Origin of the sequence: Streptomyces sp. NPDC093018, assembly GCF_040684035.1 — a bacterium.
Lineage (GTDB): Bacteria > Actinomycetota > Actinomycetes > Streptomycetales > Streptomycetaceae > Streptomyces > Streptomyces murinus.
Window position 1 is genome coordinate 227,205 of the sequence record NZ_JBFBFF010000009.1, and the last position, 112,341, is coordinate 339,545.

Annotated in this window: 100 protein-coding genes and 7 pseudogenes (2 of these 107 running past the window's edge); 60 read left to right on the forward strand and 47 right to left on the reverse strand. The window is 72.5% G+C overall.

Going from position 1 to position 112,341, the window contains the following annotated elements; translation table 11 throughout:
* On the reverse strand, nucleotides 1-457 hold the 5' portion of the coding sequence (locus AB0N90_RS21605) for a helix-turn-helix domain-containing protein (protein WP_365198882.1). Its footprint begins 437 nt before the window's first position; only the first 457 of its 894 coding nucleotides appear in the window; the start codon lies at nucleotides 455-457; its stop codon lies beyond the left edge, outside the window.
* Between the two features lie 76 nt (nucleotides 458-533).
* On the opposite strand from AB0N90_RS21605, the gene AB0N90_RS21610 reads away from it, so the two are divergent.
* Nucleotides 534-1,391, forward strand: coding sequence for an alpha/beta fold hydrolase (locus AB0N90_RS21610; RefSeq protein WP_365198884.1), 858 nt, complete (start codon nucleotides 534-536; stop codon nucleotides 1,389-1,391).
* An 18-nt stretch (nucleotides 1,392-1,409) separates the two neighbouring features.
* A complete protein-coding gene (locus AB0N90_RS21615) occupies nucleotides 1,410-2,642 on the forward strand; it encodes an FAD-dependent monooxygenase (RefSeq protein ID WP_365198885.1) in 1,233 nt (410 codons plus the stop codon).
* Nucleotides 2,643-2,735: 93 nt separating this feature from the next.
* Here the strand turns inward: AB0N90_RS21615 and AB0N90_RS21620 are convergent, their stop codons facing one another.
* The 4 genes from AB0N90_RS21620 to AB0N90_RS21635 all read right to left on the reverse strand — a co-directional run bounded on the left by AB0N90_RS21620 (nucleotide 2,736) and on the right by AB0N90_RS21635 (nucleotide 6,083).
* On the reverse strand, nucleotides 2,736-3,416 hold the full coding sequence (locus AB0N90_RS21620; RefSeq protein ID WP_365198888.1) for a restriction endonuclease: 681 nt from the start codon (nucleotides 3,414-3,416) through the stop codon (nucleotides 2,736-2,738).
* Between the two features lie 368 nt (nucleotides 3,417-3,784).
* A complete protein-coding gene (locus AB0N90_RS21625; RefSeq protein WP_365198889.1) occupies nucleotides 3,785-4,999 on the reverse strand; it encodes an FMN-binding glutamate synthase family protein in 1,215 nt (404 codons plus the stop codon).
* A 70-nt stretch (nucleotides 5,000-5,069) separates the two neighbouring features.
* On the reverse strand, nucleotides 5,070-5,423 hold the full coding sequence (locus AB0N90_RS21630) for a VOC family protein (protein WP_361678423.1): 354 nt from the start codon (nucleotides 5,421-5,423) through the stop codon (nucleotides 5,070-5,072).
* 66 nt (nucleotides 5,424-5,489) lie between these two features.
* On the reverse strand, nucleotides 5,490-6,083 hold the full coding sequence (locus AB0N90_RS21635; RefSeq protein WP_365198891.1) for a TetR/AcrR family transcriptional regulator: 594 nt from the start codon (nucleotides 6,081-6,083) through the stop codon (nucleotides 5,490-5,492).
* Nucleotides 6,084-6,173: 90 nt separating this feature from the next.
* On the opposite strand from AB0N90_RS21635, the gene AB0N90_RS21640 reads away from it, so the two are divergent.
* From AB0N90_RS21640 to AB0N90_RS21650, 3 genes and pseudogenes are all read left to right on the forward strand, one after another.
* Nucleotides 6,174-7,301: an ABC transporter permease gene (locus AB0N90_RS21640; RefSeq protein ID WP_365198894.1), complete on the forward strand. Its 1,128-nt coding sequence runs from the start codon at nucleotides 6,174-6,176 to the stop codon at nucleotides 7,299-7,301.
* Nucleotides 7,298-7,972, forward strand: a complete 675-nt coding sequence (locus AB0N90_RS21645; RefSeq protein ID WP_365198895.1) for an ATP-binding cassette domain-containing protein — start codon at nucleotides 7,298-7,300, stop codon at nucleotides 7,970-7,972. Before AB0N90_RS21640 ends, AB0N90_RS21645 begins: the two co-directional genes overlap by 4 nt.
* Before the next feature lie 131 nt (nucleotides 7,973-8,103).
* A pseudogene (locus AB0N90_RS21650) lies at nucleotides 8,104-8,437 on the forward strand (cupin domain-containing protein).
* Between the two features lie 21 nt (nucleotides 8,438-8,458).
* Here AB0N90_RS21650 and gap read toward each other — a convergent pair.
* From gap to AB0N90_RS21700, 10 genes are all read right to left on the reverse strand, one after another.
* The gene (gene gap / locus AB0N90_RS21655) at nucleotides 8,459-9,457 is read right to left on the reverse strand and encodes a type I glyceraldehyde-3-phosphate dehydrogenase (protein ID WP_365198897.1); all 999 of its coding nucleotides are present in this window, start codon (nucleotides 9,455-9,457) and stop codon (nucleotides 8,459-8,461) included.
* A gap of 118 nt (nucleotides 9,458-9,575) precedes the next feature.
* Nucleotides 9,576-10,532, reverse strand: coding sequence for a helix-turn-helix domain-containing protein (locus tag AB0N90_RS21660; protein ID WP_365198899.1), 957 nt, complete (start codon nucleotides 10,530-10,532; stop codon nucleotides 9,576-9,578).
* Between the two features lie 55 nt (nucleotides 10,533-10,587).
* On the reverse strand, nucleotides 10,588-11,088 hold the full coding sequence (locus AB0N90_RS21665; protein WP_365198902.1) for a hypothetical protein: 501 nt from the start codon (nucleotides 11,086-11,088) through the stop codon (nucleotides 10,588-10,590).
* 82 nt (nucleotides 11,089-11,170) lie between these two features.
* Nucleotides 11,171-13,531, reverse strand: coding sequence for a SpoIIE family protein phosphatase (locus tag AB0N90_RS21670; protein WP_361678777.1), 2,361 nt, complete (start codon nucleotides 13,529-13,531; stop codon nucleotides 11,171-11,173).
* 140 nt (nucleotides 13,532-13,671) lie between these two features.
* Nucleotides 13,672-17,928, reverse strand: coding sequence for a HAMP domain-containing protein (locus tag AB0N90_RS21675; protein WP_365198904.1), 4,257 nt, complete (start codon nucleotides 17,926-17,928; stop codon nucleotides 13,672-13,674).
* A 298-nt stretch (nucleotides 17,929-18,226) separates the two neighbouring features.
* On the reverse strand, nucleotides 18,227-19,243 hold the full coding sequence (locus AB0N90_RS21680; protein WP_361678399.1) for a LacI family DNA-binding transcriptional regulator: 1,017 nt from the start codon (nucleotides 19,241-19,243) through the stop codon (nucleotides 18,227-18,229).
* 26 nt (nucleotides 19,244-19,269) lie between these two features.
* Nucleotides 19,270-20,289 carry an ABC transporter permease gene (locus AB0N90_RS21685; RefSeq protein ID WP_365198907.1) on the reverse strand — a complete coding sequence of 340 codons (1,020 nt, stop codon included), beginning with the start codon at nucleotides 20,287-20,289 and terminating at the stop codon, nucleotides 19,270-19,272.
* On the reverse strand, nucleotides 20,286-21,206 hold the full coding sequence (locus AB0N90_RS21690; protein ID WP_365199141.1) for an ABC transporter permease: 921 nt from the start codon (nucleotides 21,204-21,206) through the stop codon (nucleotides 20,286-20,288). The genes AB0N90_RS21685 and AB0N90_RS21690 overlap by 4 nt, the downstream gene beginning before the upstream one ends.
* A gap of 44 nt (nucleotides 21,207-21,250) precedes the next feature.
* The gene (locus AB0N90_RS21695; protein ID WP_365198909.1) at nucleotides 21,251-22,987 is read right to left on the reverse strand and encodes a sugar ABC transporter ATP-binding protein; all 1,737 of its coding nucleotides are present in this window, start codon (nucleotides 22,985-22,987) and stop codon (nucleotides 21,251-21,253) included.
* Between the two features lie 35 nt (nucleotides 22,988-23,022).
* Nucleotides 23,023-24,141 (reverse strand): ABC transporter substrate-binding protein, encoded by a 1,119-nt coding sequence (locus AB0N90_RS21700; RefSeq protein WP_365198910.1) that lies wholly within the window; start codon nucleotides 24,139-24,141, stop codon nucleotides 23,023-23,025.
* 483 nt (nucleotides 24,142-24,624) lie between these two features.
* On the opposite strand from AB0N90_RS21700, the gene AB0N90_RS21705 reads away from it, so the two are divergent.
* From AB0N90_RS21705 to cpt, 12 genes and pseudogenes are all read left to right on the forward strand, one after another.
* Nucleotides 24,625-26,517, forward strand: a complete 1,893-nt coding sequence (locus tag AB0N90_RS21705) for an arabinofuranosidase catalytic domain-containing protein (protein WP_365198912.1) — start codon at nucleotides 24,625-24,627, stop codon at nucleotides 26,515-26,517.
* Between the two features lie 235 nt (nucleotides 26,518-26,752).
* A complete protein-coding gene (locus tag AB0N90_RS21710) occupies nucleotides 26,753-27,760 on the forward strand; it encodes a LacI family DNA-binding transcriptional regulator (RefSeq protein WP_365198913.1) in 1,008 nt (335 codons plus the stop codon).
* A gap of 222 nt (nucleotides 27,761-27,982) precedes the next feature.
* Complete coding sequence (gene ggt, locus AB0N90_RS21715; RefSeq protein WP_365198914.1) at nucleotides 27,983-29,833, forward strand: gamma-glutamyltransferase; 1,851 nt, start codon at nucleotides 27,983-27,985, stop codon at nucleotides 29,831-29,833.
* A 336-nt stretch (nucleotides 29,834-30,169) separates the two neighbouring features.
* On the forward strand, nucleotides 30,170-30,940 hold the full coding sequence (gene uppS, locus AB0N90_RS21720) for a polyprenyl diphosphate synthase (protein ID WP_365198916.1): 771 nt from the start codon (nucleotides 30,170-30,172) through the stop codon (nucleotides 30,938-30,940).
* 2 nt (nucleotides 30,941-30,942) lie between these two features.
* The gene (locus tag AB0N90_RS21725; RefSeq protein ID WP_365198919.1) at nucleotides 30,943-32,400 is read left to right on the forward strand and encodes an oxygenase MpaB family protein; all 1,458 of its coding nucleotides are present in this window, start codon (nucleotides 30,943-30,945) and stop codon (nucleotides 32,398-32,400) included.
* A 228-nt stretch (nucleotides 32,401-32,628) separates the two neighbouring features.
* The gene (locus tag AB0N90_RS21730; RefSeq protein WP_365199152.1) at nucleotides 32,629-32,847 is read left to right on the forward strand and encodes a hypothetical protein; all 219 of its coding nucleotides are present in this window, start codon (nucleotides 32,629-32,631) and stop codon (nucleotides 32,845-32,847) included.
* Between the two features lie 455 nt (nucleotides 32,848-33,302).
* The gene (locus tag AB0N90_RS21735; RefSeq protein ID WP_365198921.1) at nucleotides 33,303-33,917 is read left to right on the forward strand and encodes a hypothetical protein; all 615 of its coding nucleotides are present in this window, start codon (nucleotides 33,303-33,305) and stop codon (nucleotides 33,915-33,917) included.
* Nucleotides 33,914-34,519, forward strand: a complete 606-nt coding sequence (locus tag AB0N90_RS21740; protein ID WP_365198923.1) for a toxin-antitoxin system, toxin component — start codon at nucleotides 33,914-33,916, stop codon at nucleotides 34,517-34,519. Before AB0N90_RS21735 ends, AB0N90_RS21740 begins: the two co-directional genes overlap by 4 nt.
* A gap of 80 nt (nucleotides 34,520-34,599) precedes the next feature.
* Nucleotides 34,600-35,787, forward strand: coding sequence for an MAB_1171c family putative transporter (locus AB0N90_RS21745; protein ID WP_365198926.1), 1,188 nt, complete (start codon nucleotides 34,600-34,602; stop codon nucleotides 35,785-35,787).
* Nucleotides 35,784-37,223: a pyridine nucleotide-disulfide oxidoreductase gene (locus tag AB0N90_RS21750; protein ID WP_365198929.1), complete on the forward strand. Its 1,440-nt coding sequence runs from the start codon at nucleotides 35,784-35,786 to the stop codon at nucleotides 37,221-37,223. Before AB0N90_RS21745 ends, AB0N90_RS21750 begins: the two co-directional genes overlap by 4 nt.
* A 119-nt stretch (nucleotides 37,224-37,342) precedes the next feature.
* A pseudogene (locus AB0N90_RS21755) lies at nucleotides 37,343-37,438 on the forward strand.
* 84 nt (nucleotides 37,439-37,522) lie between these two features.
* Nucleotides 37,523-38,056, forward strand: coding sequence for a chloramphenicol phosphotransferase CPT (gene cpt / locus AB0N90_RS21760; RefSeq protein ID WP_365198930.1), 534 nt, complete (start codon nucleotides 37,523-37,525; stop codon nucleotides 38,054-38,056).
* A gap of 106 nt (nucleotides 38,057-38,162) precedes the next feature.
* Here cpt and AB0N90_RS21765 read toward each other — a convergent pair whose 3' ends face one another.
* Entirely contained in the window at nucleotides 38,163-38,765 is a 603-nt protein-coding gene (locus AB0N90_RS21765; protein WP_365198931.1) for an AAA family ATPase, read from the reverse strand.
* Nucleotides 38,766-38,798: 33 nt separating this feature from the next.
* Nucleotides 38,799-40,337, reverse strand: coding sequence for a sodium:solute symporter family protein (locus tag AB0N90_RS21770; RefSeq protein ID WP_365198933.1), 1,539 nt, complete (start codon nucleotides 40,335-40,337; stop codon nucleotides 38,799-38,801).
* Nucleotides 40,338-40,556: 219 nt separating this feature from the next.
* Between AB0N90_RS21770 and AB0N90_RS21775 the strand changes: the two genes are divergently transcribed.
* Complete coding sequence (locus AB0N90_RS21775) at nucleotides 40,557-41,348, forward strand: IclR family transcriptional regulator (protein ID WP_361678344.1); 792 nt, start codon at nucleotides 40,557-40,559, stop codon at nucleotides 41,346-41,348.
* A 75-nt stretch (nucleotides 41,349-41,423) separates the two neighbouring features.
* On the opposite strand, the gene AB0N90_RS21780 is transcribed toward AB0N90_RS21775, so the two are convergent.
* The gene (locus AB0N90_RS21780; RefSeq protein WP_365198938.1) at nucleotides 41,424-42,692 is read right to left on the reverse strand and encodes a glucarate dehydratase family protein; all 1,269 of its coding nucleotides are present in this window, start codon (nucleotides 42,690-42,692) and stop codon (nucleotides 41,424-41,426) included.
* Entirely contained in the window at nucleotides 42,689-43,615 is a 927-nt protein-coding gene (locus tag AB0N90_RS21785) for a 5-dehydro-4-deoxyglucarate dehydratase (RefSeq protein ID WP_365198941.1), read from the reverse strand. Before AB0N90_RS21785 ends, AB0N90_RS21780 begins: the two co-directional genes overlap by 4 nt.
* A gap of 147 nt (nucleotides 43,616-43,762) precedes the next feature.
* On the opposite strand from AB0N90_RS21785, the gene AB0N90_RS21790 reads away from it, so the two are divergent.
* From AB0N90_RS21790 to AB0N90_RS21805, 4 genes and pseudogenes are all read left to right on the forward strand, one after another.
* A complete protein-coding gene (locus AB0N90_RS21790; protein ID WP_365198944.1) occupies nucleotides 43,763-44,620 on the forward strand; it encodes an NAD(P)-dependent oxidoreductase in 858 nt (285 codons plus the stop codon).
* Between the two features lie 73 nt (nucleotides 44,621-44,693).
* Nucleotides 44,694-46,199: an aldehyde dehydrogenase (NADP(+)) gene (locus AB0N90_RS21795; protein ID WP_365198946.1), complete on the forward strand. Its 1,506-nt coding sequence runs from the start codon at nucleotides 44,694-44,696 to the stop codon at nucleotides 46,197-46,199.
* A 201-nt stretch (nucleotides 46,200-46,400) separates the two neighbouring features.
* Nucleotides 46,401-47,411, forward strand: a complete 1,011-nt coding sequence (locus AB0N90_RS21800; RefSeq protein WP_365198948.1) for a DUF2804 domain-containing protein — start codon at nucleotides 46,401-46,403, stop codon at nucleotides 47,409-47,411.
* Between the two features lie 84 nt (nucleotides 47,412-47,495).
* Nucleotides 47,496-47,590: pseudogene (locus tag AB0N90_RS21805) on the forward strand.
* 63 nt (nucleotides 47,591-47,653) lie between these two features.
* On the opposite strand, the gene AB0N90_RS21810 reads toward AB0N90_RS21805, so the two are convergent.
* Nucleotides 47,654-48,157 carry a DUF4232 domain-containing protein gene (locus AB0N90_RS21810; RefSeq protein ID WP_365198951.1) on the reverse strand — a complete coding sequence of 168 codons (504 nt, stop codon included), beginning with the start codon at nucleotides 48,155-48,157 and terminating at the stop codon, nucleotides 47,654-47,656.
* A 318-nt stretch (nucleotides 48,158-48,475) separates the two neighbouring features.
* Between AB0N90_RS21810 and AB0N90_RS21815 the strand changes: the two genes are divergently transcribed.
* Nucleotides 48,476-48,886, forward strand: a complete 411-nt coding sequence (locus tag AB0N90_RS21815; RefSeq protein WP_365198952.1) for a hypothetical protein — start codon at nucleotides 48,476-48,478, stop codon at nucleotides 48,884-48,886.
* Nucleotides 48,887-49,022: 136 nt separating this feature from the next.
* Complete coding sequence (locus tag AB0N90_RS21820) at nucleotides 49,023-49,250, forward strand: hypothetical protein (protein WP_361678320.1); 228 nt, start codon at nucleotides 49,023-49,025, stop codon at nucleotides 49,248-49,250.
* A gap of 61 nt (nucleotides 49,251-49,311) precedes the next feature.
* Here the strand turns inward: AB0N90_RS21820 and AB0N90_RS21825 are convergent, their stop codons facing one another.
* On the reverse strand, nucleotides 49,312-50,205 hold the full coding sequence (locus tag AB0N90_RS21825; protein WP_365198954.1) for a helix-turn-helix domain-containing protein: 894 nt from the start codon (nucleotides 50,203-50,205) through the stop codon (nucleotides 49,312-49,314).
* A gap of 250 nt (nucleotides 50,206-50,455) precedes the next feature.
* On the opposite strand from AB0N90_RS21825, the gene AB0N90_RS21830 reads away from it, so the two are divergent.
* Nucleotides 50,456-51,931: an MFS transporter gene (locus AB0N90_RS21830; protein ID WP_365198957.1), complete on the forward strand. Its 1,476-nt coding sequence runs from the start codon at nucleotides 50,456-50,458 to the stop codon at nucleotides 51,929-51,931.
* A gap of 110 nt (nucleotides 51,932-52,041) precedes the next feature.
* On the opposite strand, the gene AB0N90_RS21835 is transcribed toward AB0N90_RS21830, so the two are convergent.
* The gene (locus tag AB0N90_RS21835; RefSeq protein ID WP_365199144.1) at nucleotides 52,042-52,716 is read right to left on the reverse strand and encodes an adenosylcobinamide amidohydrolase; all 675 of its coding nucleotides are present in this window, start codon (nucleotides 52,714-52,716) and stop codon (nucleotides 52,042-52,044) included.
* A 136-nt stretch (nucleotides 52,717-52,852) separates the two neighbouring features.
* Nucleotides 52,853-53,767: a LysR family transcriptional regulator gene (locus AB0N90_RS21840; RefSeq protein WP_365198958.1), complete on the reverse strand. Its 915-nt coding sequence runs from the start codon at nucleotides 53,765-53,767 to the stop codon at nucleotides 52,853-52,855.
* 119 nt (nucleotides 53,768-53,886) lie between these two features.
* On the opposite strand from AB0N90_RS21840, the pseudogene AB0N90_RS21845 reads away from it, so the two are divergent.
* Nucleotides 53,887-54,240: pseudogene (locus tag AB0N90_RS21845) on the forward strand (nuclear transport factor 2 family protein); the annotation flags it as partial.
* A 59-nt stretch (nucleotides 54,241-54,299) separates the two neighbouring features.
* Here the strand turns inward: AB0N90_RS21845 and AB0N90_RS21850 are convergent.
* A complete protein-coding gene (locus tag AB0N90_RS21850) occupies nucleotides 54,300-56,180 on the reverse strand; it encodes a propionyl-CoA synthetase (protein WP_365198961.1) in 1,881 nt (626 codons plus the stop codon).
* Between the two features lie 177 nt (nucleotides 56,181-56,357).
* Between AB0N90_RS21850 and AB0N90_RS21855 the strand changes: the two genes are divergently transcribed.
* Nucleotides 56,358-57,263, forward strand: coding sequence for a GNAT family N-acetyltransferase (locus tag AB0N90_RS21855; RefSeq protein ID WP_365198963.1), 906 nt, complete (start codon nucleotides 56,358-56,360; stop codon nucleotides 57,261-57,263).
* Between the two features lie 25 nt (nucleotides 57,264-57,288).
* Here AB0N90_RS21855 and AB0N90_RS21860 read toward each other — a convergent pair whose 3' ends face one another.
* Nucleotides 57,289-57,726 (reverse strand): hypothetical protein, encoded by a 438-nt coding sequence (locus AB0N90_RS21860; RefSeq protein ID WP_365198965.1) that lies wholly within the window; start codon nucleotides 57,724-57,726, stop codon nucleotides 57,289-57,291.
* Between the two features lie 196 nt (nucleotides 57,727-57,922).
* Between AB0N90_RS21860 and AB0N90_RS21865 the strand changes: the two genes are divergently transcribed.
* Nucleotides 57,923-58,477 (forward strand): hypothetical protein, encoded by a 555-nt coding sequence (locus tag AB0N90_RS21865; RefSeq protein WP_365198967.1) that lies wholly within the window; start codon nucleotides 57,923-57,925, stop codon nucleotides 58,475-58,477.
* 91 nt (nucleotides 58,478-58,568) lie between these two features.
* Here the strand turns inward: AB0N90_RS21865 and AB0N90_RS21870 are convergent, their stop codons facing one another.
* Both AB0N90_RS21870 and AB0N90_RS21875 read right to left on the reverse strand, forming a co-directional pair.
* Entirely contained in the window at nucleotides 58,569-59,465 is an 897-nt protein-coding gene (locus AB0N90_RS21870) for a universal stress protein (RefSeq protein ID WP_365198969.1), read from the reverse strand.
* Between the two features lie 58 nt (nucleotides 59,466-59,523).
* The gene (locus tag AB0N90_RS21875) at nucleotides 59,524-59,892 is read right to left on the reverse strand and encodes a CBS domain-containing protein (protein WP_365198972.1); all 369 of its coding nucleotides are present in this window, start codon (nucleotides 59,890-59,892) and stop codon (nucleotides 59,524-59,526) included.
* 568 nt (nucleotides 59,893-60,460) lie between these two features.
* Here AB0N90_RS21875 and AB0N90_RS21880 point away from each other — a divergent pair.
* The 11 genes and pseudogenes from AB0N90_RS21880 to AB0N90_RS21930 all read left to right on the forward strand — a co-directional run bounded on the left by AB0N90_RS21880 (nucleotide 60,461) and on the right by AB0N90_RS21930 (nucleotide 70,433).
* On the forward strand, nucleotides 60,461-60,898 hold the full coding sequence (locus tag AB0N90_RS21880; RefSeq protein ID WP_365198975.1) for a hypothetical protein: 438 nt from the start codon (nucleotides 60,461-60,463) through the stop codon (nucleotides 60,896-60,898).
* A complete protein-coding gene (locus AB0N90_RS21885) occupies nucleotides 60,895-61,827 on the forward strand; it encodes a hypothetical protein (protein ID WP_365198976.1) in 933 nt (310 codons plus the stop codon). The genes AB0N90_RS21880 and AB0N90_RS21885 overlap by 4 nt, the downstream gene beginning before the upstream one ends.
* On the forward strand, nucleotides 61,814-63,250 hold the full coding sequence (locus AB0N90_RS21890; RefSeq protein WP_365198977.1) for a V-type ATPase 116kDa subunit family protein: 1,437 nt from the start codon (nucleotides 61,814-61,816) through the stop codon (nucleotides 63,248-63,250). The genes AB0N90_RS21885 and AB0N90_RS21890 overlap by 14 nt, the downstream gene beginning before the upstream one ends.
* Entirely contained in the window at nucleotides 63,235-63,648 is a 414-nt protein-coding gene (locus tag AB0N90_RS21895) for an ATP synthase subunit C (RefSeq protein ID WP_162136125.1), read from the forward strand. The genes AB0N90_RS21890 and AB0N90_RS21895 overlap by 16 nt, the downstream gene beginning before the upstream one ends.
* Before the next feature lie 2 nt (nucleotides 63,649-63,650).
* Nucleotides 63,651-63,878: a V-type ATP synthase subunit F gene (locus tag AB0N90_RS21900; protein WP_365198980.1), complete on the forward strand. Its 228-nt coding sequence runs from the start codon at nucleotides 63,651-63,653 to the stop codon at nucleotides 63,876-63,878.
* An 85-nt stretch (nucleotides 63,879-63,963) separates the two neighbouring features.
* Nucleotides 63,964-64,473: a hypothetical protein gene (locus AB0N90_RS21905; protein ID WP_365198982.1), complete on the forward strand. Its 510-nt coding sequence runs from the start codon at nucleotides 63,964-63,966 to the stop codon at nucleotides 64,471-64,473.
* The gene (locus tag AB0N90_RS21910) at nucleotides 64,470-66,209 is read left to right on the forward strand and encodes a V-type ATP synthase subunit A (protein ID WP_365198985.1); all 1,740 of its coding nucleotides are present in this window, start codon (nucleotides 64,470-64,472) and stop codon (nucleotides 66,207-66,209) included. The genes AB0N90_RS21905 and AB0N90_RS21910 overlap by 4 nt, the downstream gene beginning before the upstream one ends.
* Nucleotides 66,206-67,645 carry a V-type ATP synthase subunit B gene (locus tag AB0N90_RS21915; RefSeq protein WP_365198987.1) on the forward strand — a complete coding sequence of 480 codons (1,440 nt, stop codon included), beginning with the start codon at nucleotides 66,206-66,208 and terminating at the stop codon, nucleotides 67,643-67,645. The genes AB0N90_RS21910 and AB0N90_RS21915 overlap by 4 nt, the downstream gene beginning before the upstream one ends.
* A complete protein-coding gene (locus AB0N90_RS21920; protein WP_365198989.1) occupies nucleotides 67,642-68,262 on the forward strand; it encodes a V-type ATP synthase subunit D in 621 nt (206 codons plus the stop codon). The genes AB0N90_RS21915 and AB0N90_RS21920 overlap by 4 nt, the downstream gene beginning before the upstream one ends.
* 230 nt (nucleotides 68,263-68,492) lie before the next feature.
* Nucleotides 68,493-69,404 (forward strand): universal stress protein, encoded by a 912-nt coding sequence (locus AB0N90_RS21925; protein ID WP_365198992.1) that lies wholly within the window; start codon nucleotides 68,493-68,495, stop codon nucleotides 69,402-69,404.
* Nucleotides 69,405-69,459: 55 nt separating this feature from the next.
* Nucleotides 69,460-70,433, forward strand: a pseudogene (locus tag AB0N90_RS21930) (nitroreductase).
* Between the two features lie 142 nt (nucleotides 70,434-70,575).
* Here the strand turns inward: AB0N90_RS21930 and AB0N90_RS21935 are convergent.
* Together AB0N90_RS21935 and AB0N90_RS21940 are read right to left on the reverse strand one after the other, a co-directional pair.
* Nucleotides 70,576-71,250, reverse strand: a complete 675-nt coding sequence (locus AB0N90_RS21935) for a CBS domain-containing protein (protein ID WP_365198994.1) — start codon at nucleotides 71,248-71,250, stop codon at nucleotides 70,576-70,578.
* Between the two features lie 191 nt (nucleotides 71,251-71,441).
* Nucleotides 71,442-72,089 (reverse strand): FMN-binding negative transcriptional regulator, encoded by a 648-nt coding sequence (locus AB0N90_RS21940; RefSeq protein ID WP_365199146.1) that lies wholly within the window; start codon nucleotides 72,087-72,089, stop codon nucleotides 71,442-71,444.
* A gap of 261 nt (nucleotides 72,090-72,350) precedes the next feature.
* Between AB0N90_RS21940 and AB0N90_RS21945 the strand changes: the two genes are divergently transcribed.
* Complete coding sequence (locus tag AB0N90_RS21945; protein ID WP_365198997.1) at nucleotides 72,351-72,992, forward strand: CatB-related O-acetyltransferase; 642 nt, start codon at nucleotides 72,351-72,353, stop codon at nucleotides 72,990-72,992.
* Between the two features lie 333 nt (nucleotides 72,993-73,325).
* Complete coding sequence (locus AB0N90_RS21950) at nucleotides 73,326-74,477, forward strand: macrolide family glycosyltransferase (RefSeq protein WP_365199000.1); 1,152 nt, start codon at nucleotides 73,326-73,328, stop codon at nucleotides 74,475-74,477.
* A gap of 50 nt (nucleotides 74,478-74,527) precedes the next feature.
* On the opposite strand, the gene AB0N90_RS21955 is transcribed toward AB0N90_RS21950, so the two are convergent.
* On the reverse strand, nucleotides 74,528-75,607 hold the full coding sequence (locus tag AB0N90_RS21955) for an acyl-CoA desaturase (RefSeq protein WP_365199002.1): 1,080 nt from the start codon (nucleotides 75,605-75,607) through the stop codon (nucleotides 74,528-74,530).
* A 151-nt stretch (nucleotides 75,608-75,758) separates the two neighbouring features.
* The gene (locus tag AB0N90_RS21960) at nucleotides 75,759-76,730 is read right to left on the reverse strand and encodes a hypothetical protein (protein ID WP_365199005.1); all 972 of its coding nucleotides are present in this window, start codon (nucleotides 76,728-76,730) and stop codon (nucleotides 75,759-75,761) included.
* 174 nt (nucleotides 76,731-76,904) lie between these two features.
* Between AB0N90_RS21960 and AB0N90_RS21965 the strand changes: the two genes are divergently transcribed.
* The 4 genes from AB0N90_RS21965 (at nucleotide 76,905) to AB0N90_RS21980 (ending at nucleotide 80,312) form a co-directional block, all read left to right on the forward strand.
* Nucleotides 76,905-77,693, forward strand: coding sequence for an SAM-dependent methyltransferase (locus AB0N90_RS21965; protein WP_365199008.1), 789 nt, complete (start codon nucleotides 76,905-76,907; stop codon nucleotides 77,691-77,693).
* Nucleotides 77,694-77,803: 110 nt separating this feature from the next.
* Nucleotides 77,804-78,250, forward strand: coding sequence for a MarR family transcriptional regulator (locus tag AB0N90_RS21970; protein ID WP_365199010.1), 447 nt, complete (start codon nucleotides 77,804-77,806; stop codon nucleotides 78,248-78,250).
* Nucleotides 78,243-79,667 (forward strand): MFS transporter, encoded by a 1,425-nt coding sequence (locus tag AB0N90_RS21975; protein ID WP_365199013.1) that lies wholly within the window; start codon nucleotides 78,243-78,245, stop codon nucleotides 79,665-79,667. The genes AB0N90_RS21970 and AB0N90_RS21975 overlap by 8 nt, the downstream gene beginning before the upstream one ends.
* Nucleotides 79,668-79,754: 87 nt before the next feature.
* The gene (locus AB0N90_RS21980; RefSeq protein ID WP_361678241.1) at nucleotides 79,755-80,312 is read left to right on the forward strand and encodes an isochorismatase family cysteine hydrolase; all 558 of its coding nucleotides are present in this window, start codon (nucleotides 79,755-79,757) and stop codon (nucleotides 80,310-80,312) included.
* Nucleotides 80,313-80,327: 15 nt separating this feature from the next.
* Here the strand turns inward: AB0N90_RS21980 and AB0N90_RS21985 are convergent, their stop codons facing one another.
* Both AB0N90_RS21985 and AB0N90_RS21990 read right to left on the reverse strand, forming a co-directional pair.
* Nucleotides 80,328-81,437 (reverse strand): DUF6745 domain-containing protein, encoded by a 1,110-nt coding sequence (locus AB0N90_RS21985; protein WP_365199016.1) that lies wholly within the window; start codon nucleotides 81,435-81,437, stop codon nucleotides 80,328-80,330.
* Between the two features lie 239 nt (nucleotides 81,438-81,676).
* The gene (locus AB0N90_RS21990; RefSeq protein ID WP_365199019.1) at nucleotides 81,677-82,003 is read right to left on the reverse strand and encodes a hypothetical protein; all 327 of its coding nucleotides are present in this window, start codon (nucleotides 82,001-82,003) and stop codon (nucleotides 81,677-81,679) included.
* 175 nt (nucleotides 82,004-82,178) lie between these two features.
* Here AB0N90_RS21990 and AB0N90_RS21995 point away from each other — a divergent pair, with 175 nt between their 5' ends.
* Genes AB0N90_RS21995 through AB0N90_RS22020 form a run of 6 tightly spaced genes read left to right on the forward strand, consistent with a single transcriptional unit; the run spans nucleotide 82,179 to nucleotide 88,409 of the window.
* The gene (locus AB0N90_RS21995) at nucleotides 82,179-83,129 is read left to right on the forward strand and encodes an STM4015 family protein (protein WP_365199021.1); all 951 of its coding nucleotides are present in this window, start codon (nucleotides 82,179-82,181) and stop codon (nucleotides 83,127-83,129) included.
* Nucleotides 83,130-83,136: 7 nt separating this feature from the next.
* A complete protein-coding gene (locus AB0N90_RS22000; RefSeq protein WP_361678235.1) occupies nucleotides 83,137-84,102 on the forward strand; it encodes an STM4015 family protein in 966 nt (321 codons plus the stop codon).
* The gene (locus tag AB0N90_RS22005) at nucleotides 84,083-85,324 is read left to right on the forward strand and encodes an STM4014 family protein (protein ID WP_365199024.1); all 1,242 of its coding nucleotides are present in this window, start codon (nucleotides 84,083-84,085) and stop codon (nucleotides 85,322-85,324) included. The genes AB0N90_RS22000 and AB0N90_RS22005 overlap by 20 nt, the downstream gene beginning before the upstream one ends.
* A 1-nt stretch (nucleotide 85,325) precedes the next feature.
* Nucleotides 85,326-86,132: an STM4013/SEN3800 family hydrolase gene (locus AB0N90_RS22010; protein ID WP_365199149.1), complete on the forward strand. Its 807-nt coding sequence runs from the start codon at nucleotides 85,326-85,328 to the stop codon at nucleotides 86,130-86,132.
* The gene (locus AB0N90_RS22015; protein WP_365199027.1) at nucleotides 86,129-87,487 is read left to right on the forward strand and encodes an STM4012 family radical SAM protein; all 1,359 of its coding nucleotides are present in this window, start codon (nucleotides 86,129-86,131) and stop codon (nucleotides 87,485-87,487) included. Before AB0N90_RS22010 ends, AB0N90_RS22015 begins: the two co-directional genes overlap by 4 nt.
* Nucleotides 87,488-87,497: 10 nt before the next feature.
* Nucleotides 87,498-88,409: an STM4011 family radical SAM protein gene (locus AB0N90_RS22020; protein WP_365199029.1), complete on the forward strand. Its 912-nt coding sequence runs from the start codon at nucleotides 87,498-87,500 to the stop codon at nucleotides 88,407-88,409.
* Here AB0N90_RS22020 and AB0N90_RS22025 read toward each other — a convergent pair.
* The 3 genes from AB0N90_RS22025 to AB0N90_RS22035 are packed head-to-tail and all read right to left on the reverse strand — an operon-like array spanning nucleotide 88,357 to nucleotide 91,939.
* Nucleotides 88,357-89,736 carry an MFS transporter gene (locus tag AB0N90_RS22025; protein ID WP_365199032.1) on the reverse strand — a complete coding sequence of 460 codons (1,380 nt, stop codon included), beginning with the start codon at nucleotides 89,734-89,736 and terminating at the stop codon, nucleotides 88,357-88,359. The two genes, AB0N90_RS22020 and AB0N90_RS22025, sit on opposite strands and share 53 nt — an antisense overlap.
* A gap of 5 nt (nucleotides 89,737-89,741) precedes the next feature.
* Complete coding sequence (locus AB0N90_RS22030; RefSeq protein WP_365199034.1) at nucleotides 89,742-90,593, reverse strand: SDR family NAD(P)-dependent oxidoreductase; 852 nt, start codon at nucleotides 90,591-90,593, stop codon at nucleotides 89,742-89,744.
* Nucleotides 90,590-91,939, reverse strand: a complete 1,350-nt coding sequence (locus AB0N90_RS22035) for an NAD(P)-binding domain-containing protein (RefSeq protein ID WP_365199037.1) — start codon at nucleotides 91,937-91,939, stop codon at nucleotides 90,590-90,592. The genes AB0N90_RS22030 and AB0N90_RS22035 overlap by 4 nt, the downstream gene beginning before the upstream one ends.
* A 324-nt stretch (nucleotides 91,940-92,263) precedes the next feature.
* Here AB0N90_RS22035 and AB0N90_RS22040 point away from each other — a divergent pair, with 324 nt between their 5' ends.
* On the forward strand, nucleotides 92,264-93,391 hold the full coding sequence (locus AB0N90_RS22040; protein ID WP_365199040.1) for a helix-turn-helix domain-containing protein: 1,128 nt from the start codon (nucleotides 92,264-92,266) through the stop codon (nucleotides 93,389-93,391).
* Between the two features lie 70 nt (nucleotides 93,392-93,461).
* Here AB0N90_RS22040 and AB0N90_RS22045 read toward each other — a convergent pair whose 3' ends face one another.
* Complete coding sequence (locus AB0N90_RS22045) at nucleotides 93,462-93,923, reverse strand: MerR family transcriptional regulator (protein WP_365199043.1); 462 nt, start codon at nucleotides 93,921-93,923, stop codon at nucleotides 93,462-93,464.
* An 85-nt stretch (nucleotides 93,924-94,008) separates the two neighbouring features.
* Here AB0N90_RS22045 and AB0N90_RS22050 point away from each other — a divergent pair, with 85 nt between their 5' ends.
* Entirely contained in the window at nucleotides 94,009-95,220 is a 1,212-nt protein-coding gene (locus AB0N90_RS22050) for an MFS transporter (protein WP_365199045.1), read from the forward strand.
* An 83-nt stretch (nucleotides 95,221-95,303) separates the two neighbouring features.
* Here the strand turns inward: AB0N90_RS22050 and AB0N90_RS22055 are convergent, their stop codons facing one another.
* Nucleotides 95,304-96,197 carry a LysR family transcriptional regulator gene (locus AB0N90_RS22055; protein WP_365199047.1) on the reverse strand — a complete coding sequence of 298 codons (894 nt, stop codon included), beginning with the start codon at nucleotides 96,195-96,197 and terminating at the stop codon, nucleotides 95,304-95,306.
* Between the two features lie 91 nt (nucleotides 96,198-96,288).
* Here AB0N90_RS22055 and AB0N90_RS22060 point away from each other — a divergent pair, with 91 nt between their 5' ends.
* Complete coding sequence (locus AB0N90_RS22060) at nucleotides 96,289-97,377, forward strand: alcohol dehydrogenase catalytic domain-containing protein (protein ID WP_365199050.1); 1,089 nt, start codon at nucleotides 96,289-96,291, stop codon at nucleotides 97,375-97,377.
* A gap of 43 nt (nucleotides 97,378-97,420) precedes the next feature.
* Here the strand turns inward: AB0N90_RS22060 and AB0N90_RS22065 are convergent, their stop codons facing one another.
* On the reverse strand, nucleotides 97,421-98,371 hold the full coding sequence (locus tag AB0N90_RS22065; RefSeq protein ID WP_365199052.1) for an NAD(P)-dependent oxidoreductase: 951 nt from the start codon (nucleotides 98,369-98,371) through the stop codon (nucleotides 97,421-97,423).
* A gap of 71 nt (nucleotides 98,372-98,442) precedes the next feature.
* On the opposite strand from AB0N90_RS22065, the gene AB0N90_RS22070 reads away from it, so the two are divergent.
* Nucleotides 98,443-98,922 carry a MarR family transcriptional regulator gene (locus AB0N90_RS22070; protein ID WP_365199055.1) on the forward strand — a complete coding sequence of 160 codons (480 nt, stop codon included), beginning with the start codon at nucleotides 98,443-98,445 and terminating at the stop codon, nucleotides 98,920-98,922.
* 50 nt (nucleotides 98,923-98,972) lie between these two features.
* On the forward strand, nucleotides 98,973-99,911 hold the full coding sequence (locus AB0N90_RS22075; RefSeq protein ID WP_365199058.1) for an amidohydrolase family protein: 939 nt from the start codon (nucleotides 98,973-98,975) through the stop codon (nucleotides 99,909-99,911).
* 27 nt (nucleotides 99,912-99,938) lie between these two features.
* Here the strand turns inward: AB0N90_RS22075 and AB0N90_RS22080 are convergent, their stop codons facing one another.
* The gene (locus AB0N90_RS22080; RefSeq protein ID WP_365199061.1) at nucleotides 99,939-100,829 is read right to left on the reverse strand and encodes a peptidoglycan-binding protein; all 891 of its coding nucleotides are present in this window, start codon (nucleotides 100,827-100,829) and stop codon (nucleotides 99,939-99,941) included.
* A 199-nt stretch (nucleotides 100,830-101,028) separates the two neighbouring features.
* Nucleotides 101,029-101,824: pseudogene (locus tag AB0N90_RS22085) on the reverse strand (phage tail protein); the annotation flags it as partial.
* Between the two features lie 177 nt (nucleotides 101,825-102,001).
* Here AB0N90_RS22085 and AB0N90_RS22090 point away from each other — a divergent pair.
* Complete coding sequence (locus AB0N90_RS22090; RefSeq protein ID WP_365199064.1) at nucleotides 102,002-102,634, forward strand: class I SAM-dependent methyltransferase; 633 nt, start codon at nucleotides 102,002-102,004, stop codon at nucleotides 102,632-102,634.
* A 47-nt stretch (nucleotides 102,635-102,681) separates the two neighbouring features.
* Here AB0N90_RS22090 and AB0N90_RS22095 read toward each other — a convergent pair whose 3' ends face one another.
* Entirely contained in the window at nucleotides 102,682-103,989 is a 1,308-nt protein-coding gene (locus tag AB0N90_RS22095) for a DUF4157 domain-containing protein (protein WP_365199066.1), read from the reverse strand.
* 115 nt (nucleotides 103,990-104,104) lie between these two features.
* Here AB0N90_RS22095 and AB0N90_RS22100 point away from each other — a divergent pair.
* Nucleotides 104,105-105,214: pseudogene (locus AB0N90_RS22100) on the forward strand (hypothetical protein).
* Nucleotides 105,215-105,220: 6 nt separating this feature from the next.
* Here AB0N90_RS22100 and AB0N90_RS22105 read toward each other — a convergent pair.
* The 3 genes from AB0N90_RS22105 to AB0N90_RS22115 form a co-directional block, all read right to left on the reverse strand.
* Entirely contained in the window at nucleotides 105,221-105,997 is a 777-nt protein-coding gene (locus AB0N90_RS22105; RefSeq protein ID WP_365199069.1) for a class I SAM-dependent methyltransferase, read from the reverse strand.
* Between the two features lie 86 nt (nucleotides 105,998-106,083).
* Nucleotides 106,084-106,686 (reverse strand): nitroreductase family protein, encoded by a 603-nt coding sequence (locus AB0N90_RS22110; RefSeq protein ID WP_365199072.1) that lies wholly within the window; start codon nucleotides 106,684-106,686, stop codon nucleotides 106,084-106,086.
* 61 nt (nucleotides 106,687-106,747) lie between these two features.
* Complete coding sequence (locus tag AB0N90_RS22115; RefSeq protein ID WP_365199075.1) at nucleotides 106,748-107,680, reverse strand: NADP-dependent oxidoreductase; 933 nt, start codon at nucleotides 107,678-107,680, stop codon at nucleotides 106,748-106,750.
* Nucleotides 107,681-107,798: 118 nt separating this feature from the next.
* Here AB0N90_RS22115 and AB0N90_RS22120 point away from each other — a divergent pair, with 118 nt between their 5' ends.
* The gene (locus AB0N90_RS22120; protein ID WP_361683523.1) at nucleotides 107,799-108,173 is read left to right on the forward strand and encodes a MerR family transcriptional regulator; all 375 of its coding nucleotides are present in this window, start codon (nucleotides 107,799-107,801) and stop codon (nucleotides 108,171-108,173) included.
* An 8-nt stretch (nucleotides 108,174-108,181) separates the two neighbouring features.
* On the opposite strand, the gene AB0N90_RS22125 is transcribed toward AB0N90_RS22120, so the two are convergent.
* Nucleotides 108,182-109,345: a helix-turn-helix domain-containing protein gene (locus AB0N90_RS22125; RefSeq protein WP_365199079.1), complete on the reverse strand. Its 1,164-nt coding sequence runs from the start codon at nucleotides 109,343-109,345 to the stop codon at nucleotides 108,182-108,184.
* Between the two features lie 367 nt (nucleotides 109,346-109,712).
* A complete protein-coding gene (locus tag AB0N90_RS22130; RefSeq protein WP_361683519.1) occupies nucleotides 109,713-110,861 on the reverse strand; it encodes an acyl-CoA dehydrogenase family protein in 1,149 nt (382 codons plus the stop codon).
* A 284-nt stretch (nucleotides 110,862-111,145) separates the two neighbouring features.
* Between AB0N90_RS22130 and icmF the strand changes: the two genes are divergently transcribed.
* Nucleotides 111,146-112,341 carry the beginning of a fused isobutyryl-CoA mutase/GTPase IcmF gene (icmF, locus tag AB0N90_RS22135; protein WP_365199082.1) on the forward strand. The gene runs 2,035 nt beyond the window's last position, so the window shows 1,196 of its 3,231 coding nt (coding positions 1-1,196); the start codon lies at nucleotides 111,146-111,148; its stop codon lies beyond the right edge, outside the window.

Below are 112,341 nucleotides of genomic sequence, written 5' to 3' on the forward strand. Positions count from 1 at the left end.
CGAGCAGCGCGTCCGTCAGCGCGAAGCGGTCCTGCCAGGACGTGACAGCGCCGAGCCGTTCGCGGATGCGTGCCGCCTCCCGGCCCCACAGGTCCTCCAACGGTACGACGGCTCCGTCGAGTTCGGCGGGAGGGACGCCCAGGATCGCGCGTGCGATCACCGGGGACAGCCGTACCTGTACACACTCGACGTTCTGCCCCCGCGCCCGGACCGCGCCTCCGGAGCCGAGGCCGGGCCCGGCGACGAAGCTCCCCAACTGCTGCCGCCCCGCGGCACCGTCGAGGACGGGTGAACCGGCGCCGAACTCCAGGAGCAGCGTCACGGCCGGGAAGGGGACGATCCGGAGCGCTTCCAGGTCACGGACGCGGAATCCGGCCATGGTGACACCGGCCACCGGGCTGGGCCGCCGCGGGCACTCGACGTCCCATGTGGCCGCACCGCGTGCGAAGGTCCGCATCCTCCCATGCTACGCGGGCCCGCCGAGGGGAACATTCGTCCAATCCAGCGGCGGGTACGGCGGAGACAGTGGGCTCATGACTGCTTCTGACGACGACTCGCACGGGCGCGGAGACTCCGCGGCCACCGAGCGTTCACACCTGACCCTGGCCGACGGCGACATCCATGTGTGCCAGGACGGCCCCCGCGACGCGCCCGCGCTCCTGCTCATCCACGGGACCGCGTCCTCGGCCCGCTCATGGGACCCGATGGTTCCGCTGCTGACCGGATGCCATCGCGTCATCCGGATCGACCTTCTTGGGCACGGCCGTTCGGCCAAACCCGCCGACCGCGACTACTCGGTCCCGGAGCAGGCGCGCCGGGTCGGCACGGCACTGGACCGGCTCGGCGTCGAGCATGCCGTGGTCGCCGGTCATTCCAGCGGCGGCGTGGTCGCGACCGCTCTCGCCGAAGAGCGGCCCGACCTGGTGACGGCCCTCGCCCTCGTCAACACCGGGCCCGGCCTGGCCGCCCTCGTCCCGGCGGAGTCCCCCACGGTCGACCCCTCGCAGTGGCCGCCGACGGACGAACAACTCCGGGAGTTCGCGAGCACGGGGTTCAGCCGGGTCGGCTACCGGATCCCGGCCCAACTCCTGGACGACGTACGCGAGATGACGTACCACACCTTCGCCGCGACGATGCTGGCCACCCGCTCCTACCTGGAGCAACGGGCGTTGCCGGACCGGCTGGCGGTCCTGGGCAAGCCGCTGCTGGTGATCTTCGGCGCGGACGACCGCAGATGGCGGTCCTCATCCGCCGCCGACTACCGTGTCGTGCCGGGCGCGCGGGTCGAGTTGCTGGCCGGTCTCGGGCACTCGCCCCTGCTGGAGGATCCGCCGCGCACCGCCGCTCCCCTGCTGGCCTTCACCGCGCCGCACGCCGTACGCGTGCGCTGAGCGAAAGGGAGCGATGCCATGCGGATTCTCGTCTCCGGCGCCAGCGTCGCCGGTCCGGTCCTGGCCCATTGGCTCACCCGGTACGGCTTCTCCGTCACCGTCGTCGAACGGGCGCCGGCGCCGCGCAGGACCGGCGGCCACGCGGTCGACCTGTTCCGGCCCGCGATGGACATCTCGGAGAAGATGGGCGTGCTGCCGTACATCGAGGAACGGGCCACCGGGACACACCGGCTGACGGTGCATCAGGAGGGCTCACGGCGTCCGGTACGGGCGGACCTCTCCAAGATCTTCGGCGCCGCCTCCGAGCGGCATGTCGAGATCATGCGCGACGAGCTGAGCGAGATCTACTACGACGCGACACGCGACGACGTCGAGTACGTCTTCGGCGACTCGATCACCGCGATCTCGCCCGGCGGTGAGGTGCGCTTCGAGAACGCCGCACCGCGCCGCTTCGACCTCGTCGTCGGCGCGGACGGGCTGCACTCCAACGTGCGCCGCCTCGTCTTCGGGGCGGAGCCCGGCTTCAGCACCTTCATCGGGGCCTACCTCGGGGTGCTGACCCTGCCGAACGTGTCCGACCTCGACGGCGAGCTCCTCATGCACGTCGGGGTCGGACGCACCGTCGGCATGTACGCCGCGCAACACCTGGGCGAGGCAAGGGCGTTGTTCCTCTTCCGGAGCGAGCGCGCACTCGACTACCACCACCGTGATGTGCCCCGGCAGAAGGATCTGCTGCGCGGCGCGTTCGCCGGTATGCACGCCGACGTGGACCGCTGGCTGGACGAGCTGGACCGCACTCCGGCGTTCTACTTCGACTCGATCACCCAGCTCCGCATGGACACCTGGTCGCGAGGAAGGGTGACGCTGGTCGGCGACGCGGGTTACTGCCCCGGCCCGGCCGTCGGGGGCAGCACCAGCCTGGCGGTCCTCGGCGCGTACGTCCTCGCCGGCGAACTGGCCCGGGCGGGCGGCGATCACGAGCGGGCCTTCCCCGCCTACGAGCGCGCGATGGCAGAACCCGTACGGGGCAGCCGCGCGGTCGCCCTGAGCGCGGCCAAGACCCTGATCCCCACGTCCCGCCTCGGCGTGCGGGGTCTGGCCCAGGGCGTCCGTCTCATCTCCGCGCTACCGGCGGGACCGAGTCGCGCACTTCTCCGCCTCAGGACGAAGAGCGGGCGTCTGTACGACTCGGTGCGGGTGGACGACTATGCGCCGTTGCCGGGGGCCGCCCCCGCCCGGCCGTCGGCCTGAGCCGGTTCCCCTTGGTCTGGGCTCGGGAGTCCTGGCCCACGGTTGGCTGGTGGATATTGGTGCCCCCTGGCGTCAGGCCTCTGGTCGCGGGCCTCAGGACAGGGCCGTCGGTCTACGAGGCGGCGGGACCGCGCGGAGCAGCTCCCACAGCGGCCGCGAGCCGGATGCCCACGCCCTGAGGGTGTGCCGATCGACCACATGGAGGCGCTGCTGCTCGGCGAAGGTCACGGCCGGGACGGTGACCCTGCCGTTCGTCACGATGACCGCGACGTCGGCCCCGTGGACCTGGCGGGCGGTGCCGTTGAGGACCTGGAGGTCCGGGGTGCCCACGGCGGATCCGGCGAGGCCATTGCGCCGGTGTTTGCACTGGATCACCCAGCGACGCCCGTAGGGGTCGGTGGCCTTCACATCGGCGCCCAGGTCCCCGCCGCCTCCGACGCGCACCGCGTCCCGGCAGCCGTCACGGTGCATCAGGTCCCGCACCGCGTCCTCGAATCGGGCATGGTGCAGGGCGTCCAGTTGAGCCAGCCCGTAGCGCAGACCCTGTGCGCGGACCGCTTCCCAGCGCGCCCGCTGCTGCTTCTGGTAGAGCCGGCCACCGCCTGCCAGCACCGCGAGCAGCACGACGACGGCCAGGATCCACCAGTGCGCCAGCAGCCAGTTGACGACGACCACCACCAGGCCCACGACCAGGACCGCGGCGATCAGGAGGCCGATCAGCCGGTCTTCCGCGCGCTGCCGCCGCCTGCCCGGTCCGCACGTACGCCGCCGCACCGGAGGACGCCTGCCGGTCGCCCGGTTCCGGGGTGTACGGGGGCTCATCGACCGGCCTCCGTACGACTTCGCAGCCGCCGGACGACGACCGCCGGCAGCACCGCCACGTTCATGGTCAGCACCCGTCCAGACCTCCCCCACCGACCGGCCGACTCATGGGCATGGCAGGACGCCCACCCCGGCCTCCATGTGTAGCGGCGCCTCGGTGATATCGGAGGCAGGTTGCCCACGAATGGCACAAAGCCATCGGACCTGGCCGAATACCGCGCGGCGGTTCGGTCGGCACCCGGGCCCGCCGGCACCGGAGCAGCGTCGACGGAGCCCACCTGGCCGAGCCGACGAGCCACAGCTGGCACGCGCCCTCCGGGTCACACCGTGAACCGGTCCGGGTCGGCGGATTTCCAGTCCGTTGTCCAGGACTCCGGTGGCTCGGCAAGCAGTTGGCCCGGTTGCAGCCACTCGTACAGCTCTTCGTAGGAGCGTTCGGTGAGAGGGTCGATGCGGCGGTGGAGCATGTGGGGGCGCAGGTCGGCGGGGTCGGTGACGCCCATGGATGCCATGATCTGGAGGGCACTGGCCACGGTTGCTTCCTGGACCATGCGCTTGACGAGATCCGTGCCGGTGGCGATCTTGCCGCTCACGCCGACCCTGATCCGGTCGCGCAGGCCCGCCCCCACAAGGGCGTTGTGCACCGTGAGCAGGCCCTCGGTGAGCGGGGTGCCCACGTGGTCGGCGAACTCCAGCGGTGCCGCGCCGGTCCCGCCCTCCGCGCCGTCCACCACGATGAAGTCGGGCGCCGTACCCTCCCCCAGCATGGCCTTGCACACGGCCAGGAACTGCCGCCGCGAGCCCACACACAGCTTGAACCCGGTCGGCTTGCCACCCGACAGCTCCCGCATGCGCGCGATGAAACGCACGAGTTCGCGCGGGGTGGAGAACACCCGGTGGTACGGCGGGGAGACGACCGTACGTCCCTCGGGCACGCCCCGGACCCGGGCGATCTCGGCGTTCACCTTGGCCCCCGGCAGCACACCGCCGATGCCGGGCTTCGCGCCCTGGGACAGTTTCAGGGACACGCACTTGACGTCCGACAGCCCGCCCTCGCCGGTGTCCTGGGCGAAATTCCCCGCCGCGGCACCGCCGTTGAGTGCCGCGACCGCGTTGACCGACAGCGAGCCGAAGCTCATCGCCGACACGTTCAGCAGGGCCATGTCGTACGGCCGGTCGCAGTCCGGGCCGCCGATCCGGACGCGCGGCGCGCTCTTCGGCACCGGGCACGGCGCCATCGACGGCACCAGGAACTCGTGACCCGGCCCGTACACATCGCGTTCGGTGCCGTACGGCTCCTCCGCGTCGGTGCCCTTGGCGCGCTCGTAGACGATGCTGCGCACGTCCCGGTCGAAGGCTCGGCCGTCGAAGTTCCGCTCGATGAAGTACTGCTGGAGTTCCGGGCGGATGCGCTCCATCAGGAAGCGGGCATGGCCGAGGACGGGGTAGTTGCGCAGCACCGCGTGCCGGCGCTGCGCCAGGACTGCGAGCGCGCCCGCGGCAAGGATCAAGGTGACGGTGACGATGCGTGTCATCACTTGCGCGTTGCCGTACGCGCGCCCTCCAGTCCCGCGGTTACGTCAAGAGCACTTCAGGCGCGGCACTTCACGCACGGCGGTGGCTCAAAACGTTGATCACGCGGCCGCTGGGATCGCGGACGAAGAAGCGCCGCACCCCCCAGTCCTCGTCCCGCAGCGGGTGGACGATCTCCGCGCCACTGGCCCGCATGGCCGCGTACGCCGCATCCACGTCGTCCACCTCGATGCTCATGTCCGGGGTGACCGGGGCGGTGCTGTCGGCCGACACGACGCTGATCTGCGCCGTCGGGGCCGACGGCGAGGCGAGCGTCATCACCCAGCCGAGGTTCATGACCTCCTCGAAGCCCAGCAGGCCGTAGAAGTCGCGGCTCTCCCCCGCCGCCGCGGAATGGATGACGGGCATGACACGACGAACGGTCATCTGCGACTCCAAGAGCAAGAGGACGTGACGGGTACGGGTACGAGGCTACGAGATCGCCCCTGTGTACTACGGCGTGACGGTGACTCCCCTGAGCGCCGCCACCGCCAGCCGTACCGTCCGCTCCGTCAACGCCTCGTACGCGTCGCCCCCCTCCAGCGCCGTCGTCGCGGCGTTGACAAGGCCCTGGAGCAGGCGTGCCGTTCGGAGCGGGGCGTCATCGCCGAGGTCTCGCAGGGTGGTCACAAGGGGGTCGAGCAGTGCGCGGTGTGCCGAGTCGGCGCCCGCGCGCAGGGCGGCCGCGTCCTGTGCGTCGGCGCCGGCGCGGGCGATGCGGTGTTCGCCGTCGCGGACCATCTCCAGTTGCGCGGTGACGTAGGCGGCGACCCGCTCCTCGGGGGAGTCACCGGCGGCGGCGAGGGCGGCGTGGATCCGCTCGGTCCAGCGCGGCGCGGCCTGGCGGACGACCTCGGTCAGGAGTTCACGGCGGTCGGTGAAGTACTTGTAGACGCTGTTGCGGGCCAGCCCGGTGCGGCGGGCGACCGCCGCGAACGTCACCTTGGAGGCATCGCCCTCGGCGAGCAGTTCCCGTGCCGCGTCGAGCAGGGCGGCGCGCTGCTGGGCACGGTGGTCGGCGACTGACGCGGCGTGGATCTTGGGCACACGGCCAGTCTAGGGACCCCCGCTTAGGGACGCCCTGTCCCCATCTTCTATTTTGGGGACGCACTGTCCCTATCCTCTGGAAGGAACACCGTGTTCCTCGCTCTGCTGGAACTCAAGGCGGCCCGTGGCCGCTTCCTGCTGATGGGCGGCGTCGTCGTCCTCGTCGCCGCGCTCGTCGGGATCGTCTCCGGGTTCACCACCGGTCTCGGGGACGACACCGTGTCCGCCCTGCGCCGGCTGCCCGCCACCCATATCGCCTTCGCCGCGGGCGCCGACTCCGACCAGTTCGCCCGCGGTCTGATCGACCGGCGGACCGTCGACGGCTGGCGGCGGGAGAAGGGGGTGGCGGCCACCCCGCTCGGGGTCGCCCTCACCCGCGGCACCACCGAGCGCCATGTCGAGGTGGACCTCGCCACGTTCGGCGTGGTGCCCGGGACCTTCACCGACCCCGGGGCCGACGGCGGCAAGCCGCTGGACGCCGCCGAACCGGACGGCGTCGTCATCTCCCGCCAACTCGTGAGCGACGGTGTGCGCCTCGGCGACACCCTCACCGTCGACCGGCTCGGCATCCGTCTGAAGGTCGTCGGCACCACCGGACGCGCCTCCTACGGTCATGTCGCCGCCGCCTATGTCACCACCGACACCTGGCGTCGTATCCGCTTCACCACACCCGGCACCGACACGCGCCGGGGCGATCTCCCGCTCCAGTACAGCGCGATGGCGCTCAAGCTCCCCGCGGACTTCGGCGGCAAGAGGCTCGCCGGCGCCGACCGCCGCCACCGCACCGCGACCGTCCCGCTCCAGGACGCCTTCGCCGCGGCCCCCGGCTACCAGGGCGAGCGGGTGACCATGACCTCCATCCAGACGTTCCTGTTCCTGATCGCCCCGCTGGTCGTCGGCGCGTTCTTCGCCGTCTGGACCGTCCAGCGCACCCCGGAGCTCGCCCTGCTGCGCGCCATGGGTGCCTCGCGCCGCCGTCTGCTCGGCCACACCCTCGCGCAGGCCGCCGTGGTCGTCGTCGCCGGAACCGCGGTCGGAGCCGCGCTCGCCGCTGCCGTCGGCCTGTTCGTCGGCGAGCGGGTGCCCTTCAGCCTGCCCGCCACAACCCTCGCCGCCACCATGGCCGCCGTGGCCCTGGTCGGGCTCGCGGGCTCCGCCTTCACCCTGCGCCGTGTCACCACCGTCGACCCGATGACCATGCTGGGAGCCGCACGATGACCCTCCGCCTCGACGACATCACCGTCACCCTCGGCCGCGGCTCGTCCCGCACCACCGCGCTGCGGTCGCTGACCGCGGTCTTCCAGCCGGGCCTTCTCACCGCCCTCGTCGGTCCCTCCGGCTCGGGCAAGTCCACCCTCCTCGCCGTCGCCGGTGCCCTGCTCCGCCCGGACGAGGGCCGGGTCCTGCTCGGCGACACAGATCTGGCCGCGCTCGGCGACCGCGAACGGGCCCGTGCCCGCCGTACCCGCGTCGGCTACATGTTCCAGAGCGGCAATCTGCTCACCGGCCTCACCACCGAGGAGCAGCTCCTGGCCGCCGCCTCCGTCGCCGGCCACCGGCCCCGTGCCGTACGGGCGCGGGCCCGTGATCTGCTCGCCGAGGTCGGGCTCGCGCACCGGCTCCGGCACCGCCCCGACCAGCTCTCCGGCGGCGAACGCCGGCGTGTCGCCCTGGCCCGGGCTCTTCTCGTCCGGCCCGAGCTCCTTCTCGTCGACGAGCCGACGGCCGCCGTCGACCGGACCCGGGCCGACGATCTGACCCGTCTGATCGCACGGACCACGCATGAGTACGGCTGCGTCACCGTCGTCGCCACCCATGACCCGGTCGTCGTCGAGGCGGCCGACCGGACGATCGACATGCTGGACCACACGAGGGCGAGCGCTGCCTGAGCTGACGGAGTGTCGGCCCGGTTCCGTTCGGCCACCGGCAGAACATGGTGATCGCCATGCCCCGGCCGAGCGGTTGATGCGCGCGGCGCAGTACTTCTTTCCCGGCCGTCATGTCGGCCGACTACCCGTCGGTGGGACCGGACCCCCCGGAGTACGAGCCGCGCAAGGGCGGGTTCGAGCGGGCCGCGGCCTCTTCCACGGGCCGCAGCGCCGAGACCCTCTACGGCGGCCATGAACACCCTGCGCCAGACCCTGATCGCCCTGCGCGCCGGTACCACCCTGTCCGAGCACGAGAACCCCGGGGAGGCCACGGTTCTCGTGCTGCGCGGGCGGGTACGGCTGCGCAGCGGCGACGAGAGCTGGGAGGGCATGCCCGGCGACCTGCTCCTCGTCCCGCCAGCCCAGCACCGCCCGGCGGCCCTGGAGGACGCGGCGACGCTGCTGACGGTCGTCAAGGCCGGGTGACAGGGGGATTGCCCCGGCCGGTCAGCTGCCGGCGAGGAGGTCGAGGGTGTCGATCACCCGGTTCGAGAAGCCCCACTCGTTGTCGTACCAGGCGACGACCTTGATGTGGCGGCCGTCGACGCGGGTGAGGGCCGAGTCGAAGATCGAGGAGGCGGGGTTGCCGGTGATGTCGGAGGAGACCAGCGGGTCCTCGGAGTATTCGAGGACACCGGCGAGGGGGCCCTCCGCCGCCGCGCGGTAGGCCGCCAGCACCTCGTCGCGGGTCACGTCGCGGGCCACCGTGGTGTTGAGTTCGACGATCGAGCCCACCGGCACCGGGACGCGGATCGAGTCGCCCGACAGCTTGCCTTCGAGGTTCGGCAGCACCAGACCGATCGCCTTGGCGGCGCCGGTCGTGGTCGGCACGATGTTGACACCGGCGGCACGAGCGCGGCGGGCGTCGCGGTGCGGACCGTCCTGGAGGTTCTGCTCCTGGGTGTAGGCGTGCACCGTGGTCATGAACCCGTGCTCGATACCGGCGAGTTCATCGAGGACGGCGGCGAGCGGTGCCAGCGCGTTGGTGGTGCAGGAGGCATTGGAGACGATCGTGTGCACGGCCGGGTCGTAGGCGTCGGTGTTGACGCCGTACGCGAGCGTGACGTCGGCGCCGTCGGACGGCGCGCTGACGAGCACCTTCTTCGCGCCCGCGTCGAGGTGGGCGCGGGCGGCCTTCGCCGAGGTGAAGCGGCCGGTGGCCTCCAGGACGATGTCGACGCCGAGTTCGGCCCACGGCAGCTGCGCCGGCTCGCGCTCGGCCAGCACCCTGATCCGACGGCCGTCCACCACGAGGGTGTCGCCGTCCGCGGTGACCGGGCGCCCGAGCCGGCCGGCCGTGCTGTCGTAGGCGAGCAGCCGCGCGAGGGTGGCGGGCTCCGTCAGGTCGTTGACGGCGACGACCTCCAGCGCGCTGTCCCGTTCGAGCAGTGCGCGCAGCACATTGCGTCCGATGCGGCCGAACCCGTTGATGGCGATGCGAGTCATGTGTGGTGTCCCTTCCGTTCCCCACCAGGCTCGCGCGAGGCGCGCGCCGCTGACAGTGGCGGGATCGCCATGGTTCAAAAGGATCCCGCCATATCCCGCCAGGATGCCGCCGGGCGGGTCACTCGCCCCGCGTGAAGGTGCGCCGGTATTCGCTCGGTGTGGTGCCGAGGATGCGCTGGAAGTGCAGGCGCAGGTTCGCGCCGGTGCCGAGGCCGACGTCGGCGGCGATCTGTTCGACACCGCGCTGGGAGCGTTCGAGCAGTTCGCGGGCCAGATCGATACGGGCGCGCATCACCCACTGCATCGGCGTGTAGCCGGTCTCCTCGACGAAGCGCCGGGAGAACGTGCGCGGCGAGACCCCGGCCGCACGCGCCAGGGTGTCGAGGGTGAGGGGCTCGCCGAGCCGGCGCAGCGCCCACTCGCGGGTGGCGCCGAAGCGTTCGCCGTGCGGCTCCGGGACGCTGCGCGGCACGTACTGGGCCTGGCCGCCGCTGCGGTAGGGGGCGGCGACCAGGCGCCGGGCCGCGTGGTTGGAGGCGGCCACTCCGACGTCACCGCGCAGGATGTGCAGGCACAGGTCGATGCCGGAGGCGGCGCCGGCCGAGGTGAGGACGCTGCCCTCGTCCACGAACAGCACGTTCTCGTCGACCCGGACGAGCGGATGCCGGGCCGCGAGTGCCTGTGTGTAGTGCCAGTGGGTCGTGGCGCGCCTGCCGTCGAGCAGGCCGGTGGCGGCGAGCGCGAAGGCCCCCGTCGAGATGGCCGCGAGCCGCGCGCCCCGCTCGTGCGCGGCGATCAGCGCGTCGACGACGGGGCGCGGCGGGTCCTCGCGGTCCGGGAACCGGTACCCGGGCACGAACACGATGTCGGCCCACGCGAGCGCGTCCAGGCCATGGGCGACGTAGTACGCCAGCCCGTCACCCCCGGCCACGAGCCCGGGCGCCGCCCCGCACACCCTTACCTCGTACGGCATGCTCGCGCGGGTCGTGAACACCTGCGCGGGGATTCCGACATCGAGCGGCTTCGCGCCTTCGAGGACGAGGACGGCGACGCGATGCAGACGGGGGGCGGACACAGGAAGAGGGTACGTGGGGGACGGCCTCGGTACGCCCTCGTAGTGCCGCCCGTGATCACCGGGGCAGGCCCGCCTCGGCCGCCCGGCGCAGGACGTCACCGCAGGTGCGGGACCGTATCGGCGCGCGTTCGGCGAGTACGACCAGTACATAGCGCAGTTCCGTGCTCAGCCGGTGGAGCTGGAGGCCGGATCGATGGCCCGCGTAGGTGTACAGGCGGAAGAGTGTGACGGCCTGTTCCTCACGGGCGTCGGCGAAGGTGTCCGGGAGCCCGGCGAGCAGTTCGAAGTCGCGCTTGCCGGTCGCGGCGTCGGCCACGGTGAGGAGGGGCAGGCCGTCGAACTCCGCGACGGACAGGGAGGCGTCGAGCGCGACGGCGTGGGCGGCCAGGACGCCGAAGATCTCGATCAGCCGCTCCCCCACCGCCGTGTCGATCTCCCAGGCCCGCAGCCGCTCATGACGGCGGGACCGACGCCATGGCTCCTGGTCCACCAACGGCAGCAGGACGCTCGCCAGATACGCACACCGACGCCACACCAAGTCGTGGTCCGAGGTCATGAGCGATCCTCTCGCCGGAAGGCGGAGGCGTCCACGGGTTCGCCGTCACGAATCCGCCCGGCGTGGCGTCGCGACGCGGCCCTCAGTCCACCCGGATCCCCACGATGCACGTGTCGTCGTCGGTGTCCGACCTGCTGTACGTGAGCAGTCTGTCCAGTTGCTGGTCCAGGGTGCGGGGGCCTGAGCGGGCGGTGTGCAGGAGGTGGGTGAGGGATTCCTCGACCGAGCGGTCGCGGCGTTCGATCAGGCCGTCGGTGTACATGAGGAGGGTGTCGCCCGCGGCCAGCCGGAGTTCCGTCTCCTCGTAGACCGCCTCGGGGAGCGCGCCCAGCAGCAGGCCGCTGAGGGTGGGCAGCGGGGTGGCCTCCTGGCCGCGGACCAGGACGGGGGGCAGATGCCCGGCCCGTGCCCAGCGCAGGGTGCGGTTCTCGCCGTCGTACAGGCCGCAGACGGCGGTCGCGGTGACGGCGCCCGTCAGATGGTGGGCGACGATGTTCAGCCAGGACAGCAGTTGTGCCGGGCCTGCCCCGGTGACGGCGAGGCCGCGCAGCGCGTTGCGCAGGACGACCATGCTGGTGGCCGCCTCGATGCCGTGTCCCGCGACGTCGCCGACGCACAGCAGGACGAGTCCCGAGGGCAGCACCACGGCGTCGTACCAGTCGCCGCCGACCAGATGCTCGGTCTCGGCCGGCCGGTAGCGCACCGCCACCTGGAGGCTGGGCACCCGCAGCGGTGCCTGGGCCGGAGGCATGATCGCGTGCTGGAGCTGGAGGGCGAGCCGGTTGCGTTCGGCGGCCTGCTGCTCGGTGTGGGCGAGTTGGTCGCGGGTCGCGGCGAGGGCGACCTCGGTCCAGTGCTGGGCGGAGATGTCCTGGTAGGCGCCGCGCACACCGAACAGCTGGCCGTCGGTGTCGAGGACCGGTTCGGCGACCAGGCGCATGTGCCGGGACACCCCGTCCGGCCGCTGCAGCCGGAACGCCGCCGAGGCCGGCCGGTGATGGTGCAGCAGGGTGCGCAGGAACCGCCCGATCTGGACGGCGTCGTCCGGATGGGAGTAGGCCGGCAGCTCCTCCAGGGCGACCGGGGAGCTCGTGGCGGGGCGGCCGTAGAGGCTGAACAGCTGGCCGTTCCAGGTGATCTCGCCGGTCAGCAGGTTCTCCTCGAAGCCGCCGATCCGGCCGAGCCGCTGGGCGTGCTGGAGCAGGCTGGCCAGGCGCGCGGTCTCGTCCTCGATGCGCCAGATGAGCAGCAGACTGGAGCCGTGGCGGCTGATGCTGATGTCGGCGACCGCGGAGAGCGGGACCTGGTCGACCAGCGCGGTGAGCCGTACCCGCTGGGCGCGGAAGGGTTCGCCGGTGGCGTAGACCCGCTCCACGCGCTGGAACAGCTCGCTGGTGCCGGCCGCCATCGGGTACGCCTCCAGCAGCAGGGCGCCGCCGATGACGGCCCGCGGCCGGCCCGCCGGGTCGAGGAAGCGGCTGTTGACGTGCTGGATGCGGAAGTCGACGAGCAGGCCCGCGTCGTCGAGGTGCGGCACCAGTACCAGGGCCGGGTCGTGCAGTCCGTCCGCGAGGTCCATCAGCTCCGCCACGTCCGGCATCACCCGGGATTCCGGGCGGGGCACGGCGGAGGGCACGAAGTCGTCCAGGGTGTGCGCGCACAGTTCGGCGAGTGTCTCCACCTGACGCAGCACCGGGCGCGGCAGCGGCTCCTCGGGCTTGGGCCAGGCGATCTCCAGGACGCCGTGGATACGGCCGCCCGCACCGGCGGGTACGGCGATCCGGGCGCCGTCGGTGTAGTCGCGCCGCCCGATGGTGGGCAGCCCGGACTCGGCGAGCGAGGGCAGCCACTGTCCGCCGGGCTCGGTCAGGCCGCTGCGGGCCACCGTGGCCACGTCCGGCGGGACGTAGCACCAGCGGGCCGCCTCGGCCGCGGTGAAGCCCGCGCTGCCAGCCAGGGTCAGCGAACCGTCCGAGCCGGCCGCCCAGATGGCCACGGCGACGGCGCCGAGCGGACGCAGCGCGTGTTCGAGCAGGGAGGCGGCCATCGCCTCGGTGTCGTGGGCGGCCAGCACCCCGCTCTCGGCGGCGCGCAGCCGTACGGCGGCGGAGTCCTCGTCCGGGCCGCCGGGGTCGGCGGTCGTGGAGAGGAACGCCTCGGTCACCTCGGCGACCCGGTCCCTGGCCGCCTGGTTGATGACGTCCACCGCGAGTTCCAGCGGTGTCACCTGCGCCTGCTCGGTCAGTTCGGCGAGCTGCCGGGCGGCCTGAGCGGGCCCGCAGCCAAGGCGTTCGACCAGGATGCCCTTGGCCAGTTCGATCAGCGCCCGGCCCTCGGCCTCCGCCTGCGCGGTGCGCACCTCGCGGCGCAGCCGCTCCACGGTGGCGGCGAGCCTGCCCACCGGGGAGTTCGCGGGCACGTCGGCCACCGCCGCCGCGTCCACCGGCGGCAGCGGGGCGGGCTGGGCCGGGACACCGTTCGACGGTTCGAGCGGTGCCCCGGGGTCGGCGGACGGCTGGATGTTCACCGGACGGGTACTCCTCGGCCTGCGGAAGGACGGCTGTGCGGTGTCGTTGTCCGGCTTCATGCGGGCAGCCAGCGCCGGACGCAGGCGATGAGGTCACGGGTGTCCACCGGTTTGGTGACGTAGTCGCTGGCGCCGGAGGCGAGGCTCTTCTCCCGGTCGCCCTGCATCGCCTTCGCGGTGACGGCGATCACCGGCAGGTCCGTGTACCGGGGCATGCTGCGGATCTCGGCGGTGGCGGCGTAGCCGTCCATCTCGGGCATCATCACGTCCATCAGGACCAGTTCGATGTCCGGGTTGTTCAGCAGCGTCTCGATGCCCTTGCGGCCGTTCTCGGCGTGCAGGACGCAAAAGCCGTGCAGTTCGAGGATGCCGCTGAGCGCGAAGAGGTTGCGCGCGTCGTCGTCGACGACGAGGACGGTACGGCCGCGGGTGTGCTCGTCGATCAGGTCCGGGGTGTGCTGGAGTTCCTCGCCGCGGACGAAGGTGAGCACCTCGCCGGGTTCCTCGGCGGACAGGTGGAGGGCGATCCGCTCCCGCAGCTCGTCCAGGCTGGAGAGGTACTCCAGCGAGCCGCCCGGCTCCGCCTTTGGGTGTTCGGCGCGGTGGGAGCCGTTGTGCACCAGGACGGGGACGCCGGCGAGGGCGGAGTCGCCGTGCAGCGCCTGGAGGAACCGGGCCGACTCCCCGTCGGGGGCGCCCAGTTCGACGACGACGCAGTGGCAGGGTTCGGCGGCGAGGGCGCCGGCCGCCTCCTGGGCGCCGACCGCGGTGATGATGTCGACGGGGATGGCGTCGGCGCGGCCGTGGTCGAGGTCGCCGACGACGCTCTCGGCGACCAGGGTGAGCAGGCCGCGCGGCCGCTCCTCCACGACGAGCAGCCTGCGGGCGCGCTGCCGCTTGGCGGAGACGAGGGGCGGCGCCGCCTTGAGCTCGTGCGGGGCCGTCGCGTCCGGGTGGTCCTGTTCGGCCGGTTCCGTGGTGCCGCGGACGCCGCGCAGGTGTTCGTCGAAGTCGGGCCGGGCCACGGGCAGGAAGAGGGTGAAGGTGCTGCCCTTGCCCGGGGTGCTGTCGACGGTGACGGCGCCGCCGAGCAGATGGGCGATCTCCCGGGTGATGGACAGGCCGAGCCCGGTGCCGCCGTACTTGCGGCTGGTGGTGCCGTCGGCCTGCTGGAACGCGCCGAAGATGCTCTCCAGTTGCTGCTCCGGGATGCCGATGCCGGTGTCCTTCACCCGGAAGGCGACCACCGCGCCGCCGCGGACCACGGCACGGGGCACCTCGTCGTCGGCGGCGGGTTCGACGCGCAGTTCGACCCCGCCCTGTTCGGTGAACTTCACCGCGTTGGACAGCAGGTTGCGCAGGACCTGGCGGAGCCGGGAGTCGTCGGTGAGCAGGTCGGCGGGCGCTCCGGCCGACGTGGTGACGGTGAACCCGAGGCTCTTCTGCGAGGTCATCGGCCGGAAGGTGGCCTCGACGTACTCGATGAGCTGGCGCAGCGGGACCCGCTCCGGGGTGACGTCCATCTTGCCGGCCTCGACCTTGGACAGGTCGAGGATGTCGTTGATCAGCTGGAGCAGGTCGGAGCCCGCCGAGTGGATGATGCCCGCGTACTCGACCTGCTTCGGGGTGAGGTTGCGGGAGGGGTTCTGGGCGAGCAACTGGGCCAGGATGAGCAGGCTGTTGAGCGGGGTGCGCAGCTCATGGCTCATGTTCGCGAGGAACTCGGACTTGTACTTGGAGGCGAGCGACAACTGCTGGGCGCGCGCCTCCAGTTCCTGGCGGGCCTGCTCGATCTGGAGGTTCTTGCCCTCGATGTCGCGGTTCTGGTCGGCGAGCAGCGAGGCCTTCTCCTCCAGTTCGGCGTTGGAGCGCTGGAGTTCCTCCTGCTGGGCCTGCAACTCGGCGGAGCGGGCCTGGAGTTCGCTGGTCAGACGCTGGGACTCTTCGAGCAGTTCGTCGGTGCGGGCGTTGGCGACGATCGTGTTGACGTTGACGCCGATGGTGTCCACGAGCTGCTGGAGGAAGTCCCGCTGCACGGTGGTGAACCGGGTGACGGAGGCCAGCTCGATGACGCCGAGCACCTGCTCCTCGAAGAGGATGGGCAGCAGCAACAGCGCGGTGGGCTCGGTCTGTCCGAGTCCGGAGGAGATGGTGACGTACCGGGGCGGCAGTTCGTCGACCGCGATCGTACGGCGGCTGCGCGCGGCCTGGCCGACCAGGGAGCGGCCGAAGGGGATGCGTTCGGGGCGCTCGTCCTGGTCGGGGCGGCCGTAGTCGCCGACGAGCCGCAGCTCGGGGCCGGCGGCGCTGTCCTCGGCGAGGTAGAAGGCGCCGTACTGGGCGGACACCTGGGGCACCAGCTCGTCCATGATCAGCTCGGCCACGACGCGCAGGTCGCGGTGGCCCTGCATGAGGCCGGAGAGCCGGGCGAGGTTGGTCTTGAGCCAGTCCTGTTCCTGGTTGGCCCGGGTGGTCTCGCGCAGCGACTCCACCATGGAGTTGATGTTGTCCTTGAGGTCGGCGACCTCGCCGGAGGCGTCGACGGTGATGGAGCGGGTGAGGTCGCCCTCGGCGACGGCGCTGGCGACGTCGGCGATGGCGCGGACCTGCCGGGTGAGGTTCCCGGCGAGTTCGTTGACATTCTCGGTGAGCCGCTTCCAGGTGCCGGAGACGCCCTCGACCTCGGCCTGGCCGCCGAGCCGGCCCTCGGTGCCCACCTCGCGGGCGACGCGGGTCACCTCGTCGGCGAACGCCGACAGCTGGTCCACCATCGTGTTGATGGTCGTCTTCAGTTCGAGGATCTCGCCGCGCGCGTCGACGTCGATCTTCTTCGACAGATCGCCCTTGGCCACGGCGGTGGTCACCAGCGCGATGTTGCGCACCTGGCCGGTGAGGTTGTTGGCCATGGAGTTGACGTTGTCGGTGAGGTCCTTCCAGGTGCCGGCCACATTGGGCACATGGGCCTGACCGCCGAGCCGGCCCTCGGTGCCCACCTCGCGGGCGACACGGGTCACCTCGTCCGCGAACGCCGACAGGGTGTCGACCATGGTGTTGATGACGTCGGCGAGCGCGGCGACCTCGCCCTTGGCCTCCACCATGATCTTCTGCGAGAGGTCGCCCTTGGCGACGGCCGTGGCCACCTGGCTGATGGAGCGGACCTGGCCGGTGAGATTGGAGGCCATCACATTGACGTTGTCGGTGAGGTCCTTCCAGGTGCCGGCGACTCCTCGCACCTGTGCCTGGCCGCCGAGGCGGCCCTCGGTGCCCACCTCGCGTGCTACGCGCGTCACTTCGTCGGCGAACGCGGACAGCTGGTCCACCATCGTGTTGATGGTGCTCTTCAGCTCCAGGATCTCGCCCCGGGCATCCACCGTGATCTTCTGCGACAGATCACCCTGCGCCACCGCGGTGGCCACCTGGGCGACATTGCGGACCTGGTTGGTCAGGTTTCCGGCCATGAAGTTGACCGAATCCGTGAGGTCCCGCCAGGTGCCCTTCACTCCCTTGACATCGGCCTGGCCGCCGAGGCGGCCCTCGGTGCCGACCTCGCGTGCTACCCGCGTCACTTCGTCGGCGAACGCGGACAGCTGGTCCACCATCGTGTTGATGGTGCTCTTCAGCTCCAGGATCTCGCCCCGGGCATCCACCGTGATCTTCTGCGACAGATCACCCTGCGCGACGGCCGTCGTCACCTGGGCGACGTTGCGGACCTGGGCGGTGAGGTTTCCGGCCATGAAATTGACCGAATCCGTGAGGTCCCGCCAGACCCCGGCGACACCCGGGACCTGCGCCTGACCGCCGAGCCGACCCTCGGTGCCGACCTCGCGGGCTACGCGGGTCACCTCGTCGGCGAACGCCGAAAGCTGGTCGACCATCGTGTTGACGGTCTCCTTCAGCTGAAGGATCTCGCCGCGCGCCGGGACGTCGATCTTCTGCGACAGGTCACCCTTGGCGACCGCGGTGGCCACCTGGGCGATGTCGCGGACCTGGGTGGTGAGGTTGCCCGCCATCGCGTTGACCGAGTCGGTCAGGTCGGCCCAGGTGCCCGAGACCCCCGGCACCTGCGCCTGGCCGCCGAGGGTGCCCTCGGTGCCCACCTCGCGGGCCACGCGGGTGACTTCGGAGGTGAACACGGACAGCTGGTCGATCATGCCGTTGAAGACGGTGGCGATGTCGCCCATGAGCCCCGGGGAATCGTCCGGCAGCCGGGTGCCGAAGTCCCCGTCACGGACCGCGGTCAATCCCGCGAGCAGTCTTCTCAGTTCCTCGTCGCCCGGTACCGCGTCGGTCGTCCCGGTCGCCTTGCCGGCCATGCGCGCCTCAATTCCGCACCCCAAGGAGCCCTCGGTAGGGGAGGGCTCGGAACCATCGCCGGGCACGCGGCCTGACCCGGCGGTTCACGTGTGCATTTCCCCAGTTCACGGATTTACACGAGGGGAAAATACGCCGCAGGTTAACCCAGTCCCCCGGCCTCGCACAAAAGCCGCCGCCGACCCCGGACGGTCAGGGAATCGATCGACGGCCGGATGGGTACGAGCACGGTTCGGGCCGCGGGGAGTGCGGCCCGCCGGTGTCGGCGGGCCGGCGGGGCGTGGCGGGGAGCGCCCCGCCTCAGCCGCGGCGTTCCACCGTGGACTCCCGCACCACGAGTTCGAAGCCCGGCAGGATGCGGCGTGGGACCGGTGCGGTGCGGGCGGCGATGCGTTCCACGACACAGTCGACGGCGATCTGGGCGATGGCGCGTTTGTCGGGGGCGACGGTGGTCAGCGCGACGGCCGCGTAGCGGGCCTCCTCGATGTCGTCGAAGCCGGCGACCGCGATGTCCTGGGGGACGCGCAGTCCGCGTCTGGCCAGGACGCGCATGGCGCCGAGGGCGACGAGGTCGTTGAAGGCGAAGACGGCGTCCGGCCGTTCACCCCGGTCCAGGAGGGCGGCCATGGCCACGGCGCCGTCCTGGCGGTCGTAGCCGTCGGTGGCCATGACCAGTGGCTCGGGTGGTCGCAGACCGGCGGCGGTGTGTGCCTCGCGCCATCCGCGCAGCCGCAGGTGCGCGGGCTCCCGTGCGCTCTCGTGGCGGGCGCCGAGGAAGGCCACGCGGCGGCGGCCGGTGTCGAGTAGGTGCTGCACCGCGGCGCGTGCCGCCGCCACGTTGTCGATGGCGATGTGGTCGAAGGGGGCGTCGTACTCGCGCTCCCCGAGGAGCACCAGGGGCGAGGTGTCCGTGCGGCCGAGCAGGTCCTCCGTCGCCAGCCGGATCGGGCTGAGGATGAGGCCGTCGATGATCTGCGCGCGAAAGCCCTGGCAGACGAGGATCTCCTTCTCCCGCAGTCCCGCCGTGTGGTCGAGCAGCACGGTGTAGTCGTGCCGGGCGGCCGCGTCGATGACGGCTCCGGCCACCTCGGAGAAGTACGGGTTGCCCAGTTCGGGGACGGCCAGCGCGATGATGCCGGTGCGGCCGTTGCGCAGATGGCGGGCGACGAGGTTGGGCCGGTAGCCGAGTTCGTCGATGGCCCGCTGCACCCGGGCCCGGGTGCGGGGGGAGACATGGACATAGTTGTTCACGACGTTCGACACAGTCTTGACGGAAACCCCGGCGCGCTGTGCGACGTCCTTCAGGCTGACGCCCACGGGACTCCTTCGGTAGGTCGGTGGCGTCAGTCCGGCTGCCGGGTGCGGCTGAGCAGGGTCTGGACGAGGACCACGACGGCCAGGAACGCGCCGTTGACCGTGTCGGTGAACGCGGAGCCGTACTGGGAGAAGTAGTGGTCGATCAGGTTGTGGATGACGGCCAGCACCAGTACGCCGCTCGCCGTGCCGCCGATGGAGCCGCTGCCGCCGGTCAGCAGCGTGCCGCCGATCACCACCGAGGCGATGGCGGTGAGTTCGTAGCCGATGCCGATGGTGGTGACGCCGGAACCGAGGCGGGCGCTGCCGAGCGCGCCGGCGGTCGCGGCGAGGGTGGCGGACAGGACGTGGACGAGGACCTTGGTGCGGGCCACGGGGAGGCCCATGAGCGTGGCGGCGTTCTCGTTGCCGCCCAGCGCGGTGACCGTGGCGCCGAACCGGGTGCGGGTGAGCAGCAGCGCGCCGCCCCCGAACAGGGCCGCCACGAGGAGGACCGGCACCCAGGTGCCGTCGCCCAGGCGGCGGAAGGCGGAGTCGGCGGGGACGAGATAGGTGGTGGCCCCCTCGTTCGTCAGTGCCTGGAGCAGGCCGCGCGCGCCGAGCAGTCCGGCGAGGGTGACGATGAAGGGCGCCATCCGGGCACGGGCGACGAGCAGTCCCTGCGCGGTGCCCCACAGCGCCCCGACCGCCAGGGGCAGGGTGACGGCGAGCCAGGTGCCGCCGGTGTGCGCGCCGTAGGCGCCGAGCACCCCGCCCAGCGCGTACACGGAGCCGACGGACAGGTCGATGCCGCCGGTGAGGATGACGAAGGTCATGCCCAGCGCCAGCAGCCACACGAAGGCGTTGTTGCCGAGGATGCTGGAGACGTTGGACCAGGTGGCGAAGGTGGACGAGGTCGCGGAGGCGAGGGCGACCATCAGCACCAGCACGGCCGGCGCGCCCCGGCGCTGGATGTGGGAGGCCAGGCGTTCGCGCAGGACGGCCGGCCGCGCGGCGTCGGACGCCGGGCGCGGCGGCCGGGTGGCGGGCCGCAGGGCGGCGGGGGTCATCGGGTACCTCGCTCCTGTGAGGCGTAGACCGCGAGGCAGATGATGACGGCCTCCACGAGTTGGGTGTACGACGTGTGCACGTTGTGCTGGGTGAGGACCGCGGTGATGAGCTGCATGAACAGCGCACCGGCCACGGTGCCGAGGACCCGGACCCGGCCGCCGGTGAGCGGGGTGCCGCCGACCACGACGGCGGTGATGGCGTTGAGCTCCATGTTGAGGCCCTGGTTGGCGGGGTCCGCCTCGGCGCCGTGCCCGACGATCAGCGCGCCGGCGAGGGCGGCGAGGACGCCGGACAGGACGTAGACGGTGACGAGCACCCGGCGCACCGGCAGACCGGCCAGTTTGCTCGCCCGGCGGTTGTCGCCGATGGCCATCAGCTGCCGGCCGAAGGTGGTCCGGCGTACCAGCAGCGCGGTCAGCACGGCGCACGCCCCGGCGATCCACGCCATGACGGGGACACCGGCGAACCCGTCCGAACCGAGGCCCAGCAGCCCGGCATCGGTGACCGGCTTGGCGGAGTTGCCGTTGATCAGCTCGGCGACGCCCCGCAGTCCGATCATCAGCGAGAGGGTGGCGACGATCGGCTGGATACGGGCGAGGGCGACCATGGTGCCGCCGATCGCGCCGCAGACCGCGCCGCAGACCAGGGCGATCAGCACCGCGAGGGGCGCTCCGTAGCCGAGGTAGAGGGGGACGACCGAGGCGGCGAGTGCGATGACGGCGCCGACCGAGAGGTCGACGCCCTCCGTGCCGATGACCAGGGCCATGCCGAGGGCGACGATCAGGGTGGGGGCGGCCTGGAAGAGCTGGATGCGGACGTTGCCCGCGGAGAGGAACGAGCTGTCCAGGGCGGCGGCCACGACGAACAGGAGGAGCAGCGCGGCGTAGACGCCGTACGACTGGAGCAGGCGGGTCAGCCGGGCCCGGTCCGGCGGGCCGGGGGCGGCTCAGGCCGTGGGGGTCATCGGGACTCCTCCTTCGTCACGGCCGGGGCGGCCGGGCGTCCTTGGGCCTGCGTCGGGTTGCCGTCGGGGGCCGGTGCGGGGGCTTCGCCGTTCAGGTCCTCGCCGTGCAGGTCCTCGCCGTTCAGGTCCGCGGAGGACGGGGCGGCGGCGAGCGTGTCCAGCACGGTCTGCTCGGTGATGTCCTCGCCCCGGAGATGGCCGACCGCCCGCCCGTCCTTGAGGACGACGAGCCGGTCCGAGCCCTCGATCAGTTCCTCCAGGTCCGAGGAGATCAGCAGCACCCCGAGTCCCTGTTCGGCGAGTTCGTCGATGAGCGCCTGCACCTCGGCCTTGGCGCCCACGTCGATGCCCCGGGTGGGTTCGTCCAGGAGCAGCACCTTGGGGTCCAGGCACAGCCAGCGGGCCAGCAGCACCTTCTGCTGGTTGCCGCCGGACAGGTCGCTGACCTTCTGGTCGGGACCGGCCGCCTTGATGCGCAGCCGCTCCATGAAGAAGCGGACGACGTCGTCCTGTCTGGCCCCCGAGACCACACCGGCGCGGGCGAGCCGGGGTAGCAGGGCCAGGGAGATGTTCTCCCGGACGGAGAGGTTGGGCAGGATGCCCTCGGTCTTGCGGTCCTCGGCGAGCATCACGACGCCGGCCCTGATGGCGGCGGCCGGGCTCCGGCGGGCGAGGGGGACGCCGTCCACCTCGACGGTGCCGCCGTCGGTGGCGAGGGCGCCGGTGATCGCCTTGGCGGTCTCGCTGCGGCCCGCGCCGAGCAGCCCGCCGAGCCCGACGACCTCGCCGTGGTGGATGTCGAGGCCGACATCGTGGATCCTGTGGCGGACCGTCAGGCCGGTGGCGCGCAGCACCGGAGCGGCCTCGGGCCCGCCGTCTCCGCTGTCTCCGCCGTCTCCGCCGTCTCCGTTCTGCTGACCGTGCCGGCCGGTACCGAACGCCGTTGCGCCCTTGGTCCGCACAGCGGCCATCTCCCGGCCGAGCATCAGCGAGATGAGCTTCAGCCGTTCCAGTCCGGCCATGGCACCGGTGTGCACGACCGCGCCGTCGCGCAGCACGGTGAAGCGGTCGCAGATCTCGTACAACTCGTCGAGGCGATGGCTGACGTAGACGACGGCGATGCCCTGGCTCCGCAGGCCGCGGATCACCGAGAAGAGGGTCTCGACCTCGCGGGGTTCCAGCGAGGAGGTCGGCTCGTCCATCACGACCACGCGGGCGTCGGTGCGCACCGCGCGGGCCAGGGCCACCATCTGCTGGGCGCCGAGACCGAGGCTGCCGAGCGGGCGGGTGACGTCCACGTCGACGCCGTAGCGCTTGAGCGTCTCGCGGGCGATGCGGTTGACGGCCCGTACGTCGACCAGGCCGAAGCGGCGCGGCTCGCGGCCCAGGCACAGATTGCGGGCCACCGACATCAGCGGGACGAGGTTCACCTCCTGGTAGATCGCGGAGATGCCGGCCGTCTGCGCCTCCAGGGGGTTGCGGAAGGCGCGGTCCTCGCCCGCGAGGCGGACCCGCCCCGCGTCCGGCCGGTACACACCGGTCATCACCTTGATCAACGTGGACTTTCCGGCGCCGTTCTCGCCGATGAGCGCGTGCACCTCACCGGGGCACAGCCGGAAGTCCACCCCGCGCAGGGCGTGGACGCCCGCGAAGCTCTTGTCGACCTCGGCGACTTCGAGGATCCAGTCGCTGCGAGGTGCCCGGCCCTGCTGGACCAACGTCTTCCTCCTCATGCGGGCCGCCGCCTGCCTCGCCTTTCGGCCGTGGCTCAGTAGACGAGGCCCTGGTCGAGGGCCTGCTTGGCGTTGTCGGCGGTGAAGTGGCCGTCCTTGATGATCACCTTGGGCTGTACGCCGGTGGTGCCGTAGAAGTCCTGGAGCGCCTGGAAGGCCAGCGGGCCGAAACGCGGGTTGGTCTCGATGTCGGAGACCATCTGACCGGCGCCGACGTTCTTCACGGCCTGCTCGATGCCGTCGATGGAGACGACCTTGACGTCCTTGCCGGGTGTCTTGCCCGCGGACCTGATGGCCTGGATCGCGCCGAGCGCCATCTCGTCGTTCTCCGCGTAGACGGCGTTGATGTCCGTGTGGGACTGGAGCAGTTGCTCCATCACCTTCTGGCCGTCGGTCTGGGCGAAGTTGCCGGTCTGGGAGGCGACGACCTTCATCTTCGGGTACTTCGCCCTGGCCCGGTCCTCGAAGCCCTTGGTCCGGTCGGTGGTGACGTTGTTGCCGGGGGTGCCGGTGAGGATGGCGACATGGGCGTCGCCGCCCCCGGTGGCGCCGGCGAGGTCATCGGCCGCGAGCTGCGCCTGGTGGTAGAAGTCCGAGCCGATGAAGGCCATGAAGTCCGTGCAGGCGGTGCCGCCGACGGTGCGGTCGATGGTGAGCACGGGGATCTTGGCGGACTTGGCCTTGGCCAGGGCGGGGCCGAGCCCGTCGGAGTTCTCCGGCGCGACGATCAGGGCCTTGGCGCCCTGCGCGATCATGTCCTCGATCTGCGAGTTCTGGGTGTTGACGTCCGCGTTGGCATTGCGCTCGATGAGCTTGACACCGAGCTTCTCGGCCTGCTGCTCGATGCTCTTGGTCTCGGTGGCGCGGAAGGGGTTGCTGGTCGACTCCGACTGGGAGAAGCCGACGATCGTTTTGCCGTCGGTGAGGTCCAGCCGGGGGACGCCGCCGCCGTAGGTCTTGTAGGTGCAGCCGGGGCCCGCCGCCGAGGGTGAGGCGACCTGCTGGGAGGCGGCCGAGTCGTTGTTCGAGGCAGCCGAGGCGTGCACGTCACCGCCGGAGGAGGAGTCCGACTTGGTGCATCCGGTGGCGGCCAGGCACAGGCCGGCGGTGAGCACTGCGGCGGTAAGGGCCTTGGCTCGGGAGGAGACGTTCACGCGCCGATCACATCCTCAACGATGCAACGAAGGGGCGGGGGCTGAAGAGACGAGGCCACCTGGACCCTCGATCGCGGAGGGTGGTGCGACAGGCGGGCTTTTCAACGTTGTAGACATTGAGGGAACGTCAAACCCGATGTCAACCCGCGGTACGCAACTCTTCGAGTGGGGCGTTCCGTTCGCGTGCAGGGTGCTCGGCAACGGCTCCCGGGCACCCGAAGTTTGCGGCTGGCAGGCTTCGAGTGCCGCCAACTCCCTTATGAACAGCGGGTTTACGACCCGTCGCAGGATCGCGGCCGGGTGTGCGTCCGGATTCACGCACAGGGATGGACGCCCCCGTGAGGGCTGTGCTGTCATGTGGCGGATCCCGTTTACAACGTTGGTAGAGCCCGGTGCCATGAAGGCGCCGAGCCGAGTGCGCCTGCCGCCGCCTCGGCAGGTCGAGCTCCATTCCCCCCTCTCCCCCAGCACCGGGAGCACACCATGCGCAGAGAAAAATCCACCGCAGGAGGCGGTCTCCGCCGCGCCGCGCGGTGGGCGCTCCGCCGTCCCCTGCGGCATCTGCTGTCCGCCGTCGCGGCGATCGGGCTCGTCCTCGGGGCCCTGATCGCCCTGCCGGGCGTCTCGCAGGCCGCGGGCTCGCTGCCGTGCGACATCTACGGCGCGGCCGGCACCCCCTGTGTCGCCGCGCACAGCACGACGCGCGCCCTGCTGTCGTCGTACAACGGCCCGCTGTACCAGGTCACGCGTGCCTCGGACGGGGCCCGCGCGGACATCGGGCTGCTGTCCGCGGGCGGCTACGCCAACGCCGGCCAGCAGGACACGTTCTGCCAGAACACCACCTGCCGGATCACCAAGGTCTACGACCAGACCTCGCGGCACAACGACCTGACCCCGGGCCCGGCCGGCACCTCCGGCATGGGCGCCGACCGCGGCGCCGACGCGAGCGAGATCGCGGTGACGGCGGGCGGGCACAAGGTGTACGGCATCTGGGTCTCGCCGGGGGTCGGCTACCGCTACACCGGGGTGGCCTCCGGCGTCGCGGTCGACGGGCAGCCCGAGGGCGCCTACATGGTGGCCAGCGGGACGCATGTCGGCTCCGACTGCTGCTTCGACTACGGCAACGCGGAGAGCACCCCGGCCGACACCGGCAACGGTCACATGGACGCCGTGTCCATCGCCACCACGTGCTACTTCGCACCGTGCACCGGGTCGGGGCCGTGGATCGAGGCCGACATGGAGAACGGCATGTTCCAGGGCGACAACGGCTCCAACACCGCCAACCGGGGCAACAACAGCCCGTTCGTCACCGCCGTGTTGAAGAACGACGGGCAGACCAAGTACGCGCTCAAGGGCGGCAACTCCCAGTCGGGGGCGCTCAGTACATGGTGGGACGGCGGTCTGCCCACCCGCGCCGGCTACCGGCCCATGCACCAGGAGGGCGGCATCATCCTGGGCACGGGCGGTGACAACAGCAACTGGAACCGTGGCACCTTCTTCGAGGGCGTGATGGTCGCCGGCTATCCGACCGACGCCGCCGAGAACGCCGTCCAGTCGAACGTGGTCTCCGTCGGCTACTCCGGCGAGACGGACGTGCCCAACGGGCCCCAGGGCACGGTCACCGGACCGGGCGGCAAGTGCGTGGACGTCGCCGCCGACGACACCGGCACCAACGGCACGGCCGTACAGCTGTGGGACTGCCAGAACTGGGCCGAGGACCAGCACTGGCAGCACAACGCCGACGGCTCCCTCAGCACGATCGGCCGGTGCCTGGACATCGAGGGCAACGGGACGGCGAACGGCGCCAAGGTCGAGCTGTGGGACTGCGACGGCGTCGGCGGACAGAAGTGGGTGCAGCAGGCGGACGGATCGCTCCTCAACCCCCAGTCCGGCCGCTGCCTGGACTCCCCCAGCGGCGCGACCGCCAACGGCACCCGCCTGCAGATCTGGGACTGCAACGGCGCCGCAGCGCAGAAGTTCTCCGTCAACGGCGGTGCGCCGGTCGTCGGCACCGGGTCGAAGTGCGTCGACGTGGCCGCCGATGACAGCGGCGGCGACGGTACGGCCGTACAGCTGTGGGACTGCCAGTCCTGGGCCGTCGACCAGCACTGGTACCACAACGCCGACGGCTCGCTGCGCACCCTCGGCCGCTGCCTCGACATCAACGGCAACGGCACCGCGAACGGCACCCAGGTCGAGCTGTGGGACTGCGACGGCGTCGGCGGACAGAAGTGGGTGCAGCAGGGCGACGGATCGCTCCTCAACCCCCAGTCCGGCCGCTGCCTGGACTCCCCCAGCGGCGCGACCGCCAACGGCACCCGCCTGCAGATCTGGGACTGCAACGGATCCACCGCGCAGAAGTTCAAGCTGAGCTGATGGATCACCAATTCGCTGTGTGACATGCGGCGTTCCAGGGGTGCGGGAGCCCGCCACGGTTCCCGCACTCCGTTCCCCGTCTCCCGCCGGCGACCGGGCTTGCCAGGACGGAGCACGGCCCCGTATAACGTTGGAAAACCGGCATCGTCCCTTGCGGAGCGCCGGGTGCGGTCCGGTTGCCGGGCCTGGCAGGGTTCGTCGGCCCGGGGCTCCGGTCCGGGCGGGGAGGAACGTCGTGCGGGTGAGCCTCAAGGACGTCGCGTCGCACGCGGGTGTCTCCATCAAGACCGTGTCCAACGTGGTGAACGACCAACCGCATGTCACCCCCGCGATGCGGGCGCGCGTGCAGAAGTCGATCGACGAGCTCGGCTACCGGCCCAACCTCACCGCACGGCACCTGCGCAAGGGCCGGACCGGGATAGTCGCCCTGGCCCTGCCCGAGCTGGGCAATCCCTACTTCGCCGAGCTGGCCGCCGAGGTCGTCGACGCCGCCGCGGAGCACGACTACACCGTGCTGCTCGACCACACGGGCGGCCGCCGCGATCAGGAGACCCTGGTCTGCCAGGGTTTTCGCAGCCGGGTGATCGACGGCCTGATCCTCAGCCCCATCGAGCTGGAGGCGGACGATCTGCGCGAGCGAGCGCCCGTCCCGCTCGTCCTGCTCGGCGAGCGCGAGTACGACCTGCCCTACGACCACATCTCCATCGACAATGTCGCCGCCGCCCATGAGGCGGTGCGGCATCTGATCTCCCTGGGGCGGCGGGACATCGCCTTCCTGGGCGCCAGGCGCGGCCGCAGCCAGCCCGCCCATCTGCGGTTGCGCGGCTGGCGCGAGGAGCTGGACGCGGCGGGTCTCGTGGCCGACGACCGGCTGGTGGCCGCCACCGACGGCTGGGGCCACGCCGACGGGGCGGCGGCCATGGCGCGGCTGCTGGACGCGGGCCACCGTCCGGACGCGGTGTTCGCCTACAACGATCTCATCGCCATCGGCGCCCTGCGCGTGCTCTCCGAACGCGGGCTGCGCGTCCCCGAGGACGTCGCGGTCGTCGGGTTCGACGATGTGGTGGAGGGCCGCTTCGGCGCCGTCACCCTCACCTCGGTCTCCCCCGACAAGGCGTCCATCGCCAGGATGGCGGTCGAGTCCGTGCTCTCCCAACTCGACGGCGCCCCACGGCAGCAGGCCCGCCGGATCCACGCCGGCTACACCCTGGTGCACCGCGAGAGCACCCTCGGACACGATTGAACCCTCCGCCTCCGCCGCCCTCTTCGGGACGGGCTCACCAACAGGCCCTGCAACCTGGGGCGTTGGCCCCTCGCCCGCCTGCGAACCCCACCGTCGGGAAACCTCAGATCTTCCGCAAACCTTGATCCACGCGGTTGCCCGCCCCACGGCCGGCTGCAAGGGTTTCGCGCACCCCGCTCCCGTCGGCGACCCCCTCCCAGGAGGGGTGAAATCGGAGGTTTCGTGACCACCCGCCGTACCGTGGTGACCGCCGCTTCGACAGCGCTGCTCACTCTCCCCCTGCTCCCCCACACCGCCGCCGCCTCCCCCGCCACCGCCCCACAGAAGCCGTCTCCGGGCCTCCAGCCGCCCGCCAAGCAGGCGGTCGCCGTCGGCCACGGCGGTGCCGTCGCCAGCGTCAACCCGTACGCCACCCAGGTCGGGATCGACGTGCTGCGCCGCGGCGGCAACGCCATCGACGCCGCGGTCGCCACCGCCGCCGCGCTCGGTGTCGTCGAGCCCTACTCGTGCGGTGTCGGAGGCGGCGGCTACCTCGTCCACTACGACGCCCGCACCCGCACCGTCCACACCATCGACGGCCGGGAGACCGGACCGGCGCGTATGCGGTCCGACTCGTTCACCGACCCGGCCACCGGCAAGGCGATCCCGTTCGACGACGCGGTCAACTCCGGTCTGTCCGTGGGTGTTCCGGGTACCCCGGCGACCTGGCAAAAGGCGCTGGACACCTGGGGCACCATCTCGCCGGCCGAGGCCATGCGGCCGGCGATCCGGATCGCGGACGACGGGTTCGTCGTCAGCGAGCAGTTCCGCGCCCAGACCGAGATGAACGAGGCCCGCTTCCGCGACTTCACCCCGACCGCCCGGCTGTTCCTGCCGAACGGCCGGCTGCCGGTCGTCGGCACCCTGTTCCGCAACCCCGAACTCGCGCGGACCTACCGGGAATTGGCGCGTACGGGCATGGACGCCATGTATCTCGGGGACATCGGGCGGGACGTGGTGCGCACCGTGCAGAACCCGCCGGTGGCCCCGGGGTCCACGCGCACGGTGCGCCGCGGCCTCATGGAGCGCTCGGACCTCGCCGCCTACCGGGCGATCCTGCGCGCCCCGACCCGTACGACGTACCACGGGCTGGACGTCTGCTCCATGGCGCCGTCCTCCTCCGGCGGCACCACGGTCGGGGAGGCGCTGAACATCCTGGAGAACCTCCAGCTGTCCCCGGCCGACAAGGTGCGGGCGCTGCACGACTATCTGGAGGCCAGCCGGATCGCGTTCGCGGACCGCAACCGCTGGGTCGGCGACCCGGCGTTCTCCGACGTTCCCGCGCGGGAGCTGCTGGCGAAGGAGTACGCCAAGGACCGCGCCTGTCTGATCCGGCCCACCACCGCGCTGACCAGCCCCGTCGCCCCGGGCGACCCGCGCCACCCGGCGGGCTGCGCCGATCCGGGCAGCGGCGCGCCCGAACCGTACGAGGGCCGGTCGACCACCCATCTGGTGGTCTCCGACCGCTGGGGCAACGTCGTGTCGTACACGCTGACGATCGAGCAGACCGGCGGCTCGGCGATCACCGTTCCCGGTCGTGGGTTCCTGCTCAACAACGAGCTCACGGACTTCGACTTCACGCCCTTGCAGACGGGGGTGCCCGACCCGAATCTGCCGGGCGCGGGCAAGCGGCCGCGCAGCAGCATGGCGCCGACGATCGTGATGCGCGACGGCAGGCCCGTGATCGCCGTGGGCTCGCCGGGCGGCGCGACCATCATCACCACCGTGCTCCAGACCCTGGTCAACCGCCTCGACCTCGGCATGACGCTACCGGAGGCGGTCGCCGCGCCGCGTATCTCGCAGCGCAACGGCGCCGCCACGGAGGCCGAGCCCGCCTTCCTCGACTCACCGGACCGCCCCGCGCTCGAAGCGCTCGGCCAGCACTTCGTCCTCGCTCCCCCGGCCTTCACCCCGTCCCCGGAGATCGGCGCCGTCGCCGCGCTGGAGTTCGGCTCCCACGGGAGGGTCACGGCGGTCGCCGAGCCGAAGCGGCGCGACGGCGGCTCGGCCATGGTGGTCCACCCGGCCTCCTGAGCCGCGCCGGCTCAGCGCCGAGGCGATACGGACGACAGCGTGACCGTGACGGGGATGCCGGTACGTACTCCACCTGGGCCGTACCGGCATCCCGGCAGGCCGTGCGCAGACCACACCCAAGCCGTGCGCAGGCCTCCGGGCATGGTCAGACGCGTGTCGGCCGGCGCCTGACTCGAACACCTGCGCCAAGGGTGAATCTCCCCCTGCTGACCCGCCGCGCCCGGTCGCGGGGTGGCAGTCTGCCATGTGGTGATCAGCTCATACGCGCACATCAGGGCGGGTGGGGCTGACCCCTGGGTGGTGGGCGGTCGTCGTCGCGTGTGGTGGGGGGTAGGCATGGCGTCTCGGTCGGCCGTCGAGGGCTCGGGCTCCTTACCCGAGGGTTCCGGCAAGCGCCCGGTGCCTCGGCACGTCGCCTGTGTGATGGACGGGAACGGCCGTTGGGCGGCGCGGCGTTCGCTGCCGCGTACGGCAGGTCACCTGGCCGCGGAGAGTACGGTGATCGACGTCATCGAGACGGCGCGGTCGGCCGGGGTGGAGTGGCTGAGCCTGTACGCGTTCTCGACCGAGAACTGGCGCCGGCCCGATGCCGAAGTCGCCTTCCTCATGCAGCTGGTACGGCGCTCGGTGCGCAAGCATGCCCCGCTGTTGCAGGCGCGGGGGATCCGCTGCCGCTTCCTCGGCGTGACGCATCCGCGGATCCCTTCGGCGCTGGCCCAGGACTTCGCCGACCTGACGACCCTGACCGGCAGGAACAGGGGCATGACCCTGACCATCGCCTTCGACCACGGCGGGCGCCGGGACATCGTGGCGGCGGCACGGTCGCTGATCCGCGACGGGGTGCCGGCCGAGGCCGTGACCGAGGAGAGCTTCGCCGCCCATCTGCCCTTCCCCGACACACCGGACGTCGACCTGGTCATCCGCACCTCGGGGGAACAGCGGATCTCCAACTTCATGCTCTGGCAGGTCGCCTACGCCGAATGGGTCTTCCCGCCGGTCCTGTGGCCCGACTTCCGCGCATCGCACTTCCTTGAATGCCTGCACACCTATCAGCAGCGCCGGCGCCGCTTCGGTGGCCTGCCGCCGACGGAGAACGGAGAGCCGTGACCGTGAGCCACGCAGCCGACGACACCGCGCAGCCACCCTTGTTCGGGCCGGGTTCGCAGTTCCACGAGCTTTTCGACGACCCGCGCTGGGCCTTCGCCATGGTCCGTGCCACCGTGCTGGAGGCCGCGCACCCGCAGATCGGCGCCGCGCTGATCGACAACTCGACCTTCGTCACCCACCCTTGGCGCCGGTTGCGCAACACCTTCCTGAGTCTCCAGCGCATGTTCGGCGCCGACGACCAGGTGCGTGCCAAGGAGGCCGCACGCCTCAACCGACTGCACACCCGGCTGCAGGGAAGGGACGCGAACGACCGGCCGTACGACGCGATGGACCCCGGCGTACGGGCCTGGGTGGTCGCGACGCTGTTCGAAAGTGCCGTCACGATGTGCCGGTTGAGCGGCCGTCCGCTGCCACCGAGCGCCGTGGAGCGGCTGTACGGCGAATTCCGGGCGTATCACGCGGCCTTCGGCGACGAGACCGGACAACTACCGCTCTCCCTCACCGAGTTCTGGCCCTACTACGACCGGATGGTGGAGGAGGAGCTGGAGAACACCGAGGCGATGCGTATCATCCTCTACAAGCTCTTCGACCACCTCCCCGCTCCCCCGCTGCTCCACGGCCTTCCCACTCTGTGGGCGCTCGGGCGTGCCGTCGTCGGCCCTGCCCTCGGAGCGATCACGGTGGCCTCCCTCCCCGAATCCTTCCGGCGCCGGGCCGGCCTGCCGGAACTGCTCGGTGCGAAAACCCTGATGCAGGGCGCCTATCTGACCGTCGACCTGGCCCGCTTCCTGCCCGAGGGCTGGCTACAGGCCCAGAACATCGCCGACCTGCTGGCCCTCTCCCCCAGCAGCGACGACCCCCGGGCCAGGACCGTCACGGCCCTGCACGAGCGGATGCGGCGGGCCGGCGCCCTGCTCCGCCTCATCGCCCCCACGTCCTTCCAACCCGCCCCCGCGGCACCGCCGTCGGGACAGCGCAGTGCGGAGGAGTTCTTCCGCGACGTACTCGACCAGACCGGCGACGGTTACCTCACCTGGCCCGATCTCGCCGCGATGGCACGGGAGTTGTCCGGGCGCCTCGATCTGGACGAACCCGCGGAGACCCGGCTCTACGACGCCTTCGCCGACTGGTGGCGCGAACTCCAGACGGCCCTGGACACCGACGGCGACGGCCGTGTCAGCGCCGAGGAGTACGCCGCGGCCGCGCCCTCCCTGGCCGGACCCGCGCTGATCAGGACCGCCGAAGTCCTCTTCGACGCCACCGACAAGGACGGCGACCAGCGCATCGACGAGGCCGAGTACCGCGCCCTGTTCCGCACCGCGTTCCACCGCGACACCGCCGGCGAAGCCACCGACGACACCGCCGTCTTCACCCGCGGTGCCTTCGTCCGCGACTTCCTGTCCTTCATGTCCGGCCGCCGGCTCTCCACCCCTTACGACCCCCTCCTCGCCGAGGCCTGAACCCCGGCCCCGGCGGCGGGTGTCAGTGGACCTGACCCACACAAATCGGATCGGCGAAGTACGACCAATTCGAACGACGGCTATCCGACGCTCCTGTGCATGTCCAACCGTTTCCGCTGTCACGATCATCAGGTCGGCCGCCATGACCGCTGACTTCTCGTCGATCGCCTGTGGGCGGCCCTCGGCGCCCTGGTCGCCGATCTGGACAACACCGAGGCCCTCACGGGCATGCTCCAGAACCCCGGGGATCACGGCGAGTTGGACGGCGGCTTCCTGCGGATCACGGGCCGCGAGAAGGAGTTGCCGGTGACGTCGGGCGGCAAGAACGTCGCACCGCGGTTGCCGCACTTCCTGATCGCGTCGCGCCTCACCTCTGGTGGTATGCGGCCGGTCAACGGTCGTGGCTGGACACCGATCCAGCCGGCCGCCGGGCCCCGCACCCGCTGAAGGTCAGCCGCGTGCACCGGAGTTCGGCGTCACGTCCCGCTCTCCGGCCCACCGAGCCAGTCGTCGTCGCTCCGATGGCGGCCCAGCCCCACGGCGTCGAATTCGTCCTCGCCCGGCCCCCTCCTCACGCCGAGTCGCCGTAGCGCCCCGAGATCGGGCTGACCGACCGGGAGAACCATGACCTCGTCGGAGCGTCCAGCGGTCCCAGAACCAATTCCCCGTCGACCCAGACCCCGGAAACGCAAAAAGGTTGGGAGCCAGGAGGTGCCCGCGGCGGAGAGTGCCCTCGCGCTGACAACGCCCTCCGCCGGAAACGTCATAACGTGGAGCGTCGATCCCGCGCGCCCTTCGTCAGCGATCGTTCTTTGGCCAATAAACGATCATTGAACTCACGCCGGTTGCGCATAAGGTGCCATGAGCATTGCAGCAGTCCCGCGAGCTCTGGGAGCACATCGGTGGAGTCGTCGCCGCTGCCCGAGACCCTTCGGCGTCTTGACGCGCTGATCCAGCAGGAGGGCCTCGAACGGTCGGAGTTCCTCGACGTCAGAAGGCTGGCGGTCAGCACCGCGTTGCCCGAGGACGTCGTGGGCACACTGCTGCGCGGTGGGCAGCCGCCCGCCGAGACGGTCAACGAGCGGGTCCGGTCGCGGATCAGGGCGCTCGCGGACGACCGTCTTGCCCGCACGGGTCAGCGGATGTCGGACCTTGCGGCGGCCATTTCCCGGCAGTTGGGGGTCTCCGCGTTCTGGGCCCGGCAGGTCTGCGCGGGCGACAAGGTGCCCAGCGTGGAACTGCTGCACGGCCTGGTCGACTTCTTCGGGGTCGAGGGCGGCGAGGCGTTCTTCACCGCCGCGGCCGACGAAGCCCTCGATCGAGCGCTGCGATCCCTGCTCGCCGCGCGGTCCACGCCCGAGGGCCGGGCGGCCCTGCCATCGGCCCCACCGGGCCGCGACGACGTACGCGGCCTCGCCCTGCGGCAGGCACGGGACCTGCCGCAGGAGCGCTGGAACGTGCTCAACGCGACGCTGAAGGCCCTGCTGGAACTCGACGATCAAGAGGGCGCCCGGTGAGCGCGTCCACGAAGGCGATGCGGCGGCTCAGCGCCCGGCTCATCGGAAGTCTGCCGACCCCGGCCGCCGACGAGGACGTGATCCCGCTCCTCGGCCAGGCCCTGACCGCGGTACGAGGCCGGACGGTGCGGTTGCGCGCGGCCGCCTTCCCGCCGGTGACCGCCAGCGGGCTGTGGGTGGACCGGTCGGGCCATGATCTGATCGTCTACGAGGAGAACACCGACCCCGAGCACCAGTTGGTGATCATCGGTCATGAGGCCTGGCACATGTTCCACGGGCACCGCGGTCGCGGCGACGCACAACGGCACGCCACCCGCGCGTCGGGGACCGAGGGCGCGGTGGGTCTCGCCACGTTCGTGGCCGTCGTCTCCGCGGTCGATGAGCCGGACGCGCCGCTCACCGACCGTACGGACGCGGCCCTGCATTACGCCGCGCGCTCGGACAGCCGCGGGGTGGACGAGGAGACCGAGGCCGAGCACTTCGGCCTGCGGCTCGCCACCGATCTCCAGGCGGCCCTGCGGCTGAAGGACTCCCTCGGCGATCCCCACCATGTCAGCGGCCGGATCGGGGCGTCGATGGCCCATCGGTTCCGTCAGATCTGATCCGTACGACGCGCAGCGCGCACGACACCCCGCCCGTGCGGCCCGGCCGAGCCCGGCGAGACCAGGAAAGAAACAGGACAGTGGCATCAGGACCCGGCAATCTCGTCTACTACGTCGGCGGCGCCGCGCTGTTCCTGGTCTGTGCCCTGAAACTGCCCCCGCTCGCCCAGCGACGCCGCGACCCCCTGCTGTGGTCGGCGTTCACCCAGCTGTTCGCCGGCGGGTGCATCATGCTGCTCGCCGCACCGCAGTCCATCGTCGCGCTCAACCGGGCCACCGGCATCACGAACTGCGCGGCCCTGGTCGTCTACGCGGCGCTCACCGCGTACTCCGGCGCGAGTCTCCTGCTGATCATCCACTGGCGCCCGGCACCCCCGGAGCAGACCCGGCGCGCCGCGCGCTGGTGTGTCGCGGCGTACAGCCTGGCCGTACTCACCGTCGTGGTCCTCTTCTGGGCCGGGAACACCCCGGTGGAAGAGGTCACGCTCTTCGACTCGTACTACGCGGGCACGCCCTGGATCCGGGAGATGATCGTCACGTATCTCCTGGCCCACGGTGTGGCGGCCGTCGCCAATGTCACCCTGTGCCGACGCTGGTCGAAAGAGGTGCACGGTTCGCTCCGGGCCGGGCTGCACCTCCTGGTGGCGGCCTACCTGCTCCATGTGGGCTACGACGTCACCCGCCTCGTCGCCGTGGGCGCCCGCTGGTTCGGCCACGACCTGGACTTCCTCATCTCGCAGGTCTCCCCTCGGTTCGCCGCCCTGTCCGCGGTCATCGGCGCCGTCGGATACGCGCTGCCACTGATCGGGCCCCGAGCGGCACGGACCGTCCAGGTCGTACGGCAGCTGCGTCAACTCGCGCCCATGTGGCGGCTGTTGCGTGACGTACCCACCCCCGGCGCGATCCGTTCCGCACTGCCCTGGTGGCGTACTTCCCCGGCCATGCTGCTGATGAGCCGCAGGACGGCGCTGTACGACGCCATCCTCGCGCTCGCTCCCTACTGCGAGCCGGCCGTCCGCGACGCGGCCCACCGGGCGGCGCTGAGCCGTTGCCCGGACGAGGCTTCGGCCGCGGCGAGCGCCGACGCGGCCATGATCGTGGTCGCGGTCGAGCGGCGGCGCGCCCACCCCGACCTGATGCCGGACGCGCCCGGCTCGACGGTCTGGCGTTCCAAGGATCTGGTCCCGCTGTCCCTCGCGCTCGACTCGCCCGTCGTCCAGGACTTCCGCGCACACCACCGTCTCCCCGCAGAAAGCAGCCGACCATGAGTGAAGCCATCCGGCACAGCCCCGCCCGCGCCGTCGTCATCGGGGGCAGTATGGCCGGGATGCTCGCCGCGGCCGCCGTCAAGGACCAGGTCGGATCGGTGGAGATCATCGAGTGCCACGATCTTCCCGAGGGGCCCGAGCCGCGCGTCGGCGTCCCGCAGGCCGTGCATATCCATCTCCTCCAGTCCGGCGGTGTGGACGCGCTGGAGGAGCTGCTGCCCGGTGTGATCGACCAGTTGGCGGCCTCGGGGGCGCATCGCATTCCGGTGACCACCAATATGATCATCTATTCACCCGAGGGTTGGTATCGGCGCTGGCGGCGCACCACGCATCGGCTGATGACCGCGAGCCGGGATCTGACGGACCATGTCATCAGGGAGCAGGTGCTCAAAGAGCCTCATGTCACCGTCCGTACGCGGTCCCGGGCGATCGGGCTGCTCGGCGACGGGCGCCGGGTCACCGGAGTGCGCATCCGGACCTCGGGCGAGGGTGAGGGTGGGGGTGAGGGTGAGGGCGCACGCGAGACCGCACTGCGTGCCGATCTGGTGATCGACGCGTCCGGCCGAGCCTCCCGTATGCCCCAGTGGCTCACCGAGCTGGGGATCGGCGGACTCGCCGAGGACCGCGTCGACTCCGGTCTCGTCTATGCCAGCCGGATGTACCGCGCCCCCGTCCCCACCCACGGCTGGCCGGTGGTCAGTGTGAACGCCGACCCGCGGCTGCCCGGCCCCGCCAGTGCGGGCGGCATCCTGCCGATCGAGGGCGACCGCTGGCACGTCAGTCTCATGGGCGCTCCCGGCGGGCAGCCCACCCGGGACGCGGACGCCTTCGAGCCGTTCGCACGCACCCTGCGGCATCCGATCATCGCCGACCTCCTCGCACTCGCCGAGCCGCTCACCGACGTCAGCATCACGCACAGCACGGCCAACCGGCGCCACTACTACGAGCGGCTCAGGACCTGGCCCGAGGGACTGGTGGCGCTGGGTGACTCCGTCGCGGCCTTCAACCCCATGTACGGCCAAGGCCTTTCGGTGATCGCGCAAGGCGCGCTGGCACTGCGCGAGCTGGCCCGCGACGGGCTGGTCCCGGGGTTGTCGCGGCGCGCCCAGCGGGCGATCGCGCGGCCGGTCGAGGCGGCGTGGGCGCTGACCGTCGGGCAGGACATCCACTTCGCCACGACCACCGGCAAGAACCCGCATGTCGCCGACCGGCTGCTGCAGCGCTACGTCAACCGTCTCTCCCGCACCGCGACCGGCTCCTTCCGCACGGCCACGGCCCTGACCGACGTACTGACCTTGCAGGCTCCCCCCACGTCCCTGGTCCGGCCCGGCGTGCTGCTCTCCGCCCTGCTGGGCCCCCTTCGACCGCAGCTGGCGGGGCCGCAGTTCACACCGGAGGAGCTGAGGCTTCTCGACGGCGTGCGGGAGCGGTCGTAGATCGGGGCGGGGTCCGGGACCGCGGCGCCAGGATCAGCGCCGCGTCAGCCGCCCGTCAGCGGGCCGTGTCACTCTCTTTCCTGTGAACGGTTCGGGGCGCCACCCGGAGCCGGGAACAGGGAGAGGTGCCCGGAGCGGCTTATCGGGGACCACCGAGCCACGCCTCATGGTCGGGCCCTTCGGGGCCCACGCAGGTTCAAATCCTGCCCTCTCCGCCCTGGTCGGTAAGCCGACAGAGCCCGCCGAAGCTCGGCGGAAACATGTTTTCCGTGTCGCCCGGACGCCTCTACCGTGGGGCGGTGACGACTCAGGTGATCGTGGTCAACGGCGGTTCCAGCGCGGGGAAGTCCGGGATCATCCGGTGCCTCCAGGCGATCCTGCCCGATCCATGGCTGGCGCTCGGCACGGACACCATGGTGGAGGCGCTGCCCGCGTCCCTGCGGGCGTCGGACGGCGGGATCGAGTTCGCCGCGGACGGCCAGGTCGGCGTCGGGCCCGAGTTCCGGGCGCTGGAGGCGGCCTGGATCGAGGGGATCGCCGCGATGGCCCGTGCGGGCGCGCGGGTCGTCGTCGACGAGGTCTTCCTCGGCGGGCCGTACTCACAGCGGCGATGGCAGCAGGCCCTGGACGGGCTGGGGGTGCTGTGGATCGGCGTCCGGTGCGATGCCGCGGTCGCGGCGGACCGTGAACTCGCCCGCGGCGACCGGACGGTAGGGATGGCGGCCGCCCAGGCCGAGGTGGTCCACCGTGGCGTGACGTACGACCTGGAGGTCGACACCACGCACACGGAGCCGATGGAGTGCGCCCGAGCCATCGCGGCACGGGTCGAGTGACCCGCTGGCTCAAGTTCAGCTCAGAGCACTGCATCCCGACGGCACCGCAGATCCCCATGAGCGGACCCGGCAACATGTGAGTCGCCCGTAAGGCCCGACGGCGAGGTCAGGACAGTACGACGGCCTCTGGACCGGGGGCCGTCAGGTCGGGGCGCAGTTTCGCGCGGAGTTGCTCGAACGCCGTCGGGGTCGGGCGCCTGGGCAGGAAGGCGCTGATCTGCCCGGCACAGTCCCGGGGGCTCGTCGAGGTGGTGTCGCATTCGATGTCGTACAGGCCGTGTGCGTGGACGAGTTCGAACTGGCGCGCCGCCAGGCCCTCCGGACGGTCGCCGCGTGCCTGTTCACGCCGGTGGAGTTCGTCCAGCGAGCAGCGCACGCCGACGAGGACGACATCCCTGGCGGTGAAGAGCTCCAGGCAGTCAAGGAGGCGCCATTCCTCGCTGAGCACATGGTCGACCACGACATGGTTGCCGGCCGCGGCCATGCCGGCGACCGCGCGGTGGAAGCCCATCCAGGTGCGCCTCAGAATGGCGGGCAGCTCTTCCGGGTCGGCCTCCCGGCGCGTTCGCATCGCGTGGAAGGCGTCCACCGGCAGATGGAAGCTCGGCTCGTCCAGCACCTCCAGCAGTTCCTCGGCGATGCTGGACTTGCCTGAACTCGACGTCCCGTTCAGGAAGATGATCAGTCCGTTCCGAGCGGCTTCGGGCACGTGGGCTCCCTCGCTATGGCCAGTGGTATCTGATCATTGTCGTCCACGAGCCGTTCCGGCGTCGGGGACCAGTGGAGGTGTGGGGCCCTCCGGGGCGGGGACGTCCGCCGCCGCGCTCACCGCCGCCGTGATCTCGTCCGCGGCCGCCGACGGCTGGGGCAGGACCAGGCCGATGACCAGGTACAGGACGAGGGAGGTCGCCAGCGGGGTGGCGATGGTGAGGGTCTGGTCGGTGCTGTCCAGGATGTACTTCACCAGGACGAAGCTCGCGAGGCCGCAGGCCCAGGAGAGCAGCGCGGCCAGGGAACCCCAGCGGCGGAACACCGGCAGCAGGCCGAGCAGCATCGGGATGGAGATCGGGCCCATCACCGCGGCGACCAGGGCGGTGATGATGCCGAGCGGGCCGCCGAAGTGGCTCGCCTCCATGGCGACCACCATGCTCACCGCGATGAACGCGACGGTGCAGATCCGCGCGGCGAGCAGCCCGCTCCTGGCGCTGAGCGCCCGGCCCCGGCGGGCGACGGCCGGGATGATGTCCCGGACGACCACGGAGGCGATGGCGTTGGCGTCCGAGGAGGCCATGGCCATGGTGTGCGAGAACATGCCGGCGAGGGTCAGTCCGACCAGACCGGCCGGGAGCAGGTTCTCGGCCATCAGCGCGTACACCTGCTGCGGGTCCGCGATGTGCGGCATCAGCACCGGGCCGACCACGGACGGGAACAGCAGCACGGCGGGCCAGATCAGATAGAGGGCCGCGGACAGGAGGGCCGAGCGCTTGGCGGCGGGGGCGGAGTCCGTGGCCATGTAGCGCTGGGCCAGGTTCCACATGCCGCCGTTGTACTCGAACAGTTTGACGACCACGTACGCGGTGAGGAAGCCGGCCGTGTACGGGCCGACCAGCGGGTGGGTGTGGTCGGCGGGCAGCCGGTGCCAGAGGGAGCCGAGCCCGGAGAAGCCGCCCACATGGTTCAGCGTGATGATCACCATGGAGAGCGCTGCGACGCCCTGGATGATGAACTGCCCGAAGTCGGTGAGGGCGTCCGCCCACAGGCCGCCGACCGTGCAGTAGACCAGGGTGACCACACCGGTGATCAGGATGCCGATGTCGAGCGAGACCCCGGTGAACACGTTCAGCAGGATGGCGACCGAGGCCCACTTCGCGGCGACGTCGAACACCTTGAGCAGCGCGCCGCTCCAGGCCAGCGCCTGCTGGGTGGCGATGTTGTACCGGCGGGCCAGGTATTCGAGCGGTGAGGCGACGTCGTATCGGCGGCGCAGCCGGTTCCAGCGCGGGGCGAACAGCCAGGCGCCGACGCCGGTCGCGAGCGCGAGCGGCAGGAACGCCCAGACATAGATGGTGATGCCATAGCTGTAGGCGACCGCCGCGTAGGCGACGAACACCGCGGCGCTGTATCCCGACATGTGGTGGGAGATGCCGGACAGCCACCAGGGCATCCGGCCGCCGCCGGTGAAGTAGTCGCTCACATCGCTGACGCGCTTGTGCGACCACAGGCCTATGAACAGCATCACCACGAAGTAGCCGCCGAGGGCCACCCAGTCCGGCCAAGCCATGCGAACTCCTCGATTGACCAAGCCGTCTACGTATGTAGACTCAGTTCTCATCCATGCTTTCCAGCGCGCACGCTAGCCTGGCGTACAGGGGCGGTCAATGTTTCGGGAGGTTTTCGTTGACGCGACGGGAGAAGGCGCCGTGTCCGGTGAAACGGGGGCGCCGACTGCGGTCGGGAAAGCCCGAGTTGACGGTCGAGAGGCCGGAATGGGGTGGCACGCATGACCGGGACAGGTGACGCCGGGCGCGGGCCGGTGAAGTCGGCGGAGCGCACCGTCCAGATCATGGAAGTGCTCTCGGCCGCACCGGAGCGGCTCACCCTGGGGCAGCTCCAGGAGCTCACCGGATACCCGCGCTCCAGCCTGTACGCGCTGCTGCGCACCCTGGTGGCGCTGAAGTGGATCGAGGTCGAGGAGGGCGGCGAGGCGGCCGGCTTCGGCATCGGCCCGCGCGCGCTGCTGTGCGGCACGGCGTACCTGGACCGGGATCCGGCGCTGCCGCACGCGGTGCGCCGGATCGAGCAGCTGCGCGCGGACGTCGGCTACACCACGCATTACGCCCGCCTCGACGGCTCGAACGTCATCTACCTCGCCACCCGCGAGGCCACGGACTCCCGTCGGCTGACCTCCCGGGTGGGCCGCCAACTCCCGGCGCACGCGACGGCGTTGGGCAAGGCGCTGCTCTCCGAGCTGACCGCGCGGGAGGTGGACGCGCTGCTGTCCGAGCAGCCCCTGGAGGCGCTCACCCCGCACACGGTCACCCGTCGCCCGGCCCTGCGTGAGGAGCTGGAGCAGACACGGACCCGCGGCTGGGCGCTGGAGAGCGAGCAGAACACACCGGGGCTGTGCTGTGTCGCCGCGACGGTGTCGTACCGCATCCCGGCGACCGATGCGATCAGCTGCTCGATCCCGCTGGACCACGCCACGGACCAGGAGATCGAACGGGTCGCGGAGGCGGTCACCCGGCATGCCGCGGAGCTGGCGGGGACACTGCGGCGGAACGGCATCCGCTGAGATCCGTTCCGCGCGCCGATGCCCGCTACGCGCACTCCCATGCCCGCTACGCGAGTGTCCCGCGGGCCGGGGGCCTCACCAGCGGGGGACCTTCTTCTCGTACGACGGGTCGATGCGCCGCATGTATCCGGTGTCGTCCCGGTCGCGCAGGCCGCAGGAGACGTACTGCTCGTGCAGGCGGGCCAGCGCGTCGCGGTCGAGTTCGACGCCGAGTCCCGGGGCGGTGGGTACGGCGACGGAGCCGTCGCGGAACTCCAGGGCGCCCGGTGCGACGACCTCCTCGGTCTTCCACGGCCAGTGGGTGTCGCAGGCGTACGTCAGGTTGGGTGTCGCCGCCGCCAGATGGGTCATCGCGGCAAGGCTGATGCCGAGATGCGAGTTGGAGTGCATGGACAGGCCCAGGTCGAAGGTGTCGCAGATCCCGGCGAGCACCTTCGAGCGCTGGAGGCCGCCCCAGTAGTGGTGGTCGGAGAGGACGACCTGGACCGCGTCCAGGGCCACGGCGGGCTTGAGTTCGTCGAAGGCGACCACGCACATGTTCGTGGCGAGCGGCATGGGCGCCTCGCGGGCGACCCGGGCCATGCCTTCTCGTCCCGGCGTGGGGTCCTCCAAGTATTCGAGGACGCCGTCGAGTTCACGGGCGACCATCAGTGAAGTGTCCACCGTCCAGGCGGCGTTCGGGTCGAGCCGCAGCGGCCGGTCGGGGAACGCCTCGCGCAGGGCGCGGACCGCCTCGATCTCCTGCTCCGGCCGGAAGACACCGCCCTTGAGCTTGATGGCCGTGAATCCGTAGTCGTCGATCATGCGCCGGGCCTGCGCCACGATGCCGTCGGGGTCGAGCGCCTCCCCCCAGGAGTCGGACCCCTCGCCGGGGTGCGCGGCCCACTTGTAGAACAGGTAGGCGCTGAAAGGCACTTGGTCCCGTACGGCGCCACCGAGCAGGTCGGAGACCGGGCGCCCGGCTGCCTTGCCCTGGATGTCCAGGCAGGCGACCTCGAACGGCGAGAAGACCCGGTCCACCGTGCTGCTGCTGGTGATCATGCCGGTGAGGCCGTGGCCGTCGCTGCCGGTGTCCCCGCCGAGCGCGGCGGCGACCGCGGCGTACATCCGGCCCAGGCGGTGGACGTCCAGGCCCACCAGGGCCTCGGCGGCCCGCCGCAGCCTGCGCAGATGGCCCTGGTCGGCATAGGTCTCACCGAGGCCGGTGATCCCCTGATCGGTGTGCACCTCCAGCACGGCGCGCAGCGCGTACGGCTCGTGCACGCCGACCGCGTTGAGCAGGGCCGGGTCGCGGAAGGCGACGGGGGTGAGGGTGACGTCGGTGATGCGGATCGCGTCGCTCATCGGGCGGAGTCCTCCACCAGGGCCAGGCCCGCGTCGGTGATCCGGCGCAGGGCGTCGAGGTGTTCGGGGGCCGGGTCGACCAGCGGGGGCCGCACCCCGCCGACATCCAGGCCCTGTTGGCGCACGCCGGCCTTGACCAGCGAGACGGCGTAGCCCGGGACCAGGTCGCGCAGGGCCACGAGCGGGTGGAAGAACTCCCTTTGCAACCGATCTACTTGGGCCGCGTTCCCCTTCTCGACCGCCCGGTAGAAGGCGTTGGAGATCTCGGGGGCGAAGCAGAAGACGGCGGAGGAGTACAGGGAAACGCCGATGCCGCGGTACGCCGGGACGGTCACCTCGGCAGTGGGCATGCCGTTGAAGAACTGGAACTCCTTGCCGGTGCCCGCGAGTTCATGGCGTACGGCGGTCACGATGCGGGAGAGCCGGTCGAGGTCGCCGACGCCGTCCTTGAAGCCGACCACCTTGTCGTGGCGGGCCAGTTCTGCGGCGGTCTCGGCGTCGAAGCGGGCGTTGGAGCGGTGGTAGACGATGAGCGGCAGTTCGCCGGCGTCCGCGACCTCGCGCGCGTAGGCGGCGAGTCCGGCCGCCGGGGCCTGGACCAAGTAGGGCGGCAGCAGGAGCAGGCCGTCGGCGCCCGCGTCCCGGGCGATGCGCGCGTACTGGCGGGCCAGCGGCAGCGGACCGCCGGTGCCGGCGTACACCGGGACGCGGCCGGCCACGGTCGCCACCGCGGTGCGCACCGTCTCGCCGTACTCATCGGGGCTCAGCGCGTGGAACTCGCCCGTACCGCAGGCGACGAAGACCCCGCCGGGTCCTGCGGCCAGACCGCGACGCAGATGCTCGGCCAGCACCTCCCGGTCGACCTGCCCGGACGCCGCGAAGGGCGTCACCGGAAAGAACAGCACGCCGTCGAACATGGGCACGTGACACTCCTCGTCGTCTACATATGCAGACAGGCTCCACATTTGCGAACTTGCCTTTGAACTGTAAGACTCGCCCCGGAGTACGGTCAAGACGCCCATGGACACGCCGGGCCGCCACGGACCCGGCCCGAAGTCGCCGCGAAGGAGATGAGGCGAGTGAGTCAGCGCATCGTGATCACCGGAGCCGCGGGAGGAGTCGGCACCCTGCTCCGCCCCCGGCTGGCCCGCGCGGGCCGGACCCTGCGACTGCTCGACGTGGCGCCGGTGCCCGAGGCGGCCGAGGGCGAGGACGTGGAGACCGCCCGGCTGTCGGTGACGGACCTGCCGGCGATGCGCGAGGCCCTCACCGGCGTCGACGCGGTGATCCACCTCGGCGGGCTGAGTGTCGAGGGACCCTGGGACGAGATCCTCGACATCAACATCAACGGCACCCGCACGGTCCTCGAAGCGGCCCGCCGGGCGGGCGTGCCCCGGGTGATCATCGCGAGCAGCAGCCATGCGGTGGGGTTCTACCCCCGGAGCGAGGACGAGGCGCCTGACTACCTCTTCCCCCGCCCCGACACCTACTACGGTGTGAGCAAGGTGGCCGCCGAGGCCCTGGGCAGCCTCTACCACGACCGCTACGGCCTGGACGTGGTCTGCGTCCGTATCGGCGGCTGCTTCGAACGCCCCATCGCCACCCGGCAGTTGGCCACCTGGCTCGCCCCGGACGACTGCGCCCGCCTGATGGAGGCGCTGCTCGCTGCGCCCTCGCCGGGATTCCGTGTGGTGTGGGGCGTCTCGGACAACACCCGCCGCTGGTTCTCCCTGGACGAGGCACGCGCGCTGGGCTACGAGCCGCAGGACGACGCGGAGCGCTTCGCCGGGGAACTCGAAGGCCGCCATGACCCGTTGGACGAGATCTACTTGGGCGGGGCGTTCTGCTCGCCTTCACTGGACGCGGACGACGGCGCGGTCGGCACAGATAACACGGATGGCACGGATGGCACGGACGTGAACGGCTGACGCCGCGCACAACCCGACCCACTTCCCCGTGAGTTCACCCCCTCACCGCCCCTTCGACCCGGAGGTTCGATCGATGACCGACACCATGTCCGCCCCGCTGCGGGGAATCAGCCCGCGTACCGGCGAGCCCGTCGGCGATCCGGTCGCCGTGTCCACCGCGAGGGACGTCGACGCCGCGGCCCGCGCCGCCGCCCGCGCGTTCCCCGTCTGGTCCGCGGTGCCCGCCGCCGACCGGGCCCGGGCCCTCGAAGCCGCCGCCGACGCGCTGGACGCCGCCCGCGACGAACTGGTCGCCGTCGCCGACGCCGAGACCGCGCTCGGCGAGGTGCGGCTGACCGGCGAGGTGGGCCGCACCAGTGGCCAGCTCCGCCTGTTCGCCGAGGTGTTGCGCGACGGCGGTCATGTGCAGGCCGTACTCACCCCGGCCGACCCGGCCACCGGGCGTCCCGACATCCGCCGGATGCGGCAGCCGATCGGACCGGTGGCGGTGTTCAGCGCCTCCAACTTCCCCTTCGCCTTCTCCGTGGCGGGCGGCGACACGGCCTCGGCGCTCGCGGCCGGCTGCCCGGTGGTCGTCAAGGCGCACGAGGGCCACCCGGCGACCTCGGCCGCGGTCGCGCGCATCGTCGCCGGGGCGCTGCGCGAGGCGGGCGCGCCCGAGGGGGTCCTCGGCCTCGTCACCGGTTTCGAGGCCGGTGCGGCGCTGGTGAGCCACCCGGCCGTCAAGGCCGCCGGCTTCACCGGCTCGCAGGCAGGCGGACGGGCCCTGTACGACCTCGCCGCCGCTCGCCCGGAGCCGATCCCGTTCTACGGCGAACTCGGCAGCGTGAACCCGGTGGTGGTCCTCCCCGGCGCCGCGGCCGAACGCGCCCGGGAGATCGCGGAGGGGTACGCGCAGTCGCTCACCCTGGGCACCGGCCAGTTCTGCACCAACCCGGGGCTGCTGTTCGTCCCCGAAGGCGGAGCGCTGGTGGACGCCGTCGCGGCCACGGTCGGCGCGGCCGCGACCGGGGCGATGCTGACGTCCCGGATCAGGGACGGATACCGGGCCAGGGTGGCCGAGTTGGACGAGACCGCGGACCTCGTCCCGCTGGCCTCCGGAAGCGCGGGCGGTGACTCCTTCGCGGTGGCACCGCGGGTCTGGCGGCTGTCCCTGAAGTCCTTCGCGGACCAGCTGGACACCCTGGCCGAGGAGTGCTTCGGCCCGGCCGGGCTGGTGGTGACCTACCCGGACCTGGACTTTCTGACCGAGGTCCTGGCGTCCCTGCCCGGCAGCCTGACCGGCTCGGTGCACGCCACGGCCGACGACGCGGCGGCGGCCGCGCGGGTGGTGACGGCGCTGCGGCACCGCGTGGGCCGCCTCGTCCACAACGGCTGGCCGACCGGCGTCGCCGTCTGCTGGGCCATGCACCACGGCGGCCCCTGGCCCTCGACGACGGCGCCGCTGCACACCTCGGTCGGCGCCACCGCGATCGACCGCTGGCTGGTCCCGATCTCCTACCAGGACTGGCCCGACGACCTCCTCCCACCGGAACTCCAGGACGCGAACCCGCTGGGGATCCCGCGCCGAGTGGGCTGACGCGCTCCGCCCAGGAACGGCTGAGTGCCACGGCGCCGGTCCCGCGTGCCCTTCGGGACGCTCCACCGGTCGGACGGTGTTCCGGTGGGGCCGGCGCTGCGGGGAGGGGTCGTCCGTTCCACGTGCGGACGCCCGCGCCGACGACGACCGGTGCCGATCGACCGTTGACCCCGCGTCGGCACCCTGGGCAGACTACCCGGCATGCCCACCCCTGAGCGCCTGGTCGAGGACGGTATTCGTCGTTGGGGGCGGCTGGCCGATCGGCCCGCTGTCGTCGATCCGCTGGAGGTGTACGGCGGGCTCGCGCGGCGGTTGAAGAGGGTGCGGCTCAAGGAGTGGGTCGGGTTCACGCTGTCGCATCCGCAGTGGTACTCGTCGCTGATCATCCAGGACGCGCACTATCTCGCCAGTTCGGAGATCTACGCCTATGACAGGGCGGGCGGCGTGCTCCACCAGCACGCGGCCAACGCGGCCGGTGGCAGTGCCGTGCTGCCCGCCGAACTGCTGGAGAGCGCCTGTCGGTTCGAGCGTCGCGGGTATCGGGTCGCCTATTCCTTTTCGCGTACGTCGGCGCGGCATCGGATCGAGATCGACATCGCCGGGACGGCGAACGCCCCGGCCATCCGCGGTGAGCTCGAACTCGACGCCGGGGCGGCCACCGCTCCGCTCTCGGTGAGTTCCCGGTTGCCGGGCGGGAGCATGTACACGCACAAGGCCGCTTTCCCCGCCTCCGGCGTGCTCCGTGTCGGGGACGCCGAGGTCGTCTTCGAGCCGGATCGCGATCTGGCGATACTCGATGAGCACCGCTCGCTGCTGCCGTACCGGACCGACTGGGTCTGGGGGACGTTCGCGACGTCGATGGAGGACGGGGAGGTCGTCGGGGCCAACTTCGCGGCGCGGCCCGAACTGGCCGGGGAGCCGGAGGAGTCCTGTCTGTGGACGCCGGGCAGATGCGAGCCGCTCGGCGACATCGTCTTCGAGCCCGCGTCGGCCGATCCGTCGGCCGTCTGGCGCGTCGCCTCCCGGGACGGCCGCCTCGATGTCGTCTTCGAGCCGGAGGGCCGTAAGCAGGTGAAGCACAACCTCGGTCTTTTCGCGGTCGACTACTTCCAGCTCTTCGGGCGCTATCGCGGTGTACTCCGCGGCGCCGAGGGCGGGTTCGAGATCAAGGACGTGCACGGGGTCTGCGAGAGCATGAAGGCCCGCCTGTAGGCCGTACGCGTCAGTGCCGCGTCAGCCGGTTCTGTCACTCTTCTTCATGTGAACGGGGCCCGGGAAACCGGGAACCGGGAGCGAGGAGAGGTGCCCGGAGTGGTTGATCGGGGACCAGCGAGCATGTCTCGAGGTCGGATCCGCAAGGGTCCACGCAGGTTCGAATCCTGCCCTCTCCGCGACACCGGGGTGTCCCGCGGCCGAGCCGCCGCGGGACACCCCGGGTTTTCCGGCGGTTTCGGTCAGGCGCCGCGCTGGACCGGGCCGATCAGGGTGCCGGAGGCGACAGAGAACTTGCCCTCGGCGAAGGACGTGCCGGGGATCTCACCGCCCGGTGCCTGGAGCGTGAACGACGCCTCGTTCGAGGCTGTGCCGCGATGCATGTTCGGAACCTGGATGTCGAAGTGCACCGGGTGGCCCGGACCGAAGGTCACCTTCGTCTTCTGGTCGCCGTAGTGCCCGGCGGCGACACCGGTCTGCTTGCCGTGGTTCGAGAACCGTACGCCGGTGGGCGAACCGGCCAGCACACACGACTCGTACCCGCGCGCGGCGGTCAGGGTCACGCGATAGTGGCTGTACCCCGAGCTGGCGGGCGCCGCGGCGATCGTCGCCGTGTGGTTGGCCGGACGACAGGCCGAGGGCGCGCCGCCCTCGGCCGTCATGGGTGCGGCCACGGCGATTCCCCCGCCCGCGGTGACCGCCAGCGCGAGTGCGGCCACGGCGGCGAATGCGTGCTTCTTGCTCATACGAACACTCCTTGTCGTGCAATGGCCCGGCGGGTGTTCTCCACCGGGACCATGGTCGACTTGAGCCTGCCCCCGATCTTGCGTTCGGAATGTCTCAGTATGGGTACGAGCGTCACGGCTCCGTCACGGGACCGATTGTCGTGCCGAGGGACGGCGGAGCATGCGTCCACCCCTCGTCCACCCTTCTGAAAATCCCCCTATTTCTCTGCAAAAGACGCGTTAAAGATGGTTTCGGATGGCCACGGCCCTTGCTAGACCGGGAAGCGCGGGCAGTAGGGCCGGCCGTCGCGGGCCCGATCTCGAAGGGATGCGGCCGTTATGGACGAGGATCGCGCCAAGCGCGTGGTGGCGGCGCTGCGGGGCCGCGGGGTCATGGCCCACCTCGTCGAGGCCGGGGTCTATGAGTTCGGGATCAGGGTCGTCCTGGACGAGAGCATCGAGGCCCTGTGGGACACCGACGGCGTGTCGGGGCTGGACGCGGAGGTCGTCAGTGACGGTGTGCTCATAGGTTTCGTGCCCCATGTGCCGGGTTCGGAGAACTTCACCGAGCAGCAGATCGTGGACAGCATCGCGGCCACCCGTTACTCGACCGAGGGCCTCCGCCCGCCCCGGGACAGCGCGCCGGAGCCGCCCGCCGCCGAACCGCGCCCCGAGCAGCCCGCGCCCGCCGCCCCACCGGTCAGCCGCTACCAGCGCTGGGCGCGGCGGATGCACCGCGGCAGGCCCTGACCGGCCCCGAAGGCCCCCGCCCCGGAAGGTTCGGCGTTCGAACCGTCCAGCGTGCCCGTGATCGAGATGCGCGGCGCGCGAACCACCCCCAAGAATCGACGGAGGTACTGACGCCGACTGCAGAAAGGTGCCGATCATGCGCAGCAAGATCGTACGGGCTCTGGTCGCCAGCGTCGCCGCGGGCACACTCGCCGGTGGAGCAGCGATGGCCTCCGCAGGGACTGCCCTCGCGGTGCCGGCGAACACCCACGCGACCGCCGCCCAGCATGCATCCACCCCCCGCCCGACGCCGAGCCACAAGAAGTGCCCCAAGGGCGAGCACTTCACCAAGACCAACGGCAAGTGGGGCTGCCACAAGAAGTGACGGCCACGCTGCCGCGCCGGGCGCCGGGACTCTCCCGGCGCCCGGTCGCCTGTCCGGCTGTTCAGCTTCGGTGCGGGACGGGTTCGCCCTCCGGCCGGAGCGCGGCTGTCTCGTCCTCCAGTCCGAGCATGGCCTCTTCGTCGGCGGTGCCGGGGGCCGCCTGGTAGACGACCATCCGCTGACCGCCCGTCCGTGCCAGCCGCATGACCTCGTAGGTCAGGGTCATGGGTCCGACCCCGGGGTGCCGGAAGTTCTTCTGGCCGCCGCCGCGTTCGCAGACGTCGTACCGCTCCCACAGGCGGGCGAACTCAGGTGATTTCAAGACCAGTTCGCCGACGAGCGTGGTCAGTTCGGGGTTGTCCGGATCGGCACCGGCGACCGCCCGCAGATGTGCGACCGAGACGGCGACGGTGTCCTCCCAGGGTTCGTAGAGCGTCCTGCCCACCGGGTGGAGGAAGAGGTAACGGGTCACGTTGCGCTGGTGTTCCGGCCAGTCCCACAGGCCGGGCAGCAGTCGTCGGCCCGGCGGATTGGCGGCCAGGACGCGGTTGTAGCGGCTCACGACGTAGGCGGGCAGCGGGCGTACCGATTCCAGCAGGCGCAGCACGGAGTCGCGGACGGCGTGGTCCGCGCAGGCCGGGAGTTCGGAGGTACGGCCGGCGGCCAACTCGGCGAGTTCATGGAGGCGTTCGTAGCCGTCGCCGCGCAGACGCAGGGCACGGCCGAGGGCGTCGACGACGGCGGTCGAGGGGTTGGTCTCGCGGCCGCGTTCGAGGCGGATGTAATAGTCCACGCTCACGCCTGCCAGCGCGGCCAGTTCCTCCCGGCGCAGTCCGGGGGTGCGGCGCAGGCCCGCGCCGGTGGGGAGGCCGACGTCCTCCGGCCGTATCCGCGCCCTGCGGGCTTTCAGATATCTGCCGAGTTCGGTACCCCGTACGTCTGTTGCTGCTCCCATTCGATCAATTGTGACAGGGGTACGGGGGTGTTGGGGGGCCGTGTCAGGGCCTGGAACGCCGCACCCCGGGTGCGGCGCGGTCTGCCGAACGCTGCCCTACGGGCGCAGAGTTGGTCCCGGAGCGGGCGGCCCGACGGCGCGGAACCCAGGGGGTGCGTGACACCGGACCGCGGTCCCGGCGTTCGTGGCCGCCCGCCGATTCGTCCCCGACGGACACCGCCGACCGTGCCTGATCGTCCAGGAGGCCACCATGCCGGGCACCCCTCCCCCGTCCCCGACCGCCACCACCGACCGGGAGCACGCGCCCGGCCCGCCGCTGCCCGGGGTACGACGACGCCGGCCGGATCGGGCCCGACCAGCCGAGGCGGGCACCGGTGCCGAGGCGCCCCGGCGGGCCGGGGTCGCGCTGGTCGCCTCGCTGCTCGGATTCACCGTGATCACCATCGATGTGTCGGCCGTGAACATCGCTCTGCCCTCGATCCGGGAGTCCCTGGACGGCGGGATGGCGGGGCTCCAGTGGGTGGTGGACGCGTACACGCTGATGTTCGCCGCCCTGATGCTCTCGGCCGGTGCCATCGCCGACCGTGCGGGCGCCCGGCGCGCCTACGCCTGGGGTGTCGCCCTGTTCACCCTGGCCTCCCTCGGCTGCGCGCTGGCGCCCGGGATCGGGGTGCTGGTCGCCGCGCGGGTGGCGCAGGGCGGGGCCGCCGCGGTCGTGATGCCGGCCTCGCTCGCGCTGATCCGGCAGGCGCACGAGGACAGCAGGGAGCGGGCGCGGGCCATCGCGCTGTGGACCGTCGGCGGTTCGGTGGCGATGGCCGCGGGTCCGGTACTGGGCGGCCTGCTCACCGAGTCGGCCGGCTGGCGGGCGGTGTTCCTGCTCAACCTCCCGGTGGGCGCGGTGATTCTCGGCCTGCTGATACGGGTGCCGCGCTCGCCGCGCCGGCCCGCCGCGCTGGACGGGTTCGGTCAGTTGACCGCCGTACTGGCCCTGGCCGGGCTTGCCGTCGCGGTGATCGAGGGCGGTCATCTGGGCTGGACCAGCCTGCCCGTGCTGGGCGCGGGCGCGCTCGCCGTCGTCTCCGGGTTCGTGTTTCGCGTCGTGGAGTTGCGGCACCGTCAGCCCATGATTGCGCCGGCGCTGCTGAGGGAGCGCCGGGTGGCCGTGCCGCTCGCGGTCGGCTTCGCCGTCAACGCCGCGTTCTACGGCGGGATCTTCCTGCTCGGGCTGTACTACCAGCAGTTGCGGGGGATGTCGGCGACGGCGGCCGGGCTGATGTTCGTGCCGATGTCGGCGGTGGTGACGGCGACGAATCTGGTCTCGCCGCGTCTGGCGGAGCGGTTCGGGCGGCGGTCGGTGATCGTCCTCGGCCAGTTGGTCTTCACCGCCGCGATGCTGGCCATGCTGCCGCTGGCCGGCGACACCCCGGTGTGGCTGGTACTGGTCCTGCTGCTGCCGTTGAGCATGGGCGGCGCGGTCGCGGTGCCCGCGCTGACCGCGCTGCTGATCGACGCGGTCCCCGCGGAACGCGCGGGCACGGCCTCGGGCCTGCTCAACTCCCTCCGTCAACTGGGCGGTGCCCTGGCCGTCGCCCTCTTCGGCAGCCTGCTCGCCGGTTCCGACGGCGGCTTCTCCCTTCCCGGCATGCGCATCGGGCTGCTGGCCGTCGCCGTGCTGCTGCTGGCTACGGCGGGGATGTCACGGGTGCTGCTGCCGCGGGACTGAGCCACGTCGGCGCGGAACACCGGCCGCGGCAAAGCGGCCCACGACGGAGCCGAGGAGGCGAGGAGGCGAAGAGGCGAGGGGTCGAAGCCGCTTCCCCTTCCGTTCTGCGGTCATGAACCCGCAAATGTCCTCGCCGACTTGAGGGATCTCCCGCGAACCGGCTCCACGGCGGCACACACCGCGGCATGGACCGCGCGGGCCAGCCGGGCGCCCCACAGGGAGCGGGGACCGGCGAAAGCCTGTGGCTCCTCGCCGGGTCGCGGGATACGAGCGGCGATGCACACCGCGTCCGTGGGGGTGCCGGAGCAGTCGTAGCCGGAGTCGAGGAGTGCCTGGACCTTGGCCTCGGTGGCGGTGGTGGCCGCGTTGACCAGGGCGGCGTTGGTCAGGGCGGCGGGGACGGCGGCGATGATGTTGATGGTGCCGGGGGCGGGCGGCAAGGGTGTGCCCGGGGCGGGGGCGGCGGCCCAGCCGTGGACGCCGAGGCCGGCGGTGACCACGGCCGCCACGCCGTCGTCGTGGGCGCGGCCGTGCTGGAGGACGTCGGCGGCCGTCATCAGTCCGACACCGGGCCCGCGCGTCCCGGCCGCATGGGCGAGGCTCGCGAGATGGGCGTCGGGGTCGGTGCGGCTGTAGCCGTGCGAGACCTGGGCGTTGAGGACCCAGGAGCGCTCGCCGATGCCCCCGCCGAGCACCGCGCTGCTGATCATCCGCCAGCCGGCTCCCGCCCGCCAGAGCAGGGCCGACAGCTGCTCGTCGCACTCGACGCGGGTCAGTGTCTGCATCGGAAGAACGCCGGTGGCGGCGCGGGGCGGTGGGGCGACGGTCACTGAGCTGGACTCCTCGGAACGGATGATCCGGATGATCGTACCGAGGGCGTTCTTCAGGGCACGGGGGCCGATACGGCTCGGGGCGTCGGGGCTATCGCCGCGGCTGCCTGTTCTCGGGGCGGGCCGTGGCGAAGGCGCTCGCAAGGGCGTCGAGCAGGGCGGGCGTGGACGGGTGGGGGTCGCGGCGCGGGGTGAGCGTGTAGATGCCGCGGGTGGGGGGATCGACGAGGCGCACGGTCGTGATGTCGGGGCGCAGGGCGCGGGTCAGCACGCCGGGTATCAGGGCGATGGCGTGGCCGGTGGCGACCAGGGCGAGTTTGCCCGGCAGGTCGGCCGCGGTGAGGTCGATACGGACGTTGATCCCGGCGCGGGCGGCGTGTTGGCGCAGGAGGGCCGCCGAGCCGTCGTTGTCCTCGGCCCAGGTCTCATCGACGAAGGACTGTACGGATACCGGGCCGCGCCCGGCGCGGGGATGGTCGGTGGGCAGTGCGACGACCATGTCGTCCAGGCCGAGGAAGCGGCGCTTGGTGCGCGGGTCGTGGGGCAGTCCTGGCGGTGCGTCGGTGACGACGGCGAGGTCGAGATCGCCGGTGGCCACACGCTGGTGCAACCGCCCGCTCGAACCGGGGAGCAGGCTCCAGCGGAGGGGCCCGGCCTGCTTCAACAGGGCCCGGACGGCCTCGGGGACGACGCCCGCGGCGAGCGAGGGGGTCGCGCCGACGGCCAGCGGACGGTCGTACGACCCCTCGCGCGCCGCCCGTACGGCGCGCAGGGCGCGGTCGGCCTCCGTGAGCGTGGCCAGCGCGTGATGCCGGAACACCTCGCCGGCCGGTGTCGGCCGCGCTCCGCGCGGGTGGCGTTCCAACAGGGGTACGCCGAGCTGCCGTTCAAGGCCGGCGATCTGCCGGGAGAGGGCCGACTGGGTGTGATGGAGCTCGGCCGCCGCCGCCGAGAGCGATCCGAGTCGGCACACGGTCACAAAGGTTCGCCACACCGTCAGGTCCATGGCGTCCATATGACCATGGCCACGCGGTATGCGTGCGTCGCAGGGCTCCCGTGCGAGATCTTCGCTTGTCGCGGCTCCCGCGCGGCACCACTGTGGCGGACATGACCACACCGCACGGGGACGCCGTACTCGAACCGCTGCACGCCTACATCCGCGGGCACGCCACCGGCGATCCCGTCCACTTCCGTGACGCGTTCCTGCCGACCGCGCACATCGAGGGGATCCGGGACGGCGAGTTCGTCTCGTGGTGCCTGGACGAGTACCGCGCCCTCTTCCCGGGGCGGCCGGCTCCGGACGAGCCCATCCGGTCCCGGCACGTGGACGCCGTCGAGGTGCACGGCGGTGTCGCGACCGCGACCATGACGCTCCGGCACGGCCCGGACACCTTCACGGACATCTTTCTGCTGGTCCGCGTGGCCGACGGCTGGCGCATCGCCAACAAGGTCTATCACCGCCGTACGGATGTCAGGTGAGCGGTGCCGCCGGTCGGGCCGTCACGGTCGCCGATGCCCCGGGGGCGAAGGCGTCGGCATCAGTTCTCCTTGCGCAGCGCGAGGCGCAGTGATTCCAGTACGGCGGGGTCGTCGATGGTGGCGGGCACCGGGGCGTCGTCCCCGTTGGCCAGCGAGCGCATGGAGGCGCGCAGGATCTTGCCGGAGCGCGTCTTCGGCAGGGCCGCCACCACCGTGACGTCCCTGAGCGCGGCGATCGGGCCGATCCGGTCGCGGACCTCGCGGATGATCTCCGCCTCCACTTCCTCGGCGTCGCGGACGGCGGTGGCCTTCAGCACCACGAAGGCGCGCGGCACCTGCCCCTTGAGGGCGTCGTACACCGCGATGACCGCGCACTCGGCGACATCGGGATGGGCGGCGACGACCTCCTCCATCGCGCCCGTGGACAGCCGGTGCCCGGCGATGTTGATCACGTCGTCCATGCGGCCCATGACGAACACATAGCCGTCCTCGTCGCGGTATCCGCCGTCGCCGGTGAGGTAGAAGCCGGGACAGCGGGACAGGTACGAGTCCACGTAGCGGTCGTCGTCCCCCCACAGCGTGGTGAGCGTCCCGGGCGGCAGCGGCAGCCGCAGCGCGATGGCGCCCTCCTCGCCCGCCGGGCGCTCGTGGCCCTCGAAGTCGAGGATCCGCAGGTCATAGCCCGGCATGGGCACGCTCGGGGAGCCCGGCTTGACCTCCATCGGCTCCAGGCCACGCGGGTTCGCGGCGATCGGCCAGCCCGTCTCGGTCTGCCACCAGTTGTCGATCACGGGCACGCCCAGCGTCGTACGGGCCCAGTCGTAGGTGTCCGGGTCGAGGCGCTCACCGGCCAGGAACAGACAGCGGAACGGCGTCATGTCGTATCCGGCCTGCAGCTCGGCGGCCGGGTCCAGCTTCTTGATCGCGCGCATCGCGGTGGGGGCCGTGAGCAGTGCCTTCACCCGGTGCTCGGCGACGACCCGCCAGAAGGCACCCGCGTCCGGGGTGCCGACCGGCTTGCCCTCGTAGAGGACGCTGGTGGCGCCGACGAGCAGCGGGGCGTAGACGATGTACGAGTGTCCGACGACCCAGCCCACGTCGGAGGCGGCCCACCAGACGTCACCCGGGCCGATGTCGTAGACGTTGGCCATGCTCCAGGCGAGCGCGACCGCGTGGCCGCCGTTGTCGCGCACCACGCCCTTGGGGCGGCCCGTGGTGCCCGAGGTGTACAGGATGTAGAGCGGGTCGGTGGCGGCGAGCGGCACACAGTCGGCCGGTGCGGCGGAGGCCATCGCCTCGTCCCAGTCGACGTCGCGCTCCGACAGTTCGGCGTGCGCCTCGGGGCGCTGGAGGATCACGCTGATGTCGGGCGTGTACGTGGCCAGGCGCAGCGCCTCGTCGAGCAGTGGTTTGTAGGGGATGACGCGGCTGCCCTCGATGCCGCAGGAGGCGGACACGACGACCTTGGGGCGGGCGTCGTCGATGCGCAGGGCGAGTTCGCGCGGCGCGAATCCGCCGAAGACGACGGAGTGGACCGCGCCCAGCCGGGCGCAGGCCAGCATCGCGACGACCGCCTCGGGGACCATCGGCATGTAGATGACGACGCGGTCGCCCCGGCCGACGCCCAGTGCGCGCAGCACACCCGCGAACCGGGCGGTGAGCCGCCGGAGTTCGGCGTAGGTGTACGAGGTGGTGGTGCCGGTGACGGGGCTGTCGTGGATCAGTGCCGTACGGTCGCCGTGGCCGGCGTCGACATGCCGGTCGAGCGCGTTGAAACAGGTGTTGATCCTTCCGTCCGGGAACCACCGGTAGAAGGGTGCCCGGGTGTCGTCCAGGATGTGTGACGGCTCCTCGTACCAGGTCAGCGCGGTGGCGGCAGCGGCCCAGAAGCCCTCCGGGTCGCTGATGGCACGCTGGTACTGCTCGCTGTAGACGCCCATCTGCGTCGTCACTCCTCGGGGTAGCACGCGCGGACCGCCCGCCTGTCCTCCATAGGCAGACACTCCTCATGGAGCCCCCTCCTCATATTGTCGCCAGACGGCCGCGCGTACCCGGATCGCCGACGCCCCTGCGAAATTCACTCGCTCGGGTGGCTGACCGCGTGATTAGTGTGCCGGGTGACAGAATTCAGGATTCTCGATGACAGCACGGCGTGGCGGGAGGACGTCGAGCGGCGGCTCGTCGACGCATACTTGGCGGCCGGTCTCGGCGCGGCCGCGGCGCAGGAGTACGTGACGAAGGGGCGCGCTCTCGCCGGGGACTGGACGGTCGCGGAGATCGCGGACGCCGGGGCCCGGGTGGGCTGCGTGGCCGTGCGGGTGGGTGAGGAACGCGGGGCGCTCACGGGGCGTATCGGGGATCTGCACATCGACGCGGACCACACCGGCCGGGGGCACGAACGGGCCGCCCGGGAATGGGCGGAGGGGTGGTGCGCCGACCGGGGCGCGCGTCTGGTGAGCACTCGGTTGACCGATCCCGCCCTGGGTGAGGTGTTCATCGCGTACGGTGTCCGCGGGCAGGTCAGGGTGCGGCCGGTCGAGGCCCCGCCGGAGCCGGTCGACGGTGTCACCGGGCGGCCGATGACACCGGCCGAGTATGCCGAGTGGCTCACGCAGGAGAAGGAGTCCTACATCAGCGGCATCGTCCGGTCGGGGGCGATGAGCCGGGCGGATGCCGTGCGCAAGTCGGACCAGGACTTCGCCGGGCTGCTTCCCGAGGGGCTCGCGACGCCCGACACCACGCTCCTGGTGCTGGAGGCGGCAGGCGAGCCGATCGGCACGGGGTGGCTGAAGCACGGGTATCTGCCGGGGGTCACCTACGGGTACTCGCTGCACGTCCACGAGGAACAGCGCGGCAAGGGGTACGGGCGGGCCGCGATGGCGGTCGGCGAACGGGCCACCCTCGCGGCCGGTGAATCGGCGCTGATGTTCACGGTGTGGGGCGGGAACGAGGTGGCCATGAACCTCTACACCAGTGCGGGGTACGGGATCCTGGACGAGGAGCGTTCCGTCGAACTGCCCTGACGGCGCCCTCGCTCACACCCGGTACTCACACCCGGTACTCACACCCAGGTGTGGTTCTCGTCGGTGACGGCGTCCAGGGCGGCGTCACCGACGGCGGCTCGGGGGTGGTCCAGCGCCGCCAGCGCGGGTCCGAGGTGCCGATCTCGTGGCCGCCGTCGGGGAGTTCGTCCAGTTCCTGCTCGGCGAGGGTGGCGCGGAGTTCGGGGGTGATGTGGAGCCGGTGGATCAGGTGCAGCTTGCGCGGCGGCGGGGTCGGGCCCGGGCGGGTGACCCGTTGGTCGATGACCCGCCAGCCTCGTCCCCGCAGAAGACAAGGGCCCCCGTACGGACCTTGATACGGGAGAACGGGACCGTCGGCCCGTCGGGAGTTGCTGTCATGGCGGGCAGTATCGCAGCGCCCGGAGCGCGGCGACGGCGTGACGAGGTCCCGGGCGCGGGTGCCCACCGCGGCGAAGCCGATCACGACGGCGGCCTGGGCCCGGTGACACCGGCGGTACTCATAGCCACGGTGACACCGCAGGTAAGGACGCATGGCCCCGCCCGGTGCCGGATCCGGACCCGGGCGGCCCGTCGTGGAGGCCCCTCGGCCCCTGTGGGTACGGACCCCTCGGAGGCACCGTCGAAGGCGAAGGATTCGGCACGAGGCGGAGGTCTCCGTGATGAGCGGCAAACGGCATCTGTGGCGGTGGCGGAGCAATCCGCTGCGCCGGCGCGAGGACGTCCTGGAGGCGTGGCTCGTGCTGGCCGTCTGGGCGGTCGTGGTGCTCCTCGACGCGGTCGTCGCCCCGCTGGCGTTCCGCGCCGCCGAGCACCGGTTCGCGGAGCAGCGCGCTCAACGGCATCCCGTACGGGCGGTCCTGATGGCCGACGCGCCGCAGGGCATCGCCGCGCAGTGGTCGGCGGACGGCCGGGTGCAGGACACCGTGCGCTGGGTGGCGCCGGACGGTACGCCTCGTACCGGGCACACATTGGTGGACCCGAGCCTGCCCCGGGGCACGACGGTGCGCCTGTGGCAGGACGACCGGGGACGGCTGGTCACGACGGCGCCCACGGACCGTGCCGAGGGGCGCATCGAGGCCGGTCTCCTCGCCGCCGGTGCCGCGCTGGTCGCCGCGGCTCCGGTACTGGGCGCGGGCGCCTTCGCGCGGGCTCGTCTCGACCGGCGCCGACTGGCCCTCTGGGACAAGGAGTGGGATCTGGTGGGGCCCCGCTGAGCAACGCTCGCGAGGACCGGCCGTCGGTTGCGCAGGCAGCTGTGCAGGTGCGCGGGCCGTCAGCTGTGCGGGGCGTCCTTTGCGCGGGACGTCAGCTGTGCGGGACGACCGCGACCGGGGCGGCGATGTGGTGCAGCGCGGAGTGCAGGACATGGCCCAGGTGGAAGCCGAAGGAGCGGGTGCGGATGCGGCGGCCGACGGCCACGAGGCAGGCGTCGTGGGACTGGCCGACGAGGACCTGCGCGGCGCTGCCGCAGCGGCTCGCCTCGATCACCTCGACGTCCGGGTACTTCTGCCGCCAGGGGCGCAGCACCCCGGTCAGCAGGTCGGCCTGCCCGCGCTGCAGGTCGTCGTAGAGTTCGGCGTCGCCGTAGAAGCGGTAGAAGGAGGTCGGCGGCTCCGGCCAGACGTGGACGGCGCGCAGCGGGACTCCGTGGCGCGCGGCGGCGTCGAAGGCGAACTCCAGCACCGGTTCGGCCGGTTCGTCGACGTCGAGGCCGAGCACGACGGCTCCGCTGCCGGGCGGTGTGCCCGCCGGCTCCGTCCGCTGTGCGTCGCCGGTCTCTTTCCCCGCCCGCACCAGCACCACCGGGCGTTCGGCGCGGGCGACGACGGCGAGGCTCACCGAGCCGACCAGGAATCCGCTGAGGCGGCCAAGGCCCCGGGAGCCCAGCACGAGCAGTTCGGCGTCGCCCGCCGCCTCGCACAGCACATCGGCCACGGTCCCCGTGAGCTGCGCGGTGCTCACATCGAGGTCCGGATGGCGGGCGCGGATGCCGGTGGCGGCCTCCTCGGCCATCCGCTCGGCCCAGCGCCGGTAGCTGTCGAGGTCGAACAGCGGGGTCCTGGCCGCCATCCTGGGCGTGGGCTCCTGGACGTACACGACCTTCAGGGGCAGGCCGCGCAGCTGTGCCTCGCGGGCCGCCCACTCGGCGGCGGCCCGGCTCTCGGGCGAGTCGTCGATGCCTGCGGTGACGGTTCGGGACATGGTCCGCGCCTCCGGGGTGGGTTCCGGCACCGGCGTGATGCCGCGGTGGCGACCGGTGTCAGGTGCCGGGGCCGAGGAGGTTCTTCACCTCGATCACGTCGGCGATCCGCTCGATCTCCGCGAGCAGTCGCCGCGCGGTCGCCGCGGGCATCCGTCCGGTCAGTTCCACGATGCCGTCGTGCACGGCCACCTGCACGGCGTCCCGGTCGGCCGGTGGGCAGGTCGCCTCGACCGTGGCCTCGACCTCGGCCCGGATACCGGCGTCGTCCCTGATCAGGGCCTGGAGCAGGGCATCCCTTCGGACGACGCCGACCAGTCGGCCCGCCCGGTCGGTGACGGGCATCCGCTTGAGCCGGGAAAGGGCGGCGAGCCACGCGGCCTCGGCGACGGTCGCCCCGGGCAGCACGGTGATGGCGGGGCTGGTCATCAGGTCGGCGGCGGTCTCGCCCCGTGCCTTGCCGTGCAGCCGGCGCTCGCCCCCCCCCGATGGGGCCGGGCCGATGACCGGACGCCTCGAAGGCGACCTTGGCCGGCAGATCGGACTCCGATACGACGCCCACCACATGGTCCTCCGCGTCGACCACCGGCAGCGCGCCAGCACCCGGGCGATGTCGCGGTACGGCAGATCGGCGCGGATGTGCGCGGCGGGCACGTCCATCACGTCGCACACCACGAGCTGCCCGGGTTCGGGGGACGAAGACGGGGACGGAGACGGGGACGGGGGTGCCGGTCGTACGGTCCTGGAGGGCCGTTCTTCGAGCATGCCTCGCGCTGGGCGGAGCGATTCTCGTGCGCGTCCACGGCGGCCTCCTCGGTCCGACGGCTGCCTACGGTCCCGGTCTCGCGCGCCCGCTGCTCCTGCCAAGAGCCGAACGGCCCTGGTGGGACGGCCCCGGGGCCCTATCCGGTGCGGGGCGGGGCGGGAACGGTGAGACTGAAGGGACAGCCGACCGGCAGAAGGCAGAAGGCAGGAGTCAGGAGGCAGGAGGCCATCCATGAGCCTGCGGGACTTCCTGGAGCGGTTCCGTCCGACGGGCACGCCGGGCGCGTCCGCCGCGGGTGTGCCTGCCGACCGTACGGCCGAGCGCGCGGCGGAACTGGAGCCCGCGCTCGCCCGGCTGACGGACGCCCAGCAGGAGGCGGAGCGGATCCGGGCCGCCGGGCGGCAGGCCGCCGATGCCCTGCGCCGGGACGCCGCCCGGGAGGCCGAGCGGGTCGTGGCCGCCGCCCGGGAGCGGGCACCCGCGGTGCGCGCGCGGGCGGCCGAACCCGTTCAGCGGGAGGCCCGGCAGGGGGCGGACGCGCTGCGCGCGGCCGGGGAGCGCGCCGCCTCGGCTATCCGCGAGCGGGCCGGGGAGCGCATGCCGCCCCTGGTGGACAGCGCGGTGGCCGACGCCCTGCGCCCGGCGGGCGGGACACGGGGGAGCCCGTGAGCGCGGGGTGGGTCGCCGCCGCGGTGCGGGCCAGGGCTCTCGTCGGCCGGTGTCCGGGACCCGCGGCGACCCGGGAGATCGCGCGCGGCCCCACCTTGGACGACGCCCTGCGGATCCTGGCGTCGACGCCGTACGCGCGCCGGACGGGGACCGCGGTGGATCTGCCCGGGGCGCAGCGGGCGGTGGCCGCCACGGTGTTGTGGCAGTTGCGGGTGCTGGCCGGCTGGCTGCCGCCGGGCGGTGCCCGGCTGCTGGTGCCGCTGGCCGCCGGGTTCGAGATCGCCAACGTGGTCTCCTGGCTGGCCGCACCGGACGGGGATGCCGCGCGGGTCCCGGAGCCGTACCGGCTGGGGGCGCTGGAGACCGCCTGGCGGAGCCTGGAGCGGCACACGGGGACGCCCACGGAGCTGCGGGCCGCGCTCATCGCCTCGCCCTGGGGCGACCCGGGCGGCGACACACCGTGGGCCCTGGTGACGGGGATGCGGATGGCCGCCGCCCGGCGCACGGACATCGCCGTACCGTCCGCGCGCCGCTGGGCGCGTGCGCGCGCCGTACTGCTGCTGGCGCGGGAACGGTTCGTGCACGGGCGCTCGCTGCCGGAGCCGGTCCTGCGCGATGCGGCACGGCTGCTCGGGCCCCGGGCGCCGGGCGCCGCCTCCTACGAGGAGTTCCGTGACTGCCTTCCCTCGTCGGCCCGTTGGGTGCTGGCGGAGGCCGGGGAACCGGGCGGGCTGTGGCACGCCGAGGCCCGCTGGTGGCGCACGGTGGGCGCGGAGGGCGGAGCGCTGCTGCGGGAGGGCCGTGACGGGCCGGAGGTGGTCGTCGGCGCGGTGGCCGTGCTGTCCGTGGATGCCTGGCGGGTGCGGGCGGCGCTGGCGTCGGCGGCGCGCGGCGACCGGGCGCGGGAGGCGTTCGATGCCCTGGTCTGAGGCGATGACACCGGTCCGGATGCGCCGTGTGGCGGTGGTCGTGCCGCGGGCCGCGCTGCGTGCCGCGCTGGTGCGGATCGCGCAGGAGGGCTGTGTGGAGCTGGACCGCGCCGAGGGGTCCGCTCCGGGTGCGGCGGCCGCGCGGCTCCAGCGGGTGCGGGGGCGCGGGGCGGGTCCGGAGAGCGCCGCCCCGGCCGTCCTTGCAGGTGCCGCGCCCGACCTCGATCTGCTCGAACGGCAGGGCAGCGCGGGCCTGTTGGCGGGCGAGGCCCAGTTGGAGGAGCGGGCGGGGGCCGCCGTACGCGCGGATGAGGCCGTCGCGCTGGCCGGGTGGTGCCCGGCCGCCGAGATGTCCCGGGTCGCGCGACGGCTGGCCGCGGTGGGCGGGGCGCTGCTGCCGCTGCCGTCACCGCGCGGCACCGATCCGCCGACCCAGCTGCGGCCGCACCGGACCGCGTCCTTCACCCCGCTGGTCACGACGTACGGCACCCCGGCGTACGCGGATCTCGATCCTTCGTGGCCCGCCGGGCTCACCTATGTCGCGATGTTCGGGATCATGTTCGGTGACGTGGGGCACGGGGCGCTGCTGGTGCTGGGCGCGCTCGCGCTGCGCCTGGGCCGGCCGCGCCGACTGGCCCGGCTGCGCCCGCTGTGGCCCTTCCTGGCGGGCGCGGGGCTCGCCTCGATGCTCGCGGGCGCCGCCTACGGCGAGTTCTTCGGGCCGACCGGGCTGCTGCCGGTGCTGTGGCTGAGCCCGACGGCCGAGCCCGCCCGGCTGCTGGCCGCCGCCGTGATCCTCGGCGCGGTTCTGCTGGTCCTCGCGCATCTCTCGGGTGCGGTCAACCGGGTGCGTGAGGGCGGCTGGGGAACGGGGCTGTACGCGGCCTCGGGCGGCGCCGGGCTGCTGTTCTACCTGGGTCTCGCGGCGGCGGCCGGCGGCCTGGCCCTGCACCGGGCGCCGGTGGCCGTGGCCGGTGCCGCGCTCGCCGCGGCGGGGCTGGCGCTGGTGGCGGCCGGGCTGTACCGGGACACGGCGGGCGGCGGCCCGGGACTCGCCGAGACGGTGGTACGGCTGTTCGACGTGGTCGTGCGCGCGGGCACCAACACCCTGTCCTTCGCCCGGCTCGCGGCCTTCGGGCTCACCCATGCCGCGCTGGCCGGGCTGGTGTGGCGCGGCACCACGGCGCTGGCGGGGCGGGGCGGCGCCGGAGTCGCGGGCGCGGTGCTGCTGTTCGTCGTGGGTACGGCCGTCACCTTCGGCCTCGAAGCCCTGGTGGCCGGGGTGCAGGCCCTGCGGCTGGAGTTCTACGAGCTCTTCTCCCGGCTCTTCGGGGCGGAGGGCCGTCCGTTCCGTCCCTGGCGGGTTCCCCGGGCGGAATCCGCCGACCCCGCTGCGAAGGTGGTCCCATGCTCACCTGGCTGATCGTGCTGCCGGTCCTGGTGGCGGTGTTCGGTGCCGTCCGGCTGCTGCGCCGGCGCCGGACCGGACACGCCTTCCGGTGGCTCCTGGCCATGAACCTCGCCCTGCTGGGCGGCGCCCTGGTCGTCCTGGGCACGGCGCTCTCGGGCCCAGCCCACGCCTCCGCACAGGCCGCCGCGGGCGGCGGGACCAACGGGGCGGCGCTGATCGGGGCGGCCATCGCGGTGGCCGGCGCGTCGATCGGGGCCGCGATCGCCGTCGCCTACACGGGCGCCGCGGCGCTGGCCGCGCTCAGCGAACGGCCGGAGATGTTCGGCCGGGCGATGGTGATCGTGGGCCTGGCCGAGGGCATCGCGGTGTACGGGCTCGTGGTCGCGATCCTGCTGATCGGGAAGGCCTGACGATGGGTACCGTCGCCGCCATCGGCGCCCGCGCCGACGTGACCGGGCTGGCCCTGGCCGGGGTCGAGGTGCGGGTCGCGGAGGACGCGGAGGCGGTACGCCGGGCGTGGCGGTCGCTGCCCGGCACGGTCACGCTGGTGGTCCTCACGCGGGCGGCGGCGGCCGCGCTGGGGGCGGAGACGACGGCGCCGGCGCCGGATCGGCCGTTGACGGTGGTGATGTCGTCATGACCGTGTCCGTCTTCGTCTCCGTCTCTGCGGGCGTCTTGGTCTTTTCCCTGGCCGCGGTCCGCCCCCGCACAGCGGTGATCCCCTCGTGAGCGCGCCCCCGGACTCCCTGGACCCGGTCCGCGCCGAGCTGCTCCGAGCCGCTCGGGCCGATGCCGACGTGATGCTGGAGCGGGCGCACGCCGATGCCGACGCCGTGCTGCGCGAGGCGAGTGCCACGGCCGACGCGGTGCTGGCGCGGGCCCGGGAGCTCGGGGCCGCCGATGCCGCCGCGGGGGCGGCGCGGGAGCGGGTGCGCGCGGCGCAGGACGCCTGGGCGGCGCAGCTCACGGCCCGTGGCGAGGTCTACGACGCGCTGCGGGACGCGGTCCGCGCGGGGGTGCGGCGGGCGCTGGCGCAGGACCCGGCCGCACGGTCGGCCCTCACCGCCGCGGCGCGGGCGGCGCTGGGGCCACGGGCCCGGGTCACCGCCACCGTGGCGGGCGGTGTGACGGCCGAGGCGCCGGGTCGCCGCGTCGACCTGTCGGCGGGCGCCCTGGCCGACCGTGCGCTGGACCGGCTGGGGGTGCGGGCCGAGACGCTCTGGGAGCCGTCGTGACCACCGTCGGCCGCCCGGAGGCGGACCGCTCCCGGATCCTGCGTGTCTCCGGCCCGCTCGTGGAGGTCGGCTGCCCCGCCGGGGTCGCCATGCACGATCTGATCGCGCTGGGCACCGACCGGCTGCCGGGCGAGGTCGTCGCCATCCGCGGCGACACGGCCACCGTCCAGGCGTACGAGTACACCGGCGGGCTGGCCCCCGGGCACCCCGCGGAGCCGCTGGGTGTGCCGCTTTCGGTGCGCCTCGCGCCGGACCTGCTCGGCGGGGTCTTCGACGGTCTGCTGCGCCCGCTGGCCGACAGCGGCGATCTGCTCACCGCGGGCGGCCCCGCGACCGCCGTACCCGGGCGCGCGTCCTGGCCGTTCACGCCGCGGGTGACGCGGGGCGGCCGAGTCGCGGCCGGTGCGGTCCTCGGGGAGATCGGCGGGCGGGTTCCGCTGCGGCTGCTGGTGCCGCCCGGCCTGTCGGGCGAGGTGGGGTGGGTCGCGTCGGCGGGTGGGCATCCCGCGGACGCGGTGCTCGCCGAGGTGGGCGGGCGGGAGGTGCGGATGGCGCAGCGCTGGCCGGTGCGCAGGCCGCGCCCACTCGCGCGGCGGCTGCCGGCCGAGGCGCCCCTGAACACCGGTCAGCGGGCCGTCGACCTGCTCTTTCCGGTGGCCCGCGGCAGCACGGTCGCCGTCCCCGGCGGCTTCGGCACCGGGAAGACCATGCTGCTCCAGCAGATCGCCAAGTGGTGCGACGCGGATGTGATCGTCTACGTCGGCTGCGGCGAGCGCGGCAACGAGATGGCGGACGTCATCGAGGAGCTGGGCGCGCTGACCGATCCGCGCAGCGGGGGCCGGCTGGCGGAGCGGACCGTGACGATCGCGAACACCTCGAACATGCCGATGATGGCCCGCGAGGCGAGCGTGCACACGGGTGCGACGGTCGCCGAGTACTTCCGCGACATGGGCCTCGACGTCGTGCTGATCGCCGACTCGACCTCCCGCTGGGCGGAGGCGCTGCGCGAGTTCGCCTCCCGCATGGGCGAACTGCCCGCCGAGGAAGGCTATCCGGCGGGGCTCGCCTCGCAGCTGGCCGCGTTCTACGAACGGGCGGCGGCGGTCCGCACGCTGGGCGGCGCCACCGGTTCGGTCACGGTGATCGGCGCGGTGTCCCCGCCGGGCGGCGACCGCACCGAGCCGGTCACCGCGCACACCGAACGGGTCGTGCGCTGCCTGTGGAGCCTGGACCGCGAACTCGCCTACGCACGGCACTATCCGGCCGTGTCCTGGTCCGAGTCCTTCTCCCGGGACGCCCCCGCGCTGGGCACCGCGCACGCGCGGGCCGGCGACCCCGGGTGGGCCGAGCGGCGCGGGCGGGTGGCGCGGCAGCTGGCGTCGGCGGACCGGCTCGCCGATCTGGTGGAGCTGGTCGGCATCACCGCGCTGCCGCCCCGGGAGCGGATCGACGTACTGGCCGGACGGCTGCTGCGCGAGGCCGCGATCCAGCAGAACGCGCTGAGCCCGGCGGACGCCTACAGCACCCCCGAGAAGACGGCGGCCCTGGTGGAGGCCGTACTGACCGTGATCGACCGCTGTCTGGAACTGGTGGACGCCGGTACGGCGGTGGACGCGATCGAGGCGGTCGACTTCACGCCGCTGCTGCGGGCGCGCGAGACGGCGGCCCCCGCCGAGACCGCCCCGGTGACGGCGGCCCGCGACACCGTGCTGGCCCGGCTGAAGGAGGCGGCATGACGGCAGCACCGTCCGACCGCGACGCGGCGGCAGGAGGCGGCACGGCCGGTTCCGTGCCGGTCGAGTTCACGGGCGTGCGCGAGCTGCGCGGGCCGCTGGTCGTCGTCGAAGGGGTGAGCGGTGTCGGCTGGGACGAGTTCGCCACGATCGTCCTCGACTCCGGTGAGCGGCGGCACGGTCTGGTGCTGGAGGTGGACCGGGATCTCGCGGTGGTGCAGGTCCTGGAGGACACGGCCGGGATGGCACGCTCCGGCACCCGGGTCGCCTTCTCGGGGTCGCCGCTGCGGATCCCGGTGGGCACCGGCTGGCTGGGACGGGTCTGCAACGGGCGGGGAGAGGCGGCCGACGACGGCCCGCCGGTGCTCGGCGCCTCCTTTGCGACCGTCGGCGGCGCGCCGATCAACCCGGTGCGCCGGGAACCGCCCGACGAGCCGGTGCTCACCGGCGTGGGCGCCCTGGACGTGCTGACCACCCTGGTGCGCGGCCAGAAGCTCCCGGTGTTCTCGGCGGCGGGGCTGCCGCACCTGGAACTGGCGGTGCAGATCGCGGCCCAGGCGACCTGCGGGGGCGAGGCGTTCGCCGTGGTGTTCGCCGGGATGGGGCTCACCCACGCCGATGTGGCGTTCGTACGGGACGGACTGGCCGCGCGTTCCGCCGCGCGGGAACTGGCGCTGTTCGTCAACACCGCCGACGACCCGGTGATCGAGCGGATGCTCACCCCACGGCTGGCCCTGACCGTCGCCGAACACCTGGCGTTCACCGAGGGCCGCCATGTGCTGGTGGTGATGACCGACATGACGGCCTACGCGGAGGCGCTGCGCGAGGTGTCCGCGGCGCGCGGTGAGATACCGGCCCGGCGCGCCTACCCCGGCTACCTGTACAGCGACCTCGCCTCCCTCTACGAGCGCTGCGGAAGGATCAGGGGGCGGCCGGGGTCGGTCACCGTGCTGCCGGTGCTCACCATGCCCGCGGGCGACATCACCCATCCCGTGCCCGATCTGACCGGCTACATCACGGAGGGCCAGGTCGTGCTGTCCGCCGATGTCCAGGCGTCCGGTGTCTATCCGCCGCTGGATCCGCTCGCCTCGCTGTCGCGGCTGATGCGCAAGGGCACGGGACCGGGGCTGACCCGTGCCGATCATCCGGCGCTCGCCGCCCAGTTGATCGCCGCGCTGGCCCGCTCCCGGCAGGTGGCGGACCTCGCCGACCTGGTCGGACGGACCGCGCTGAGCCCGACCGATCTGGCCCATCTGGAGCTGGCGGACGCCTTCCGCAGCCGGTTCCTCGCCCAGGGCACCACCGAGAACCGGCCGCTGGAGGACTCCCTGGACCGCGCCTGGGAGGTGCTGCTGACCCTGCCGCGCGGTCAGCTCGGCATGATCCCGGCCGAGCTGCTCGACGCCCGTTCCCCGGCGGCGGGCGAGTCGCCGCGATGAGCCCTCGTGCGCGCCGGGCGCCGACCGGACGGGCGGGCCGGCTCAGGCTGCGCCGCAGTCTCGCCACCGCCCGGCGCGGCGCCGACCTGCTCGAACGCAAGCTCCGGCTGCTGCTGGACCGGGAGCACATCGCTCAAAAGGCGGCGCGGGAAGCGGACCGGGTGTGGCGGGAGCGGCTGGCCGAGGCGGAGACCTGGCTGGTGCGCGGGGTGCTCCTCGGCGGCGAGGAAGCGCCGGTCCGGTCGGCACCCGCGGACCGGGCACGCGTCGACGTCCGGTGGGCCGTCCTGATGGGCGTGCGCCATCCGGCGGCGGTGGACTGGACCGACCCGGTGCGCGGCACGGCGGAGCCGACCCCGCCCAACACCGCGCTGGCGCACGCCGAGACGGCGTACCGTGCCGCCCTGCGCGCCGCCGCGGAACTCGCCGTACACCGGACGGCCGCCGGCCTGCTGGCCGCCGAGTCCACGCGGACCCGGCAGCGGGTCCGCGCCCTGCGCCGCCACTGGATCCCCCGGCTGCGGGACGAACTGGCCGCCCTGGAGCTGGCGTTGGAGGAGACCGAGCACGAGGAGGCGGTACGACGCAGATGGGCCGCGACCCGGGGCGGCGGGTGACACCGGCGCGGGCCATCGTGCGGGTGACGTCGGCGCGGGCCGTCGCAGTCGGTCATTCAGCCGGTCCCATGGCGGGCATCGCGAAGCGGGCCGGAGGTCCCTTTCGTCCGGATTCTCTGTCGTCGTGCCGAGGGGCCCCACCGGGGGCCGATGGTCCCCTGGCAGGGCCTCCGGTTCCGGGCTTTCATGGAAGTCGCGGCGGCGCTCCGCCGCAGGGAGGAGATGGGGCGATGTCCGCTCCCGTACCCGCGCGCAAGGACGACCGGAACCCCGGCTCCGGCCGCCGGCCGATCGTGGTGGGTCTCGATCCCGACCCCGCCCGCCGGACGGCACCGGCCTGGGCCGCGGACGAGGCGGCCCGCCGTCGGCTGCCGCTGCGGCTGGTCCATGTCGAGGGCGTACCGACCCCCGGCGACCGCAGAACGGCGGTGCCGCCCTCCTGGGAGGGGTGGAACGAGGCGCTGCACGAGGCCGGGAAGAAGGTGCTGGAGGAGGCCGCGGCGTTTGTCACGGCCCGGCACCCGGGCCTGGAGGTGGACACGCTGCTCGCCGAGGGCGATCCGGTGTGGACGCTGTGCGAGCAGAGCCGGGACGCCACCTCGCTCGTCCTCGGCTCGCACCACCTGAGCAGGCGCCAGGAGGTGTTCGGCTCCGCGTCGATCGCCCTCCCGGTGATGGCCCGTACGCGCTGCCCCCTGGTGGTCGTGCCCGAGCCGGAGCACACCACCCAGGACCCGCAGTACTACGTCGTCGGCGTCGACGGCAGCGAACGCTCCGCGGCGGCGGTCGACGTGGCGTTCGAAGAGGCGGCGCTGCGCGGCGCGGGGCTGCGGGCCCTGCTCGTGTGGGAGCACGGTCCGCTGCGGGTCTTCGACGAGCACGAACCCCAGGAGGAGTCCCGGCGGCTCCTCTCCGAGATCGTGGCGGGCCGCCATGCCCGCTATCCCGAGGTGGACCTGCGCCACGAAGTGGTCGCGGGCCATCCGGTGCAGGTGCTCACCGAGGCCTCGGAACACGCGCTGGGCCTGGTGGTGGGCACGCGGGGACGCGGCGGCTTCGCCGGCATGCTGCTGGGCTCGGTGAGCCAGGGCGTGCTGCATCATGCCCGCTGCCCCGTGATCGCGGTCCCGACCCACGGGTGATCCGGGGCGCCGAGCCGGTACGAAGGGAGCCACCGCGAGCACCGAGCCCGTTGCCGTGAGCACGGTCACCGCGCTCGTCGCGGACGCCACCGCGGCGCTCTCTGGGCAACGCGCAGCCCTGGGCGTTCCGTTACCTGCGGGACGCGGGCGTGCTGCGGCTGTACGCCGACCTGGAGTGCGCGCTCGCGCATGCCGACCCGGAGAACCGGGGCCTGCACCTGGGCTGCGGGGCGGCGCTGCTGAACCTGCGGGTGTCCGCCGCCGCGGCGGGGCTCGCCCCGGACGTCCGGCTGCTGCCCGACCCGGCCCGCCCCGAGCTTCTCGCCGAGGTGCGCCTGTCCGGCACCGGATCGCCCGACGACGCGCTGGCCGCGCTGCATCCGGCGGTCCCGCGGCGGCACTCCAGCCGCTTCCCCTACCGCGACGAGGAGATCCCCGCCGACCTGCGGGAACGGCTGGCCGACGCGGCCCGTGCGGAGGGCGCCCAGCTGGTGCTTCCGGGTGTCTGGCACGTGCAGTCGATCCTGGATCTGGTTGCGGGACGCCGAGGGCCGGGAGGCGAGCGACCCGGCCTGGCGGGCTCAGACGGAGCGGTGGACGCGGATGCGACCGACCGCACCGGACGCCGCGGGCCCCTCCGACGGCATCCCCGCCGAGGCGTTCGGCCCCCGGCAGCAGGGTGCCTCGGTCCCGGTACGCGACGTCGCCGGGGGCCGTCCGGTGCCCGGGCGCGGCCGGGCCGTCTTCGAGAAGAACCCGAGGATCGCGCTGCTGGGCACGGCCGAGGACGGCCCGGTGGACTGGCTGTGCGCCGGTCAGGCACTGGAGCGGGTCCTGCTGCGGGCCACCACCGACGGGCTGGTCGCCTCGCTCACCTCCCAGCCCCTGGAGTGGTCCGAGATCCGCCGGGCCGTCCGCGACCCCCTGTCGGCCATGGCCTACGTCCAGATGGTGCTCCGGCTCGGCTACGGCCCCGAGGGCCCCCCGGGCCCTCGCCGTCCGGTGGCCGACGTGCTCGCCGTCGTCTGACGGGCCGACCACCTCGGGCACCAGGGTCTGCCGGGTCGGTTGTCGATCGCGTCGACCGTGCCGAGGGCGGTCGCGAGGTTCGCCGTACGGGCCGAGCAGCAGCACCGGCAGGCCACCGCCTGCGGCCAGGTGCCGATCAGGTTCACGTTCCGGTGGGCGCGTCCCGGGCGTCGTCCGTCCGGAAGGTGAGGTCCCCGGACACCGACACCACCCCGTCGACCCCGCGGCACAACTGCTCCACGACGGGGATCTGGCTCTTGAACTCCACGATGCCGGAGAGGGTGACCCGGCCGTCGCGCACGTCGGCCGTCACATCGCGGGGGTCCAGGAGCAGCGTGCCCCGCAGCAGATCCCGGTTGATCTCCTCACGGATCGCCTCGTCCCGGCGCAGGAAGATCCGCAGCAGGTCGGCCCGGCTGACGATGCCCACGAGCCGGTCCGCCTCGTCCACCACCGGCAGGCGTTTGACGTGCTGGGTCTCCATGAGCCGGGCGGCCTCGACCACGGTCCACCCGGGCCGGGCGCACACCGCGGGGGCGGACATCAGTTCCTCGGCGCGTGCGCCCTCGGCCTTGGCCCGCTCCCATGCCTCCAGATGCGGGACGGGGGTCAGCCCCGACGGGTCGGATTGGTCGGCGCTCTTGCGCAGCAGATCGGCCTCGGACACCACGCCGATCGGACGGTCCATCTCGTCCACCACGGGTACGGCGGTGATGTCGTTCTCCTCCAGAAACCTCGCGAGCTCCTTGAACGAGGTGTCGCTCCGGGCCCGGACGACGTCCCGGGTCATGAGCTCCTCGACCGTGCGGTGGTGCATGTCGCCTCCCGGATACGGGGCGCCCGCCTCGCGGAGACCGGGCTGCGGCCCCGTCGGCGGTGAGGACCGCGTGGCAGGTCGGATACAGCACCATTCTGCGGAGAGTACGGCGATCATGCGAGCTCACCCCGGCGACCGGCTCGGCGTCGGGGTGAGGCGTGCTCGCCGCGGTCGCGTGATCCGTAGGCGGGTCAGGGCTTCCAGGTGCCGACGCGGTCCACGCGGCGCAGCTGCTGGCGGGCCGTGGGCACATCGAGGCCCTCGCCGCGTTCGGTGAGGCGGTCGGCGACGGTGGTCCGCAGTTCCACGGGCTTCTGGTTGTCGTACTTGAACTTGGCGCGCACCTCGATCACGTCCAGCTCCAGGCCGCGGATGCCCGGCAGCATCCGGCCGTAGGGCGGCTGGTCGACCTCGATGGGGGCGTGGTCGCCGTCGGGCTGGAAGTGCGCCAGCTGGCGGCGCAGCAGCTCGGCCTTGGCCTGGGGATCGTCGATGACGCGGGCGCGGCAGGTGAACTGCACGGCCGCGTAATAGCTGGTCGGCACGCCGTCGGTGGGCGGGACGCCGGGCGCGGCGCGCCAGGTGCCGGGGATGAAGGCGTAGTCGCCGCTGACGTCGAAGGTGACGTTCGGGTCGTGCTCGATCGCCTTCCAGACCGGGTTGGGCCGGGCGAGGTGGACCAGCAGCCGGTTGCCGTCGCAGACGAAGTGGGTGGGGACGACGACGGGCGCCGCACCGGGCAGACCGTTGACGCAGAGGTGCCCGAAGTCATGGCCGTCGGCGATCCAGGTCTGCCATTCGGCGTCGTCCAGACCGGCGTCCCAGGGCTGGATGAACATAGGGGTCTCCTCGACGGTGGCGCGGCGGGTCGGGTCGGGCGACATCGGGCAGGCACGTCCCTCACCAGCGGTGGAACGAGTGGACCGTACAACAGCTCGACCGGGCAGCGTCAACCACTTGACCGTGCGGTCCATTTCACTGCACCACGGCGGTGGGACGACGGTCGGGCCACGGGACCGCGTAAATCGGTGTCCTGGATGGCCCCGCGCCACGATCATGGAACGGCCCGTCGCAGCCGAGCCCGCCTTGGAGCCCCCGCCATGCCTGTACCGGCCGATCCGACCGTCCTGCACCCGATGCCCGAGCAGCCGCGCGTCGTCCTGCTCAAACCCCTGGTGAAGTCCCCGCTGATCGAGGTCGGGGAGTATTCGTACTACGACGACCCGGACGACGCGACCGCCTTCGAGACGCGCAACGTGCTGTATCACTACGGGCCGGAGAAGCTGGTCATCGGCAGGTTCTGCGCGCTCGGCACCGGTGTGCGGTTCATCATGAACGGCGCCAACCACCGCATGGACGGCCCCTCGACCTTCCCCTTCCCCACCATGGGCGGCTCCTGGTCCGCGCACTTCGACCTGCTCACCGGCCTGCCGAACCGAGGGGACACCGTCGTCGGCAACGACGTCTGGTTCGGGCACGGCGCGACGGTGATGCCCGGTGTGCGGATCGGCCACGGCGCGATCATCGCGACCGGCGCCGTGGTCACCGCGGACGTGCCCGACTACGGCATCGTCGGCGGCAACCCGGCCCGCCTGATCCGCACCCGCTACAGCGCCGAGGACATCGCCCGGCTGCTCGCGGTGGCCTGGTGGGACTGGCCCGCGGAGCACATCACCGAGCACATCCGCACCATCATGGCGGGCAGCATCGCCGAACTCGAGGCGGCCGCCCCGCGCGCGTGAGGAACCGGGGAAGGACCGGTGCGTGCCGCACCTTAAAGGAACTCGCGCATGCCGCGCCGGAAAATAAATACGGTGCCGCGATGCCCGGGCACGGCTAGGGTCACGGGCATGTATTTCACTCAGATCTACGGCTGAACGGGTCGGGGCCTCGCCCCGATCGCCCTCCGCATGCCTCCCCGCGTCCGCCACGACGACCGAGTTCCGTCGGCGCGCCGGCCTGCCGTACCCCTTTCGCCGTAGCCCAGAAACGAGTGAGTCCTCTTGTCCTCCCCTTTCCCCCTGCCTTCCGCGTCGCGCCTGTCTTCCGCGCCGGGCCGCCCTGCCCATATCGCCATGGTCGGCACCCCGATGGTCAGCCATGTCCTGCCCAGCCTCGCCCTCATCCGTGAACTGGTGGCGCGCGGCCACCGGGTGACGTACGCCAACGATCCGGCCCGCGCCGATCTGATCACGGGCGCCGGCGCCGAACTCGTCCCCTGCCCGTCCCGGCTGCCGTTCGCCGACAACACCTGGCCGGAGGACGGCATCGCCACGATGGACCTCTTCCTCTCCGACGCCGCCCAGGCACTCCCCCGGCTGCGCGCCGTCTACGACCAGGGCCCGGCGGACCTGTATCTGTACGACATCGGCGCCTACGCCGGGCGCGCCCTCGCCGAGTCCCAGGGCCGGCCGGTGCTTCAACTGTCCCCGACGTTCGTGGCCTGGGAGGGTTACGCCGAGGAAGTCGGCGCGCACATCCGGCAGTTGCCGGGCGCCGACGGTCACTGGGCGAGGTTCGCCGAGTGGCTCGCCGGGTGCGGGGCGTCCACGACCGATGTGGACTCCTTCATCGGCCGCCCCGCACATGCCCTGGCCCTCATCCCCCGCGCGATGCAGCCGCATTCCGACCGTGTCGACACCAGCACCGTGACCTATGTCGGACCCTGCTTCGACGGGACGACGGCCGCCGCCGAGGAGTGGATCCGACCGGCCGGTGCGGAGAAGGTGCTGCTGGTCTCCCTGGGCTCGGCGTTCACCCGGCAACCGGAGTTCTACCGCCGGTGCCTCGCGGCCTTCGGCGATCTGCCCGGCTGGCATGTCGTCCTCCAGATCGGTAAGTACACGGATCCTCGTGAACTCGGCGCCGTCCCGCCCAATGTCGAGGTCCACTCCTGGGTCCCGCAGCGGGCGATCCTCGACCGGGCGGACGCCTTCGTCACCCACGCCGGTATGGGCGGCTGTTGCGAGGGCCTGCTGGCGGGGGTCCCGATGATCGCCGTACCGCAGGCCGCCGAGCAGTTCATGAACGCCGACCGGCTGGTGGAGCTGGGCGTGGCCCGCCGTATCGACACCGTGGACGCCACCGCCGACGCCCTCCGTACCGCTCTGCTGGACCTGACCGGGGACCCGGAGGTGGCACACCGCTCGGCGCGACTGAGTGCCGAGGCCCAAGCCGAGGGCGGCACCGGGCGTGCCGCCGGCTTCATCGAGGAGATGCTGGGCTGACCCGCACAGGTCCCGGGGCCGGCCAAGAGCGGGCGGCCCGGGACCGTGTGTCAGGACGCCGCCCCGCGCTGCCGCCTGATCGGCTCCCCCACCCGGTGCATATGGGTGAGCGCTTCGCGGTAGGACCGGATCAGTCCGGTCTCGTGGTACGGCACGCCTATCTCCGCGCAGTACGCCCGCACGATGGTCCGGGCCCGGCGCAGATGGGGCGTGGGCATGCTCGGGAACAGGTGGTGCTCGATCTGGTAGTTGAGCCCGCCGAGCATCAGATCGGTGAGCAGGCCGCCGCGTACATTGCGGGAGGTGAGCACCTGGCGGCGCAGGAAGTCGGGCCGTTCGTCACCGCGGAGGGTCGGCATGCCCTTGTGGTTCGGCGCGAAGGTGCAGCCCAGGTAGACACCGAACAGGCACTGGTGCACGGCGAGGAACGCCACCGCCTTCCCGGGGGAGAGCACCAGGAACAGCGCGGACAGGTAGGCCGCCATGTGGAGGAAGAGCAGGGTGCCCTCAAGGAGCCGGTTCTTCATCGACGGCGAGCGCAGCGCGCGGACGCTCGCGACATGCAGGTTGAAGCCCTCCAGGGTGAGCAGCGGGAAGAACAGGAAGGCCTGGTGGCCACCGATGAGGCGGGCCACGCCCTTGCTGTCGCGGGCCTGTTCGGTGGACCACACCAGGATGTCCGGGGCGACATCGGGGTCGAGTTCCTCGTGGTTCGGATTGGCGTGGTGGCGGGTGTGCTTGTTCATCCACCAGCCGTAGCTCATGCCGATGCCGAGGTTGCCGAAGAGCCGGCCCCATGTCTCGCTCGGCCGGCGCCGCCGGAACACCTGCCGGTGGGCCAGGTCATGGGCCACCAGGGCGACTTGGCCGAAGGCCAGGGACAGGAAGGCGGCGACCGCGAGTTGCCACCAGGTGTCGCCGAGCGCGGCGAAGGCTCCCCAGCCCGCCGCCAGCAGCGCGATCACCAGGCCGAGCCGCACCGTGTAGTAACCGGGACGCCGCTTCAGCAGACCCGCCTCGGTGATGCGCTGGGAGAGTCCGGCGAAGTCGCTGCCGGCCCGGGACGGAGAGGTGCGGGAAGGGGCGGCAGGTGGTCCGGTGACCAGGGACGCGTCGGTGGAAATCGTCATGCGTCGAGTCTCCCGACGGCTGTCCGCCCGAGACAGCCTGCCAGCCACCGGACCGACCGGGGGCTTTCCCCCGGTCGGGTCAGGGGGGCTACCACCCCGGAGCGTCCCTTCGACGAGGGCGGGCCGCTCCGGGGGCGGTCGGTGAGGAGCGTCAGGAGTCGGACGGGGGCTTGTACAGGCGCACCGTGGCGGCGATCTTCCGTACCGTCTCGTCCGTCACCTCGCCGGAGACGCCCTTGGCGCCGAAGAAGGACCAGGAGACCAGGTCACCTTGGGCGTTCTTGAAGGCGAAGGTCCACGCCTTGCCGTCCGTCACGCACTTCTGGGACTTCTTCACCCCGGCGGACCAGGCGCTGCCCAGATCGCCCTTGAGGCCGGAGGTGGTGGTGAAGGGTTCGACGGTGCCGGACTTCACCTTGGTCTCGTCGGGCTGGGTGTAGGCACCGAAAACCCAGGTTTTCGGGTCGGCGCCGGCTATCTCCTCGGTGCTGCGGGCCCCGTTGTTGCGTCTGCTGCCCGCGGTGGCCAGGGCGGTGTCGTCCACCGTGCCGTTCTTGTCGGTGTCCGCGGAGCACCATTTGGGCTGGAGGGACGCGGGGGCCTGGACGCCGATGAGCGGTTTGTCGTCGGGGTCGTCGTTCCTGGAGACGTAGGTGACCCAGTCGGGGGTCTGCAGCTTCCACTGCGGCGGCACGTCGAAGGCGATGCCCTGGGCCGGGTTGGTGACGACCTTCCAGCCCTTGACCGTGGCGGTACGGCCGTCGGGACCCCGCGGGTTGTCGGTGCTCTGCTGCGACGCCCCGGTCGGGGCCGGGGTGGGGCCCGGGTCCACCCGGTCGTGCTTGTCCCCGCCGAGCAGCACGAAGCCGGTGACGCCAGCGGCGACGACGACCGCCGCGGCGGCGATGACCGCGACGAGCTTGGTACGGTCCCGGCCGCCACCGCCGCCCGTCGGCGGGGGCACGGGCGCGCCGGCCGGCTGGGTGGGCGCGTTCCAGGGTTGGGGCTGCTGGTAGGGGTTCGGCTGGTGGTAACCGGCCTGCTGATACGGGTTCGGCTGATGTTCGACCGGGGGCTGCTGCGGGTTCTGTCCGCCCCCCGGTGGCTGCTCTCCTGGCCACATGCGAGGCAACGATACGGCGGGCGTCCCCCGCCTTCGGACGGGGGTGATCGGCGCGAGGGCCGGTCTCCACGCACGTCCGCCCACTGCCGGGCATACCGGGGCGAAGGCGCGCACATCCGGCTCGGCGGATCCCTACGATGACGCCAATGTCAGTCCCAGGAAGGGAAGTCGACCATGGCGGCGGACGAGGGCGGGCAGGCGCCGAGCATTGCCCGGGTGTACGACTATCTGCTCGGCGGGAAGGACAACTACCCGGTCGACCGGGAGATCGGCGACCACTTCAAGGTGAACCTGCCGGGGTCGGTCGCCATCGCCCACACCAATCGAGGGGCGTTGATCCGCGCGGTCCGTACCCTCGCGCGCGGCGGCATCAGGCAGTTCATCGATCTGGGGAGCGGGCTGCCGACCGCCGACAATGTGCACCAGATCGCCCAGCGCCATCAGCCCGGGGCGGCCGTCGTCTACGTCGACACGGACCCGACCGTCCTCGCGCACGGCCGGGCGCTGCTGGCGGAGGACGAGTCCACGACCCTCGTCGAGGGCGATGTCCGCGACCCCGAAGCCATCAGCCACCATCCGGAGGTCGCGCGGCTGATCGACCTCCGGCAGCCGGTCGGCGTCGTCCTCAGCGCCGTCCTGCACCATCTCAACGACGACGAGGACCCGGCCGGGATCGTCCGCTACTGGGCCGAACTGATCGCGCCCGGCAGCTACGTCTTCGTCTCCCACTTCCGCTCCGGCCACAACGAGGAGACCGAGGCCGCCCAGGCCAGACTCATCGACACCTTCGGCCGCGGCCGCTGGCGCACGGACGCCGAACTCCACGCCCTCTACGGCGCCCTGACCCTCCAGCCGCCGGGCATCGTCCCCGCCGTCCAATGGCGCCCCGACCCCTCGGAGGAGCTCCGGACACCGACCGTCTGGGAACAGCTCATCGCGGCGGGACTGGCCAGGAAGGGATAGACGCACCCCACCCGAAACGGATCGCCGACCGGACGGCGGACGTTCCCCGTGACCCGCTGCCGTACAGGGGAAACTGTACAGGCGAGGCTGTACAGATTAAGGTGCGGGGTATGAGTGAGAATCCGAGTCCCTCGCCGTCGGCGGTCGAGGCGTCGCGTGAGGTTCGCGCGGTGATCAGCCGGTTGCGGCGGCGCATCCTGAAGGCCTCCGAGGCCGAGGACATCACGTTGGGGCAGGCGTCCGTGCTGGCCCGGCTGGCCGACAAGGGCGGTGTCACGGCGAGCGAGCTGGCCACGGCCGAGGGGGTGCGGCACCAGTCGATGACGGCGATGGTCGCCGCGCTCGTCGCGCTGGGGCTGGTGGAGCGCGCCCCCGACCCGGACGACGGGCGGCGGCTGCTGATCAAGCTGACCGCGGCGGGCCGGCGCCGGGTGGAGAAGGGACGGCAGGCCCGCACGGAGTGGCTCGCCGGCCGGTTGCAGGAGCGGTGCACGGAAGAGGAACGCCGCAATGTGATCGCCGCCATGGCCGTACTGGAACGGCTCACCCATGACTGACACGGAACCAGGGGCGATACGGAAGACGGACCAGCCCGGATTCGACCGGCGGCTGCTGCCGCCGATGATGCTGGGCTCGGTCCTGAACCCGATCAACTCCACCATCATCTCCGTCGCCCTCGTCCCCATCGGCAAGGCCCTGGGCGCGCCGGCCTCGCAGACCGCGTGGCTGGTGTCCGCCCTCTATCTGGCCACCTCGCTGGGGCAGCCGGTCGTGGGGCGGCTCATCGATCTCTTCGGGCCGCGCAGGCTCTTCCTCGCGAGCACCAGCCTCGTCGGGGTCGCCGGTGTCGTCGGCACCCTGGCCCCGAACATGGCGGTGCTGATCGTCGCCCGTGTCCTGCTCGGATTCGGCACCTGCTCCGGTTATCCCGCCGCGATGGCCCTGGTGCGCAGCGAGGCCGAGCGCACCGGGCGGGACAGTCCCGGCGGGGTGCTCACCGCGCTGGCGGTCGCCAACCAGACCATCGCGGTCATCGGCCCGCTGCTCGGCGGGCTGCTGATCACGGTGGGCGGCTGGCGGGCCACCTTCGCCCTGAACGTGCCGCTGTCCGTCGCCTCCGTGGTGCTGGGCCTGCTCTGGCTGCCCAGGCCGGCGCCCGCGACGGATGACCCGGCCGCTCGACGCGGACGCCTGGTCTCCCAACTCGACCTGCCCGGCATGGCCCTGTTCGCCGCGACGCTCACCTCGCTGCTGCTGTTCCTGATGAACCCGCATCCGCGCGACTGGTATCTGCTGGCGCTCGCCGCCGCCCTGGGCGCCGGGTTCGCGGTGCGGGAGCTGCGTGCCGCCGCCCCCTTCATCGACCTGCGGGTGTTCGGCGGCAACACGCCGCTCCTGGCCACTTATCTGCGGGCGCTCGTCGCGTACGTCGTCGCCTACGCCTTCCTCTACGGCTTCAGCCAGTGGACCGAAGAGGGCTACGGGCTGTCCCCCTTCCGTGCCGGGCTGGTGCAGATCCCCACGTTCCTGGTGGCGATCGGTGTCTCGATCGTCTCCGGACGGCGGCCGGGCGTGCGCGGGAAGCTGCTGGTCGGCGCGGCGGGGCAGATCGTCGCCTGCCTGCTGATGCTCACGCTCGGCGGGAGCAGCCCGCTGTGGACGCTGTTCCTCGTCACGCTGGTCTTCGGCATCCCGCAGGGGCTGAACAACCTGGCCCTCCAGAACTCCGTCTACTTCCAGGCCGATCCCGAGCGGATCGCGTCCTCGGCCGGGCTGCTGCGCACCTTCGCCTACATCGGCTCGATGATCGCCTCCTCCGCGGCCGCCGCGTCCTTCGGGAGGCACATCGACACCGGCGGTATGCACCACCTAGTCTGGATCATGCTCGCCGCAGGCGCGCTCTACCTGCTGCTGACCGTCCTCGACCGCTCCCTCGGCCGGGCCCCGGCGCCGGACGCCCAGGCGGCGAAGTAGCCCCGGAATCCCCTCCCGGGGACCGAAGACGCACCACCGTAGGACCGCACCACCGTAAGACCGCACGACCGTACGAAAGGCACCACCATGCCCCGCACCGCTTTACTGCTCATGGACGTCCAGAACTGCCACGTCCCCCAGGTGGCCGACGGCTACCTCCCCCATGCCGTGCGAGCCCTGCGCACCGCCCGCGCCGCCGGTGTCCCGGTCATCCATGTGGCGCTCCAGCTGCGTCCCGGGCATGTCGACGCCCACCCCTTCAACAAGACCTTCGGTGCCCTGCCGCCGCATCTGTTCACGGCGGACGACCCCGGTACCGCGATCCACCCGGATGTCGCGCCCGCGGACGGTGAGATCGTCGTGTACAAGAACCGGGTCAGCGCGTTCACCGGCAACAATCTCCAGCAGATCCTGGTCGCCCAGGGCATCGACCATCTCGTCCTGGCGGGCCTAGCCACCAGTGGGATCGTCCTGTCCACCGCGCTCCAGGCCGCCGACCTCGACTACCGGGTCACCGTTCTGTCCGACGCCTGCGCCGACCCCAAGCCCGCGGTGCACGACACTCTCGTCAGCGACGTCCTCACCCAGCGCGGCGAGGTCACCACGGTCGAGGCATGGGGACACACGCTCCACACCGGGGCTTGAGCGGTCCCGTCCTGCTCAGGTCTGGCGCATCGGCGCGTACTCCGCCTCCTCCAGGCCGAAGGTCCAGGCGACGCCCTCCCGCGCGGTGCGGGTGCGGGGCGGGACGCGGAGCCAGTAGGTGCGGTGGGTGCCGTCGGGTTCCGGGGTGGAGTTGACGACCTCGACCATCACCTGCGGTTCGTCACCCTCCAGTTCGAGGCGCCAGAGCACGCCCGTCTCGTCCCGCTGTACCGGTGCGGCATCGGACTCCTTCAGGTAGCGGTCGTAGCCGTAGTGCTCCAGCATCACGCGGCGCAGTTCGGCGTTCTCCTCCTCGCGTATGCGCCGGGGCGTCAACTCGGTGAGTTCGTCGAGGAATTCGGCCGGGACGGGCATGCCGCGCCAGGCGTACAGGGCGAAGCCGTCCGGGAAGGCGAGCGCGGGGCCGTCACCGCGGTCGAGGCGGCCCGCCTCGTCCAGATGGAGTGCCAGGGGACGCTCGCAGACGACCGCGGTCTTCTCGTACGGCCACCACCAGCCCGCGGCGCGGGCCACCGCGGCGATCCCCGCCAGGGCCTCCCCGCCCTCCTGGCCGTCGAACGCGGCCAGCCACGCGGCGTCGTGCTGGCCCAGGACGGCGTCGAGGAGCATCAGACGGACGGCCTGTTCGGCGGCCGCCGCCTGCTTCGCCGCCGCCTCCTCATCGACCGGGGTGCCGGTCGCGCCGTCCGAAGCGGCCGCGGTGACGGCCAGGTCCTCGATCAGCCCGGTCCGTATCCGCTCGGTCAGCATCGCCAGGCCGTCCCACAGCTGAGCCCCGGTCAGGGCCCAGTGCTCGGCCCAGCCGTCCGAACCCAGCCGGTCGAACAGTTGTCGGCGGGCGGTCGCCCACGGCCGGGTGCGTACCGCGTCACGGACGCTTCGCCCGGCCGTGCCTTCCGCCGCGAGCCGGGCGACCAGGGCCGCGCCCTCGCGGGGCGAGTCCGCCCAGACGACGGTCTCGGGCTCGGGCAGACCCGCCAGCCGGTAGGCCAGACGCACGCCCTCCTCGGCGGCCGCGCGGTCCGCGGGACCGGTCGCCGAGGCCACCGCCCGCCAGGCGTGGGTCGTCTCCGCCGTCGTCACCGCACCGCTCCCCGTCGTCACCGCACCGCTCCCTGCCGTCATCGCTGCCTCGAATTCCCCGCCCACCGCACTCATCGATCCCTCGACTCCCTCGATCAACGCCGCCATCGATCCCCCGGTTCTCCCGCCGACCGCCGCCGTCGAGCCCGGGACTTCCCCGCCGACCGCCACCCTCGTTCCCCCGCTCTCGTCAGCAGCTGTCGTCACCTCCGCGCCCGCCTCTTCCTCAGAATCCGCCCTCACCGCCGCACCCCGCCGTCTCAGTCCGCCACGACGCGGACCGCGCCGGGTACGTACTCGCGCTGGCGCACCACGCGGTACCAGCCCTTGGGCAGCGGTATCGCCGCGTGTTCCTCGTGCACCACCCGTCCGCCGTCCTGGAGATGGAGGTAGGCGGTGCCGAACGGCCCGGTCTCGCGGACCAGGGTGCCCGGCCCGACCACGGCGTGCGCGTGGCCGGTGACCTCGCCGAGGGCCAGCACCAACCTGCCCCGGGCGTCCCGCGGCTGGCGCGGCAGCCGGTCGGTGCCGGGCGGCACGGCCTCCTCGGCGACGGGCACGATCAGGACGTCTCCTTGCCGGTACACAGGTGTCTCCCTTCCCCGTCGGCACCTCGCCGACCGATGACCACGACGCTACGCGGGGGGTCTGACAACGGCCCCGCGAGCGGCTTTTCCACAGCCCGTCATCCGCGTTGTCGGTGCGGGTTGGTAGAACTCTTGCAACCACCGCAAGATCACGGTCCCAGGAGGCCAGCGCGTCATGTCGAACGTCGAGCATCTGAAGGAACTGCACGGCCTCCCGGCCTTCGAGTTCGAACCCGAGTCGAAGCGGGAGCTGCCGGAGGCGGGTGCCGTGGCGTGGCGGGTCTCCGTCGATCCGTACGGCGACTCGGACATCGCCTTCGAGGACCTGTGGGACCGCTTCCTGGAGACCGTGGATCCCGCCGGGATACGCGCGATCATCGTGGGCCCGTGGGGCGAGGCGTACGACAACGACTCCGAACTCATCGTGAACAGCCTGGTGAAGGACCGGGAGCGGCTGACCGGTCTGCGCGCCGTGTTCATCGGTGACCTGGAGATGGAGGAGGCGGAGATCTCCTGGATCGAGCAGTCCGATGTCACCCCGGTGCTCGCCGCCTATCCGCAGTTGGAGGAGCTGGGGATCCGCGGCGGCTCCGGGCTGCGCTTCCCGGCGGTGCGCCATGAGCACCTGCGCGTGCTCCGGTTCGAGACCGGCGGTCTGCCCGGCGAGGTCGTGCGCGGTGTCGCCGGCAGCGAACTGCCCGCGCTGGAGCACCTCGACATATGGCTCGGTGTGTCGGAGTACGGCGGCGACGCGACGGTGGCCGACCTCGCGCCGTTCCTCGCCGGGGGCGGCTTCCCTGCGCTGCGCCATCTCGGCCTGCGCAACAGCGAGATCCAGGACGAGATCGCCACCGCCGTGGCGAGCGCCCCGGTCGTCGCCCAGCTGACCTCGCTCGACCTGTCCATGGGCGTGCTCACCGACGAGGGCATGATCGCGCTGCTCGACGGGCAGCCGCTCACCCATCTGGCCAAGCTCGACCTGCACCACAACTATGTCACCGAGCCGGTGGCCGAGCGGGTCCGGGCGGCGCTGGAGCCGTCCGGTGTCGAGGTCGACCTGTCCGAGCCCGGCGACACCTGGGAGCACGAGGGCGTCGTGCACCGCTACACCGCGGTCGCGGAGTGAGGCTGACATGACCTTCGCCGATCACTTCGAGACCTTTCACGGACTGCCCGTCTTCACCCTGCCCGAGCCGGGCGGAGAGGCGCTTCCGGCCGCAGGCGACGTGGCCTGGCGGCTGGACTGCTTCGAGGCCGGGGACATCCCCTTCCCCGAGGTGTGGCAGAGCTTCACGGACCGGGTGCCGAGCGCGGAGGTCCGGGCGCTGGTCATCGGGCCCTGGTGGGAGGACGAGTACAGCGAACTGCGTCCGGTGCTGGAGCTGATCCTGGCCGACGCCGGGCGTTTCCCCGCGCTGCGTGCCCTGTTCCTCGCCGATGTCACCGGCGAGGAGTGCGAGATCTCCTGGCTCCAGCTCACCGACGTCACCCCGGTCCTGGACACCTTCCCGCTGCTGGAGGAACTGGGCGTGCGCGGCGGCGACTCGCAGGGGCTCGGCGAGGAGCCCCTGTCGCTGCGGCCCGTACGACACGAGGCGCTGCGCGTGCTGCGATTCGAGTCGGGCGGCCTGCCGGGACAGGTGGTGCGGGCGGTCGGCGCCTGCGAACTGCCCGCCCTGGAGCGGCTCGAACTGTGGCTCGGCGTGGCGACGTACGGCGGCGACGCGACGGTGGCCGACCTCGCGCCCGTCCTGGCCGGGGGCCGTTTCCCGGCGCTGCGTCATCTCGGACTCCAGGACAGCGAGGTGCAGGACGAGATCGCGGCCGCGATCGCCGCCGCGCCGGTCGTGGCCCAGCTGGAATCGCTCAATCTGTCGATGGGCATCCTCACCGACGCAGGCGGCGAGGCGCTGCTGCGCGGCCAGCCGCTCACCCATCTCAAGCGGCTCGACCTGCACCACCATTTCCTCGGCGACTCCATGGCCGAGCGGATCCGGGCGGCCGTCGGCTCGGCCGGGACCGAGGTGGACCTGTCGGAGCGTCAGGAGCCGCACCGGTGGCGGGACGAGGAGTGGCGTTATGTCGCCGTCTCCGAATAACCCGGCACCGGGCGCGGGCCTCCGGTTCGCCGTCGTCGGCAACCCCGAGAACCGGCGGACGACCATGTTCGCCGACGCCGTACGCGCCGCGGGGCATCCGGCGCCGCGCGTGCTCGCCTGGCGGGACGTGCTGCGCGGCCGGTACGCCTTCGCGCCGGGCGAGTGGGTGCGGATCGACTCCCCCGGTGAGAACGCCGAGGTCGACCTGCTCCTGCGGGGCGTCGACGAGCCGACCCGGGTGGAGGGCACGGCGCTGTGGTACCGCCGTTTCACCTCCGTGGTGGGGGAGTTGACGCGAGCGGCGCACCAAGCGGGTGCGGTACTGAGCGCGGACCCGGAGGAGGTCGCCGTGATGTTCGACAAGCGGCGCTGCCATGCCCGGCTCGCCGCCGCCGGTGTCCCGGTACCGCCCGCGCTGAGCGGCCCGTTCGACGGCTGGGACGGGCTGCGGCAGCGCCTCAAGGAGGCCCGTTTCTCACGGGTGTTCGTGAAGGCGGCCCATGGGTCGTCGGCCTCCGGTGTGCTGGCGCTGTCGGTGGCGGGCCCGGGACGGGTCAAGGCGACCACGTCCGTGGAGCGGACCGAGGACGGCCGGCTGTACAACTCGCTGCGGGTGCGCGACTACACCTCGGAGCGGGAGGTCGCCGCCCTGTTCGACGCACTGGTCCCGGACGGCGTCCATGTGGAGCGGTGGCTGCCGAAGGCCATGCGGGACGGCCGGGCGGCCGATCTGCGGGTGGTCGTGGTCGCTGGCCGCGCCACGCATGCCGTCGTACGGACCAGCCGGCACCCGATGACCAATCTGCATCTCGGGGGCGCCCGGGGCGATCTGGACGCGGTCCGCGCGGCGATCCGGGACGCGGGCGGCGACTTCGCCGAGGTTCTGGAGGTGGCCGAGCGGGCTGCCGGGTGCTTCCCGGGCACGCTGTGCGTCGGTGTGGACATCCTGCCGGCCACCGGATGGCGCCGCTTCACCGTCGGCGAGGTGAACGCCTTCGGGGATCTGCTCCCCCGGCTGACCGGCCTCCCCGGCAGCGGCGCCGAACACCTGGACACCTACGCCGCGCAGGTCGCCGCGGCCCGGACCGCCGTACGGCCGACGGAACAGGCCGGCCCCCGGCCCGAGCACGTCGTACAACCTCCGGAACACGTCGTACGACCTCCCCATCAGGTCGTACGGCTGCCGGAACACGAGGAGCACCACCATGACATCCCCGCTTGACATGACCGAGATCGTGGGCAGCCACGATCTGCTGCTGGTCACGCTCGACACCCTGCGCTACGACGTCGCGCAGGAGCTGGCGGCGGCCGGGCGCATCCCGCATCTGGCCCGGCATCTGCCGGGCGGCACCTGGGAGCGCAGGCACGCGCCGGGCAGTTTCACCTACGCCTCCCATCAGGCGATGTTCGCGGGTTTCCTGCCGACGCCGGCCGCTCCGGGTCCGCATCCGCGGCTGTTCGCCGCCCGTTTCGCGGGCAGTGAGAGCACCGCGACGGGCACCTTCGTCTACGACACCCCCGATCTGGTCTCGGGGCTCGCCGCCGTGGGCTATCGCACGGTGTGCGTCGGCGGGGTGGGCTTCTTCAACAAGCAGGGCCCGCTGGGCTCGGTGCTGCCGGGGATGTTCCAGGAGAGCCACTGGGAGCCGGAGTTCGGGGTGGCCTCCCCCACCTCGTTCGAGGCCCAGGTGGCGTGCGCCGAGAAGGTCGTCGCCGGTCTCCCCGCGGACCAGCCGCTGTTCCTGTTCGTGAACGTGGCGGCGCTGCACCAGCCCAACTGGTTCCATCTGCCCGGCGCCACCAAGGAGGCGGGCGACACCCGGGAGTCCCACGCGGCGGCCCTGGAGTATGTGGACCGGCACATGGGCCGGCTCCTGGCCGCCGCCTCCGCGCGCCGGCCGTGCCTCGCGATCGTCTGCTCCGACCACGGCACCGCGTACGGCGAGGACGGCTACACGGGCCACCGTATCGGCCATGACGTCGTCTGGACCGTCCCCTATGCCCACTTCTTCGTCGACGAGGCCCGATGACCAGCGCCACCGCGACGGCCACCGCCGTCCGCCCGTATCAGCAGTACGTCTACGCCTATCCGCACAAGACCGCCTACCGCCCGCTGCCCCGTGCGCAGGCGTCGTTGCGCGAGCTGTGGGCGGACGAACCGAAGGGCGCCCTGTCGCTCTACTTCCACATTCCGTTCTGCGAGGTGCGCTGCGGTTTCTGCAATCTCTTCACCCGGATCGGCGCGCCGGACGGCCTGACCGGCGCCTATCTGGACGCGCTGGAGCGGCAGGCGTCGGCGGTGCGCGAGGCGCTGGGCGAGGGGGCGCGGTTCGCGAACGCGGCCTTCGGCGGCGGCACTCCGACGTTTCTGGAGGCGGCGGAGCTGGAGCGGCTGTGCGATCTGGCCGAGCACGGGCTGGGCGCGGACCTGGCCGCGATCCCGCTGTCGGTGGAGGCCTCGCCCGCCACCGCGACCGCCGACCGGCTGGCGGTGCTGGCCGAGCGGGGCACCACCCGGCTGAGCCTGGGCGTGCAGAGCTTCGTGGACGCCGAGGCGCGCACCGCCGTACGGCCGCAGCGGCGGGCGGACGTGGAGGCGGCCCTCGCCCGGGTCCGCGAGGTGGGGATCCCTGTCCTGAACATCGATCTGATCTACGGCATCGACGGCCAGACCGAGGAGTCCTTCACCCGTTCCCTGGACGCGGCCCTCGGCTGGCGGCCGGAGGAGCTGTATCTGTATCCCCTCTATGTGCGCCCGCTCACCGGTCTCGGCCGGCAGCGCGAACGGGCGGTGACCGCCGACGCCGAGTGGGACGAGCAGCGGCTGCGGCTGTACCGGCACGGCCGGGACCATCTGCTCGCGCACGGCTACGAGCAGGTGTCGATGCGCATGTTCCGCCGCGCGGACGCCCCGGACACCGGCGCGGGCGACTACGCGTGCCAGACGGACGGCATGGTCGGTCTCGGCTGCGGCGCGCGGTCGTACACCTCCCGGCTGCACTACTCGTTCGACTACGCGGTGGACATGCACCGCATACGCGGGATCATCGACACGTACGCCGCCCGCTCCGCCGACGGCTTCCGGCAGGCGGACTTCGGCTGGGAGATGACCGGGGACGAGGCGCGCCGCCGTCATCTGCTCCAGTCGCTGCTCCAGGCCGAGGGCATGGCGGTGGCCGGGTACCGGGACCGGTTCGGCAGCGCGCCCGGCGACGACTTCGCGGCTGAGCTGGACCGGTTCGCGGGGCGGGGCTGGCTGGACGACTCGGCGGGCCCCGGGCTGCTGCGGCTGAGCCCCGAGGGGCTGGCGCATTCGGACGCGGTGGGCCCCGAGTTGTTCTCCGCCGCCGTGCGGGCGCGGATGGCCGCGTACGAGGTGAAGTGACGGCATACGCATGGATCTGACGATTCTCTACCGGGGCCCGCTGGCGTCGTGCGACTACGACTGCCCGTACTGCCCGTTCGCCAAGAGGCGCGACAGCCGCGCCCAACTGACCGCCGACCGTGCCGCGTTGGAGCGGTTCGCCGACTGGGCGGCCGGGCAGGAGGGCGACCGGCTCTCGCTGCTGTTCACGCCGTGGGGCGAGGGCCTGGTGCGGTCCTGGTACCGGCGGGCGCTCGTGGAGCTGAGCCGGTTGCCGCACATCCGCAGGGTGGCGATCCAGACCAACCTCAGCTGCCGCACCGACTGGGTCACGGCCGCCGACCTGGACACGCTCGCCCTGTGGTGCACATACCATCCGGGGCAGACGCCGTACGATCGCTTCCTCGCCAAGTGCCAAGACCTGGCGGCCCGCGGGGTGCGGCACAGTGTCGGTGTGGTCGGCCTGCCGGAGCACCTGGAGCATGCCCGGCGGCTGCGCGCCGAGCTGCCCGAGCAGGTCTATCTGTGGGTGAACGCCGCCGAGGGGCACACCTACACCGATGCCGAGGCCGGCGAATGGACCGCGCTGGACCCGCTCTTCCCGTACAGCCGCCATCCGCACCGCAGCGCGGGGCTGCCCTGCCGTACCGGGGAGTCGGTCATCTCGGTGGACGGGGAGGGCACGGTGCGCCGCTGCCACTTCGTCCGAGCGGAGCTGGGAAACCTGTACGACGGCTCGTATCGAGAGGCGCTGCGGCCCCGGGCCTGTCCGCTCGCGGTCTGCGACTGCCACATCGGCTATGTCCATCTGGAGACGTTGCCGTTGTACGACGTGTTCGCGGGCGGGGTGCTGGAGCGGATACCGGCGCCGGATGCGCTCCGGGACGCGGTCAGCGGCGGTCGAGGCCGCATCGTCGTTGGCATGCCATCGCCACCGCCATGAACACGGCCGGGAGCACCGTGATACCCAGCAGCAGTGCCAGGTGCGCGGTGTGGGACTGCCGTACGGAGCGGCCCCCGGTGGTGGACACGAAACCGCCGAGGGCGAGCACCGTGGCGTAGACGTAGGGGCCGAGCGCGGTCCCGGCGGCCTCGGTGGCGGTCCACACCCCGGTGTAGGCGCCCGCGCGGGCGCGGCCACGCGTCTCGGCGGCCGCCACCGCGTCCGGGACCATCGAGAACGCGAACAGCTGGAGCCCGGCGAAGGCGGTGCCCAGGGCCGCCACCAGGACCAGGACGGCGGCCCCGGCCGCGCCGAGCCGTCCGCTGGCCGCCAGCGCGAGGGACCCGGCGGCGAAGACGGCCTGGGAGAGCAGCAGTCCGCTCTGTTTGCCGATGCGTCTCGACACGCGCAGCCAGCCGGGTCCCGCGACGGTCGCCGGGACCAGGAAGGCGCCCATCAGTACGGCGGTCAGGTCCCGGTCGTCGAGGACGTACTCGGTGTAGAAGGGCACGGCGGCGAGGAACAGATGGGTGGTGGTGCCGGTGCACAGGTACGACAGCGCCAGCGCCCGGAAGTCGTGGTCCCGCCAGGCGGCCCGGATGTCGTCGCGGGCCGAGTGGGCGTGCTCGTCCGGGAGCCGGAACCCGCAGCGTTCGGTGAGCCTGCGTACACCGGTCAGCGCCACCAGTTGGGAGGCGATCAGGAGTCCGGCCAGCAACAGGGCCATCCGGGCGTAGGCGCGGTGACCGCCGGAGGCCACCAGGGCCGGGGCGGCGACGCCCGCGACGAGCAGTCCCAGGGTGAGGAAGACCATCCGGAACATGAAGACGCGGGTGCGTTCGTGGTAGCCGATCCGCAGGTCGGACGGCGTCGTCAGATACGGCACCTGGAAGCAGGCGAACAGCAGGTTCCCGGCGACGCAGCAGCAGCCGACCCACAGCGCGGCCGGAGTTCCGGACAGGCCCTCGGGGACGGAGAACAGGGCGATCCACGCCGCCGTCAGCCACAGCCCCACCCGGAGCAGACCGCGCCGGTGCCCCGTACGGCGCGCCCGGCGGTCCGTCAGGGAGCCGAGGAGGGGGTGCGCGACGACGTCCACGATCTTCGGCAGCAGCAGGGTCGTACCGGCGAGGAAGGCGGGGACGCCGAGGGTCCGGGTGAGGAAGTAGAGGAGCAGCAGGCCGGGGACGGTGACCCAGACGCCCATGCCGATCGAGCCGGTCGCGTACAGGGTGAGGTCGCCGGTGCGAGGGCGGGCCGAGGCGTCGTGCTCCCCCGTCTCCCCCATCTCCCCCGTCTCCCCCGTCTCCCCCGTTCTGCCGGTCACCGCGGTCATGGTGTCTCCCGGTGGCGGCTGACGACACCTGCGGCCAGTTCGGCTCCCTCGAAGGCGCCGGAGCGGGCGCGGGCGGCGAGGGTGCGGGCGACGATCCGGTCGGTGAGGGCGGGCAGATGGCGGGCCAGGAAGAACTCGACGGCGCCGCGGCGGGTGGTGGCCAGGTCACGGCGCACCCGGCGGCCCAGGGCGGCGCGGAGCACGGTGTCGACCACGCCCGCCAGCGGCTCGTAGCTGCTCATGCCCTCCAGGGAGAGCCCGGCCGCGGCGGTGGAGTCGTGGATGGGGCTGCGCACCGCCGACGGGTAGACGCAGGTCACGCCCACATGGGTGCCGAGTTCCAGGCGCAGCGCGTCGGCGTAGGCGACCAGCGCGCGCTTGGAGGCGCCGTACGCGGCGGCCAGGGGCAGCTGCATGGCGGCCATGCGTGAGGAGACCATGACGATCCGGCCGCGGGACGCCACCAGGGCGGCGACGCTCGCGGCGGTCACCCGCCAGGCGCCGAGCAGATTGATGTCGAGCTGGCGCCGCACCTCGTCCCCGGGCGGGAGCTCGGCCGGGGCGGGGCCGCCGATGCCCGCGTTGTTGACGAGGAGGTCGAGGCCGCCGAGCCGGTCGATCGCGGCGGCGACGGCGCTCGCGGTGCCGGTGTCGTCGGTGATGTCGCAGGCGAGCACCTCGACCGGGTCGTCCGGGCGGGGCGCGAGGTCCAATCCGACGACATGGGCGCCGAGTTCGGTCAGGCGGGCGCAGATGGCCCGGCCGAAGGTGCCGGAGGCGCCGGTGACCAGGACGCGGAGGCCGTCGGCGGCGCGCGGTCCTCCGCGTCGGGCGGATGCGGTCTTCACGCGGGGCTCCCTTCGCGGGCCGGGGCGGTGAACGGGCGGGCGCCGCGCCGCAGTCGGGCGCGTCCGGCCGCGATCTCCCGTGCTATGTCGGCGAGATACTGGTCGAAGTCGATGCGCAGGTACGGGCGCCGGTCGCCCCAGCGGGCGGTCGCGGCGCGCAAGGTCCGGTCCACGGTGCGTCGTTGCGTCTCGGGCGAGGGCAGGGCGTAGCCGCCGGAGAAGCAGGCGGCGGCCAGCTTGGCCTGGGCCTCCACCACGGGCAGTGCCGCGCCCGTGGACTGCATGAGTCCGACGAACGCGAGACTCGGATCGTCGAGGTGAAAGACCCGTTGATACAGCGGGAGTCGCTCGGGGTCCTCGCCCGCCCAGCGGGGGCTCAGGAAGGGGATGTGGACGCGGTAGCCGGTGGCCCACACGATGATGTCGACCGCTTCCGTGCGGCCGTCGGTGAAGACGACGGTGTCCCCGTCCAGCCGTTCGATGCCGGGTCGGGCGGCGATCTCGCCGTGGGTGAGGCGGTGCAGGACGGTGTCGCTGATGGTGGGGTGGTTCTGGAACAGGCCGCCCGCCGGTGCGGGCAGGCCGTAGCGCTGCGGGGTGCCGACGGCCAGCCGCAGCATCGTCTCCGCGACGCGCTGACGCAGCCGCCAGGGCAGGACCGCGAGGGCGCCGCCGGTCGCGTCGGAGGGCCGTCCGAAGAGGTACTTGGGGACGATGTGCACGCCGTGGCGGGCCGACAGCAGCACCGGGCCGCGGGCGACGTAGGAGGCATCGACGGCGATGTCCATCGCGGAGTTGCCCATGCCGACGACGAGCACCCGCCGGTCCCGGAAGTCCTCGGGACCGCGGTAGTCGTGGGCGTGCGTCTGGCTGCCGTCGAAGGTCCCCGGGTACGCCGGGTCGGGCCAACGGGGGTGCCAGTTGTGGCCGTTGGCGACCACGACCGCGTCGTACCGGTCCGTCTCACCGGATCCGGACGTCACGGCCCAGCCCTCCGCGGCACGCTCGACGGACGCGACGGCCGCGCCGAACCGGATGTGCTCGGTCAGGCCGAACTCCCGTGCGTAGTCGGCGAGATAACCGGCCACGAGGTCGGCCGACGGATAGTCCGGCCAGTGCCGCGGCATGGGGAAGTCGGCGAACTCGGTGCGGCCCTTGCTGGTGTTGAGATGCAGGGAGGGGTAGGCCGGGGACAGTCCGCTCGCGTTGTCCCGCGCCCACAACCCGCCGGGCCGGTCGCCCTGTTCGTGGGTGACGACCTCGACGCCCGCATCGAGCAGGGCCTTGGTGGCGGCGAGGCCGGCCGCACCGGCGCCGATCACGGCGACGCGGCGGGATGGGGGCATGGTGGTTCTCCTGGGGTACGGGGTGGGTGCCGCAAAGGCCCGGCGCAGAATCCGCCGGGGCCCGGCGCGGGATCCGCTGATGCCGTGCGCGGGTACCGCCGGAGCCCGGCGTGGGTACCGCCGGAGCCCGGCGTGGGTACCGCCGGAGCCCGGCGTAGGTGCCGCCGAGGCCCCACGCGGATGCGGTCGACTCGGGCCGCCGTCGGCCGCCGTGTTGTGGCTGGGCCCAACCGTAAGGGCCGTTCACCTCGCCGAACATGTCATGCGCCACCCGATCCGGCCGTTGTCTTGTGCCGTGCCACAACCGGGGCGAGGATGCCGGGCATGCGATACGCGGACTGGGACAGTGTGGTCGACCTGATGGAACGGGTCGTCGGCGAGGACGATCTGCTGCCGTCCGTGGTCTCGGGGGTCCGTACGACGGTCCGGGAGGTCGCAGGGCTCGCGCCCGCCGACATCGCCGGGCACACCCGCGCGCTGCTCGCCGCGGCGACCCGGGCGCTGGCCGCCCGGCGGGGCCCCACCGAGACGGAGCTGTCCTTCGTGGCGGAGCTCGGGCACACCCGCGCACGGCAGGGCGTGCCCATCGAGGCGGTGCTCGGCGCCATCCATGTCGCCGAGCGCGCGATCTGGTCCCGTGCCCGGGAGGCCGCGGCCGCCGCCGGGATAGAGGCGCACCTGCTGCTCGATGTGCGCGAACTCTACGACGACTGGGCCGAGGCGGTGCGGGCCCGGCTGATCCAGGCCCACCGCGCCGCCGGCACCGGGCGGGCCACGGGAGCCGAGGACCGGGATCTGACGATCCTGCGGCGCCTGCTCGAAGGCGGTTCGGCGGCCGCGCTGGCCGCCGCGGAGGCCGGGCTGCCCGTCGCCGATGGCCTGTGGGTGCTGGTCGCCCGGCCGGACGGCGGCGCCCTGGAGCACGCGCTGCGCGAGCGGTCCCAGGCACTCACCGGGCATCTCGACGGCCTCTTGGTCGGTGTGCTCGCGCAGGCGCCCACGGCACGCGCCGCCAGGACCGGCAGCGTCGCGGGGCTGGCCGGTCCGGCCGAGCCGGAGGAACTGGGCAGCGCCCGGCGGCTGGCCCTCGCCGCCCTGACCGCCGCCGAGTCGACCGGGCGGAGCGGGGTGACGCACGTCGCCGATGTCGCCGTACTCGCCGCGCTGGCCGAACGGGCCGACCTGGCCGCCGTGCTGACGGATCGTCATGGAACGGCGTGGGCCGCTCTCGGGGCGCAGGCGGAACCGGTCGCGCTCGCCGTGCGCGCCTGGCTGGAGGCCGGCCGCGACGTGACCTCGGCCGCCGAGCGCCTGTTCGTCCACCCCAACACGGTGCGCAACCGGGTGCAGCGCTTCACCGATGTCACCGGCATCGATCCCTTCGACACGTTCGGCGCCCTGAACGCGTGGTGGCTGTGCCGCATCCGGCTGGGCTCGGGAGAAGCGGGCTGACCATGGCCTCGGTCCGGCGGCGCGCAGAGCAAGGTGCCGGGGGCCGCGCCGACCCGGACACGGACGGCCCTCAGCTGCCCGAGGGCTCCTCCGGTACGTCGGGAAAGGCCGGCTCGGGAGGCTCGTCACCGGCGAGGGCCGCGTCGACGCGGGAGCGGATGTAGGCGCCGGTGACGGGACAGTCCAGGGGATGGTCGGCCGGGCACTGGAGCATGTGTCGCAGTACGGCGGCGGCGCGGGCCAGCCGGTCGATCCGCTCCCGCACGGCGTCGTGCCGGGCGGCGATGAGGGCATGGCGCTCGGGGGCGTCACGGCTGGTCATGACGGCGGCGGTGTCGGCGAGGGGCATCATGCCGTCGTCGTGCCACAGCTGGGCGTAGGCGAGGCGCTCCAGGGCCGCACGGTCGTACTGGCGCACCCGGCCGCGCCGCGCGGTGGGCCGGATCAGTCCGCACTCCTCGTAGTAGCGCAGCGTCGGCACCGAGACGCCGAAGGCGCGGGCGGCCTCGGTGATCGAGTACAGCCGCGCCATCGGGACCTCCGGGAGCTTGCACTCAAGTGGACTTGAGCGTGCAGGTTGGGGGCAACCCTAACTCCCGAACTCCGGAGGGCCTGCCATGTCTCCCTCAGCGCCGCCGACGGCGACCGCCTCCACGCCTCGTGACCGCGCCGCACCGCGCGCCGGGGGTGCCGGGGCGCTGCTCGTCGTCGGCTTCGTGCTGATGAGCCTGAACACGCGGGTCGCCTTCGGGCAGATCGGGTCGCTGGCGCCGCTCGCGGGCTTCAGCCCCGCCCTGGTCTCCCTGCTGGGTCTGCTGCCGCCGCTGTGCATGGGGGTCTTCGCCCCGCTGGCGGCCGTGGCGCGGCGGTCCGGCGAGGAGCGGGCGCTGTGCTGGGCCGGTGCGGTCCTGGTGGTCGGCGATGTGCTGCGCATGCTCGGCCTGCCCGGACTGATCGCGGGCACCGTGGTGGTCGGCGCGGCCACGGCCGTCGTGAACGTGCTCATCCCGGTCCTGGTCCGCAAGCGGTTCCCGCGCGGGCGGGTCGGCACGATGATGGGCGTGTACGCCCTCTCGATGGGCGTCGGCTCGGCACTCGTCGCGGCTCTGGTGGTCCCCGTCGCCCAGGCCACCGGAGGCTGGCGACCGGCCGTCGGCCTGGCCGTCGTCCCCGCCGTCCTCGCCGCGGTCGGCATGACGCCCCAGCTGCGTCATCGCCCGCCGCGCCCCGCACCGGCCGCCCGCACCGAGCGGGGCGGGCTCCCGAGGGTGGCCCGTACCGCCGTGGCCTGGAGTCTGACCGCCTTCTTCGGCATCCAGACGCTCGTCTTCTACACCACGCTCGCCTGGCTGCCTTCGATCCTCGTCCAGGCCGGGCTCGGCAGGAGCGCCGCCGGTTCCGGTCAGGCCCTGCTCATCTGCGGCATCGCCGTGGGCGGTTTCGTCGCGCCGGTGCTCGCCGCGCGACGCGCCGATCAGCGTCCGCACATCCTGGGCACCGTCCTGGTCTGCGTCGCCGGTCTGACCGGGCTGCTGCTCGCGCCGGGTGCCACCTCGATGGTGTGGGTGGCCGTGCTCGGCGCCGGGCTCGGTGCCGGACAGGCGCTGCCCGGGGTGCTCTACGCCCATCGGGGCAGCGATCACGACCAGGTGGCCGCCCTGTCCACCATGGCCCAGACCTGCGGGTTCCTCCTCGCCGCCACCGGTCCCGTCCTCGCCGCCGCGCTGCACGCCGCCACCGGCTCATGGACCGCGCCACTGGCCGCCCTCGTCGCCGCCCTGCTCGTCTGCGCGCCGGCGGGTATGCGGGCCGGTCACGACCCCGGGTGACCGCTCGCCCGTGTCCGTCCGTGCCAGGGAGGACCCAACCGGCGCTGTCGTGACCGGAGTTCTCTCCAGAGCGCCGGCCTGGATCAGGCCGCCGAGGTGATGGCGCGCAGGACGTCGGTGATCCCCGGGCCCGGTCGGCCGGGGAGCCGGGCCGTGAGGATACGGCGGACCTCGGCCGGTACTCCTGCCACGCGCAGCAGGCTCACACCGGGCGGCAGTACCGTGGACATCCGGGACGGGATCGTCGTCACGCCGAAACCGCCCGCGACCAGCCGGAGTTTCGTCAGCCAGTCCCGTGTGGTGTGTACGATCCGCGGCCGTCCGGGCAGTCCGGGCCAGACGCCGAGCAGGGGTTCGGTGCTCGTGGACGGCGCCGCGATCCAGGGAGCGTCCACGAGTTCGTCGATGTGCACCTCGGTACGGCCGGAGAACAGACCGGTCGTCGGGGCCCCCAGCAGCAGTTCGGTGTCCTCGACCGGCTCGATGTGCAGCCGGGGCGACTCGCCGTCCGAGGGGCGGTGCGGTGGGCGGGACGTCAGTACGGCGATGTCGATCGAGCCCGCGCGCAGGGCCCGGAGCAGGGCGGGCGTGCTGCCCTCGCGGGTCGTGACGGTGAGGTGCGGGGCGGCCGACGCGAGCCGGGTGAGCACACCGGGGAGGATAACCGCGCCCGCGCTGGGGAACATCCCCACGCGCACCGGTGCCGTCGGCGCGGCGGAACCGGTCAGCTCCTGCTCGGCCGCCGCGACGGAGTCCAGGATCGTCCGGGCGTGCCGCAGCAGGGTCAGTCCGGCGGGAGTGAGCTGCACCCCGTCGAAGCGGCGCTCGAACAGGACGGCGCCCGCGCTCCGTTCGAGGGTCGCCGCCTGGCGGGAGATCGCCGACTGGGTGTAGCCGAGCTGGGCGGCGGCCGCGGTGAAGCTCCCCGAGTCGGCGACCTGCCGCAGAACCCGTAGAGCCGTGCTGGAGAAGTCCATGCGCACTACGCATACCAGATGTGCGAGATCGTCGCTTGGCGCATGCCCTGTACGTCCCTAGCCTCACATCAGGCGATCAAGGAGGCCGCAGATGCGAGCAGCAGTTCTGACCGGGTTCGGTGCCCCGCTGAGCGTGCGATCGGTGCCCGAGCCCCGGGCCGACGGCGGCGAGGTCGTGGTCGAGGTCCTGGCCACGTGTGTCCTGCCGTACACCGGGGAGGTCTTCGGCGGCCGGCGCAACTATCCGCTCGAACCCCCGGTGGTGCCGGGTCCCGGTGGCGTGGGACGCGTCGTGCGGGTCGGCCCGGACGCCACCCGGCTGCGCGTCGGTGACCTGGTGTGGTGCGATCCGACGGTGCGTTCCCGCGATGACGCGCTGACTCCCGACATCATGCTTCAGGGCCTGAGTTCCCGGGGCGAGGGCGGTGCCCGGCTCGCCCGCCATCTGCCCGACGGGGCGTTCGCCGAATTCATGCGGGTGCCCACGGAGAACGTCCATCCCCTGCCGCCCGAGGCGCTGGACGACCCGGCTCGCTGGTCCTGCCTCGTCGTCTACGCCATCCCCTACGGAGGGCTGCTGGCGGCGGGCCTCGAAGCCGGGGAGACGGTGCTCGTCAGCGGGTCCACCGGCAATCTCGGCAGCGCCGCGGTCGCCATGGCGCTCGCCATGGGGGCGGGCCGCGTGATCGCACCGGGCCGCGATCGCGCCGCGCTCGGCCTCCTCGCGGACCGGTTCGGCCGGCGGGTGCGGCCGGTCGAACTGAGCGGCGACGAGGACACGGACCGCGCCGCCATGTCCGCGGCCGCCCGGGGCCCGATCGACGTGGTGATCGACCTGCTCCCGCCCTCCGCGCCCAGTTCGGTGACGCGGACGGCGGCCATGACCGTCCGTGAGTACGGCCGGGTCGTCCTCATGGGCGGCGTCGGCATGCTCGGCGGCGCGGACCTCGCCCTCCCCTACCCCTGGCTCATGCGCAACTCGGTCACCGTGCGCGGCCAGTGGTCGTGCCCGCGCACGGCGAACGTCGGCCTGATCCGGCTCATCGCGTCCGGGACGCTCGACCTCGCCCCCGACCGGATCCGGACCTTCCCGCTCGACGCCGTGAACGACGCCGTCGCGTACGCGGCCGCGCACGGCGGCCCGTTCGACCGTACGGTCCTCACCCCGCGCGCCGGCTGACGACCGTACGCGGCGCTGTCACAAAGGCCGCGCCGCACCGGCCCTATCGTTCGTTGCCCGCGCGCAGCCACGCGAGGTAGTCGGCGGCGGCCGCGGCGGTGTCGTACTCCGGGGTGAAGCCGGTGTCCTCGCGCAGTCGGGTGGTGTCGAGCCACTGGCGCGGTGTCGTGGTGTCGCGGGAGGGCAGTGCGGTGTGGAAGCCGGGCTCGGTGGCGGCGATCGCGGCGATCACCTCGGCGCTGCTCGTCGCACGGCCCGAGCCGACGTTGTACGTGGTGTGGCGCAGCTCCGGTGTGAGCTGGAGGAGGGCGAGGGCGCGGCCGGTGTCCTTGACGTAACAGAGGTCGAGGGAGTCCTCGGCGTACGGCTGGTGCGCGAGGCCGGAGAAGTCGGGGGTGGTGCGATGCGCGGCGGCGTGGACGAGGGACGGGGCCGGGAAGAAGGGATCGGGCAGGTGGCCGCCCGGACCCCAGGTGCCGGAGATGCGCGCGGCGACGATCTCGATGCCGGACTCGGCCGCGAGCTGCCCGGCCAGCAGTTCGGTGATCTTCTTCAGGGTCGGGATGGCGTGGAAGTGCGTCATCGGCAACGGCAGGTCCTCGCCGAGCGCACCGCCGACGGCCACGCCCCCGTAGACGCCGATGGTGCTGGCGACGACGACACGCCGTACGCCCCATTCCTTCGCGACCCGCACGATGTTGAGGAAGCCGTCGAGCGCGCGCCCCGCGGCCCCGATCGCGTCCTCCTCGCCCGCCGCCCACGGCGGTGTGATGGCGAGATGGACGATCCCGGTGATCGCGTACCGGCTGCCCACCACGCGCAGGCTCTCCAGGTCGGCTATGTCGCCCTGCGCCATCGCCGCGGGCACGTCGGCCAGCCGCGGTGGCAGGGCGGGGGTGCGGCGCTGGAGGAGCACGCATTGCTCTCCCGCCTCGTGGAGCGCGCGCACGGTGTGCGAGCCGATGAAGCCGGCTCCGCCTGTCACAAGAATCATCACGGTCTCTTCCGTCGGCTCGGCTGATTGTCAGTGCTACTGATTATCAGCCTAGAGATAGGATGGGGGGTATGCCAACCCCCGCCCCGCATGCCAGGGAGCCGCACGATGCGCTCGGGTACCTCGTCAAGCACGCTCACCTGCGGCTGACGGCGCTGACCGACGCCGCGCTCGCCCCGCTCGGCATCGACAGCAAGGACTTCGGCGTGCTGCGTGTGCTCGTCGGGCGTGAGCCGATGTCGCAGCAGGCGGTCGCGGCGAAGCTCGGCGTCGACCGCACCACGATGGTCGCCCTGATCGACGGCTTCGAGGCCAAGGGGATCGTCACCCGCAAGCCCGACCCGGCCGACCGCCGGCGCAACGCCATCGAGCTGACCGGGCCCGGGCTCGCGCTCTACCGGAAGGCCGACGCGGCGTACCTCGCGGCGGAGGACGAGTTCCTCGCCCCGCTCGACGCGAGTACGGCCGCCAAGTTCCGGCAGGCGCTACGGGCCGTACTCGCGCCGCCGGACGGACCCGATCGGCGTGACGAGGGACGTGGATCGACGTGACCGGCGGCGTGGATTGACGTGACCGGCGGCGCGGGACGATCGTGGGCGCCATGAACGATCACCGACCGGCCCCCGCCGACCTCGTCGAAGCCACCTCCGCGAGCCGCTTCGAGGAGGAGGCCGCCGAGGTCCGCCGCTTCTGGGGCCGGCTCGGGCTTCCCGGTCTGATCGACGTCCATACGCACTTCATGCCCGAGCGCGTCCTGAACAAGGTCTGGGAGTACTTCGACGCACAGGGCCCGCTGACCGGCGGGCTCGCCTGGCCGATCAACTACCGGCAGCAGGAGGCGGAACGCGCGGCGGTACTGCGGCGGTTCGGCGTCCGTGCCTTCACCGCCATGCTCTACCCGCACAAGCCCGGCATGGCCCGGTGGCTCAACGGCTGGGCGGCCGACTTCGCCCGGCGGACCCCCGACTGCCTGCACACCGCCACCCTGTTCCCCGAGCCGGGCGTCGAGACGTACGTCCGCGAGGCGGTCGAGGCGGGCGCGCGGGTGTTCAAGGCGCATGTGCAGGTGGGGGCGTACGACCCCGCCGACGAGCTGCTGCAACCGGCCTGGGGAGTGCTGGCCGAGGCCCGGGTCCCCGTGGTGATCCACTGCGGGTCGGGACCCGCGCCCGGCAAGCACACCGGACCCGAACCGATCGCGCGGGTGCTGGCGCGGCACCCGGGGCTGCGGCTGATCGTCGCGCACCTGGGGATGCCCGAGTACGAGGACTTCCTCGAACTCGCCGAGCGCTACCGGGAGATACGGCTGGACACGACGATGGCGTTCACCGACTTCACCGAGGCGCTGATGCCGTTCCCCAGCCGGGCCCTCCCCCGGCTCGCGGACCTCGGCGACCGCGTCCTCCTCGGCTCCGACTTCCCCAACATCCCCTACCCCTACCTCCATCAACTCCACGCCCTGGAGCGGCTGGACCTCGGAGCGGAGTGGCTGCGGGCCGTCTGCCACCACAACGCGGCGACGTTGTTCGGGCCGGGATGACGTCGGCGCGCCCCTGTCGCCGCCCCGTCATCCGTCCGACGGCACCTTCAGCTTCTCCCAACTGGCCTTCCCCGGAACGCCGTCCGCGTCCTTCCCCCGGAAGCCGGGCTTCTGCTGCCAGGCGGCATAGGATCTGCGGTCGGCCTCGGTCCACTCGGGGCTCGGGCCCTTGTCGTAGTGGGCGCAGCCCTCGGCGACGAGACGGCGGCCCATCCGGGTGATCAGGGGCGACTTCTGCCCCATGTGGAAGAAGTTGCTGCCGGGGAAGGGCGCGTACTTGGGCTTGGGGCCGGGCTTGGGATCGCCAGGGTCCTTGCCGCCGGCCTTCCCGGCCAGCCGGCCGGCGATGCGCCCCCGCATGCCGTCCATGGTGAAGCCGCGCGGATCCTGCTTGCCGGGCTGCCATTCCTTGTGCCCGATGACGGACCGCTCCGACCAGCCGTGATGACGGCAGATCGCGGCGGACACCTTCTCGACGGCCTCCTTCTGCGCCTCGGGCCAAGGGTCCTTGCCGTCACCGAGGTTGACGCACTCGAAGCCGTAGAAGTGCCGGTTGCGGTCGACATCGGCCTCGTTGTCGTGCGGCAGCGCCGTCTCGGCGACGACCGCGCGCAGCACATCGCTGTCGCCGAGGCCCGCGTGATTGGCGCGGCCGTTGCCGACGAGGTGGACGTGGCCCTCCTTGTCGATGACGCCGTGGCACAGGGGGCCGGGCAGTCCGGAGTAGCCGTTGTAGCAGATGTCCACGGAGTTGTCGGTGCCGGAGGTGACGGTGTGGTGGATCATCACGCCGCTCACCGGACCCCAGGGGCCCTTGGTGTTGCGGTTGTGGTGGCGCCAGTCGCGCACCTCGCGGACGGTCAGACCCTCGGCCCGCAGGATCTCCAGCAGCTTGGGCCCGCTCATCGGCTGTGCCATCACTCGTCTCCTTCCGCGGCGGACTCCGCCGCCGCCGTGGTCTGGGAGCGGCCGTCGGCGGGGGCGGCCTCGGCGGCCTCCTCCTCGCGGGCCGCTTGCGCCTCGGCGTCCAGGGCCGCCCGGTCGGCCGCGGGGATCTGCGTCGCGAGCGGGCCGAAGGCGTAGCGCAGGTCGGCGGTGCTGCCCTCGCCGGTGACCAGGCGAAGGCGTGCTTGCCGAGGGCGTCGGGCAGGGCGCGCAGCTTGCGTTCCAGCAGCAGCGCCAACTCGGCCACGGAGTGCGGTGCTTCGCCGTCGGTGTCGGGGTCGTAGAGGGTGAACTCGCGCTCCACGTCGCCGATCTTGACGGTGAGGTCGGCGGTGAGGTCGGGCAGCCGGTGGCCGAACGGCTTGGAGACGGTGCCGGTGGGGTCGGGGCGGCCCTCGCCGACGGCGTCGACGCGGATCAGCCGGGAGCCGGCGTTGACGACGGTGGGGGCGTAGCGGCCGCTGGCGGCGTCCATGGACAGGCCGGTGAAGCTCTCGCGGGCCTCGCCCCGGGCGTCGTGGACACGCAGGTTGAAGGTGTCGTCGGGGTGGGGCGTGTCCTGGTCGACGGCCACGCGCAGGCCGTCGCCCCACAGGCCGGGCTCCTTGGCGTGCACCTCCAGGACGTCGCAATCGCTGTGTCCCTCGGTGGACTTGAGGGTGACGCGGGCGGCCTTTCCGCTGCCCGCCCTGGCGGCGCGGACGACGACGGCGACGGTGCCGCCGTTGCCGAAGAACTGGTGGACCGCGTAGCCGACCGCGCCGCGTGCGCTGAGGCCGCCGAAGCGGCGCTCGAACTCCGCGGCTGGTGACGCGCACCGGCTCGTTGAGCGGACCGCGCCGGGTGTGGCCGACGAACGCGGTCACCGACGTGGTCAGGGTCGAGATGGTGCGGGTGCTGCTGGGAAGCTCTTCGACGTAGACGCCGGGATACGTCGGCTTGGCGGCGCTCACCGCGCTCATCGGCATTCCCCCTCCTGTCCCTGTCTCGGGCACCGGGCAAGGGCACCAAGAGGCAGGCGGCACAGGGACAGGTTCCGGTTCGGCGCGGCGGACGACCTCACGCAAGCGGCCGGCCGGCGCTGGACGTGCACATTCCGCGATGGCGGGATTCACGGGTTTGCGCCGTGCCATAGGCTCCGCGCCATGAGCGGTGAGACGACCGGCGGCCAGTTGCGGGGCATGGCGAGCAATGCCGGGTACGGGGAGGCGGCCGAGGCGCTCGCGCGGCAGTACGAGAGCGTGAGCTTCGCCGAGGTGCACCGGGAGGTGCTCCATCTGTTCCCCGCCCGGCCGGGTTCCGTGCTGGACGTCGGAGCGGGCAGCGGGCGTGACGCGGCGGCGCTGGCGGCCCGGGGGCACCGGGTGGTCGCGGCCGAGCCCACCGCGCGACTGCGTGCCCTCGGCAGGCGCCTGCACGCCGAGCAGGAGATCGAGTGGATCGACGACGCGCTTCCCGGGCTCCCTCGGCTCACCGCGCGGGCCGCCCGCTTCGACCTGGTCCTGCTCACCGCGGTCTGGATGCACCTCGACGAGGAGCAGCGCGCCGCGGGCATGGCCACCCTGGCCGGGCTGCTCGGCCGCGGCGGCCGGGTGGTCCTCTCGCTGCGGCACGGCCCGGTACCTGCGGGGCGCCGGATGTTCCCGGTCTCCGCCGAGGAGACCGTCGCCCTCGCCCGCGCACACGGCCTCGACGTCATCCATGAGGCCCGCCGCGAGGACCCGCACGGACGGGCGGGGGTCTCCTGGACCTATCTGGGATTCCGGCTCCGCGCCTGAGCGGACCTACCTCCGCGCCCGGCGGGCCCCGCTCGCCGCCGGTCCGGTCACAGATCGGGGTTGGGGTTGATGATCACCGTGGTGGCGCTGACCCCGTGGTAATACATCTCCTCGCCGGTCCAGTAGCCGTGGAACGATTCCCCTCCACCGTTGACGGTGTACATCCGGGCGGCGGCGGGCTCCAGTTGCTCCTCGGCACCCGCGAACGCCTCCAGGGTGACGCAGTCGTCACCGTCCCTCGCGACCACCGCGGCGGCGTGGAACTGGCTCATCTCCCGGGCCCCCGGCTTCAGCGCGACGATCACGAACGCCTGGCCCACCTGGGGGTTCGCCGCTTCGTCGCGTGCGCCGGTGAACTCCCTGGCCATACGGCGGTTGGTCCCGTCGCTGGGCTGGCCGAAGAACTCGGTCCGGTCGCCGTGCCTGTTGCTGTGGGTGTCGATCGTGCTGGCGTACTGGCCGTGCGGCAGCTGGTTGACCCGGTTGTTGATGATCTCCTCGGCCACATGCAGGCACTGGTTCAGCACATCACCGCCCAGCGAGTAGCGGTGGTAGGTGGCCCCCAGGAACTGATGCTGCTGGTTGTCCGGCTGGAGGGCCGGGGCGATCGCGCCGAGGGCGTCGGCCCGTACCCATATATGGTCGGCGCCGTCCGAGATGGCGAAAGCCCCGTTGACCGAGACACGCAGCTCACCCATGTCGTCCACGTCCTGGTCCGTGAACCGCTGCACGGACCCCTCGGCCCCCGCCGCCGACCTGCCCGCGGCCTCCTCCTGCTCCCGCCGAGCGGCGGGTACGGGCCCGGCGAGCACCCGGTGGGCGTTGGCCTCGGCGGCCCGCTCGAAGCGGTCGGCGGGATCGCTGACCCGCAGCCCGTCGGCGGTCGGGGTGCCCGCGACCGGGCCCTGCCGCTGCTGGACGACATGGGTCAGCTCATGGGCGAGCGTGTGCCGGTCGGCGCCACCGGGTCCGATCACCACATGGCTGCCGGAGGTGTACGCGCGGGCACCGAGGCCCGCGGCGGAGGACTGTGCGGCGGCGTCGTCATGGACGCGCACATCGGAGAAGTCCGCGCCGAAGCGCGCCTCCATCTCCTGGCGCACCGGCTCCGCGAGTGGACGTCCGGGAGCGCGCAACACCCCGTGTACGGCGGACCGTTGGACCGCCGCCTCCTCCTGCGCGCCGTGTCCGCCCGCGTCTTGGCTCCGGCGCAGCATCTGGACGACGGCCGCGTTGCCGACGCTGCGCTGGAGCGGCGCCAGCGCGCCCGGAGCCTGCCGTGTCGTGACGGCCGGAGCGGACGGCTTGCGGGTGCCGGTGCGCTCGGCCGCCTCGGCGTTGTCACGGGCGTGCATAGGGGGCTCCTTCGCTAGGCTCCGCTCCTTTGGATACAGGCCCACGGCGACAGGGGCCAGGTACGCGAGGGCAGAACAGTTGCCCGAAAAGGCGGTGGTCGGCTCGCGGTCGGGGATGCGGCCGCGGCATCGTTCCCGGGTGCACGAGGATCGTCGCGGGAGAACGCGGTACACGCTGACCGACACGGGGGACGGGGGCGCCTGGGGCGTCTGCGCCGAGGTGGCGGGGTTGTTCGGGGATGCCGGGCGCGGGACCTACGAGTTGTCCGGCTGGGTGCCGCGAGCCCGGGTGCGCGGCCGGGTCGGCGACCGGGTGTGGCTGGTGCCGGACGACGAGGCGCTCGGCCCCTGGCTGCTGGAGGACGCGGAGAGCCCGGACCTGGTCCGCTCCCCCGGAACGGACGGCCTCGTACTCACCGGCCTGGACGACTACGAGGGTCCGCCCGAGGGACACCGGGGGGCGCGTCCGGGTGCACGACGGGCGCCGACTGCTGGGCTCCTGCCGGGAGTTCACCCGCGCCCTGCCGGCCGCCGAGCCGTCGGCGCCCCGGCTCGTTCTGCGCGGACTCGCCCCGGCGGAACGGCTGCGGGCTGCGCTGTCGAAGGGCACCCGGCGGGCTCTGGACCTGGGGGAGGCCGCGCTCGAGATACGCGACGACCAGGGAAACCCGCTCACCGAACGCCTGCTCCACGGCAAGGCCCTCGCCTGGCGCCCGTCCGGGACGGGACGGAGCTGATCGACCTGGAGCTCGACGGAAGCCTCTGCACGCCCGTCCCGGAGTACGCGCGGCCCGTCTGGGAGCGGTGGTTCACCGGACCGCCGGACGCCCCGGGCGCCTGGACCGGCCTCTGCACCGGACAGCGCGGGGCCTGGCTCGACCTCGTCCGGGAGCGGGGCTGCCGACGCACCCACCGTGACCGGGCGGCCGGTCACGCCTACGAACTCGACGGCCGGTACGTCACCGACGGGCCGGGCCTCCATCTGGCGCTCGGCGAGGCGGTGAACGGTCCCGGCGGCTACTTCGGCGGCTGCGTCGCCGCCCTGGAAGACTGCCTGCGCGGTGCCTTCGGCCACACCGCCCCCGCGACCCTGCTCTGGCGGCACGCGGCCACCGCGCGGGCGCACCTGTCCCGGGCCCTGACCCCGGATGGCGATCCCTACGACCTGTTCGCCGCGGTCCTCGAAGCCCTGGCCGACGGCGGCATGCACGTCACCCTGGCGTGAGGTGCGTCAGTCGCCGGGGACGGCCCGGTCGGATTCCAGGACGAAGAACAGGAAGCACAGGAAGCGTGGCGCGGCCGCGAGCGCTTCGGGGAAGAGTTCACGGGCGGCGGGATCGGGGGCCGGCTCGCTGATGACCGTGATCCGGAAACCCGCCGCGGTGAAGGCGTCGGTCATCGCGTGCAGCGGCCGGTGCCAGCGGCTCATCAGGGCGGTACGGCCGCCCATGGTCCACTCGTCGGTCCAGTTGGTGGTGTCGAAGTAGTTGTACTCGGCCTCGCGGCCGGCCTGCCGGTGCATCAGGTTCATCGCGAAGGGATGCTCCACGGAGGCGATCAGCCGCCCGCCGGGCTTGAGCACGCGGCGCAGTTCGGACAGCGGCGGTGCCCAGTCCTTCAGATAGTGCAGCACGAGGGACGCCATGACGTCGTCGAACATGTCGTCGGCGTAGGGAAGGGGGCTGCCCAGGTCGGCCACCCGGAGGTCCGCGTCGTCGCCGAGCCGTCGCCTGGCCAGCTCCACCATCCCGGCGCTCGCGTCGAACCCGCTCACCAGGGCGCCACGGTTCCGCAGCGCCGCGGACAGGGGCCCGGCGCCGCAGCCGGCGTCCAGGATCCGCCGCCCGGCCACGTCCCCGGCGAGATCCAGCATCGCGGGCCGCTCGTAGTGGGCGTTGAGGAGGTTGGTCTCGTTGTCGGCCGCGTACGCCTCGGCGAAGCCGGTGTAGTCATTGACCTTCGGCGAATCCACGGCCACTGTGGATGCCGGGGCGGGGTGAGAAGTCATGGTGCGAAAGACATGTGCGACAGGGGCCCGGTTCCTGGTTCGTGCGTTCGTGCGTTTGTGCGCCCCCGTTCGCGAAGGGAGTGGGCTCAGTCGTGCCGCCCCCAGTTCCCTCGGTGGATGACCTCCTCCGCGTTCCGGCGCTGCGCTTCGACGCCGGGGCTCTGCGGGGGCAGGTCGGTGGCGCGGTAGCCGATGGTGAGGGCGCCGACGGGGTCGTACTCGTCGGGGATGCCGAACTCCTCGCGGAACGGCTGGATGTGTTCGGGCATGATGCCGAAGAAGCAGGCGCCCAGGCCCTCGTCGACGGCGCTCAGCAGCATCAGCAGGGAGGCCATGCCGGTGTCGATGTACCAGTAGGGCGCGGGCCAGCGGGCCTCGGAGCGGTCCGCCCAGCCCTTGCCGGGCTGGGCGTAGCGATCCAGGTACGCCTCCTTGTGGGCCAGCGGCACCACGACCAGCGGAGCGTCCTGCATCGTCGGTGTCTTCTCCACCCGGACGGGGACGAAGGGCCAGAAACGGGCGCGGTCCGCTGGATCGGTCAGGGCGAGGAAGGCCCAGCCCTGGGAGAAGCCGGCCGAGGGGGCGCGCAGGGCGGAGGCCAGGATCCGCTCGACCGCCTCGGGCGCCAGCGGCTTGTCGGAGTAGTGCCTGACCATGCGCCTGCGGCGGATCACCTCGGAGAATTCCATGGCGGCAGATCCTGTCACGACCGCCCCGCGCCGCCCACCCGGTTCCGGCCACCGGCCGGGCTCAGAACAGCAGCACGACCTTGCCCGACAGACCGCCCGCCTCGAACCGCTCATGGGCCGCGCGCACCTCCGACAGGGGATAGTGCGCGGCCACCCGCACCTTCAGCCGCCCCGCGTCGACCAGGCCCACCAGTTCCGCCAGGTCCTTGCCGCTCTCCTGGACATAACTCTTCGCGGCGCCCGGCACGTCCGGCAGCGGCGCGTCGGAGACCGAGAGGTACGACCCGCCGTCGGCGAGCGCCGGGGTGACATCGACGCCCGCGGTGTCCAGTACCGCGTCGTACGCCCCCTGGGGAAGCTCCGCTACGGAGTGCGTCACGTTCGAGGCGCCGAACTCCCGCACGACTTCGGCGTGTTCGGGCCGGGAGACCAGCCCGTCGACCGACACGCCCGCCTGCCGGGCCAGTTGGACCGCCAGGCCGCCCACCGCGCCCGCGGCCCCGGTGACCAGGAGCCGGGTGCGGCTCTCCGGGCGCAGCGCCGCGAGGGCCTGCACCGCCGTGGTCCCGGCGAGCGGCAGCGTCGCGGCCTCGGCGAGGGTGAGCGTCTTGGGAGCGTGGGCGAGCAGCCGTACCGGCAGGCGGACCAGTTCGGCCCAGGTGCCCAGGCCGGTGGCGAGCTGCGCGGACATCGCGATCACCCGGTCGCCGACCGCGAACTCCGGTGCCGAACTCGCCACGACGATCCCGGCCAGGTCCCAGCCCAGCGTCGCCGGCAGGGCGGGGCCCACGTCCCAGGCCCGGGTCTTCCAGTCCACCGGGTTCAGACTGCTCGCGACGGTCCGCACCAGCACCTCACCGGCGCCCGGCCCCGACTCGGCGTCCGACTCCGCATGCGCGTCGGCCGTCGCCCCCGGCTCCAGCTCAGGGTCGGCGATCTCCCGTACGGTGAGCGCCTCGGGCCCGCCGTGGGCATCGATCCGAACAGCACGCATGGCGACAACTCCTCATGTTCCAGGCCGGGTCACGGCCGGGCGGCGACCGTCGTGGTCCCGCATCGGAGCTCACGCTAAAGTCTGACATCGGTGTGAGAGTCAAGTCGGGGAGGCCGCCATGCGGATCGGTGAGATGGTGCGGCGCACGGGGGTCGGCGAGCGGCTGCTGCGCTACTACGAGGAGCAGGGCCTGCTGACGCCGGAGCGCCTGCCCAGCGGGTACCGCGTCTACGCGGAGCAGGACGTCGAGACGGTCCGCCGGATCCGCACCCTGCTCGCCGCCGGACTCACCACGGACACCATCGCGAAGGTGCTGCCGTGTGTCCGCGAGGAGGGTGAGCGGCTGGTGCCGGTCTGCGCGGACCTGGTCGCGGGGCTGCGCGAGGAGCGGGAGCGGATCAGCCGGGCGATCGACGATCTCCAGGCCTCGCGCGGCCTGCTGGACATCGTCATCGAGGCGGGGCCGCAGCCGGTGGCGGCGGGATCGCGGTAGGCCGGGAGTCATTCCGGCAGCGGACCGGCCTCCAGCTCCAGAAGTTCGCAGCCCAGTTGGTACAGAGCCCGGTCTATCCCCGGCCGGGTGGCGAGCCGGGGGGTGCGGGCCACGTCATTGACGACGGTGAGGACGCTCTGCACCCGGACGCGGGCCTCGGCCAAGGTCATGGCCGGGTGGACCGCGTGCAGCAGTTGCAGCCACTCGGCGATGTAGTCGCGCTGGAACTGCCGGGTGCGCAGCCGGTCCGCCTCCTGGAGGTGCTCGGCCTCGGTGGCGATCACGGTCACCAGGTGCCCGGAGACCAGCGCCATGCGGATGTAGCGCCACACCAGGTGTCGTAGCGCGTCCGCGTGGTCCCGTGCCGGGGCGAGCACCTCGGCCAGGTCGACCCACAGCCGTTCGACGCCCCGGTGCACGGCGGTGGCGAGGAGGTCGTGCTTGCTGGCGAAGTGGTGGTAGATGCTCTGCCCGGCGATCCCGACGGCCGCGCCGGTGTCCTCCAGGCTGACCGAGGCGTAGCCGCGCTCGGCGAACAGCTCGGTCGCGGCGGCGAGCAGGGCCTCCCGGCGGGAGCGGTGGCGCAGGGTGCCCCGGGGCGCGTCCAGCCGGGGCTCGCCGAGTCCGGGCGGGGCCGACGTGGCGACGCGGTGCATCAGGCGCGCGACGAGGTCCGGCGACGTCAGTTCCACGCGCTGGTAGGCGAGGCTCGCCGCCACCCCGAGCGTGCCCCAGGAGAGCAGCTCGGTGTGGGCGGGGTCGAGCCCCGGACGGGCGGCGGTCAGCTGCCCGGCGAGGGTGCGCCGGGCCGCGTGCAGCCGCCGGGTGAGTTCCGCGTGCTGCTCGGCGGGCAGATGCCGGGCCTCGCGCTGCCAGAGCACACCGAGTTCGCGCCGGGCGAGCGCGGATGCGGCGAAGTCCCGTACCAGGGCGTCGAGTTCGCCGGGTCCGGCCGGGTACAGACCGGCCAGACAGGAGTCGAGGGCCTCGGTGACGACGGCGTGCAGCAGCTCCTGCTTGCCGCCGAAGTGCCGGTACAGGGCGGAGGGGCCGATGCCCACGGCCGCCGCGATGTCGCTCATCGCCGCGTTGGCGTAGCCGTCCCGGGAGAACAGCTCCCGCGCGGCGGCGATGATCAGCTCCCGGCGATTACGCGGCCGCGTCGCCCGCACGAGCGGGGCGGGAGGCTCCGCACCGGGTCCCGCCGCGGCCGCACCGCCCGGGGCAGCAGATCCGACGCCGGATCCCGCCGTCGCCGCACCACCCGGGGCCGCCATCTCCACACCAGCCCCCGCCACCGCCGTCCCGCCCGAGGCGACCGTCTCCACACCGGCCCCCGCCGCCGAACCACTCGGCACAACCGGCTTCACACCGGCCCCCGCCCCCGCCCTACCGCGCGAGGCGACCGTCTCCACGCCGGCCCCCGTCGCCGCCGTACCACTCGGCGCAACCGGCTCCACGCCCGTCCCCGGCTCCGTCCCGACCTCGATCCTCACCGGCACCTCCAGACAGCGAGCCGACTCCTCCTGGACCGGCGGTCTAGCCGAGTTCCAGCGAACGGCCGATGATCTCCTTCATGATCTCGGTCGTGCCCGCGTAGATCCGGCTCACCCTACTGTCCTGCCAGGCGCGCGCGATCGGGTACTCCAGCATGTAGCCGTATCCGCCGTGCAGCTGGACGCAGGCGTCCATGACCCGGCCCTGCAGCTCGGTGCACCACCACTTGGCCTTGGCGGCGTCGACCACCGTCAACTCGCCCGAGTTCAGGGCGAGGACGCAGCGGTCGAGGTAGTGCTGGGCGATCTCGATCTCGGTGTCCAGCTCGGCGAGGCGGTGCCGGATCACCTGGAGGGAGCCGATCGGCTTGCCGAACGCCTTGCGCTCGCGCACGTACTCGACGGTCCAGTCGAAGGCCGCCACCGCCTGGGCCAGACCGGCGATCGCGACCGACATCCGCTCCTGCGCGAGATTGCGCGTCAGGGCGAAGAAGCCCTGGCCCTCCTCGCCGAGCAGGTTGGCCGCCGGCACCCTCGCGCCGGTGAAGACCAGCTCGGCGGTGTCCTGGGCGTGCAGGCCGACCTTCTCCAGCTTGCGGCCGCGCTCGAAGCCCGGGGTGCCGCGCTCCACGACGATCAGGCTGAGCCCGCGGTGCGGGTGCTCGCCGGTGCGCACCGCGACGACGACCAGATCCGCGTTGATGCCGTTGGTGATGAACGTCTTCGCGCCGTCGATGACGTAGTGGTCGCCGTCGCGGACGGCCTTGGTGCGGATGCCGGACAGGTCGGAACCGGTGCCGGGCTCGGTCATCGCGACCGCCGTGATCGTCTCGCCGGAGGCGATGCCGGGCAGCCAGCGCGCCTTCTGCTCGTCGTTCGTCTGGTCGAGGAAGTAGGGCAGGACCACGTCCGCGTGCAGGGTCGGGCCGAGGATCGCCGGGATGGCGCCCACCCGCGCGCCCTCCTCGTGCAGGATCGTGTTGTAGCGGAAGTCCTTGATCCCCGCGCCGCCGAACTCCTCGGGCACGGCGATGCCGAGCGCGCCGAGTTCGCCCAGCCCGGTGAACAGCTCACGGGGCACGATGCCCGCCTTGTCCCAGTCCGCGTAGTGCGGCACCACATGCTTGGTGATGAAGGCCCGCACGCTCTCGCGGTAGTCCTCGTGCTCGGCTTCGAAAAGGGTTCGCTTCATGATCAGCTTTCTCAGAGGGATCGAGAACCGCGGCGGCGCCGTCGTGCGACCGAATGCGCCAGCGGAGACTACTCGGGATTCACTTGCGGCGAAAGTGGTGAACTGACGGCGGGTGAAGCAGGGCGACCGGATCCAGCGCGCCGCACCCGCACACTGATCGGGATTCACAAAGACGCATCGCCGACTGTGCCGCTGCTCACATCCGGACCGACTACTGCGCTTTACTAGGACGTCCTAGTATTTATCTGATCAGCGTCCCCTCGACCTGTCTCGGAAGGCCCCCGATGAGCGAACTGCACTCCCCCGTGCACCCCGTACGCCTGGTCACCGCATCCGCTCTGTTCGACGGGCACGACGCGTCGATCAACATCATGCGGCGGATCTTCCAGTCCCAGGGCGCCGAAGTGATCCACCTCGGGCACAACCGGTCGGTGCAGGAGGTCGTGAACGCGGCGCTGGAGGAGGACGCGCACGGCGTGGCCGTCTCCTCGTACCAGGGCGGCCATGTCGAGTACTTCGAGTACCTGGTCGAGTCGCTGCGCGAGCGGGGCGCGGAGCACATCCGGGTGGTCGGCGGCGGGGGCGGCGTGATCGTGCCCGAGGAGATCACCCGGCTGCGGGCGCACGGGGTGACCATCTTCTCGCCCGAGGACGGCCAGCGGATGGGCCTCGCCGGGATGATCAACTCCGTCGTACGGGACTGTGACTTCGACCTGTGGGAGGGCAAGCCCGCCGACGCGGACGCCGTGCTCGCGGGCGACCGGTTCGCCACCGCCCGGGCCATCACGGGCGCCGAACTCGGCAAGCTGCCGCCGGAGTTCCTCGCCCGGCTGCGGGCCGCCGCGGCCGGCCGGGTGGTGCCGGTGCTCGGCATCACCGGCACCGGCGGCTCCGGCAAGTCCTCGCTGACCGACGAGCTGGTGCGCCGCTTCCGCGTGGACCAGCAGGACAAGCTGCGCATCGCGGTGATCGCCGTCGACCCGACCCGGCGGCGCGGCGGCGGCGCCCTGCTCGGCGACCGGATCCGGATGAACTCCCTCGACGGCAACCGGGTGTTCTTCCGCAGCCTGGCCACCCGCGGCAGCCATGAGCTGCCCGAGCACCTCACCGATGTGATCGACGTGGTCAAGGCCGCCGGGTACGACCTGGTGGTCGTGGAGACCCCGGGCATCGGCCAGGGCGACGCGGCGATCGTGCCGTTCGTCGACACCTCGCTGTACGTGATGACGCCGGAGTTCGGCGCCGCGTCCCAGCTGGAGAAGATCGACATGCTCGACTTCGCCGACGTGGTCGCGGTCAACAAGTTCGAGCGGCGCGGCGCCAAGGACGCGCTGCGCGATGTGAGCCGCCAACTGGTGCGCAACCGCGAGGCGTTCGACAAGAGGCCCGAGGACATGCCGGTGTACGGCACCTCGGCCGCGACCTTCCACGACGACGGGGTCACCGCGCTCTTCCAGCATCTGAAGTCGGCCCTGGACGA

Coding starts and splice junctions, on each gene's coding strand:
- AB0N90_RS22045 (WP_365199043.1), bottom strand. CDS start 93,923: ATGGCGCGGCTGTACTCGATCACCGAGGCCGCCCGCGCCTTCGGCGTC.
- AB0N90_RS21695 (WP_365198909.1), bottom strand. CDS start 22,987: ATGAGGAGGAAGACGTTGGTCCAGCAGGGCCGGGCACCTCGCAGCGAC.
- AB0N90_RS21630 (WP_361678423.1), bottom strand. CDS start 5,423: ATGACCGTTCGTCGTGTCATGCCCGTCATCCATTCCGCGGCGGCGGGG.
- AB0N90_RS21625 (WP_365198889.1), bottom strand. CDS start 4,999: ATGACACGCATCGTCACCGTCACCTTGATCCTTGCCGCGGGCGCGCTC.
- AB0N90_RS21950 (WP_365199000.1), top strand. CDS start 73,326: ATGGTCGGCACCCCGATGGTCAGCCATGTCCTGCCCAGCCTCGCCCTC.
- gap (WP_365198897.1), bottom strand. CDS start 9,457: ATGACTCGCATCGCCATCAACGGGTTCGGCCGCATCGGACGCAATGTG.
- AB0N90_RS22060 (WP_365199050.1), top strand. CDS start 96,289: ATGCGAGCAGCAGTTCTGACCGGGTTCGGTGCCCCGCTGAGCGTGCGA.
- AB0N90_RS21665 (WP_365198902.1), bottom strand. CDS start 11,088: ATGACCTCGGACCACGACTTGGTGTGGCGTCGGTGTGCGTATCTGGCG.
- AB0N90_RS22065 (WP_365199052.1), bottom strand. CDS start 98,371: ATGATTCTTGTGACAGGCGGAGCCGGCTTCATCGGCTCGCACACCGTG.
- AB0N90_RS21920 (WP_365198989.1), top strand. CDS start 67,642: ATGAGCCCTCGTGCGCGCCGGGCGCCGACCGGACGGGCGGGCCGGCTC.
- AB0N90_RS21750 (WP_365198929.1), top strand. CDS start 35,784: ATGAGTGAAGCCATCCGGCACAGCCCCGCCCGCGCCGTCGTCATCGGG.
- AB0N90_RS22020 (WP_365199029.1), top strand. CDS start 87,498: ATGGATCTGACGATTCTCTACCGGGGCCCGCTGGCGTCGTGCGACTAC.
- AB0N90_RS22070 (WP_365199055.1), top strand. CDS start 98,443: ATGCCAACCCCCGCCCCGCATGCCAGGGAGCCGCACGATGCGCTCGGG.
- AB0N90_RS21615 (WP_365198885.1), top strand. CDS start 1,410: ATGCGGATTCTCGTCTCCGGCGCCAGCGTCGCCGGTCCGGTCCTGGCC.
- AB0N90_RS21645 (WP_365198895.1), top strand. CDS start 7,298: ATGACCCTCCGCCTCGACGACATCACCGTCACCCTCGGCCGCGGCTCG.
- AB0N90_RS21960 (WP_365199005.1), bottom strand. CDS start 76,730: ATGTGGCCAGGAGAGCAGCCACCGGGGGGCGGACAGAACCCGCAGCAG.
- AB0N90_RS21815 (WP_365198952.1), top strand. CDS start 48,476: ATGGACGAGGATCGCGCCAAGCGCGTGGTGGCGGCGCTGCGGGGCCGC.
- AB0N90_RS21925 (WP_365198992.1), top strand. CDS start 68,493: ATGTCCGCTCCCGTACCCGCGCGCAAGGACGACCGGAACCCCGGCTCC.
- AB0N90_RS21975 (WP_365199013.1), top strand. CDS start 78,243: ATGACTGACACGGAACCAGGGGCGATACGGAAGACGGACCAGCCCGGA.
- AB0N90_RS21675 (WP_365198904.1), bottom strand. CDS start 17,928: ATGGCCGGCAAGGCGACCGGGACGACCGACGCGGTACCGGGCGACGAG.
- AB0N90_RS21940 (WP_365199146.1), bottom strand. CDS start 72,089: ATGTTCATCCAGCCCTGGGACGCCGGTCTGGACGACGCCGAATGGCAG.
- AB0N90_RS21685 (WP_365198907.1), bottom strand. CDS start 20,289: ATGACCCCCGCCGCCCTGCGGCCCGCCACCCGGCCGCCGCGCCCGGCG.
- AB0N90_RS21730 (WP_365199152.1), top strand. CDS start 32,629: ATGCTCCAGAACCCCGGGGATCACGGCGAGTTGGACGGCGGCTTCCTG.
- AB0N90_RS21945 (WP_365198997.1), top strand. CDS start 72,351: ATGCCTGTACCGGCCGATCCGACCGTCCTGCACCCGATGCCCGAGCAG.
- AB0N90_RS21790 (WP_365198944.1), top strand. CDS start 43,763: ATGAGGCGAGTGAGTCAGCGCATCGTGATCACCGGAGCCGCGGGAGGA.
- AB0N90_RS21970 (WP_365199010.1), top strand. CDS start 77,804: ATGAGTGAGAATCCGAGTCCCTCGCCGTCGGCGGTCGAGGCGTCGCGT.
- AB0N90_RS21780 (WP_365198938.1), bottom strand. CDS start 42,692: ATGAGCGACGCGATCCGCATCACCGACGTCACCCTCACCCCCGTCGCC.
- AB0N90_RS21895 (WP_162136125.1), top strand. CDS start 63,235: ATGCTCACCTGGCTGATCGTGCTGCCGGTCCTGGTGGCGGTGTTCGGT.
- AB0N90_RS21880 (WP_365198975.1), top strand. CDS start 60,461: ATGAGCCTGCGGGACTTCCTGGAGCGGTTCCGTCCGACGGGCACGCCG.
- AB0N90_RS21980 (WP_361678241.1), top strand. CDS start 79,755: ATGCCCCGCACCGCTTTACTGCTCATGGACGTCCAGAACTGCCACGTC.
- AB0N90_RS22115 (WP_365199075.1), bottom strand. CDS start 107,680: ATGCGTGCTGTTCGGATCGATGCCCACGGCGGGCCCGAGGCGCTCACC.
- AB0N90_RS21820 (WP_361678320.1), top strand. CDS start 49,023: ATGCGCAGCAAGATCGTACGGGCTCTGGTCGCCAGCGTCGCCGCGGGC.
- AB0N90_RS22015 (WP_365199027.1), top strand. CDS start 86,129: ATGACCAGCGCCACCGCGACGGCCACCGCCGTCCGCCCGTATCAGCAG.
- AB0N90_RS21770 (WP_365198933.1), bottom strand. CDS start 40,337: ATGGCTTGGCCGGACTGGGTGGCCCTCGGCGGCTACTTCGTGGTGATG.
- AB0N90_RS21840 (WP_365198958.1), bottom strand. CDS start 53,767: ATGGACCTGACGGTGTGGCGAACCTTTGTGACCGTGTGCCGACTCGGA.
- uppS (WP_365198916.1), top strand. CDS start 30,170: ATGGCGTCTCGGTCGGCCGTCGAGGGCTCGGGCTCCTTACCCGAGGGT.
- AB0N90_RS21610 (WP_365198884.1), top strand. CDS start 534: ATGACTGCTTCTGACGACGACTCGCACGGGCGCGGAGACTCCGCGGCC.
- AB0N90_RS21810 (WP_365198951.1), bottom strand. CDS start 48,157: ATGAGCAAGAAGCACGCATTCGCCGCCGTGGCCGCACTCGCGCTGGCG.
- AB0N90_RS22035 (WP_365199037.1), bottom strand. CDS start 91,939: ATGCCCCCATCCCGCCGCGTCGCCGTGATCGGCGCCGGTGCGGCCGGC.
- AB0N90_RS22075 (WP_365199058.1), top strand. CDS start 98,973: ATGAACGATCACCGACCGGCCCCCGCCGACCTCGTCGAAGCCACCTCC.
- AB0N90_RS22105 (WP_365199069.1), bottom strand. CDS start 105,997: ATGACTTCTCACCCCGCCCCGGCATCCACAGTGGCCGTGGATTCGCCG.
- AB0N90_RS22110 (WP_365199072.1), bottom strand. CDS start 106,686: ATGGAATTCTCCGAGGTGATCCGCCGCAGGCGCATGGTCAGGCACTAC.
- AB0N90_RS22005 (WP_365199024.1), top strand. CDS start 84,083: ATGTCGCCGTCTCCGAATAACCCGGCACCGGGCGCGGGCCTCCGGTTC.
- AB0N90_RS22040 (WP_365199040.1), top strand. CDS start 92,264: ATGCGATACGCGGACTGGGACAGTGTGGTCGACCTGATGGAACGGGTC.
- AB0N90_RS21835 (WP_365199144.1), bottom strand. CDS start 52,716: ATGCAGACACTGACCCGCGTCGAGTGCGACGAGCAGCTGTCGGCCCTG.
- AB0N90_RS22010 (WP_365199149.1), top strand. CDS start 85,326: ATGACCGAGATCGTGGGCAGCCACGATCTGCTGCTGGTCACGCTCGAC.
- AB0N90_RS22130 (WP_361683519.1), bottom strand. CDS start 110,861: ATGAAGCGAACCCTTTTCGAAGCCGAGCACGAGGACTACCGCGAGAGC.
- AB0N90_RS21995 (WP_365199021.1), top strand. CDS start 82,179: ATGTCGAACGTCGAGCATCTGAAGGAACTGCACGGCCTCCCGGCCTTC.
- AB0N90_RS22120 (WP_361683523.1), top strand. CDS start 107,799: ATGCGGATCGGTGAGATGGTGCGGCGCACGGGGGTCGGCGAGCGGCTG.
- AB0N90_RS21900 (WP_365198980.1), top strand. CDS start 63,651: ATGGGTACCGTCGCCGCCATCGGCGCCCGCGCCGACGTGACCGGGCTG.
- AB0N90_RS21875 (WP_365198972.1), bottom strand. CDS start 59,892: ATGACCAGCCCCGCCATCACCGTGCTGCCCGGGGCGACCGTCGCCGAG.
- AB0N90_RS21865 (WP_365198967.1), top strand. CDS start 57,923: ATGAGCGGCAAACGGCATCTGTGGCGGTGGCGGAGCAATCCGCTGCGC.
- AB0N90_RS21850 (WP_365198961.1), bottom strand. CDS start 56,180: ATGGGCGTCTACAGCGAGCAGTACCAGCGTGCCATCAGCGACCCGGAG.
- AB0N90_RS21870 (WP_365198969.1), bottom strand. CDS start 59,465: ATGTCCCGAACCGTCACCGCAGGCATCGACGACTCGCCCGAGAGCCGG.
- AB0N90_RS22050 (WP_365199045.1), top strand. CDS start 94,009: ATGTCTCCCTCAGCGCCGCCGACGGCGACCGCCTCCACGCCTCGTGAC.
- AB0N90_RS21890 (WP_365198977.1), top strand. CDS start 61,814: ATGCCCTGGTCTGAGGCGATGACACCGGTCCGGATGCGCCGTGTGGCG.
- AB0N90_RS21935 (WP_365198994.1), bottom strand. CDS start 71,250: ATGCACCACCGCACGGTCGAGGAGCTCATGACCCGGGACGTCGTCCGG.
- AB0N90_RS21775 (WP_361678344.1), top strand. CDS start 40,557: ATGACCGGGACAGGTGACGCCGGGCGCGGGCCGGTGAAGTCGGCGGAG.
- AB0N90_RS21705 (WP_365198912.1), top strand. CDS start 24,625: ATGCGCAGAGAAAAATCCACCGCAGGAGGCGGTCTCCGCCGCGCCGCG.
- AB0N90_RS21830 (WP_365198957.1), top strand. CDS start 50,456: ATGCCGGGCACCCCTCCCCCGTCCCCGACCGCCACCACCGACCGGGAG.
- AB0N90_RS22090 (WP_365199064.1), top strand. CDS start 102,002: ATGAGCGGTGAGACGACCGGCGGCCAGTTGCGGGGCATGGCGAGCAAT.
- AB0N90_RS21965 (WP_365199008.1), top strand. CDS start 76,905: ATGGCGGCGGACGAGGGCGGGCAGGCGCCGAGCATTGCCCGGGTGTAC.
- AB0N90_RS21795 (WP_365198946.1), top strand. CDS start 44,694: ATGACCGACACCATGTCCGCCCCGCTGCGGGGAATCAGCCCGCGTACC.
- AB0N90_RS22095 (WP_365199066.1), bottom strand. CDS start 103,989: ATGCACGCCCGTGACAACGCCGAGGCGGCCGAGCGCACCGGCACCCGC.
- AB0N90_RS21800 (WP_365198948.1), top strand. CDS start 46,401: ATGCCCACCCCTGAGCGCCTGGTCGAGGACGGTATTCGTCGTTGGGGG.
- AB0N90_RS22055 (WP_365199047.1), bottom strand. CDS start 96,197: ATGGACTTCTCCAGCACGGCTCTACGGGTTCTGCGGCAGGTCGCCGAC.
- AB0N90_RS21825 (WP_365198954.1), bottom strand. CDS start 50,205: ATGGGAGCAGCAACAGACGTACGGGGTACCGAACTCGGCAGATATCTG.
- AB0N90_RS22000 (WP_361678235.1), top strand. CDS start 83,137: ATGACCTTCGCCGATCACTTCGAGACCTTTCACGGACTGCCCGTCTTC.
- AB0N90_RS22080 (WP_365199061.1), bottom strand. CDS start 100,829: ATGGCACAGCCGATGAGCGGGCCCAAGCTGCTGGAGATCCTGCGGGCC.
- AB0N90_RS21915 (WP_365198987.1), top strand. CDS start 66,206: ATGACGGCAGCACCGTCCGACCGCGACGCGGCGGCAGGAGGCGGCACG.
- AB0N90_RS21955 (WP_365199002.1), bottom strand. CDS start 75,607: ATGACGATTTCCACCGACGCGTCCCTGGTCACCGGACCACCTGCCGCC.